Source organism: Cryocola sp. 340MFSha3.1 (assembly GCF_000383315.1).
In the GTDB taxonomy this organism is placed as follows: domain Bacteria; phylum Actinomycetota; class Actinomycetes; order Actinomycetales; family Microbacteriaceae; genus Leifsonia.
In genome coordinates this window covers 1187357-1302699 of sequence record NZ_KB911088.1, presented here as the reverse complement: position 1 = coordinate 1302699, position 115343 = coordinate 1187357, and the positions used below count along the sequence as shown (strand labels likewise).

Sequence of the window (115343 nt, the reverse complement as noted above, 5' to 3'; positions counted from 1 at the left end):
GACGCGGTCGGCACCCGGCAGCTCAACGGGCTGATGGACCGCCTGAGGCTGCTGCAGATCGACTCGGTCAACGTCTTCGAGCGCAGCCATTACCTCCCGGCGTTCGCACGCCTGGGCGCCTACGACCGCGGCCTCCTCGACCGGCTCACCTTCGACGCCCGCGGCCCGTACACCGAGTACTGGCCGCACGAGGCCGCCTTCATGCGCACGGAGGACTGGCCGCTGTTCGCCTGGCGGATGCGCGACTACCGCGCCCGGTACGGCGGTCCGGGGAGCTGGTTCGAGGTCAACGAGAGCACGGTGGAGTGGCTGCGCGGCGAGCTCGCCGCCAACGGCCCGCTGGTCGCGGGTGAGATCGAGCACGACGCGAACCACCGCACCGGCCCGTGGTGGGGCTGGTCGGAGGTGAAGCGCGCGCTCGAGCGGATGTTCCTGTTCGGCGAGGTGGCCATCGCCGGGCGCACCCGGTTCCAGCGCCGCTACGGGCTGGCGGCCGACGTGCTGCCGGCGAGCGTGCTGGAGCAGACCGTGAGCGATGAGGATGCGGTCCGCGAGCTCCTGCGCCGAGCCGCAGTCGCGCACGGCATCGGCACGGCGCGCGACTTCGCCGACTACTACCGCATCAAGGGCCCGCGCGTCTCCGTCGCCCTGCAGGAGCTGGAGGATGCGGGCGAGCTCGTCCCCGTCGAGGTGCCCGGCTGGGAGAGCGCCGGCCGGCCGCTGCGCGCGTGGATGCACCGCGACGCCCGCAAGCCGAGGCAGATCGAAGCGGCGGCGCTGCTGTCGCCGTTCGACCCGGTGGTCTGGTACCGCGACCGGGCGCTGCGGATGTTCGGCTTCCACTACCGCATCGAGATCTACACGCCGGCGCCGAAGCGCGTGTACGGGTACTACTCGCTGCCGATCCTGCTCGACGACGCCCTGGTCGGGCGCATCGACCTGAAGAGCGACCGGCAGGCGGGCGTCCTGCGCGTGCAGTCGGCATGGACGGAGCCGGGCGCTCCCCCGGCGACGATCGACCGGCTCCTCCCGCTGCTGGATTCGACGGCCGCGTGGCAGGGACTTGAGCGCGTCGAGGTGACAGAGGGTGCGCGCGGCGACCTCGCGCCGCTCCTCGCGGGCGCGCTGCGCGCGGGGGTAGGGTTCGGGGCATGACGACGTCACCACTGGACTATCTGGATCAGGACGGGGCCGACGAGGCCGACTACGAGACGCCGATGCGCGAGCTGTACGCCTACCACGACGGCGACACCTGGCTCGACGGGATCGTCACCGGGGTCAGGCCGCACGCAGCCGCAGACGGCGGCACGCTGGTGCAGTTCGACGAGCGGCTGTGGGTGCCCGCGCGCGAGGTGCGGCAGTCGGACCACTACATCGCGGTGCTGCTCAACCCCGACTCCGAGGTCTATGCCGAGGTCATCCAGTCGTTCGTCGACGGGCAGCCGAAGGACGTCATCCGCGACGTCTCGATCGTGGGCGACGACAACGTGGGCACCGAGTGGCGTCCGATCGACGAGCCGCGCACCGGCTCGCGCGTGCGCTACCGCTACACGGGCACGGCCGAGCTGCCGGTGTCCGACGAGGAGGCGAGCGCGTAGGTGCCGCGGCGCCGCGAGCCGCGCAGTCAGGCGGTGCGCCGCTGCAGGGTCAGCGCCCCGAAGACGACCGCGGCGACCGCGAACGCTCCGATGATGAGGAGCTGACCGCCGACGTAGGCGGCGTCGTGCGAGTTCGTCGCGACGGCGTTCAGCGCATCGACCGCGTGCGACAGCGGCAGCCAGTCGCTGATCTCCTTGAGGCCGGCCGGGAGCTGGTCGCGCGGCAGGAAGATCCCACCGAGCAGGATCTGCGGGAACACCAACAGGGGCATGAACTGGACGACCTGGAACTCGGTGCGCGCGAACGCGCTCGCGAACAGTCCGAGGGTGCTGCCGAGCACGGCATCCGTCACCGCGACGGCGACCAGCAGCCACGGGTCGCCCTTCACGTCGAGCCCGCACACCCACAACGCGTACGCCGACGCGATGAGCGCCTGCACCACCGCGAGCAGCCCGAACGCGAGCGTGTAGCCGAGGATGAAGTCGCTGCGGCCGAGAGGCATCGACAGCAGACGCTCCAGGGTGCCGGTCCTCCGCTCCCGCAGCGTGGTGATGGAGGTCACCAGGAACATCACGATGAACGGGAACAGGGCGAGGATGGCCGGGCCGATGGTCTGGAACACCGGGGTGTCGGTGAAGATCCAGGCGACGAGGCCGACGAGGAGCGCGGGCACCACCAGCAGGAGCACCACGGTGCGCGGGTCATGACGGATCTGGGTGAGCACTCGGCCGGTGGTCGCGAGCGTGCGCGTGGGGTTCATGGCGTTTCCACCTCCGTTCCGCTCTCCGACTCGGCATCCGGCTCCGCGTCCGGCAGGGCATGCCGGGCGTGGTGGCGACGCAGCAGCGCGAGGAAGGCGCCCTCGGCGTCGGCGGCTCCCGTCTCGGCGAGCAGCTCCGCCGGGGTCGCATCGGCGAGCACGGCCCCCTCGCGCATCAGGATGAGGCGGTCGCAGCGGCTGGCCTCATCCATCACATGGCTCGACACCAGGAGGCTGGTGCCGGCCTCGGCGAGGCGGTGGAACAGCGCCCACAGCTCGACGCGGAGCAGCGGGTCGAGCCCGACCGTCGGCTCGTCGAGCACGAGGAGGTCGGGCGAGCCGAGCAGGGCCGCGGCGAGGGAGACCCGGCTGCGCTGACCTCCCGACAGGGTCGAGACCAGGCGACCGGAGTGCTCGTCGAGGTCGGTCGCCGTGATCGCGCGGTCGACGTCGGCGCGGCCGGCGCCCAGCACCCGGCGGAAGTACTCGAGGTTCTGCCGGATGGTGAGGTCGTCGTAGACGCTGGCCGCCTGGGTCACATACCCGACGCGGTGGCGGAGCGCCGCGGTGCCGGCGGGCTGGCCGAGAACCGTCACGGTGCCCGACTTCACCTTCTGCACGCCGATGACCGCGCGCATCAGCGTCGTCTTGCCGCAGCCGCTCGGCCCCAGCAGGCCGACGACCTGGCCGCGCGGGATGCGGAGGTCGAGCCCGTGCAGGACGTCGGTGCGGCCGCGCCGCACCCGGAGCCCCTCGATGGCGATCGCATCGGCGAGGGCGTCGTCGCCCGCTTCCGCGGACGTTCTCCGCGAATTCATCATGTGATGAATTATTCGCCTGTGGGAGGCTCCGCGTCAAGAGGCGCGCCCGGCGCTCCGAACAGGTGCCACTGCACGACGGCGCCGACGCGACGCGCGAGCTCCTCCCGGGGCGTCCCGGCGATGGGCTCGACCCGGAGGGCGTACCGCGTCATGATCAGACCGACCAGCTGGCTGGCGGCGAGCTCGGCGCGCAGCTCAGCATCCTCTCCCCCGACCAGCCCCGCGAGTTTGGACAGGACCTCGCGCAGCAGGAACTCGCGCACCATGCGCGTGCCCGGGCCCGAGCTGAGGGCGGTGCGCAGGATGACGACCATGCGGCGGCCCGACTTCTCGTCGTCCAGACGCTCCAACAGGTAGGCGACCAGCCGCTCGCCGATGTCGTGCTGCGTGCCGGCGAGGATCAGATCCACCGCGCGGTCCGGCCGGAGCGGCGCCTCGAGCGTCGCGGTGAACAGGTCGGCCTTGTCGTCGAAGTAATGGTGGACGAGCGCCGGGTCGACGCCCGCACGCCGGGCGACCGCCCGCAGCGACGCCCCCTCGTACCCGCGCTCGGCGAACTCCTCCGCCGCCGCACGCATGATCGACGCCCGCGCGGACCCGGCCCCGCGTTCCTTCCGCGGCCGTCCGGGACGTCGCCGCGTACCTGCTTCGCTCACGGCCCCATTCTGCACGCCGAGGCGCCGACCGAGGGTGCTGTCCACAGCCGATGCGCTTGCTTCGAGTGTGATGAGAACGCGGTGAGAGCGCGCTTCGCCGAAGCTAGGATGAGGTCTGCGCATCTGCTCGACCCGGCGCCTGGCACACAAGGAGTTCTGCGAACATGGAATGGCTCATTCCGGTCATCATCGTCGTCGTGATCGTCGCGATCATCGGGATCTACCTGTGGGCCACCTACAACTCGCTGGTCACCCTGAAGGTCCGGGTGGACGAGGCGTGGAGCGACATCACGGTCCAGCTGAAGCGCCGTGCCGACCTCATCCCGAACCTGATCGAAACGGTCAAGGGCTACGCCGCACACGAGCGAGGCGTCTTCGAGTCCGTGACGCAGGCGCGCGCCGAGACGCTCTCCGCGCAGACGCCGGGTGAGGCATCCGTCGCCGAGAACCACATGCAGACCGCGCTGAAGAGCATCTTCGCCGTGGCCGAGGCGTACCCGCAGCTGCAGGCGAGCCAGAACTTCCTGCGCCTGCAGGCCGACCTGGTCGACACCGAGGACAAGATCCAGGCCTCGCGCCGGTTCTACAACGGCGGGGTGCGCGAGTTCAACACCAAGATCAAGGTGTTCCCCAACAACCTGTTCGCCCGACGCCTGGGCTTCACCGAGCGCGAGTTCTTCGAGGTCGACAACCTCGCCGCGATCGCCGAGCCCCCGCGCGTCCAGTTCTAGGGCGTAGATGTACAGGGCGATCGCCAGGAACAAGCGCAACACCGTCTTCATCATCCTCCTGTTCCTGGTCCTCATCGGTGCGCTCGGATGGCTGGCGGCGTACATCTACCAGAGCTACACGATCCTCGTCGTGGTGCTCGTCGGAGCGGTGCTGTACGCGCTCTTCCAGTACTACCTGGCCAGCAGCCAGGCGCTGAGCATGTCGGGCGCGATCCCGATCCAGAAGGCGGACAACCCACGGCTCTGGAACGTCGTCGAGAACCTGTCCATCGCGACGGGGACGCCGATGCCGGCCGTCTACATCGTCAACGATCCGGCACCCAACGCGTTCGCGACCGGCCGCGACCCGGAGCACGCCTCCGTCGCCGCGACCACCGGACTGCTCGACATCATGACCGACGCCGAGCTCGAGGGCGTCATGGCGCATGAGCTCGGGCACGTCCGCAACTACGACATCCGGCTCGGGATGATCGTCTTCGGCCTGACCGTGGCGATCGGCTTCATCGCCGACATCTTCCTCCGCATGGCGTTCTTCGGCGGCAACCGCAACAACAACAACGGCGGCGGCAACCCGGTCGTGCTGGTGTTCGGGCTGATCGCCGCGATCGTCGCGCCCCTGGTGGCGACGCTCGTGCAGCTGGCCGTGTCGCGTCAGCGCGAGTACCTGGCCGACGCCACCGGTGCGATGACGACCCGGCATCCTGACGCCCTGGCCAGCGCGCTGCTGAAGCTGGAGGCGTACGGCCGTCCGATGCAGAAGCAGAACTCGTCCATGGCCCACCTGTGGATCAACGACCCGCTGAAGCCGGGCCTCATGGCGCGCCTGTTCTCCACTCACCCGCCGATCCCCCAGCGTGTAGAGCGCCTCGAGCAAATGGGCGGCAGCTTCTAGCTTCTAGCGCCGAAGTGCACCTTGTGGCTGCTATTCCGGCGATTAAGCGACCACGACGTGCACCTCGGCGATCAGGGGCCGAGGACGCGGCGCAGGTAGGCGTTCTCGAAGCGCCGCTCGGGGTCGAGGCGGTCCCGGACCGCGAGGAAGTCGTCGACGCGCGGGTACGTGGCGCGCAGCGCGTCCGCATCCCGGCTGTGCAGCTTGCCCCAGTGCGGGCGCCCGTCGTGGGCGACCATGATCTCCTCGACCGCGGCGAAGTACTCGCGCTGGTCTTCCCGGTAGTACCGGTGCACGGCGATGTAGCCCGTCTCGCGCCCGTACGCGGTCGACAGCCAGTTGTCGTCGGCCGCGGCGCTCCGCACCTCGATCGGGAACGAGATCCGCCATCCCTTCCGCTCGATGAGCGCCTTCACCTCGGCGAGCGCCTCGGGCACGGCCTCCTGCGGCAGCGCGTACTCCATCTCCCGGAATCGCACCGTGCGGTTGGTGACGTAGACCCGCGGCGCGTGGTCGGTGAAGTCGCGGTTGCCGGTGAGGCGCTGCGCGAGGCGGCTGAACGGCGGGATGACGGCGGGCGCGGCCGTGCCGAGCGCGCATACTCCCCGATAGAGGCCGTTTGCCAGCAGTTCGTCGTCCACCCACCGTCCGACCCGCGGGAGCGGCTTCCGTTCGGCCGTCAGGGGCAGGCGCGTGTTCGTCTTGGTAAGGGCGGTCTCGGTGTGCGGGAACCAGTAGAACTCGAAGTGGTCCTCCCCCGCCGAACGCTCCAGGTACGACTCCATGGTCGCCTGCAGCGGTTCGGGCCGCTCGACGGCCTGCAGCAGGTAGGCGGGCACGCACTGCAGGGTGATGTCGACGATGACGCCGAGCGCGCCGAGCCCCAGGCGCGCAGCAGGGAGCAGCTCGGCGTTCTCCGTCTCGTCGATGTGCAGGAGCTCCCCCGTGCCGGTGACCAGGGTGAGCCCGACGATCTGCGTCGCCAGGCCGCCGAACGATCCGCCCGTGCCGTGTGTGCCGGTGGAGGTCGCCCCGGCGATCGTCTGCCGGTCGATGTCCCCCATGTTCTCGAGCCCCAGGCCGTGCGGCCGCAGCAGCCGCGGCAGCTGGTGGAGGTGCGTGCCGGCCGCGAGCGTCACACGCCCGCGTTCGAGGTCGACATCGCGGATGCCGTTGAGGTCTTCGAGGTCGAGCTGCACACCCGGTGCCACGGCGATGCCCGTGAAGCTGTGCCCTGCGCCGACCGCTTTGACGCGCATCCCGGTCCGGTTCGCCGCCTGCACTGCGCGCTGCACGGCCTCCGCCGTCGCCGGGCGCTCCACGCGCTGCGGGCGCACCGCCTCCGTCCGACCCCAGTTGCGCCAGAGACCGCCGACCGCCGTCACAGGAAGACCTTCCCGTCGCCGCGGTACGTGGATGCCTCGCCGACGACGCGCGCCCGCCCGTCCACGGTGTCCACCAGCTGGAAGGCGTCGACGTGCTCGCTGAGCTCGCCGGACTTGGTGTGCCGCAGCCAGACGCGGTCGCCGATGCGCAGCACGCCGGCCGCGGCGCCGGTGAGCGGAGTCTGCACCTCGCCGGCCATCTCGCGCGCGACCATGCTCAGCCCGGTCGGCCACTCGACCTTCGGCATCCGGTCGGGCCCGGGAGGGCCGGAGGCGATCCAACCCCCGCCGAGCAGGGTCGCGGTCTCAGGATTCGGCCGGCGCACCACCGAGAGGGCGAAGGATGCGGCCGGTGCCGGATGGAAGGCCCGGTAGGTGTCGAACAGGTGGCCGCCGAACAGTCCGCTGCCCGCGGCGATCTCGGTGACCGACTCGTCGGAGGCGGTGAACTCGATGGAGCCCGTCCCACCGCCGTTCACGAACTCCAGGTCGGCGATCTGCCGTACCGCGGCGACGGCCTCACCCCGGCGGCCGAGGAGCTCGTCGCGGGAGTTCTTCTGCATCCACCGCAGCGTCGCACCCCAGGCCGACTTGCCGGGCGGGTTGTCGCCCTGGCCGGCGATCTGCGCTTCGTACCCCATCATCCCGACGAGCGCGAAGCCCGGGCGGCGCACGATCTCCTCGGCGACCGTGCGCACCGACGCCGCCGAGTGCAGCGGCGACCGGAACACGCCGACGTGACCGAGCACCGGCGCGAACCAGGAGGAGTCGAGCTCGAGGCACAGCCGGATGGTCTCCCGCTGCGCCGGCGGAACCACCGCGTCGATGAAGTCCAGGTGGGCGATCGAGTCGACCATGAGCGTGACGCGCGCGGCGAGCTCGGGTGACGCGGCGAGCCGGGCGATCGCAGCACGGTCAGCGGTCGGGTAGCCGACGACGACATCCTCGATCGGCGGGTGCTCCGCGTCGCCCTCCGCGAGCCACAACGCCTCCGGAAGCGTGTACGCGAGCACGCCGGCGTACCCGGGAAGGGCGAGCACCGCATCCATCACCGAGCGCACCCGCACCGACTTGGAGGCGACCCGGATGGCCTTCGCCGGCCGCTCGGACGGCCCGGCCGCGCGGCGCAGCAGGTCGTGGGCATTGTGCCGCAGGGCGGGCAGGTGGAGCACCGCGAGCGGAGGGTCGAGCCGCGCGGTCGCCGCGGAGAGCGACGGCCAGAAGACGTCGGGCGTCGTCCACGTCCGCTCGGACGGAGCCGGCGGAGTGGACAGGTCGAGGTCGCTCATCAGCGCACCGCTTTCACTCGGGCGACCGCGAGCGCTCCCGCGAACGCGAACACGGCCGACAGGACGAACAGGCCGGCGAAGCCGCCCAACGCCGCCACGATCATCGCGCCGAACAGGGGCGCAACAGCCTGCGGAACGGCCAGGGCGATGTTCATGATGCCGAGGTCCTTCCCGCGGCTCTCCGGGTCGGGCAGGACCTGGGTGGCGAGCGCTTGATCCACCGACAGGAAGCAGCCGTAGCCGATGCCGAGGAGCGCGGCGGCGACGATGGCGACCGACAGCTGCGGGACGAACGCGAGCAGCAGCGCTGCGACGCCCTGCACAGCGGACGACGCGAATACGAACGCCTTGCGGCGGCCGAGACGGTCGGACAGCCGGCCGAGCACGAGCGACGCCACGATCACGAACACCATGTAGACGAGGATGAGGATCAGCAGATCGTCATCGGCGTTGGGGTCGCGCAGGCCGAACTCGAGGAAGTAGAGCAGCAGCGACGTGCCGAACGCGTTGCCGAAGTTGACCAGCACGCGGCTGAGCAGCGTCCAGCCGAAGTCGGGATGCTCACGCGGGCTGATCCACAGACCCTCGATCACGCCGCGGAACGACATCCGCTCGCGCAGCTCCACCGGCAGCACCGCGTCCGGCAGGAATAGGAACGGCAGCACGAGCACCACCAGCAGCACCGCCATCGCGGTGTAGCCGACGAACGCGCCGACGAAGACGTAGGTGACCAGGGCGACGCCGAGGATGATGCCGATCGCCTGGGGCGCACTGATCCAGCCGCTGACGTAGCCGCGCTGGTCAACAGGCACCTGGTCGCTGATCGTGGCCGTCAGCGCGGCAGTGAGGATGCAGAAGCCGGTCAGCGCGAGCGACCAGAATACGCCCATCCCGACCATGGTGGTCTGCAGCCCGAGCAGCACCAGCGAGACGGCGAAGACCACGGCTCCGGCGGCGATCCACGGACGGCGGCGGCCGAAGCGGCTGGTCGTGCGGTCGGAGAGAGCCCCGGTCAGCGGGTAGGCGACGATGGCGCACACCCCGGAAATGCCCGAGATGACCCCGAAGGCGATCACGTTGTCCACCCACCAGTCGGAGTGCAACTGCGCCTGCACCTGGTCGGGCAGGAGCTTCTGGATGGGCGCGAGCTGCGCCATCCACACGCCCAGCCAGGCGACGGCGAAGGCGGCGATCCACCGTCCGGGGACCTTGCGCACCGGCTCGGCGAAGACCGCCGGCGTCGTCGTGTTCGTCATCGTGCACCTGCGTTCGTCGAGGGGGCGGGGGTGTGGTGCGTGGTGCGGTGGTGCGGTTCGGAGGCCGGGACGGCGAGGGCGGCCAGCGCGTCGGCCGCCACATCCATCACGGCGGCTGCCGCCGCGTCGTCGCGGGTGACCAGCCAGCCGACGGTGAGTCCGTCGGTGAAGGAGACCAGGATGCGGGCGATCTCGTCGAGGGGACGCGTCCACTCGTGACCCGTCAGACGCGCGGTCTCGGCGGCGGCCTGCGCCGCGACCTCGTGGTAGCGCGCGTACTGCCGGCGCGCGAGCGGCTCGAAACCCGGCTCGCGGAGCGCCCATTGGGTCAGCTCGAACATGGCCTTCTCGCGGCCGGGATCGGCGCGGACGCCGTCGAAGTAGTGCTGAAGGCCCGCGCGGACGGCGTCGCGCATCCCTCCCCCGCCTGCGTCGGCGGTGAGCGCGGGCGCGAGGTCGGTCTGCTCGCTGCCGACGGCCGCCTCGATCAGCTCGGCCATCAGCTCATCGCGCGAGGCGAAGACGTAGTGGAAGCTGGCGAGCGGCATGCGGGCCTCTGCGACGATCCGGCGGGTCGTCGCGGCGGCGACACCGTCACGGGCGATCACGCGCAGGGCGGCCTGGACCAGGGCGGTGCGACGGTCTGCGACCGGGATGCGCGTCATCCGGACTCCTCGGGCTCCACCCGCGCTCCGTCGCACGGGAAGAAAAGTGGGACAGTTGACCCAGATCACAGTATGCCGCAAATCCGGGCGATTCGTTTGACACCGGCCACCCGTACCCCCTGGAATGGGGTGGAATGCGGGGATTTACGAGCGACGTGTCACCACCAGTCCGGCCACGGGGGTCGAGCCGACTGGTGTCGGTCGCTGCCGTCGCAGCCCTCGCCGTCCTCCTGCTCAGCGCGGCCGGCCTGATCGGCGCCGCTCCCCCCGCGACCGCGTCGCCGCCCCCACCCGGCGCATCGACGTCCGCATTCACAGCATCCGGTTCCACCGCAGCATCCGGCTCCACCGCAGTCCACTCCTCCGCAGCCTCGTCCGCTGCAGCCTCCTTCTCTTCCGGCTCCGGCTCATCGCCGGCGTCCGCTGCTGCGCGCCCGGCGGCCGTTCCGACGCCGTCGGCCGTCTCGCCGACGGACACCTCGTCACCGTCCGACACCCCGACCCCGACGCCGACGCCGAGCCCGGTGAGCATCGACCGCCTCCCCGATCTGGTTCGCAGCTTCCCGCTGGCCGTCTCGGGCACCGCGACGCCGACCGACACGATCTCCGTCTCGGCCGGCTCCTCCCCCGGAAGCGCGCAGAGCTGCACCGCCACGGTGGATGACGACGGCGACTGGCGCTGCACCCTCGCCTCGCTGCCCGATGGTCCCGGCGTCTCCGTCCGCGCCGAGTCCACCCTCAGCGGGTCCGACAGCGCCCGGGTGGATGTGCTGCACCCGCCCGTGATCGCCGGAACAGGCGTCGTCTCGACCGGCGGCAGTGTGCGCGGGACGGCCTACCCCGGCGCGAGCGTCACGGTCACCGCCGACACCGGCGCGAGCTGCACCTTCCCCGTCGACGCGAACGGCGGCTGGGCGTGCGTGCTCAGCGGTTCGCTGCCCGACGGACGCCACACCGTGACGGCGACGCAGACGGCTCCGTTCTCGTCGCAGTCGTCGGCGGCCAGCGGGCGGGTCACGATCGATGTGGACCGCACGGCTCCCGCCGCCCCGGGCATCACCTCCCCACCCAGCGGCACCTCTGTGCTCGCCGGCACAGCAGTCGCATTCGGCGGCACGGGCGAGACCGGCGCGCACGTGACCCTCTATGCGACCACCGCCCAGGGCACGACCGTGGTCTGCACCGCGGACGTCGCCGCCGGCGCATGGTCGTGCCAGGGCGCCCTCCCCGCGGGCGCGTACACGCTCTCCGCCCTGCAGCGGGATGCCGCGGGGAACGTGAGCGCTGGGAGCAACGCCGTCACCCTCGGCGTCACGGCGGCCACCACGCCGTCCACACCGTCGCCGACGCGTACGCCGACCCCGACGCCGACCCCCGCGGTGCCGGTGCCGCCCGCGGCCGGTGGTGGGACGGGTGCCGGACCACTCCATCCCGACACCCGCGGGTGGATCGCGACGCCTTTCTCCAACGCCTCCGCACCGGTCGTGACGGCGGCGTCCCTGCCCGGGTGGATGCGCTCGGTCGGTCTCGCCATCGCCGCACTTCTCCTGCTGGTCCTGCCGGCGCGGCTGCTGACCGCCGCGCTCGCCCGCGGGCGCGCCGCCCGGGCGGATCGGGAGCGCCGCCGCGTGTCCGTGTTCGGGCGCAACCGGCCGCGTTCCGACGTCGCGGAGGCCTCGGCGCTGTTCGGGGCGGCGGCGCGATCGGAACGCGCTCGGACGGGTCACAACGGGGACGCCGTGCCCTCGTCGCCGTCCGTGCGGGCTCAGCCGCGCTGGCTCGTGCCCGTGGTGGGGATCGCCGCGGCGGTGCTGGTGACCCTCTCGACTCCGCTCTCCGACCCGGGAGCGTATCTGCGGGTGCTGCTCGCGATCGGGATCGCCGTCGCCGCCGTCAACGCGGTCTGGGTGCTCGCCGGTCGCGCCCTGGCGCCGCATTTCGGCCTCCCCGTGCCGCGGATCACTGTGCGGCCGGAACTGCTCGTCGTGGTCGCGGTCGCGGCGTTCGGCTCCCGCCTGCTCGGACTCTCGCCCGCTCTGCTGTTCGCCCTCGTGCTCGGGCTCTCGATGGCCCCGCACGCCGGCCGCGCGCGCCGCGGCCGGATCGCGGCCGTGCAGATCTCGGCCGTCGCAGCACTGGGCGTGCTCGCCTGGCTCGCGGTGGGGCTGCTCCCCACGCCCACCGGGGCGTTCACCGCGTTCCTGGTCGAACTCGTCAACGCGCTCGCCCTGATCGGCATCGGCTCGGCTTCCGTCATGCTGCTCCCCCTCGGCGGGCTCGCGGGCCGTGCCGTCGCCCAGTGGTCGCGCTGGCTCTGGGGCGGGCTGAGCCTCGTCGTGTACACCGTGCTGTTCGCGCTGCTCCTGCCGGTGGCCTCCCTCGTCGAACGGGGTGTCGGCGTGATCGTCATCGTCGGTGTCGCGGCCGGCTTCGCGGCGGCCAGCGTCGCTGTGTGGCTGTGGGAGCGCTACGTCGCGCCGGCCCTCGACCGCACGGTCCCGTAGCCGGCGTCAGGATGCGCTGAGCGCATCCACGTAGAACCAGTCGCGCCCCTCGCGCGCGAACCGCGAGACCTCGTGCAGGCTCCCCCGCTCGCTGCCCTTGTAGTACGCGACGAACTCGACCACGCCGTCCCGGTCGAACGGACCTCCGCGCTCGGTGCGCTCGATGTCGAGGCGGTACCAGCGGAGCCCGGGGTCGAGCTCAAACTCGTCGGGTCGCGTGGACGGGTGCCAGCTCCGGAGCAGATACGCGGCGTCGCCGAGGGCGAAGGCGCTGAATCGGGACCGCATCAGCCGCTCCGCGGTCGGGGCCGGCTCGCCGCGGTGCAGCGGACCGCAGCAGGCGTCGTACGTCTCGCCGCTCAGGCAGGGGCACCGGGTGGTCACGCATCGAGCCTAACCGGCCGCGCCGAGCGGGGTGGAGGTCCGGCCGGAGCCCGCGTCGGGGGATCCCGGGCACCGGCCGGACCGAGGACACCTCACCAGAAAGGGTGTCTGCGACGAGTGTGCCGCAGAACCTTGGAGAAGGACTCCGGAACGGCTGAAGGACTTCGCAGACGCGGCGTGAGGCGGCGACGGTGTAGCGTTGATCGCATGGAAGGTCTGCTCATCGGATTCATCTGGCTCGTCGTGATCGTCGGCGGCGGGATCGCCGCAGCCGCGATCGTCCAGATGGTCAAGTCGCCCTACCGCGACCGCTAGACCGCGACCGGCGGCCGTCCGCGCCGCCCGTCGGCCCGCTGCACCACCGGCCCCCATAGCCCAATCGGTAGAGGCAGGCGACTTAAACTCGCCCGAGTGTGGGTTCGAGTCCCACTGGGGGTACCGTCCGATTCGACCCGTTTCGCCTTGAAAACACTGGGATCTACGACATCGACCAGGGCGGCCCGTGGGCCGTTTGCCCACATTTTGCCCACAATCGAAGAGCGTTCGACGTCATCAGAACGCCTGCCGAACGAACCAATCGCGTAGAAGCGGCATCAGATTGCCCACCGGTCTGCCGCTGAGGAGATCCCCGTAGGCGACCTCAGCAGGGCCGCCGGGGTGACGCCGGTCAGGCCACTCGCGCACGAGTTCGGAGAGCGGTCTCCACGTATCAGGCGGGATCACCAGCGGCAGCGCGAAGGGCACCGTGAAGCCCGCCGGCCGGGCCATGACGATGCTTCCGTGGGCCAGGGCGTTGCGTGCGAACCGAAGAGGCAGCAGCAAGCGGCCCGCGGGGTCGATGTCGCGGGGAGTGCTGTAGGCGTCACCGTTCACCTTGGCCAGCCGCTCATCGAGTGCGACGGCCCAGAACGCGAAGGTACCGAGGCGCACATCCAGCGTGTCGGAGTCGCCCTCGATGGCCTGCGCCATTGCTGAGAGCGAGAGGTGAAAGGCGGCGGGGAGGATCACGTCGCCACTCGAGCCGCCGCAGCGCGCACCGCGTGATCGAGCGCGGCCGACACGGCATCGAGGTCGTCGTCGAATAGGTGACCGTACACGTCGAGCGTCATGGCCGCTGAGGCGTGGCCGAGCATCCGTTGGACTGCCTTCACGTTGGCCCCCGCGGCGATCGCGAGCGACGCAGCGGTGTGCCGCAGGTCGTGGATGGTGAGTTCGGCGGGGACGCCCGATCGCGCCTTGGCGTAGACGAACCAGCCGTCCGCCCACGACGGCGTGATGATGTGGTTGTGACCGTCGCCGAATACGAGCTGCTCGCGCGTCTTGCCCTCGCATTGGCGGGCGAGGTCCGTGGCGAGGAACTGCGGGAACGGCACCGAGCGGACGCGGTGCGACTTCGGTGTGCCGACGATGACCTCAGAGCCGACCTTCACGGCGTTCTCGTCGACCTGTAGGCGGCGACGCAGCAGGTCCAGGTGCTTCACCCTCAGACCGGAGGCCTCGCCCCAGCGAATGCCCGTGTACGCGAGCACGCGCACGAGAGTCGCGTACTGGCCAGCCTCGCTCGCCAGCGCCCCGACCTGCTCGTGCGTGAGGTAGACGTGCGCTTTCTTGGTCTTCCTCGGCAGGACGACCCCGCGGGCAACGTTCCGCGGGATGCGGCGATCCTTCATGGCCACGTCGAGGACGCCCGCGAGGATTCCGTACGCGCGCAGCACCACGCTCGCGCTGCGCTCCTGGGAGAGCTCCGCGACCCACTGCTGCACGTCCGAATGCGAGATGTCAGCGAGGCGCACGGCCTCCCACCTTGGAGCGACGTGCAGCCGCCAGGTGATCTCCAACGGCCGGTACGCGCTGGGCTTCAATGCCGTCTCGCGTCCTCGGAGCCACGCCGGCGCGCGTTCGCCGACCGTCACCCTGGCTGCTGCCGCCTCGATGAACTCACCGGTCGCCTTGCTGACCTCGACGGACGCCAGGAACAGCTCCGCCTCGCGTTTGCTCGTGAAGCCGCGCTTGTCGGTCTGCCGATGGTCGGGCGTGCGATAGCGGACCCGGTAGCGGCGGCCGGCGGCCGTGTCGTAGGCGGTGACGCTACCCATTAGATGGCGTCGCATCCCGTGGTCGCTCGATGAACCCCTGCTCCTTGGCCGCTGCGATCCATCGTGTCGCAGTGCGCTGAGGCAACGACAGAACGTCCACCACCGCCTTGTTGGGGGATGCGCCCATCGCCCTGGTATACGAGTACACGAGCCCCACCCAGAGCAGCGCCTGCTCGGTTGGACCATTCGCCCTCAAGGCCGCAACGTCGGTGCGGGGCATATTTGCGAATACGTCGGTAGCAAGGGCCAGCTTTTGTTCACCAGACGGCTCGCCGACAACCATTGAGACCGATTGCGCGGTGATCAGCAACAAGAGCTGTGACGGCGAGACCAAGCGAAGATCACCAGCCCCAACTCCGGACTGCGCGGTGAAGGTCACCGAGGTCAGCTTGTACTTGAGCTGGCGATCATCCCACTCAGCGTCTCCGAGCACCCTCAAGCCCGACCCCTTCCCCACATCTACCTCCGCGCTTGCTCGTCTGGCCACCGCCAACCCTGGCGAAATCAAGTCGTATTTCTTGCGGTCGAATCGTTCGCCGCCGAATTCAAAGTACATGAAAGCAAGTGTATGCGGCCACACCTTGCGGATCGTGGCCATCGGCGCCTAGGATCATGCTGGCCATGCTGCGCAAATCATGGCCACATCCTGAAAGGACGCACGATGACTGAACAGACCCAAACCGCCGGAAAGCGAGAGGTCTACCTCTCGCCGGAGCAGGTGTGCGAGTTGATTCCGGGCATGACGCGCGCACTGCTCGCGCAGATGCGATTCCGTGGCGACGGCCCTCCATTCATCAAGGTCACACCGAAGAAGGTCGTATACCGCGAGTCCGCGATCGACAGCTTCCTCGACTCCCGCGAGCGGACCAGCACGGCCGCAGCGTCGTGACCGAGTTCCGCGGGAAGGTGCGCGACCGCGACCCGGAGCCGTCGTGGGATGCGGCTGAGTTGCAGACCGAGGATCGGGTCGCGCGGGTGCAGGCGGGCATCCTCGCTGTGCTAATGAATCACCCGACCGGGCTGAGTGATGAGCAGATCGTGGACCACTACGAGGCGCAACGGTTCCTGCATCCGTCGTTGCCGAACGTGACCGCGCAGTCGCTCCGCACGCGGCGGAAGGCGCTGCAGGTCGAGGGCAGGGTCCGGGCGACCGGGCGACGCGTCCCGACCCGGCACGGGGCGACCGCGGCCGTCTGGGTCGCATGCTCCCCCGAACAGAAAGATGCCCCGGCGGCCAGGCCGGGGCAATGACCGAAAACCTACGAAGGAAAACGATCGTGAGCAATCATACGCTGACCACCGAAACCCCCGTCGCCGCGCTGCGCGCGCCGTCCTGGGCGGCCACGCACGAGCGCGAGGACGCCCGCATCACCTTCCACGGCCCGCAGGTGGAGATCCCATGCGGCCAAGAGCTGCCCGCGGTGCTGTACGCCCTGATGGACGTGCACGTCGATCTAGGACGCGTCGTTCGCGAGGCGCCCACCATCTACCTGGGCCTGTACGACGACGGAGTGTTCTTCAGCGTGGAGCAGGCCGAGGAGCTCGGGGCGGCGTTGGTCGCGCTCACTGGGGAGGTCCGCCGGGATGCGTCGGAGACCGCGGCCGCGTTGAGCGCCGAGCCGGCGGAGGTGCGATCGTGACGAAGCCGTGGAGCGCGCTGGACACGCTGAAGCACACCGTGCTCGTGGTCGATGACACGATCGAGTACGCCGTCGACCTGCTCGCCGGCGGCGATCCCGGGCTGGACGACGACGACCGGGTGTTCCACCTGATGGCGAACGCCCGCGAGCAGCTGACGGCGGCGCTGACCGAGCAGATCGACGGCATCCAGTGGAACGGTGGCGTGCGGACGATCACCTCCGCCGCTGCGGAGTCTCTCTACCGGTACGACGACGGGACACCGGTCGTCGTAGACCTGACCGACGCGCGAGCGCCGTGGCGCCACTGGAGCATCTTCCCCCGGGTCCGACCGGGCTTGATGGACGAGCACTCCCGCGTTGCCAGAAGGCAGCCCGACTTCGCACGGGTCGTTGCCGACGACGAGGAGGGCCGCTGAGCGTGGGATTCCAGCTGGCCGAACTCGCCATGCGGGTGACCGCCGTGCGCGGGCCACAGAAGGCCGTCCTGCTCGTCGTCGCAATGCGCGCCGACGACGGCACGGGCGAGCTGTTCCCCAGCCAGCAGACTCTCGCGGACCATGCCGGCGTGTCGGTCGCGACGGTCGGCCGCACTCTCGCGACGTTCGAGGCGGACGGGCTGATCAGCCGGTCCCGGCGGACGCCGAAGCACGGCTATCGCACGACCGATCTGATCGTCATCGACGCGCGCAAACTGGAGGGCTACACGTCACACAGCAACGTAGCTGGGAGCAACGTAGCTCCCAGCTACGTTGCTGACAGTACGGAGCTACACGTCACACAGTACGGAGCTACACGTCTGGGGGACGCCTACACTAAGGAAGAACATTCAGAAGAATATTCAGAAGAATATTCAGATACGCGATCGACCAATTCGACCGCCGATGATGTCACCCAGACGGACACCATCGCCCGCACCGGCCCGGAGACGGACGACGGCGACACAACCGCCGAGGAGCGCACCACAGCGGCGCGCCGTTCGGTCGAGGACGAGTACGCCGAGTTCTACAAGGCATTTCCCCGGAAGCAGGGCCGCGCGCCCGGCCTCACGGCGTACCGGGTCGCGCGGAAGACGACCGACGCCGCCACGTTGATCGACGGCGCACGCCGATACGCCCGCCGGAACCGCGGCACCGATCCCCGGTTCTTGAAGTTCCCGGCCGGGTGGCTCAAGGACGAGCGCTGGACGGACGCCGAGGAACTGCCCGCGCCGGACAGCCCCGCAGCTGGCGACCAGGGCGACGGGGGGCCCTCGGCGGACTGGCGGGACCGGTTCAACAACCAGGGCGCGGAGTGCCTTCGCCATGCCGGGCATCCCCGCGTCGGCTGCGGCCGTTGTGCGACCGAGGAAGCTGAAGTGGCCCGCGCCGGACCGAGGGCGGGAATCGATCCCGCCGACCCCCAGACCACTGACGAAAGCAGCACATCATGACCAGACCATCCAGCGACCCGGACACCACGCCGCCCGGCCCCGACGCCTCGGCGGCCGCGGAGGACACCATCGCACCGCCCGACGACGCCCACGACGCCCACGACGACCCCGCCGACCCCGCCGACGGCGACGACACGACCGCCGACGAGACCGCCGACGACGGGAGCGCGGACGACGCCGCAGACCGGACCCCGAGCAGCGAAGCGGCCCGCCGCCGGCGCGAGCTGCGCGAGACGCAGGCCGAACTGGAGTCGGCCCGCGCGACGGTCGCGAGACTACAGGCGCAAGCGCTCAACACCGCAGCGACGCCGCCGGTCGAGGTAGGCGGGAACCTGTGGCGACTCGCGGTGCCGGAAGACCTGTTCGACATCGCCGGCCATCGCATCGAGGACTTCACCACGGACGAGGGCACCATCGACACGACGAAGGTCCAGACAGCACTCCAGGAGCTCCACGCCGCCCGCCCGCGCCTGTTCGACCAGGTGCCCCGTCCCGCGCCGCACGACCCCGTCAAGGAGGCACTGGACCGGATGAGCACGCCGACTCGGTCGAGCCGGGGGTCGTCGTGGTCGTCGCTGATTCGGGACGGCGGGAACCGGTGAACACGACCGCCCGCGACCGCTGCCGCCCTGGTAGACTGGCAACGCCTCCAGATTGTCGCGCCGGGTGCGGACGCTGGAGAGCACGGAGCCCCCGCGGGGCACCGCTCACGGACAGGTGCCGGAGCGTCATCGAACACCAATTCGACACGCCTCGGAGGCACCATGCCTAACTCGCCCACCCTGTCCATCTTCAACACCCACGAGGCCGGCCCGCTCATCATCGAGCCACTGCAGGCCGCGTCCCTCGCTATCCAGCTCACCACAAACGTTGAGACGGAAGGCAACGACTACCGAATCCCGGTCATCACCGACGACCCGTCGGCTGCGTGGCTGAACGAGAACGAGGAGATCCCGCTCTCGGAGCAGGCCGCGGACCAGGAGATCGTCACACCGGCCAAGGTCGCCGGCCTGTCGGTCATCTCCAACGAACTCGCGAACGACACCCACCCCGAAGCACATGCCCTGATCGGCGAAGGCCTCGCCCGCGATATCGGCCGGAAGGTCGACGCCGCGTTCTTTGGTCCCGTGCCCAGCGCTGGATCACCCCAGCCGCGCGGACTCACGGCGGTACAGGGCGTCCAGGTCATCACCGCCGACCCCGCGGCCGGCACTGACGCCTTCGTCGACGCGCTGGCAGCCGCGGAGTCGGCCGGCTCGACCGTCGACGCATGGGTCACCGACCCGGCCACAGCGAAGGCACTGGCGAAGCTGAAGCAGGGCCAGGGCTCGAACCTGCCCCTGTTCGGCACCGGCGCCGCCAACGGCATCCAGCGCGACGTGCTCGGCGTACCGCTGCACGTGTGCCAGTACATGACCCCTGGCACCGCATGGGGCATCCCGAAGGCTCGGACCTTCACCGTGCTCCGCCAAGACGTCACGATCGACGTCGACCGTTCCCGCTACTTCGAGTTCGACCAGACTGCGATCCGCGCCGTCCTCCGCATCGGATACGGCTTCCCCCACGCCGAAGCCCTCGTCAAGATCCAGGCCACCACCAAGTAGCCGCGCCACCACGGCGCACACCACAGACCGGGGAGCGACCTCAGATCCCGCTCCCCACCCGGTGACCCGCCCAGGGATCGTCCACCACAGGGCGGGTCACCACCCACCACCACCAGGCAGGGAGGCCTCCACCCTCCCCCCACCCCAGACCTCCTAGACCGCTTCGCGTTCTGCTGCTCGCGGTGTGTACGGGTCTGGGGAAAGTGGACGCCACCGCACGATCGCACCGGTCAGGAGGCCGACGATGACCCAACGCCTGTTCGCTGGCGGCCCGCTCGCGGACCTGCTCGAGCGTCTCCGCGCCGAGGCGCTCGTCCGGATCGCGGAGCTGCCGACCCAGAACGCGCTCGAGGCGACCGCGGAGCAGATCACCGGCAGCTTCCCGGACACCACCGCCGCGGTCGCCTGGGACGCCGTGACGGTCGCCGTCGACGAGCAGCGCGGGACCGTCGTCGCGCGCATCCGCGTGCCGTTCACCGGCGACTCGACGCTGTTGCAGTACCGACCGAACCGGGTCTACCTCGGCGGGTTCAAGCCCGCCGCGACGATCGCAGGCGATCACATCGAGTCGGTCGTCCCCCGGCCGCCGACCGAGGACGGCATCCGCTCCCACCTGGCGGCCCTGCACACGGCCACGGAGCACTACCTCGCGGGTCAGCAACGCGTGATCGACCGGTGGCGGCCCGAGGCCGTGGCGGCGGTCTCTGCGGCGCTCACAGCCCGGCAGGACGCCGTGTCCGCCGCCGACGACCTCCGAGATAGGTTCCGCACCACGCCCAGCGCCGGAACGGCCGCCGGCGGCACCGGGTACGGCACCTGGACCCGCGACCAGCTCGCCGCCGAACTCCGAGACCGTGAGCTCCCCCGTACCGGCACGGTCGATGACATGGTCGCCCGCCTCACCGCCGACGACCACCCCAACGACGAGGCCGCCACCCACTGACGGCCGACCGACGGCGCCCGACGCGAGCGGGCGGTACGGACCCGTCGCGTGTTCCCGTCGGGATCATTTTCGCGGCGCCGCGAAGATGCTCGTTCTCCCCGGCTGCAGCTACGTCGATCCCTGCCCACATTTTGCCCACAATCGCCCACGAATCGGCTAATCGAACCGCATCCACCGTGCATAAAAAACCGCGAGAATTCGCGGATTTGGGCCGCAAGCCGCCTGCGCGCCGCGTCCGAAATTGGGTTCGAGTCCCACTGGGGGTACTCGGTCGGCGCGGATGCATCGCGATGGCGGGCCGGTCGCCGAGGTCAGCTCGCGCTCCTCCGGCGACGGCCGGACACGATCGCCCAAGGGATCAACGCCAGCGCCACGATGACCGCCGCGGCCCCGAACGCCGCGAGCACCCGCGGCCGCAGCAGCCACGGTGTCGCCGGCACGATGCGGAGGTCGCTCGCATAGCTGTCGGCGATGGTGGTGCCCGATCCCGTCGCCGCGTTGACCGCATCCAGGAACAGCTCGGCCGACAGCTGCGGCCCCGGCGCCGAGGTGGGAACGCCGGGGGCGAGCTGCACACGGAACAACACCTGATCGGTGCTGTGCGGGGCGATCGACAGACCGCCATCCGGCTCGACGTAACCGCGGATCACGTCGTCCTCCGCCGTGGAGCCGGTCAACTCGACGGGATGGAACGGGCCGGCCTCTCCCGAGAGCGAGTAGTCGACGTGCAGCTGGGACGCATCCACTGGCGTACGGCTGCCCTCCGCCGGGAAGACGTCGAGCTCGACGCGTGCCCCGTCGATCCGGTCGGACGCGGGGTTGGTGAAGGTGGCGGTGACGTAGCGGGCATCGCCGCCGGCCTCCAGGGCCGCCGGGAAGTCGGTGTCGGCGTTCGGCGCGGTCGCTGCGGTGGATCCCTGGTAGACCCGGCTGATCGCCGAATACCCGCCCTTCGCCTCCAACGCCACGAGCGCGCACACGACCGGATCGCCCGAGCCCGTGTAGGTGGCGGTGGCGCGACCGTTGCCGTCGGTGGTCGCCGTCGTCGCGGCGAAGGTCCCGCAGGTGCCGTCGCCGCGGACCACGTAGGTGCTCAGCGTGATCCGGTCTCCGACGACCGGCTCGCCTGCCCGGTCGACGATGCTCAGTTCGAGAGTCGCAGCGTCCGTGTCGTCCAGGCTGTTCGGTGTGACGTCAGTGAAGATCTCGGCGACATCGTCCGGAGCCTCGGACGGATCCGTCGTGGCCTGCGTCAGGCTCTGCGCGCAGCCGAAACCGGCGCCGTACGCATCGAAGGAGCCGTTGCTGAACTCTGTCTGGGTGTAATACGGGTGGCCGTTGATCAGCTGGTTGTAGAGGGTGCCATACGGATCGGACGGGTCGGTCGACCCGAGCGCCGTCCCGAAGTCCTCGGCGCACAGGTCGCCGATCTCGTGTCCGGTATCGTCCAGCCACGCCGGATTCTCCGTGTCGGGATCCGTCATGGCCTCCGCCAGTTCGTGGCTGAGGGTGCTGATCGAACCGTCGAGAGCGAGACTGCCGTTCGGGGCCTGGCCTGCGTCGCAGTTGACCGCCTCGAAGGGTTCGTTGCTGTACACCACAGCCCGCTCGCCCTCCCCGAACATGCGGTGGTAGCCGCAGAACGTCGATGCGGAGGTTGTCCCGTCGCGATCCTGCGCCTCCACACCTGGCGGGAGGAAGACCGGCGTGAAGCGGTCCATACCGGTCGCCACCTGCCCGGTGGCGACCAGCCGAGCGAGCTCGGTGCGTAGCTCATCGTCGGTCAGACAGACGCTGCTGATGTCGTCGTCGGGCGTGCATCCCGCCCCCGGGAAGGCGGTCGGGTCGTAGACAGGCGCTGCGTCGGTAAGCCGATAGTCGAGCGGAGCCGTCTCGCCATCCGCGTCGCCCGGGTACTCGGTCGCCAGGGAATAGACGTTGGCGTCGCCGCCGCTGTCCACGGCGACGTCGTGCAGGTAGAGCAGGATGCCGTCCACATAGCCCGGAGGGAACGCAAAGCCATCGGGCGCCCAGAACACCGGCGTGATCACGATGCCCGTGTCACCGGAGGTGTCCATGACCGGGCCGCCGACGTAGTCCATCGGCGGGGCGCATCCATCGCAGTAGTGGCCGTCGCGGTTGCCTCCGTCCGCGAGCTCGCCCTCGGCAGTGACCGAGGCGACGGTCGGGCTGGCGGTCGCGGCTGCGAGCACGAGGGTGAGGACGGCGACGGCGGCCGCCGAAGCCACAGCGGCCGGCCACCGGCGACCCGCCTCCCGGTCTCCACGTCGGATCCGTCCTGTCATCACGCCACCGCCTCGCTCGCCCCGTGACCGCGCGATGCGGCACTGCAAGCACAACCGTGACATCCGCCGCCTCGACCCGAAATACAGCTCCTGCGCGGCGACGCCGGACTCCTCGACCAAACGCCGAAGGCCCGGTCCCTGAGGGGACCGGGCCTTCGTGCGGCGTTCGCTCCGCGAACTACTTCGCGGTGACCTCCGCCGGCTGCTTCTCGGCAGCGGGCTTCTTGCGGGCCGGAGCCTTCTTCGCCGGCTCCTCCGGAGCGGCCTCGACGGCCGGCTTCGGGCGGGCGGCGAACTCCTCGAAACCGGCGCGCGGGTGCTGCACGGCCTCGAGGGAGACGATGTCGCGTCCGAGCCAGAAGTTGTTCCACCAGCCCCAGATGACGCGCCACTTGCGCTCCCACGACGGCATGGCCAGGCCGTGGTAGCCGCGGTGCGCGAGCCAGCCGATGACGCCCTTCATGGCGATCTTGCCGGACTGGAGCACGCCGACGCCGACGCCGAGACCCGCGACCGCGCCGAGGCTCTTGTGGTAGTACTGGCGCGGCAGCTCGCCGCGCAGCGACGCCACGATGTTCTTCGCGAGCAGCTTGCCCTGGCGCACCGCGTGCTGGGCGTTCGGCACGCAGTAGCCGCCGACGCCCGCACCGGTCAGGTCGGGGACGGCCGAGACATCGCCGGCGCCCCAGGCGTCCTCGACGATCTCCTCGTCGGTGCCGACGCGGAGGTCGGCACGGACGCGGAGGCGGCCGCGCTCCTCGATCGGGAGGTCGGTGTGACGCACGATCGTCGGGTTCGCCATGACACCGGCGGTCCAGACGATGAGGTCGGTCTCGAAGCTCTCGCCGGTCGACAGCTGGATGACGCCGTCCACCGCGCTGGTGAGCTGCGTCTCCAGGTGGATCTGCGCCCCGCGCTCCGCCAGGTTCTTGATCACCCAGTGGCTGGTCTTGAGCGACACCTCCGGCATGATCCGGCCCATGGCCTCGATCAGGTGGAAGTGCGTGTCCTCGAACGACAGCTCCGGGTAGCGCTTCAGCAGCGTGCTGGCGAAGGAGCGCAGCTCGGCGAAGATCTCGATGCCGGCGAAGCCACCGCCGACGACCACGACGGTGAGGAGGCGGTCGCGCTCCGGGCCGGCCGGCATCCCGGCGGCCTTGTCGAAGTTGGTGAGGAGCTGGTCGCGGATGTACACGGCCTCCTCGATGTTCTTGAGGCCGACCGCCTGGTCCGCGACACCCGGGATCGGGAACGTGCGCGAGACGGCACCCGCCGTGACCACGACGATGTCGTACTCGAACTCGTACGCCTCGCCGACGGGCGGCTGGATGGTCGCCACCTTGCGTGCGTGGTCGACGTACGTGACCTTCGCCGTGATGATGTTCGTGGTCTTGAGGTGGCGGCGGTGCGCGACGACCGCGTGACGCGGCTCGATCGAACCCGCGGCGACCTCCGGGAGGAACGGCTGGTACGTCATGTACGGCAGCGGGTCGACCATGGTGACCTCGGCCTCGCCCGGGCGGAGCTGTTTCTCGAGCTTCCACGCGGTGTAGAAGCCGGCGTATCCGCCGCCGACGATCAGGATTTTGGGCACAGTGAAGCGTCTCCTCTAACCGATAAGTTTGGGCCTTACATTACTCCTTGCTGCGCATCCGCCTGAAATGCGACCAGACGCCGACGCCGCCGAGGGCGACGAGAGCGAGAAAGCCGGCAATCAGACCGAACGGCAGCCAGAATGCGGTGAGGACGCTCCATTGCGGCCAGAAGAACCGATTCCATGGTAGCGCGCGCTCGGGGGTCAGTTTGGCCGGGACGGGCGCGGCCTGCGGATCGCCGCCCGGAGCGGGGGTCGACGGCGCAGGCGTCGAGGGCGATTCCGCCCGTCGGTGGATGCGGATCCAGTCGCCCAGATCGCCCATCGGGTTCGCGGTGACATGCGGGACGGAGGCCGTGACCGCGGCCGCCGCATCCAGCAGTCCGTAGCCGTAGATCGGGCTCGGCACGGTGCCGCCCGCGGGTTTCGCTGTGCGAATGATCCGCTCGATCACATCCGGGGCCTTCAGCTCGGGATGCGCGGCGCGCACGAGCGCGACGGCCCCCGACACGAGCGGCGCGGCGCCGCTGGTGCCCGCCCACTGCACGTATCCTCCTCCCGGGTTCGCGCCGACGAGCTGCTCGCTCGGCGCCGAGACGCCGATCGTGATGCCCTGGGCGGACGCGTCGAAGCTGGCCTTGCCCGCCCGGTCGACCCCGGCGACGGTGAGTACGCCCGGGATGGTCGCCGGCGCCCCGACCTCGCTGGTGCCGCTCCCCCGGTTGCCCGCGGCGGCCACGATGACCACGTCGTGCGAGAAGGCGTACTGGAACGCCTCATCCCAGCTGGTCGGCCAGTCGAGCGTGTTGCGGGTCAGCGACATGTTGATCACCGACGCGCCGTTGTCCACCGCCCAGCGGACGGCCTCGGCGATCTGCTCGTCGCTGCCGACCGGTCCCATCGCCTTGCCCAAAGCGACGGACGCACTGAGGATGGTGGCGTCCGGCGCCGCGCCCAGCACGCCGCTGTCCGGCCCGGTCCCCCGGCCGGCCAGCAGGGAGGCGACCCAGGTGCCGTGGTTGGCGCTCTCCGCGTCGCCGAGCGGCTTCTGGCCGGAGGCGGCGCCGACCCCGGAGACATCCGTACCGCCGACGACCGCGCCGGCGAGGTCGGGAACGGAGCCGTCGACGCCGGTGTCGATGACGGCGACCTTCACTCCAGCGCCACGTGTCGTGTTCCAGGCCTGGGCGAAGCCGTAGTCGTTCAGCCAGTACTCCAGGTCGCGCACCTGGTCGGCGCGGGCGGCCGTGGCGGGGACGAGGGTGGATGCGATGGCGATCGCGGCCGCGGCGGCGACGGAGGCGAGGCGGCGGGCCGGGTGTGTGCGGGCCGGCCGGGCGCGAGCGCCGCGCGGGCGGACCGAGGCCGCCGGGCCGCCTGCGGCGACTCGGGGCTGACGTGCGGCCGACCGCCGCATCCGGTCGCCCACCAGGCGTCCTAGCCGGCGACGTCGATGCGGCACTCGCATACCGCGGGCGACCAGTCGCCGCGGGCGAGCGCCAGGTCGCCGATCGGGTTGACTCCCGGGCCGGCGGCGAGGGCGTGTGCGGCGAGGGCGTGCAGGCACTTCACGCGGGAGGGCATGCCGCCCGCCGAGATGCCGGCGATCTCCTCCACCACGGCGATGGACTCGCGGTCGGCCAGGTACTGCTCGTGCGCCGCGCGGTAGGCGGTCGCGACGTCGTCGTCCTCCGCGAGGAGGTCGTTGTACTCGGCCATGACCTGGGTCGCCTCGAGCGCCGACATGGCCGCGGTCGCGGCGGGATGCGTCAGATAGTAGAACGTCGGGAACGGTGTCCCGTCGTCCAGGCGGGGCGCTGTGGAGACCACCGTCGGGCGGCCGCACACGCAGCGCGCGGCGATGCCGACGACATTGCGGGCGGGACGGCCCAGCTGCTCGGAGACGACGGCGATGTCCTCGTCGGTCACGGGGTCGAACGGGGGTCTGGTCATGGCGTTACTTCTTCGGGGTGGGCGACCCGGTGGCGGGGGCCGTCGGGTCGGGGGCCGGGGTTCCGCTCAGCTGCTGCGGGGTCGCCTGCGTCAGTCCGGCGCCCATGAAGGAGCCGAACAGCGAGCCGACCCAGTCGGTCTGCGTCTTCACCAGCTTGGAGCTGACGGGGGTCGTATCCTGCTTCGCCGCCGGCGGACGGTCGTCGATGACGAGGTAGCTGACCTCGCCGGGCATGACGTAGTACAGCCGGTCGCGGGCCTGGGCGCGCAGGTAGCTGGGGTCGTTCCAGCGCGCGCGCTGGTCCTTGAGGGTGTCGACCTGAGCGGCGAGCTGGTCGACCGCGTGCTGCTGGTCGGCGATCTGCTGCCGCTGCGACAGGAACGCCTGGACGGTCGGCGCCAGGATGAGCACCGCGAGCACGAGGACGCCCATCATCACGAGCGAGAACGCCGAGAAGTGCAGCTGGCGCAGCCAGCGGCCGGTGCCGGTCGGGCGCGACATGCGCACCGGGACGCGTTGCGTGCGCGGCTTCGGCATGGGCCCTCCGGTACGGGATGCTGGTGGCGGATCGGGACCGGGCGGCCCCCTCCCATCGTAGGCGATGACGTCCCTTCGACCCGTGGCGGCACGGGGTGTCGGGATGCGCTCAGCCGGCGGCCAGGATGCCCACGAGACGCACGGCGCCGAGCGCGACCAGCGCCCCGCCGCCGACGAGGAAGACCAGGCCGAGCGCCCGCGCGTCGCGTGCGCGGAAGCGGCGGTGCGCATCCTCGTCGGCGAAGAACTCGGCGCTCCGGTCGGGACGCAGCAGGAGGAATAGCCCGAGGAGGGCGAACAGCGCCGCGAGCGCGAGGAAAAGGACGAGCGGGACGACCTCCGACTCCGTGGTCATGCGGCGCTCCGGCCGAGGCGGTACGCGAAGCCGGCCGCCAGAGCGAGACCCGCGCCGGCGACGAGCACGGGTACGAACAGGAGCGGCGACCCGAGAGCTTGCGCGAGCGGCCTGGCGACCGTGAGCACGACCGCGAACACCCCGAACCAGACGGCGCCGCGGCGCCATGGAGGGTGCGACGCGCGCACAGCGATCCGGGCGACCCACGGAAGGTCAGGCGCGGCCGCGCGGTATCCGACGACAGCCCAGAGGAAGATCGGGAACGGGCCGAGGAGCACGAGGAACGCCAAGGCCGCCAACGCGGCCTCGGCAGCCACCCGGTACCTGCGGACCCACAGGGGCTCTAGCGTCGCGTAGGCGCACCACGCGCAGATCCCCAGGCTGACGGCAGCGGCGAGGGCGACGACGGACGCGACGAGGAGGTACACCGCGTATCCGAGCGTCTCGCGCGGCGCTACGATGAGCACCGCCGCGACAGCGCCCAGCGCCAAGAGCGCGGCGGGGAGGACGGCCTCGTACCAGCGGAGGGGCGCCCCGATGGGCGCCTCGACCTCCCCCGCGTCCCCGTCCTCGTCGATCCGCACCCCAGCACCCTACCGTCGGGCGCCCTCCCGCGGCCTCGAGGTGCACGTAGTTGCGCGCGACACGCCGTGCGGAGGCGCAACTACGTGCACCTCACGCAGCCGAAGACGCGGACGGCCCCCGGGGGAACCCCGGGGGCCGTCCGCGCGGGTGCGGTTACGCGGTGAAGCGCGGGAAGGCGCTGCGGCCGGCGTAGACGGCGGCGTCGCCCAGCTCCTCCTCGATGCGGAGCAGCTGGTTGTACTTCGCGACGCGCTCGGAGCGGGCCGGGGCGCCGGTCTTGATCTGGCCGGCGTTGGTGGCGACGGCGAGGTCGGCGATCGTGGTGTCCTCGGTCTCGCCGGAGCGGTGCGAGAGCACCGCGGTCATGCCGCTGCGCTGCGCGAGCGACACGGCGTCGAGCGTCTCGGTCAGGGTGCCGATCTGGTTGACCTTGACGAGGATGCTGTTGGCCGCGTGCTTGGTGATGCCCTCGGCGAGGCGCTTCGGGTTGGTGACGAACAGGTCGTCGCCGACGAGCTGCAGCTTGGTGCCGAGCTCGGCGGTGAGGTGCGCCCAGCCCTCCCAGTCGTCCTCCGCCAGCGGGTCCTCGATGGAGACGAGCGGGTAGTTCGCCGCTAGCTCCTGGTAGTAGGCGCTCATCTCGGCGGCGGTGCGCTCCTGGCCCTCGAAGCGGTACACGCCGTTCTCGAAGAACTCGGTGGAGGCGACGTCGAGGCCGAGGGCGATGTCGCGGCCGACGGTGAAGCCGGCCTTCTCGATGGCCTCGGAGATCAGGTCGAGCGCCGCGCGGTTGTGCTCGAGCTCCGGGGCGAAGCCGCCCTCGTCGCCGAGACCGGTGTTGAGGCCCTTCGACTTCAGCAGCGCCTTGAGCGAGTGGTAGGTCTCGACGCCCCAGCGGAGGCCCTCGGAGTAGGTCTCCGCGCCGAGCGGGAGGACCATGAACTCCTGGATGTCGACGCCGGTGTCCGCGTGTGCGCCGCCGTTGATGATGTTCATCATCGGGACGGGCAGGACGTGGGCGTTCGGTCCGCCGACGTAGCGGAACAGCGGCAGGTCGGCCGAGTCGGCCGCGGCCTTGGCGACGGCGAGGCTGACGCCGAGGATGGCGTTGGCGCCGACGCGCTTCTTGTTGTCGGTGCCGTCGAGGTCGATGAGGGCCTCGTCGACCAGGCGCTGCTCGGAGGCCTCGAAGCCCTCGATCGCAGGTCCGAGCTCGTCGAGCACCGCATCCACGGCCTTGAGCACGCCCTTGCCCTGGTAGCGCTCCTTGTCGCCGTCTCGCAGCTCGTAGGCCTCGAACGCCCCGGTGGACGCGCCGGACGGGACCGCGGCACGGCTGACCGTGCCGTCCTCGAGGAGCACCTCGACCTCGACGGTCGGGTTGCCGCGCGAGTCCAAGATCTCGCGAGCGCCTACAGCTTCGATTGCAGCCACAACTGTCTCCTTGCGTGGTTTTTCGTGGGTTTTACGACGTCAGTCTAGTGATGCGAGGTGAGCCGCTCAGTTCAGCGGTTTGACCTCGAGGGCGGCCGCATCCGCCGTGTCCGCGTTGACGAACGCGAACGAGCGGAAGCCGGCGGCGGCCGCGCGGTCGAGCACGGCCTTGAGGTTCTTCGCCCGCCGGTCGAGGCGGACACGCTGCCCGCGCGCGATCAGCTCCGATTTGATCGCGACGAGGCGGTCGAGCGGCACGGCGGGATCGTAGACGAGCACGACGGACTCCGCGGAGGCGTCCTCGGGCAGCTCGATGAGGTCGACGACCCGCTCGAAGCCGATGGAGAAGCCCGCGGCGGGCACGTCGGTGCCGAGGAAACGGCCGATCATCCCGTCGTAGCGCCCGCCGCCGCCGACCGAGCTGCCGGAGCCGGGGTGCGCGATCTCGAAGATGGTGCCGGTGTAGTAGCCCATACCGCGCACGAGCGTCGGATCGAACCGCAGGGCGACGCCGGGCGGAAGCGTGTCGAGCGCGTGCGCGAGCGCCTCCAGGTCGGCGACGGCGTCGGTGTCCATCCCCTCGGGGAGGATGCCGGTGATCGCCTCGACGGTGAGTGCGACGCCGCCGTCGGCGAGGTGCGGCTCCAGGTCGGCGAGGATGCCGCCGAGCACGGCCGCGGAGTCCGCCCCGCCCTCGGCGAGCTCGGCGACCACGCCCTCCGCGCCGATCTTGTCCAGCTTGTCGATGGAGATGAGCACCTGCGGCCACCGCGTCTCGTCGAAGCCGCAGTACTCGAGCAGGCCGTTCAGGATGCGCCGGTCGTTGATGCGGATCGTGCAGTCGCTGAGGCCCAGCGCTTCGAGCGCCGCAGCGGTCGCGGTGATCAGCTCCACCTCGGCCAGCTGAGTCGCTTCGCCGATGATGTCGATGTCGCACTGCACGAACTGGCGGTAGCGGCCCTTCTGCGGACGCTCGGCCCGCCACACCGGCGCGATCTGGATGCTGCGGAACACCGGAGGGAGCTCGGCCCGGTGGGTGGCGTAGAAGCGGGCGAGCGGAACCGTCAGATCGAACCGGAGCCCGAGGTCGGCGAGGCTCAGCAGGTCGCCCGAATCGATGGCGGCGGTGAGGTCGTCGCCGTCGAGCCCGCGTTTCAGGATGCTGAACGACAGCTTCTCGTTGTCACCGCCGAGTCCCGAGTGCAGGCGCTCGATGTCTTCGACGACCGGGGTCTCGATCTCGTCGAACCCGTGCGCGGCGAAGCTGCGGCGGATCACCCCGAGCGCATGCTCGCGGCGGGCCTTCTCAGCGGGGAGGAAGTCGCGCATGCCGCGGGGCGGGGTGATCGGTGAGGCCATGCGTCGATTCTTCCATGAAGGCGGCCCGCGGCCGGTGCCGGAGGGTATGGTGCGCATCCACCCGCGGGCGTAAAATCCAGGCGTTGCCACCCTGAGGCTCCGCCATTGTGCGAGGCTCGGTGGCGTCCTCAATACAGGACCTGGCATGAGTCGCATCCGTCCGACCACGGCGCTTGCTCGCTGCCAGACACGGGCCGACAACGCGTCCGCCGAGACCAGGAGTGCGCCGCCGCGAGGCGCCGCCTCACCCGAATGGCGACCTGAACGGGCGGATGCGCTGCCGGCCATCTCTGCGCTCCGCCGGTCACGTGCGCTCCCCGGTCGACCGCGCGAGTCGACGGACGGGCCTTGGTCGCCCGCGATCTCTTAGGTTAGGCTTGCCTTACATCGCGCCGACCATGTCGTCGGCTGCCGCCCATCCCCATCCCTCCCGAGGAGAACCATGCTGCCTGTCCCCCGCGCCGCCCGTCGCCGATCGCGTCTCGCTGTGATCGCCACCGCGATCGTGGCCTCCGCCGCCCTCGCGCTCACCGGCTGCAGCGCTGGCGGATCCGCCGCGCAGAGCAGCTCGGACAGCGGTACCGGCGCCTTCCCCGTCACGGTGAAGAGCGCCCTCGGCGAGGCGAAGATCGACGAGAAGCCGAAGCGCATCGCGACCTGGGGATGGGGTGCGCAGGACATCGTGCTGGCCCTCGGCATCGTCCCGGTCGCCATGCCGGCGTTCGCCTACGGCGGCACCGCGGACGGCATCCTGCCGTGGGACGCCGACCGGATCAAGGAGCTCGGCGGGAAGACGCCGAAGATCATCCCCGCCGACACCGGAGAGGTGCCGTTCGAGGACTTCGTGACGGCCAAGCCGGACGTCATCCTCGCCCCGTACTCCGGGCTGACGCAGGCGGAGTACGACACGCTCAGCAAGATCGCCCCGGTCGTCGCCTACCCGGAGAAGCCGTGGTCCACCAGCTGGCGCGACCAGACCGAGATCGTCGGCAAGGCGCTCGGCATGACGAAGGAGACGGACGCCCTCGTCACGAAGACCGAGGACTCGGTGACCGCGCTCGCCGGGAAGTACCCGGTGCTCAAGGACAAGACCTTCTTCTACGCCGCCGCCAACGAGCCGGGCAAGCTCAACGTCTACCGCGCCGACGACCCGCGCGTGCAGCTGCTCAACGACCTCGGGCTCAAGAACTCCCCGAGCATCGCCTCCCTCGACTCCTCGAAGGGCGACGGCAGCTTCTTCTACCAGCTCAGCTACGAGAACCTGTCGAAGATCGACACGGACCTGCTGGTGATGTACTTCGAAGACCAGGCCGCGGTGGATGCGTTCACCTCCGACCCGCTCGTCGCCGCGATGCCGACGATCAAGGAGGGCCGTTTCGCCCCCATCATCGGACGGTCGTTCGTCGCCGCGACCAGCGCGCCCAGCGTGCTCAGCATCCCGTGGATGCTCGACCGCTACGTGCCGCAGCTGGCCAAGGCCGCCGACAAGGTCAAGTAGCGCGGATGTCCGCGAGCGTCGACGCGCCCGCCGCCGCCGGCGGGGCGGGTACCGGTCGCGCGGGGTCGTCCCCGCGCGCCCGGCGCCGCCGCCTGCTCGCGGGCTTCGCCGTCGCGGCCGTCCTGCTCGTGGTCGTCTCGGTGCTGAGCCTCATGGTCGGCGCGCGCACGATCGCCCCGGCCGACGTCGTGCACGCCCTGCTGCACTACTCGCGCTCCGACCCGGACTCCCTCGTGGTCGTGGACAGCCGCCTCCCCCGCACTCTGCTGGGACTGGTCACCGGGCTCGCCCTGGGGCTCGCCGGCACGGTCATGCAGGGGCTGTCGCGCAACCCGCTGGCCGACCCCGGCATCCTCGGCGTCAACTTCGGCGCGTCGCTCGCCGTGGTCGTCGCCATCGCGTTCCTGGGCATCACCGCGCCGACGGGGTACCTGTGGTTCGCGTTCGCCGGCGCGGCGCTCGCCTCCGTGCTCGTCTACGCCGTCTCCTCGCTCGGGCGCGAAGGGGCGACGCCGGTCAAGCTGGCGCTCGCGGGAGCGGCCGTCTCGGCCGCCCTGGGTTCGCTGATCACCGCGGTGGAGCTGACCAGCCGCGCCTCGCTCGACGCCATGCGCTTCTGGCAGGTGGGATCGCTCGCCGGCCGCGGGTTCGGGGTGCTGTGGCAGATCCTCCCGACGCTCACCGTCGGCGCGATCCTGGCGCTCGGGCTCGGGAGGCTGCTGAACGGCCTCGCGCTCGGCGACGACGTCGCCCGCGGTCTCGGACAGCGCGTGGGTGTGACGCGGGTGCTCTGCGGGGTGGCGATCGTCCTGCTCTGCGGCTCGGCGACCGCGGCGGTCGGGCCCATCGCGTTCCTCGGCCTGATCATCCCGCACATCGCCCGGCGCGTGGTCGGGGCGGACTACCGCTGGATCCTGGCGTACTCGGCGGTCGCCGCACCGACGCTGCTGCTCGCGTGCGACATCCTCGGCCGCGTCGTCGCCCCTCCCGGTGAGCTGCAGGTGGGCGTCGTGCTGGCGTTCGTGGGCGCGCCAGTGTTCATCGCGCTGGTGCGGCGCCGACGGCTGGTCAGCCTGTGAGCGCCGCACCGGTGTCCCCGCCGTCACGGGCCGGGGGCACGTCGGCCGCCGGCACAGTGGATGCGGTGCGCGCCGACCGGCGCCACGGCCGTTCGCGCGCGCTCCGGGTGTCGATCGTGCTCGCCGTGCTCGTCCTCCTCGTCGCGGCCGTCTCCCTGACGCTCGGCGCTGTGGCGGTCTCGCCCGCGGACGTGCTGGCCGCACTGGTCGGCCGCGCCGACCGGCTGACGTCGTTCGTCATCCTCGAGCTGCGGCTGCCGCGGCTGGTCGCGGGCGCCCTGGTCGGCGCGTGCCTCGGGCTCTCCGGTGCGCTCATCCAGTCGGTCGCCCGCAACCCGCTCGCGAGCCCCGACATCATCGGCATCACCGCGGCGGCGAGCGCGACCGGCTCCGTCGCCCTGATCTGGTTCGGGCTCACGGGTCTCGCGCTCTCCGGCATCGTGCTCGCTGGGACGCTCGTCGCCGCCGCGGCCATCTACCTGCTGGCCTGGCGCCGCGGTGTCAGCGGCTACCGCTTCGTGCTGGTCGGGATCGGGATCGCGGCCTTCTGCGCGGGCATCGTCTCGTACGTGCTCACCCGCGCCGACCTCTCCGACGTGCAGCAGGCGCTGGTGTGGATCACCGGGAGCCTCAACTCCGTCGACCCCACCTCGCTGCTGGTGCTCGGCATCGGGACGGTGCTGCTGGTGCCCTGCGCACTGCTGATCGGCCGTCCGCTCGGAGCCCTGTCCCTCGGCGACGACCTCGCCGCCGGGCTCGGTGTGCGGCCGGAGCGCACACGCCTCCTGGTGGTCGCGGTGGCCGTCGCGCTCGCGGCGCTCGCCGTCGCCGTCGCCGGTCCGGTCTCCTTCGTCGCGTTCCTCGCCGCGCCGATCGCCCGGCGGCTGCTGGGCCGCGGGTCGCTCGCGCTCGTCCCGTCGGCGCTGCTCGGCGCGCTCATCCTCGTCGTCTCGGACATCGTCGCCCAGTTCGCGCTCCCCGGCGTCGTGCTGCCGGTCGGCGTGGTCACCGGGATCGTCGGCGCCCCCTACCTGCTCTGGCTGCTCGCCAGGACCAACCGCATCGGCCGTGGAGGCTGACATGACATACGAGACCCCTTCCGCCGTGCCGGAGCTGGCCGCCCGCGATCTGTCGCTCGCCTACGAGGGACGGGTGGTGGTCGACGGACTCGACCTCGACATCCCGGCCGGCCGCGTGACCGCCATCGTCGGGCCGAACGCCTGCGGCAAGTCGACCCTGCTGCGCGGGCTGTCGCGGCTGCTCCCGCCGGCCGCCGGCAGCGTCCTGCTCGACGGCTCCGACATCCACTCGCTGCCGACCAAACAGGTGGCGCAGCGCCTCGGACTGCTGCCCCAGACGCCGACCGCGCCCGACGGCATCACCGTCGCGGACCTGGTCTCGCGCGGCCGGTACCCGCACCAGGGCTGGTTCCGGCGCTGGACGGCCGAGGACGACGAAGCGGTGGCCGAGGCCATGACGGCGACCGGGATCACGGACCTCGCCGACCGTCCGGTGGACGAGCTCTCCGGCGGTCAGCGGCAGCGCGTGTGGATCGCGATGGCGCTCGCCCAGCGCACCGACATCCTGCTGCTGGACGAGCCGACAACCTTCCTCGACCTCAGCCACCAGCTGGATGTGCTCGACCTCCTGCTCGACCTCAACGCCGCCCGTGGCACGACGGTCGTCATGGTGCTGCACGACCTCAACCTGGCCGCGCGGTACGCCGGACACCTCATCGCCATGCGCTCGGGGTCGGTCGTGGCGGCGGGAGACCCGGCCGCAGTGGTCACGGCGGAGCTCGTGCGCGACGTGTTCGGCGTCGAGTCGGTCATCGCCGACGACCCGGTGACCGGGACGCCGCTCGTCGTACCGCTCGGACGGCACCACACGGCGTAGGCCCACTCGGCTAGTGTCGGCGTGACGCGCCGTGCGGCGGCCCCGAGCGAAGGACCACGATGACCGACCTCTCGATCCCGTTTCTCGAGCAGCAGGAGCGGGAGCTCGTCCTGCCGTCGTTCGACCTCGCCGCAGCGTGGCGCCTGGGGAGCCTCATCATCGAGCGCGCGCTCGCGGCCGACGCCGGTGTGGCCGTCGACATCCGGCGCGGAGATCACATCCTGTTCCGCGCCATGCTGCCCGGAACGACGGTCGATCAGCAGGATTGGATCCGCAAGAAGGCGGCCGTCGTGCACCGGTTCGAGGCGAGCAGCGCCCTGGTGGCTCTCCGCCTGGCCGACGTGGATGTGGAGGGTCTCGGCTGGCTCGATGCGCGCGACTACGCGCTCACCGGTGGCTCGTTCCCGATCCGGGTCGCCGGCACCGGCGTCGTCGGAGCGGTCACCGCGTCCGGCCTCACCTCGGAAGAGGACCATCTGCTGGTGACCGACGGTATCCGCGACTACCTGGCTTCGCTCAGCGAGTGAGATAGCGACGGGGTTTAGACGGCCTCCTGCTCGCGGATCTCGTCCTGCAGGTCGCGCAGAGTCGAGCGCAGCGCGCGCTCCGCATCCAGCCCCTGCGCCTTGGCCGACGCGACGATCGCGAGCAGCAGCGGCCCGAGCTCGTCCTCGCTGGCCACCTGCACGCCGCCCGACTCCTGCAGGTCGAGCAGACCGACCTTCTGCGCGCGGCCGAGCAGCTTGTCGGCCAGCGCGAGCGAGGGCATGCCCTGGGGGATGCCGTCGAGCACGCTCGTGCGGCCCGGCTTCTCCTGCTTCTTCAGCTCGTCCCAGAACCCGACCACGTCGTCCGCGGTCTCGGCCCGTCGGGCGTCGGCGGCGGTCCGGTCGCCGAAGACGTGCGGGTGGCGACCGACCATCTTCGCGGTCATGTGAGCGGCGACATCCTGGATGTCGAAGTCCTCCCCCGGCGTGTGCGCCGCGATGTCGGCGTGGAAGAGCACCTGGTACAGCACGTCGCCCAACTCCTCGAGCAGCTCGTCGCGGTCACCGGTCTCGATGGCGTCGATGAGCTCGTAGGTCTCCTCGATCAGGTACTGCACCAGCGACTCGTGGGTCTGGTCGGCGTCCCACGGGCAGCCGCCCGGAGCGCGCAGGCGGGCCATCACGGCGACCAGCTCGTCGAGCTTCGTCGCGGCCTCCGGTACGACCACCGGACCCGCATCCTGACCCACTGCCTCGCCCATGCCGACCTCCTCGCTCTACGATTCATCCATCCTGCCACCGGGTAGAGTCATGAGCGGTGTGCCGGGAAGTCTGGTCGGCGTCGTTTCCGTGACCCCGCATGATTGGTGACCGCATGAGCATCATCCGATCCGAGCGCACCGCCGCCGGACTCCTCCTCGGAGCGGCCGCGCTCGGCCTCCTCCTCGCCAACACGGCCGTCGGCCCCGCGCTGCTCGACGTGCAGCACGCCCACCTCGGCGCCGGTCCGCTCGATCTGAGCGTCGGCCATTGGATCAGCGACGGCCTGCTCGCGATCTTCTTCTTCATCGTCGCGGTCGAGCTCAAGCACGAGCTCGTCGTCGGCGAGCTCAATAGTGTGCAGAAGGCCATCCATCCGGCGATCGCGGCGGTCGCCGGCGTGATCGTGCCTGCGGGGATCTACCTGGCGCTGACCGCGGGCACCGGCGTGTCACAGGGGTGGCCCATCCCGACCGCGACCGACATCGCCTTCGCGCTCGGCGTGCTCGCCGTCTTCGGCCGCGGGCTGCCGAACCGGCTGCGCGTCTTCCTGCTGGCCCTCGCGGTGCTCGACGACCTCATCGCGATCGTCATCATCGCCGTGTTCTTCACCACCGACCCGAACCTGCTGGAGCTGGCGCTCGCCGCCGTCACCGTCGCGGTGTTCGGCGTGCTGAGCCGGATGCTGCGCGGGCGGATGCGCTGGCCGCTCGGTGTCCTCATGGTGCTGCTCGCGCTGCTCACCTGGTGGCTGGTCTACGACTCCGGCGTGCACGCGACCATCGCGGGCGTCGCCCTCGGACTCGTCATGGCGCGCCGGCCCGCCGGGAAGGTCACCCACGCCCTCGAACCGTGGTCGAACGGGCTCATCCTGCCGCTGTTCGCGTTCTCGGCGGCTCTGGTGCCCATCCCCGCCGTGTCGCCGTCGCAGCTGTCGCCGGCGTTCTGGGGCATCCTGGTCGCCCTGCCGGTCGGCAAGCTGATCGGCATCACCCTCGGTGGATGGCTCGGCTCGTTCACGAAGCGCGGCGCCGAACGCGGGCGCATCTCGCTCTTCGGGCTCGTCACCGTCGCCGCGCTCGGCGGGATCGGCTTCACCGTCTCCCTGCTGATGAACGAGCTGGCGTTCGCCGGGTCGGAGGACGTCCGGGCGGAGGGCACGCTGGCCGTGCTGCTCGGGTCGGCGGTCGCGATCGTGGTCTCCGGGTTCCTCGTCAGCGCGCTGGCCCGGCGCAACCGGCGGGAGCACCCGCACCCGGATCCGCGGAAGCGGGCGGAGCCGGAATCACAGGCGGAGCCGTCTGCCTGACCCCGCCGCATCCGTGGGGCGCAACGCGCCGTTATCGCCGCCGCATAGCGGCGTGTTGCGACCCACGGAGGAGCGGGACGGGTCGCGTCAGCTGGCGCGCTCGGCGGCGGCCTGCTCCTTCTCCGGGAACAGCGCCCCCAGCAGGTCGGCCACCCACGTGATCAGGGACGCGTCGTCGAGCGCCTCGCCGTTCACGCGCGGCAGCGGCACGGTCGCGACCTTCGGAGCCGCGTGGTACTTCGACCCCGGGTACATGCGCTGCAGGCGCACCTGCAGCGAGTCAGGCAGCACGGCCGGCGCCAGGCGCAGGTTGGAACCCATCGCCACGACCTCGCCGAGCCCGGCCTTCTGCGCCGCGCGACGCAGCCGCGACACGGCGACGAGGTTGGTGACGGCCTCCGGCGGGGTGCCGTAGCGGTCGGTCAGCTCCTCCAGCACGAGGTCGATCTGGCCGTCCTTCGCCGCGGGCGAGCTCGCGGTCGACAGCTTCTGGTACGCCTCCAGCCGCAGACGCTCGCTGTCGACGTACTCCTCCGGGATGTGCGCATCGACCGGCAGCTCCAGCCGCAGCTCCGTCTGGCCCTCCGCGACCTCGCCGCGGAACGTGGAGACGGCCTCGCCGATCATCCGGAGGTAGAGGTCGAAGCCCACGCCCGCGATGTGACCCGACTGCTCGCCGCCGAGCAGGTTGCCCGCTCCACGGATCTCGAGGTCTTTCAGCGCGACCTGCATGCCGCTGCCGAGGTCGTTGTTCGCTGCGATGGTCGAGAGCCGGTCGTGAGCGGTCTCGCTCAGCGGCTTGTTCTCATCCCACAGGAAGTACGCGTAGGCGCGCTCGCGCCCGCGTCCGACACGACCGCGCAGCTGGTGCAGCTGGCTGAGGCCGTACTTGTCGGCGCGGTCGATGATGATCGTGTTCGCGTTGGCGATGTCGAGGCCGGTCTCGATGATCGTCGTAGAGACCAGCACGTCGAAGCGCCGCTCCCAGAAGTCGACGACGACCTGCTCCAGCGCGTGCTCGTTCATCTTGCCGTGGGCGACGCCGATGCGCGCCTCGGGAACCAGCTCGGCCAGCTTCGCGGCCATGCTCGTGATCGAGCCGACGCGGTTGTGCACGAAGAACACCTGGCCTTCGCGCAGCAGCTCGCGACGGATCGCCGCCGCCACCTGCTTGTCCGAGTACGGGCCGACGAACGTGAGGATGGGGTGCCGGTCCTCCGGCGGCGTCGCGAGCGTCGACATCTCGCGGATGCCGGTGACCGCCATCTCCAGCGTGCGCGGGATGGGCGTCGCGCTCATCGCCAGGATGTCGACGTTGGTCTTCAGCTTCTTCAGCGCGTCCTTGTGCTCGACGCCGAAGCGCTGCTCCTCGTCGATGATGACGAGCCCGAGGTCTTTGAAGCTCACACCGTCGGCCAGGATGCGGTGGGTGCCGATCACCACATCCACCGTGCCGTCGGCCATGCCGCGCAGCGTCTCGCGCGCCTCCTTGTCGGTCTGGAAGCGGCTCAGCTGACGCAGGTGGATGGGGAAGCCCGCGAAGCGCTCCTGGAACGTCTCGGCGTGCTGTTTCACCAGGAGGGTGGTCGGCACGAGCATGGCGACCTGCTTGCCGTCCTGCACCGCCTTGAACGCGGCGCGCACGGCGATCTCGGTCTTGCCGAAGCCGACGTCGCCCGAGATCAGGCGGTCCATCGGGATGGGCCGCTCCATGTCGGCCTTCACCTCGTCGATGGTCTGCAACTGGTCGAGCGTCTCCGCGAACGGGAAGGCCTCCTCCAGCTCGCGCTGCCAGGGGGTGTCCGGAGCGAAGGCGTGGCCCTTGCTCGCTATACGGGCCGAGTACAGCTTGACCAGCTCCACGGCGATGTCGCGCACCGCCCGGCGCGCGCGGCCCTTTGCCGCCGCCCAGTCGCTGCCGCCCATCTTGGACAGCTGCGGCGCCTCGCCGCCGACATAGCGGGTGAGGAGGTCGAGCTGGTCGGTCGGCACGTAGAGCTTGTCGCCCGGGTACCCGCGCTTCGAGGGCGCGTACTCGAGCACGAGGTACTCGCGCTTCGACTTGACCGCATTGCGGCCGCCGCTGGAGACCTCGCGCTGGGTCAGCTCCACGAACTTGCCGATGCCGTGCGTCTCATGCACGACGTAGTCGCCGGGCTTCAGCTGCAGCGGGTCGACGACGTTCTTGCGCCGGGCCGCCAGCTTCTTCACCTGGCGCGAGTCGTACCCGACGGCGCGGCCGTAGAACTCGGCCTCGCTGATCAGGGCGAGCTTGGTCCCCGGTACCTCGAAGCCGTGCTCGGCGGTCGCCTTGACGAGGTAGGCGATGCCGGGCTCCGGGTCGGCCGGGAACTCGTCGACCGGCCGCGCGGGGAGCTCCGACTCGGCCAAGACATCGGCGGCTCGCTCGACCAGCCCGTTGCCGGCCGCGACGATCGCGACGCTCCAGCCGTCGCGCAGGCGCGTGGCGACGTGCTCGACGGCACCGGAGACGTTGCCCTGGAAGCTGGGGACGGCTTCCGCGTCGATGCGCACCTGCAGGTGCTCCTCCAGCTCGCGCTCCTCCGGAAGGACGTCGTTCGCCTGGAAGCCACTCATCGTCCACCACGGGTGGTCGGGGCTCGGGGAGCCCGGGCGGCTGAACTTCACCGAGTCCTTCAGCTGCTGCAGGGTCAGGAAGTCGCCCGCCGCGAGGTCGATCGGAGCGGCCGCGCCGACGGTGGCCGCGCTCCAAGCGGCGGACAGGAACTCGCGGTTCGTCTCCGCCAGGCTCACCGCGCGCGAGGCGACGCGCTCGGGCGACAGCACGGCGACCGCCGCGCCGTCGGGCAGGTAGTGGGTGAGCGGCACCAGACGGTCGACGAGCGCGGGAGCCAGCGACTCCATCCCCTCGACCGGGATGCCCTCGCCGATCTTGGCGAGCATGGCCGACAGGCTCGGGAACTCGTGCTCCATCTCCCGTGCGCGCTGACGCACCGAGTCGCTGAGCAGCAGCTCGCGGCTCGGCGGCAGGCTCACCTCGGCGATCGGCTCGGGCATCGACCGCTGGTCGGCCACCGAGAAGGCGCGGATCGCATCCACCTCGTCGCCGAAGAAGTCGATGCGGTAGGGGTGGTCGGCCGTCGGCGGGAAGACGTCGAGGATGCCGCCGCGGACCGCGAACTCGCCGCGCCGGGTGACCATGTCGACGCGCCCGTAGGCCAGGTCGACCAGCTGCGTCGACAGGCCGCCGAGGTCGAAACCGCGCGCTCCCGCCTGCAGGGCGACGGTGGCGTAGTCGGTGAGGTTGTCGGCGAGCGGCTGCAGCGCGGCACGCACCGACGCGACCAGGATGAACGGGGTGGTGCGGTCGCCCTCGGACCAGTCGGCCAGACGCCGGAGCGCGCTCAGGCGCTTGCCGACGATCTCGGGGCTCGGGCTCAGCCGCTCGTGCGGCAGCGTCTCCCACGCGGGGAACTCGACGATCTCCGCTTCGGGCAGGATGCACGGCAGCGCACCGCGGATCGACTCGGACTCGCGACCGGTGGCCGTGATGAGGAGGATCGCCTGGGACGCGCCCTGCTCGGCCCGGCGACGCAGCAGTCCGGCGAGGAGCGGAGCCCGCAGGCCGTCCGTCAGCGAGAAGTCGGCGTCGCGCGCCGCATAGCCGAGCGCATCGTTGAACGAGGACTCGCGTGAGAGCGCGGCGACCAGACCCTGGAGTATCACTCGGTCAATTCTACGTGGGCCCACCGACAGGTCGAGGGGTGCGGAATGAACGAGCGGTCAGATCCATCCCTCGAGGGCCCGCATGAAGCCGTCGTGGTCGTCGCGGTTGATGACATGGCCGGAACCGGGGACGACGCGCACCTCGTACCCTTCGGAGCGCAGCCGCTCGGCGAGCTCCGGCTTCACGAGCTGCGAGTTGTCGGCCAGCATGACCATCGAGGGCACGCTCATGACCTCGGGAGCGCGCATCGCCGACGGAGTGACCACCACCGGGAGGACGGCCCGGTCGAACGCCTTGAACGTCTCGACCTCGATGGCGACGTCGGCCGGATCCCAGCGCGGGTTGCGCTTCGCGATGCGCGCCGCCGACTGCCGGGCGAGCGTGCGCAGGAAGGCGGGCGCGAGCATCTGCTGGAACCGGTTGGCGGCCGGGCACGAGAACGCGGGGTCGACGTAGATCACGCGCTGCGGGTCGAGCCGCTCGATCGCGAGGCTGACGGTCAGACCGCCGAGCGAGTGGCCCATGACCAGCTCAGGATGCGCCGGCACCGTGTCGACGATGTCCTGCGCCATCAGCTCGGCCGAGTACTCCTCTGCGCGGGGGCTGTGCCCGTGACCGCGGAGGTCGACGGCGATGACGTGGTACCCGCGCTCGGCGAGAACCGGCCCGACCCTGCGCCAGTTGCGCGAGTCCGACATGACCCCGTGGACCAGGATCGCGAGGCGGTCTCCGGTGCCCCACTCGCGCGTGTACAACTCCATGCCGGTCACGGTACGCGTCGCGCCTGGTCCGGGGCAGAGTGTCCGCTACGCTCTGGCTGAGCATCCGCCGTGAGGCGGCCCGAACCCGAGGGGGGAACCGTGACCGACCCGAACCAGCCCGCGTACTACAACTCGTACCCGCCGCCGCCGTCGCCGTACGCGCCGGCCGGGTGGGATGCGCCGCCCGCTCCCCCGCGCTCGCGCGCGCTCGGGATCACGGCGATGTCCATCGCGATCCCGGTCTTCATCCTCTCGGTGATCGCGTCGGTGGTCGTGGGCATGGCCGCGGGTCCGCTCGCGTCGCGCACGTCGTCCAGCTTCTCGTTCAATACGAGCGATCTCACGGCGGATCAGGCGGCGGCGTTCGCCCCCGTCGGCCTCCTCATGGGCGTCCAGATCCTGCTCGGGACGGTGCTGGGCATCCTTGCACTGGTGCTCGGCATCGTGGCGGTCGCGACGAAGCGCGGACGGCCGTTCGGCGTCGTGGCCATCATCGTGGCCGCGGCAGCGCCGATCGTGTCGTTCGCGGTGTACGCGGCAGCGCTGGGGGCGACGCTCCCCACCGCGTGACGGCCGCCGGAAACGGAGGAGGTTCCGGCACGGCACGCCGGTGGGCGCGCGAAAGGGAGGCGTTCGGGCCGGTTGAGCCCGGGATGTCCTCCGTTCGCGGCGGACGGGTCAGCGCGCGTGGAAGCGGTTCTGCGCAGTGGTGAGGCCGTCGGCGGCGATCTGCTCGACCGCATCCGCGGCATCCGCGACGAGGATCGGGAGGTTCTTGCGTTCGGTCGCCGAGAATCCCTTGAGGACGTGGTCGGCTGCAGCCGATGAACCGGGTGGCCGGCCGACGCCGACGCGCACGCGCGTGAAGTCGCCCGTGCCGATCGCGGCGATCACGTCGCGGACGCCGTTGTGGCCGCCGTGCCCGCCGCCGTGCTTGAGCCGGATGGTGTCGAACGGGATGTCGAGCTCGTCGTGCACCACGATCAGGTGCGACGGGTCGAGCGAGTAGAAGCGCAGCAGCTGCGACACCGGCCCGCCGGACACGTTCATGTACGTGTTCGGCTTGGCCAGGACGAAACGCGGGCCGCCGGGGGTCAGCCGACCCTCGGCGACCGTCGCGTTCGTCTTGTGGGTCTTGAAGGTGAGACGGCCGCGCGAGGCGAGCTCGTCGAGCACCATCTGACCCACGTTGTGGCGTGTGGCGGCGTAGCCGGGCCCGGGGTTGCCGAGCCCGACCACGAGCCACGGCCCGTCGGACGGTCCCGTGGACGACGCCTGACGGGTGGATTCCATGGGAGGTGCTTACTCGGCGCTTCCGGCGGCCTCGGCGTCGGCGGCGGCCTCGGCCGCTGCGGTCTCCTCGTCCTCGGCGCGGGCGGAAGCCGGAACCGCGATGTTGACGATGAGGAGGTCCTCGTCCTCGGCCAGGGTCGAGCCCTGCGGGAGGTCGAAGTCCTTCGCGAGGTACTGGGTGCCCTCCGCCGCGTCGGTGACGTCGATGACGATGCGCTCCGGGATGTGGGTCGCCTCGGTCTCGAGGCGGATGGTGCTGACCTCGAGCATGGCGATCGTGCCGGAGTAGGGCTCGCCCTCGATGTGGACGGGGACCTCGACGGTGACCTTCTCGCCGCGGCGGATCAGGATGAGGTCGAGGTGCTCGATGATCTGCGACACCGGGTCCTTCTGCACGTCCTTGACGAGCGCGAGCTCGGCCTTGCCGGCGATGTCGAGGTCGAGGACCGCGTTCGCCTTGCGGAGCAGCAGGCCGACCTGGTGCGCCGGGAGCGTGATGTGGACGGGGTCGGTGCCGTGACCGTAGATGACGGCCGGGATCTTGCCGGCGGCACGGATCTTGCGCGCCGCACCCTTGCCGAAGCTCTCGCGCAGCTCTGCTGCGACCTTGTTGGACTCGTCTGCCATGGTGTCTCCTCGCCGGACGGGGTCCGGCAGTCGGGCGAGCCGCGAGGCCCGCAGTGTGGTTGTTGTTCGACTCGAACGCATCGAAGTGCGCGAGGAAAGACTGCGTAGCCTGCTCCACCGCGTCGATCACGGATGCTGGGGGCAGCATCCCTCGCCGAAGTTCAGTTGCCGAGTCTACCCGATGGGGATAAGCTAAGCGCGCTTATTAGTTTATCGATCGGAGACCACCATGTGGACCACTCAGTACGGCGACGTGACGACGGCCCCCGCCTCCGCGGTCTGGTCGGCGCTGCGCGACCTGCACAGCGGAACGCCGCTGGGGCCGGAGAGCGACCGCTTCGAGCTGCACGGCCCCTTCGCGGTCGGGACGGCCATCACCGTCACCCCGCAAGGGCAGGACGCCATGACCTCCGAGATCGTGGAGCTCGTGCCCGAGCGCGTCTACGCGGACCGCACCGCGTTCGGCGGCCTGACCCTCACCTTCCGGCACACGATCGCGCCCCAGGCGGACGGCCGGACGGCGGTGACGCACACCCTGGAGATCGACGGCGATGGCGCCGACGCGGTCGGCCCGGAGCTCGGCCCGCGGATCGCCGGCGACTTCCCCGTGGCGATGGCCGAGCTGCTCCACGCGGCCGAGACCCGCACGGCGGCCCGTGCCTGACGGCGGCCTCGGCAGCCGGTTCCCTGTCGCCGCGCAGAGCCCCGGCCTCCTGCTCTGGCGGGTCACCAACCGCTGGCAGGCGGCGATGCGCGCAGCCCTCGCCCCGCACGAGCTGACGCACGTGCAGTACGTGCTGCTCGCCTCCCTCACCTGGCTGAGCGATCGGGAGCCGGAGCGACTGGTGACGCAGGCCGACCTGGCCGGCTTCGCCGCGACGGATCCGATGATGACCTCGCAGGTCGTCCGCACGCTCGAACGCGCGGGGCTGGTCGAGCGGCTGCCGCATCCCACCGACGGGCGTGCGCGCGTGCTCCGCCCGACGGCGGAGGGTGTCGCGGCGGCACGCGGAGCGACGGCGGACGTCGAGGCCGCCGACGCGGCGTTCTTCGCCCCGGTCGATGCGGCCGCGTTCGCGAGCCGGCTGGCCGTCCTCGCGACGCCGCCGGAGCCGGACTGACCGCCGCACGCATCCGTGGGTCGCAACACGCCGTTATGGCCCGGCCATAACGGCGTGTTGCGACCCACAGAGGTAGGGAATCAGGCGCGGGCGGGCAGCTCTCGCGCGATGGTGTCCGCCAGCTCGCTCGGCGGGGTGGCGACGTCGAGGCGCATCCCCGTCTCGTCGTCCTGCAGCGGCTGGAGGGTCGCGAGCTGCGAGTCGAGCAGCGACACGGGCATGAAGTGGCCGGGCCGGGCGGCCATCCGCGATGCGAGCAGCTCGCGGGAGCCGTCGAGCTCCGCGAACACCGCACCGGGCGCCTCCGATCGGATCAGGTCGCGGTACGCCCGCTTGAGCGCCGAGCACGCGACGACCACGCCCTCCGGCGCCGTCGTCTCGAGCACACGGCCGACCTCGCGCAGCCACGGGATGCGGTCGTCGTCGGTCAGCGGCACGCCCGAGGCCATCTTGGCGACGTTCGCGGGCGGGTGCAGCGCGTCGCCGTCGACGAAGGGCACCCCGAGGCGCGCCGCGAGCAGCTCCCCCACAGTGCTCTTGCCCGAACCGGACACGCCCATCACCACCACCTGCACACGCTCCACGTGCGCTCCTTCCGTGCGTCGCCGGTCACCAGTCGTGCATCGAGCCGTCGAGCAGACGGTTCACCGGCAAGTATGCCGCCTGGTACGGGAAGGATTCCGCGAGCACCTCGTCGTAGTCGACGCCGAGCCCCGGCTCCTCGCCCGGCACGAGCAGGCCGTCCTCGAACCGGTAGCCGGGCCGGAACAGCTCGTCCGTCTCCGGACTGTGCTTCATGTACTCCTGGATGCCGAAGTTCGGGATGGCGACGCCGAGGTGGATGGCCGCGGCCAGCCCCACGGGCGAGACGTCGGTCGGTCCGTGCACGCCCGACTTGATCTGGTACACCGCCGCGTAGTCGAAGATGCGGCGGAGGCCGGTGATGCCTCCCGCGTGCGTGACGGGGCTCCGGACGTAGTCGATCAGCTGCTCCTCGAACAGTTCCCGGTAGTCCCAGATCGTGTTGAAGACCTCGCCGATCGCGAGCGGCGTCGTGGTGTGCTCGCGCACGCGCCGCAGCACGGCCTGGTTCTCGGCGGGGGTCACATCCTCGAGCCAGAACAGGTCGTACGGCTCCAGCGACTTGCCGAGCTTCGCGGCCTGGATGGGCGTGAGCCGGTGGTGCGCGTCGTGCAGCAGCGGCAGCTCGGGTCCGAACTCGTTCCGCACCGACTCGAAGACGCCCGGGATGTGGCGCAGATACGCGCGCGTGTCCCACTGCTCCTCGACGGGGACGGCGCTGCGGCGGGCCGGCTCGTGGTCGTACCGCGCGGTGCTGCCGCCCGCGTGGGGGTCCGCTCCGGCGATCGCGTTCGGCGAGGACGCGACGCCGTAGACGGAGCCGAGGCCGGGCACCCCGGTCTGGATGCGGATGGCGCGGTAACCCTGCTCCAGGTGGGCGCGCACCGAGTCGAACAGCTCCGGCAGCTCCGCGCCGGAGGCGTGACCGTAGGTGAGGCATCCCGTCCGGCTGCGGCCGCCGAGCAGCTGGTAGAGCGGCAGCCCGGCGACTTTGGCCTTGATGTCCCACAGCGCGGTGTCGACCGCGGCGATCGACGCCATCGTCACCGGGCCGCGCCGCCAGTACGCGCCGCGGTACAGGTACTGCCAGGTGTCCTCGATCTGGTGCGCGTCACGTCCGATCAGCAGCGGGACGACGTGCTCACTCAGGTAGGCGGCGACGGCGAGCTCGCGGCCGTTGAGGGTGGCGTCGCCGAGCCCGACCACGCCGTCGTCGGTCGTGATGCGGAGCGTGACGAAGTTGCGGCCGGGGCTGGCGACGAGGACGTCGGCGGAGGTGATTCTCATGCGGGGGCTCCTTGCAGGGATGCGATGCGGTCGGCGATGAGGCCGACCAGGTCGGTGCGTTCGGTGAGGTCGGGGGCGAGGGCGTCGAGGACGAGGACGGCACGGTCGGCGTCGGTCCGTGCTGCGCGGAGTCGCGGGGCCAGGTCGGCGGCTCCCGCGTCGCGCAGGTCGCCGGCCTCCTGGACGAGGTGCAGGGCCCACGCCGCAAGCACGCCCGCCTGCGCGGTGCCCGGCGGGCGTCCGGCCGTGAGCCGGGCGCGCAGCGGATCGAGGATGCGGGGCCCGAGCTTCTGCGAACCGTCCGCCCCGATCTGGGCGAGCCGGTGCTCGATGCGCCCGTTGGCGAACCTGTCACGCAGGGCGGCGAGCGCCTCGTCCACCACGGCATCGTCGAACGGGAGCTCGGTGCGCTGCTCGGACCAGAGCAGCTCCAGCTCGTCGCGGAGCGCGGGGTCGCCGACGGCCTCTGCGACGGTCGCGCGACCGCGCAGCAGCCCCTGGTACGCCAGCAGGGAGTGCCCGGCGTTGAGCAGCCACAGCTTGCGGCGCTCGAACGGCTCGATATCGGCGACGAAGCGGGCTCCCCCGGCCTCCCAGTCCGGCCGTCCGGCGGGGAAGGCGCCGGCGAGCACCCACTCCGTGAACGGCTCGGTGACGACGGGCGCCGCGTCGTCCCAGCCGGTGAGCCGACGCACCTCCGCCCGGTCGGCATCGGTGGTGGCCGGGGTGATCCGGTCCACCATGGTCGAGACGAAGGACACCTCGGCGCGGATCCAGTCCGAGAGCTCCGCATCGGGCGCGGCGAGCGCGAGCACGGCATCCCGGAGCACCTCGCCGTTGCGCGCGAGGTTGTCGCAGCTGACGACCGCGATGCCGCCTGCGCCGGCCGCCGAGCGCGCGGCGAGGCCGTCGAGCACCCGGGCCGGGGCGCCGGAGCCCGGCCGGTACCCCGCTTCGGTGACGGTCAGCGTCAGCACCGCGACGTCGGGGTCGGCGATCGTCGCCCGCCACGCGTCGCGATCCGCGCCGTCGTGGACGCGGCTGAGCGCATCCACCGCCCGGGCCGCGTCGCCGTCCGCCCCGCGTTCGACGAGTGTGTAGACCGCGTCCTGGGCGGCCAGCACGCGGGCCGCCTCGGGGCTGCGCCCGGTGAAGGCCGCGATGCCCCAGGAGCCGCCCGCGTCGTCGGCGGCCTGCGTGTACCAGGCCTGGTGGGCACGGTGGAAGGCGCCCAGGCCGAGGTGGGCGACCCGGACGGGGTGGCGCGCGGACCGCGGCGGCGGCGTCACGCGGCCGCCGTCGGCCGGGTCCGCGCGTCGACGGCCCGCAGGTAGGCGAGGTCGTCGCGGGTCCGCTCCGCGAGCGGAACCGCGGTCGAGAAGTCCTCGCACGTGACCCAGCCGTCGTACCCGAAGGCGTGCAGCGCCCGGAAGTACGCATCCATGTCGCCGGTGCCGGTGCGGAGCGGCGCCCACGCGTGGTGCCAGTGGACGGTGCCGTCGGTCTCCGGCTCCCCCGGCACCCACGCGGCGTTCTTCACGTGCACGTGCGCCAGGTACGGGCCGAGCAGCTGGAGCGACGCCAGCGTCTCCTCGCGCCCCTCGATGACGAGGTTGCCGAGGTCGTGGATGACGCCGACGTGTTCCGGGTCGAGCCCGTCGAGCAGACGGAACGCTGCGGAGGCGGACGGCGTGATCGTCTCATGGTGGAGTTCGACCAGCGCCTTCACGCCGTGGTGCGCGGCGCGCTCGGCGGCCCACTCGATGTCGCGGCGGGCGGCGGCGAACAGGGCGCGGTAGTCTCCGGAATCGGTCCGCGGCATGGTGATGCGCACCTGGCGGGCGCCGAGCCGCGCGGTCGCCGCGAGCATCCGCTCGACGTCGTCGTGCTGGTCGCAGCGGGCGTAGCCGCCGATGCCCGAGAATTCGAGACCCGACTCGCGCGTGATCCGGGCGATGTCGTCCAGCCGGTCCTCGAGCCCGGTCAGCGGCCAGGTCGCGCGGTTGCCGGACCAGAATCCCGGCTCGTCGGCCTCCTGCTGGTCGGTGATCCGCCACTCGATGCCGTCCCAGCCCTGCTCGGCGAGGTACTGCGCGGCCTGCTCGGGCGTCCACTCCGGGGTGGATGCGGTGAAGACGGAGAACCTCATGCCGGCACCCCCGTCGTGACCACGACATCGTCGAGCTCGCCCGCGAGCACCTCGTCGAACCGGATCGGCCGGCCCAGGGTAGCGGACAGGTAGACGGCGCGGACGACGCAGAGCGACTCGAACGCGTCCTCGACCCGGACGCCCGGCGCACGCCGGCCGTCGATGGCGTCGACGATGTCGTCGTACTGCCGCAGGTGCCCGATGACGAAGGCGTCCGGCCCGCGGTCGCCGCCGCGCAACTCGGCCGCGGGAACCACGTCGGCGGCCCGCTCGGCGGTGTCGCCGTCGGCGAAGAACGTCTCCAGCTGGTCGTCGTGCACGATCGCCGAGCCGCGGTCGCCATGCACCTGGATGCGCACGGCGAGCCCGGGGAACGCCGCGGTGGTCGCATGCAGCACGGCGAGCGCGCCGGACTCGAAGCGGATGGTCGCGACGGCGATGTCCTCCACCTCGACCCGCTCGTGGGCGAGCAGGGCGGTGTGCGCCGTGATCTCGACCGGGCGGCCGAGGAACCAGACCAGCAGATCGACGGTGTGGACGCCCTGGTTCATGAGCGCGCCTCCGCCGTCGAGCTCCCAGGTGCCGCGCCACTGCCCGGAGTCGTAGTACTCCTGGCTGCGCCACCAGGCCACCGACGCGACGCCGCTCGTGACCCGGCCGAACCGGCCTGTATGCGCGGCCTCCGCGACGGCCCGGGAGGCCGGGTCGAAGCGGTGCTGGCTGATCACGGAGACGACGAGACCGTCGCGCTCGGCGGCGCGGGAGAGCTCGAGGATCTCGCGGGCCCGCCCCATCTCGGTGTCGAGGGGCTTCTCGATGACGACATGCGTGCCGGCGGCGATCGCCTCGCGCGCCACCGCGACATGCAGCCCGCTCGGCGTGCAGATCACGACCACGTCGATCGGGGCGGCGGCGAGCGCCGCAGTCAGCGTCGAGAACTCGGCCGGGCGGTCGGCACCGGACTCGGCGACGATCGTATCGGCGAGCGTGTGCGCGGCCGCGGGCACCGCATCCACCAGGGCGGTGATCGCGAGGCGCGGATGCCGCAGGATCGCGCGGGCGTGGTTGAGGCCGATGATGCCGCAGCCGACGATGGCGACGCGCAACGGCGACGCGGGTGCGGTGGTGGCGGGGTCTGTCATACGAGGGTCACTCCGATCCGGTCGGTGAGGAGGCGGAACGCGCGTCCGGCCCGCCCGAAGGCCGCCGGCCCGGAGAAGCCGCCGAGCGCGTTCACGTCGGTGAGGTGGGGTTCGAGGGAGGCGAAGCCGGCGTAGCCGTCGTCACGCAGGGCGGTCAGGGTCTCGAGCACTTGGCCGTCGCCCTCCCCGGCCGGGGTGACCTCGCCGGTGGCGGACAGCGCGTCCTTCACTTGCAGGTACTCCAGGTGCGGGCGCAGCAGCGCGTACCCGTCGTCGAAGGGATGCGCGACACCGACCTGCACGAAGTTCGCGCTGTCCCAGGCAAGACGGAGGGACGGGGAGCCGACGGTCTCGACGATGTCGAGGCAGCGCTCCGGGGTGTCGCCGTAGATGTCCTTCTCGTTCTCGTGCAGCAGGATCACGCCGGCCGCCTCGGCGAGGTCGGCGAGCGCGCGCATCCGCACCATCACGTCGTCTCGGATGCTCTCCACCGGGACGCCCTCCTCGCGGAAGAAGGAGAACAGCCGGATGTGACGCGCGCCCAGCCGTTCGGCCGCGGCGATCGCGCGGCCGAGTCGCTCCACTTCGTGCTCCACCGGCAGCGCCACATCCACTTTGCCGACGGGCGAGGCGATGGCCGAGACGCCCATCCCGCGCTCCTTGAACACGCCGGCGAGCCGGTCGAGCTGCCCTGCGTCGAGGTCGACGATGTTGACGCCCCACGCACTCCGCACCTCGATGAAGCTGGCGCCGAGCGCTTGCAGCACAGCCGTCTGCACCACGGGGTCCGCGTCGATCTCGTCGCCGAACCCCGAGAGGGTCCAGCTCACGGGTGTTGCCATTCCTCCACCGTTCACGTCACTCACTGGTCACTTCACTCCTCCGGATGTCAATCCGCCCACCAGGTACCGCTGGAAGACGAGGTACAGCACCACCACCGGCAGTGCGCAGATCAGGGATGCGGCCATCATCTGGCCGTACAGCGGCACGGCGCCGCCCTCCTGCGTCGCGCCGAACACCTGCAGGGCCACCGCTGCCGTGCGCGTCTCGGGATTCGTCAGCACCGAGGCGAACAGCACGTCGTTCCAGCCGAGCAGGAAGGCGAAGATGCCCGAGACGACGATGCCCGGCCAGCTGAGCGGGACGACGATGCCCGTGAGGATGCGCCACGACGACGCGCCGTCGATCCTGGCCGCCTCCTCCAGCGCCTTCGGCAGGCCGCGCAGGTAGGTCACCATCACCCAGGTCGAGAACGGCAGGGCGAACGTGAGATAGGTGATGAACACCGCCCAGCGCGTCCCGATGATCTGCACGCCGAGCAGCGACGCGGTGGACGAGAACAGCACGAAAACGGGCAGCAGCATCAGCGTGCCCGGGATGGACTGCAGCCCGAGCAGCGCCCGCAGGAACGACAGCCGTCCGCGGAATTCGTACCGCACGAGCACGTACGCCGTCGCCACCGCGAGGAACGCGCACACGATCGCCACCGCGCCGCAGATGAGCACGCTGTTGGCGAGCCCGGTGCCGAGGTCGACGGTCGTCCACACCTTCAGGTAGTTGTCGAGGTGCAGCTCGGTCGGGAGGAACGCGCCCGACGCGACGGACACATCCGAATTGACGGACGCGAACAGCATGTACAGCACAGGGCCGAGCACGATCACGAGCAGCACGGTGATGATCGTGACGATGAGCCACCGCGGGAGCAGGCGGTGGACGTCGGCGCTGGAGGTGACGGCCGTCATCGCTGCGCCTCCTCTCCGGAGTCGAGCCGCACGGCCCGCAGGTAGACGAACAGCGGGATGGCGATCAGCACGAGCGAGCAGATCGCCATTGCCGCGCTCAACCCGAACCGGAAGCTCTGGAAACTGGTCGTGTAGGTGAGCACCGGCAGCACGTCGACGTCCTGCGGCGCCGGAATCCCGAACAGCACGAACGGCAGCGTGAAGGCGTTGATGTTGTGCAGGAACGCGATGATCAGGGCCAGCAGGATGGATCCCCGCAGGTAGGGCAGGATCACGTAGCGGAGCTTGATCCACCAGGTCGCGCCGTCGATCGCCGCGGCCTCGTGCACCTCCGGGTCGACGCTCTGGAGGCCCGCGACGACCAGCAGGTAGAAGAAGGGCCACGACGTCCACAGCTGCACGATGATCAGCGACCAGTAGCTCAACGGGCCGTTCAGCCAGAGCCCGGGATGCGCGCCGACCGCGCCGAGCATGCTGTCCACCACGCCGCCCGGCTGCAGCATCGTCCGCCACAGCGTGCCGACGACGAATGCGGGGAGCACATACGGGATGAGGAACAGCGAGCGCACCAGCGCGCGGCCGCGGAAGCGGTTCTGCGTGGCGAGCGCCGCCGAGAGCCCGATCGGGAGCGTGACGACCGCGGCGATGACCGCGAACGAGACGCTGATCCCGATCGAGCGGAGCAACGGCGACGCGGTGACGGCCTCGACGTAGTTGCCGAACCCGAGGAACGGCGCCTGCAGCCAGCTCTGCAGCGTGTACTGGTCCAGGTCGAGCGTCGACATGACGACGGCCACGATCAGCGGGACGACGATGATGACGAGCATGAGGATGCCGCCGGGGAGCAGCATCCAGAGCGGTCGGTTGCGTCGTTCGAGACCGCGGCGGCGCGGGGCCCGGGGCGTGCGGTCGCCCGCGCCGCCGTTCCGGCTCGACCGGCCGGAGCGGCCGCCCGCGGGAGCGCGTCCCGCGGGCGAGCCGTCGGCCGGCGCCGGGCCCTGCGGCGCGGCGATGGTGGGATTCGACATCGGTCCGGCTACTTCGCCTTGCTCAGCGCGGCCTGCGCGGTCGCCTGCGCGGCCTTCAGCCGGGCCTGCAGGTCGGACGACGAGACGCCTCCGGACGACAGGGCCGGGATGGACTGCACCACCACGTTCACGAGCGCCAGCTGGGTGTCGCCCCAGGCGCCGGAGAACGGCGTGCCATAGGCCTTCGTCCCGGCGTCGAGGATCGGGCCGAGGAGCTCGTTGCCGTCCTCGATCTTCTTGGCCGCGGCGGCGTTCGTCGGCAGGTCGCCGAACGTCTTCGTGTACGCCACCTGGTTCTCCTCGCTGGTCAGCATCTTGATCAGCGCGAACGCGAGGTCCTGGTTCTTCGAGTACTTGGCGACGACCATGTTGTCGCCCGAGATGATCGTGGCGGCGGCCTTGCCGTCACCGGGCAGCTTCGAGGCGCCCGGCGGGACGGTCGGCATGACGGCGTAGGCGTACTTGCCGGCCACGCCCGACTTGTCGAGCGACACCTGCGACGACGAGGAGACCATCGGCAGGAACGCGGCTTTGCCCGAGGCGAAGGCGGCGACGGCCTGCGCGTTCTTCCATCCGATCGCGGCCGGGTCGACCACCTTGTCCTCGGTCAGCCAGCCGAAGTACGTCTGGTACGCCTTCTTCACGGCGGCGTCGTCGATGGTCGCCTTCTTCGTCTTCAGGTCGAGGATGGTGTTGCCCTGCTGCATCGACATCGCCCAGACGAACTTCCACGGGTCGAAGCTGTCCGCGTAGGCGACGGCCATGCCGTGCACGTCGCCGCTGGTCAGCTTCTTCGCCTGCTCGGCCAGACCGTCCCAGGTGTCCGCCGGCTTGTCGATGCCCGCGGCCTTCAGCAGATCCTTGTTGTACGCCATCACGAACGGGCGGCTGAGGAAGGGGATGCCGACCTCGTCGGACTCGCTCGGGCCGGAGATGCCGAGAGTCGCCGGCACGAAGCGGTCGCGGCCTCCGATCTTCTCCCAGTCATCCTTCGTGAGCTTCACGAACGCGCCGGTCGAGTAGGCGGTCGGGGTGAACGTGGTGCCGAGGTCGTAGATGTCCGGGCCCTGACCGCTCAGCACCGAGGTCTGGATCTTGGTGAGCTCGTCGTTCGCCGACGCGAACGTCTCGAACTTCACGGTCGCCCCCGTCTCCTTCTGGAACTGGGCGGAGACGTCGGAGAACCATTTCTGCTGCTCCGTCGGATACAGCGTGTTGGCGGCGATCATGACGTCCAGGGTCTTCCCCGTCCCGTCGATCTTCCCGCCCGCGGAGGACGAGGACGTGGAGCCGGAGCCGGAGCATCCGGTGAGGGCGAGCGTTGCGGCCGCGAGGGCCGCCACCGCGCCGAGCGCAAGACGTGATCTCATTCGTGACTCTCCTTTGAGCAGGGATCGTGTGACCTCGACCCGGTGGGCCGGGGAGGATGGCTGCGACTCTAGAAGCGCGGCAAATCGGACTGCAAGCGATTGCCACAATTTGCCATCGTGTGCTCTGATATCCGCATGAGCCCTCTCACCGGTGCGGGGAACGACCGCCCCGCGACCCTGGCGGACGTGGCCGCGCTCAGCGGGGTCGCCACCTCCACGGTCTCGCGCGCGCTCTCCAACCCGGGCCGCGTGAACGCCCTCACCCGGGAGCGGATCGAGCGCGCCGCCCGGGAGCTCAACTACGTGCCGAACTCGCAGGCGCGGGCTCTGACGAGCGGACGGACCCGCGCCATCGCCGTGCTCGTCTCGGACGTGACGAACCCGTTCTACTTCGGCATCATCCGGGGCACCCAGCACCAGCTGAAGGCCGCCGGCTACACGCAGCTCCTGGTCGACACCGAGGAGTCGGACGAGCTGGAGGACGGCACACTGCACAAGCTCCGCCGCTCGTTCGACGGCGCCATCCTCGCCGCCTCCCGTCTCACCGACCGGCGGCTCACGGCCCTCGCCAAGGAGATCCCGCTCGTCGCCGTGAACCGGCAGACGCGCGGCGTGCCGAGCGTCTTCATCGACACGCCCAGCGCGATCGAGCAGGCCGTCGGTCACCTCGTCTCCCTCGGCCATCGCCGGATCGCGTACGCCGCCGGCCCGGCGACATCCTGGCCGAACGAGGGCCGCTGGCGGGCGCTCGTCCGTGCCGCCGAGCACTACGGGGTCGAGGCGGTCCGCGTCGGCCCGTTCGCGCCGCGGCAGTACGCCGGAGCCGCCGCGGCCGACGCCGTCCTCCACGCGGGCGTCACCGCCTGCATCGCCTTCAACGACCTGCTGGCGATCGGGATGCTTCCGCGCTTCCGCGAGCGCGGCGTCCGCATCCCCGAAGACCTCAGCATCGTCGGCTGCGACGACATCTTCGGCGCGGACTTCTGCAACCCGCCGCTGACGACCCTCACCGCGCCGATCGAGCAGGCGGGGCGCACGGCTGTCGCCATGCTGCTGTCCCGGCTCGACGGCGGCCCTTCTCCCGTCACGCGGCAGGCCGTCACCCTCCCGACGCACCTGACCGTCCGCGACTCCACCGGACCGGCACCCCGGAACGCACCGACCACGAACGGAGCATCGACCGCATGACCACCCTCGCGCCCCATCCCGACCGCCTGTTCCCCGCCGACCCCGGTGTGCGCGACCTCGCCCGGCGTCTGCACGCGGAGGTGGCCACGGCGCCGATCCTCTCGCCGCACGGACACGTGGATGCGCGCATGCTGGCCGACGACGAGCCCTTTCCCGACCCGGCGGCCCTCCTCATCACGCCGGACCACTACGTGACGCGGATGCTGCATGCGCTCGGCGTGCCGCTCGACGATCTGGGGCTCGCGCGCGACGGCCGTCCGTCGACGGCCGATGGACGCTCGATCTGGCGGCGGCTCTGCGAGCACTGGGACGCCTTCCTCGGCACGCCCGTGCGGCTCTGGTTCGAGACGGAGTTCAGCGAGGTCTTCGGCCTCACCGAGCAGCCGTCCGCCGCGACCGCCGACGCGCTGTACGACCAGCTGAGCGCGACGCTCGCCGACCCCGCGTTCCGGCCCAGGGCGCTGTTCGAGCGCTTCAACATCGAGGTCCTCGCGACCACCGACGACCCCGCCGACGACCTGGCCGCGCACGCCAGGCTCGCCGCCGACCCGACGTTCGGCGGCCGCGTGATCCCCACGTTCCGCGCGGACCGCTACATGCACCCCGACGAAGCAGGATGGGCCGGTCGGCTGGAGCGCCTGGGCGCCGTCGCCGACGTCGACACCACCACGTACGCCGGACTGCTGGAGGCGCTGCGGCGCCGCCGTCGGGCGTTCATCGAGGCGGGCGGGACGGCGACCGACACCGGCGTGATCGACGCGAGGAGCGATCCCCTCGACGAGGCCGAGGCGTCGCGCATCCACCGGGCCGCCCTCGACGGCACGCTCACCGCGGGGGAAGCCGTCGCCTACCGTCGCAACCTGCTCTACCGGCTCGCGGAGCTCTCCGCCGAGGACGGGCTGGTGATGCAGCTGCACCCGGGCGTCCACCGCAACCATCACCGGCCCACGTTCGACGCCTACGGCCCGGACACCGGTCACGACCTGCCCGCCGTCGGGTCGTTCACGCAGCCGCTCACGCCCATCCTGCGCGACTTCGGGACGCATCCCGTCTTCCGGCTCGTGCTGTTCACGGTCGACGAGACGACCTTCTCGCGCGAGATCGGGCCGCTGGCGGGGTTCTACCCGTCCGTGTACGCGGGCGCTCCGTGGTGGTTCATCGACACCCCGGACGCCATCCTCCGCTACCGCCGGGCGGTCACCGACAGCGCCGGGTTCACCAAGACCAGCGGGTTCATCGACGACACGCGTGCCTTCTGCTCCATCCCGGCACGGCACGACATGTCGCGTCGAGTGGATGCGTCCTACCTCGCCGGCCTCGTCGCGGAGCACCGGCTCGGCGAGGAGGATGCGTTCGTCCTCGCCCGGCGGCTCGTCGACGACATCCCGCGCACCACGTTCCGACTCGGCTGACCGGGCGTCGCGCTACGCTGGTGGGAGTGCTCGAATCTTGCCACCAGCGGGAGAGCTGACCCCCGACTACATCCCCGTCGTGGCGGACGGCCTCCGTCCGTCGCGGCTACACGAAGGAGCAATACGTGTCACAGGAAGCAACCGCGAACATCGGCGTCGTCGGCTTGGCGGTGATGGGGTCGAACCTGGCCCGCAACCTCGCCTCGCGCGAGGGCAACACCGTCGCCGTCTACAACCGCACCTACACGCGGACGGAAGACCTGATGAACGCGCACCCCGAGGCCGGCTTCGTCGGCTCGGAGGAGATCGACGACTTCGTCGCGTCGTTGTCGAAGCCGCGCACCGCGATCATCATGGTGCAGGCCGGTAAGGGCACCGACGCCGTGATCGACCAGCTGGTGGAGCGGTTCGAGCCGGGCGACATCATCGTCGACGGCGGCAACGCCAACTTCCACGACACCATCGAGCGCGAGAAGCGCATCGCGCCGACGGGCATCCACTTCGTCGGCGCCGGAATCTCCGGCGGCGAGGAGGGCGCGCTGAACGGCCCGTCGATCATGCCGGGCGGTTCGGTGGAGTCGTACGAGACGCTGGGTCCCATCCTGGAGTCGATCGCCGCGGTCGCCGAGGGCGAGCCGTGCGTGACGCACGTCGGCACCGACGGCGCCGGCCACTTCGTGAAGATGATCCACAACGGCATCGAGTACGCCGACATGCAGCTGATCGCGGAGGCATACGACCTGCTGCGCACGATCGGCGGACTGTCGCCTGCGGAGATCGCGGACGTGTTCGCCGAGTGGAACAACGGCTACCTCGAGTCGTACCTGATCGAGATCACGGCCGAGGTGCTGCGCCAGGTGGATGCGGAGACCGGCAAGCCGTTCATCGACATCGTGCTCGACCAGGCCGGCTCCAAGGGCACCGGGGTCTGGACCGTGCAGAACGCACTCGACCTGGGCGTCCCGGTCGGCGGCATCGCGGAGGCCGTGTTCGCCCGCGCCGTGTCGTCGAAGCCGGCGCAGCGTGCGGCCGTGCAGGCGACCATCCAGTCCCGGCCGGACGTGCAGAAGGCGTCCGACGTGGCCGCGTTCGCCGACGACGTGTCCAAGGCGCTCTACGCGTCGAAGGTCGTCGCCTACGCGCAGGGCTTCGACGCGATCATCGCCGGCGCCGAGAAGTACGGGTGGGACATCCACAAGGACAAGATCGCCAAGATCTGGCGCGGCGGCTGCATCATCCGCGCCCAGTTCCTCAACCGCATCGCGGACGCCTACGACGAGAACCCGAACATCGCGACGCTGCTCGAGGCGCCGTACTTCGCCGACGCCGTCCGCGAGGGCGAGGCCGCCTGGCGTCGCATCGTCGCCACCGCCGCGCTCTCGGGCGTCCCGGTCCCCGGTTTCGGCTCGGCGCTGTCGTACTACGACTCGCTCGCCTCGAAGCGCCTCCCCGCCGCGCTCGTGCAGGGCCAGCGCGACTTCTTCGGCGCGCACACCTACAAGCGCGTCGACAAGGACGGCGTCTTCCACACCCTCTGGTCCGGCGACCGCACCGAAATCGAGACGGAGCCCTCCACCCACTGACCGTCTCGGGCCTCCGCCCCCCGTCGAGTCCGCAAAAATTGCACGCTGATCGCGCGATCGGCGTGCAATTTTTGTGTACTCGACGGCGGTGGCGAGGGAGGATGGGAGGGTGACGTACGACGACCATCCGGAGCTCGCGGAGTACGAGCCGCTCGGGGAGCGACCGCTCCGCGGGCGGACGATGACGGTCGCCAGCCGGGTCTTCGTCGTCGTCGCGCTGAGCGCGCTGCTGCTGCCCGGCATCCTGCTGACGATCAGCATCCAGACGCAGACCGCCGACTACACCTGCTCCGTGTACGCGCAGCACTACCAGCCCGAGGCGCAGGGCTCGTCCGCACGCTTCGAACTCGCCGGGCCGGTCGGGCCGGGATGGCAGTGCTACGCGCTCAACACCGAGGGCGACGCGACGTGGGTCGCGCCGCTGGGCCTCATCCCGTCGACGCCGCACCGGCTTCCGTGATCAGCGTGCGCACCGTCGCGAGCACCCACGCCGCATAGCGCTCGAAGCTCCATCCGCTTTCGCCGACGAGCTGCTGGTGGCCTTCGGGCGACATGACGAACGAGAGCGCGTCGGCGAGCTCACGGCGCCCGGCCGGCGGGAGGGCCGCGATGGAGGCGATCCCGCGCTCTCCCAGGAGACCCACCATCGCCAGGTAGTCGGCATGGCGGCGCCCGAGCAGTTCCGTGTACGCGGCGCGAACCGCCTCATCGTCACGCGACGCGGCGGTGAACGTCGCCCAGAGGCCCGCCGTCCGCGCGTTGGCGGCGGCGATGAAGGGAACGAGCCGGTCGAGCATCTCCTGCGGATCGTCGAGGGCGGCGATCGCCGCGATCTCGGGCCGCTCGGTGAGCGACGACTCCCCCGCCTCCCCGCCGAAGCTCAGCTCGAAAGCGGCGAGCAGCAGCGCCCGCTTCGGCCCGTGCACCTTGACGCTCTCGACCGAGACGCCGGCCGCCGTCGCGATGTCCGCGAGCGAGGCGCTCGCATAGCCGCGTGCGGAGAACACCTCGGCGGCGGCCTCCAGGATGCGGCGCCGCGTCTGCTGCGCATGCTCCTGCCGGAGGGTCGAACGGTACGGGCGCGTGCCGGCCACTATTGACTACCTTTCAGGTGTAGTGAATACTGTTGACGTTTATTCGACTCTACCCGAAACGAGGACCCGGACCATGAACGCCCGCCCGCTCGACATCCTTCTCTGCAGCACGCCCGTGCACGGACACGTCACGCCCCTTCTCGCCGTCAGCCGCGCCCTGGTCGACCGCGGCCACCGCGTCCACTTCCTCACCGGCGAGCGGTATCTCGAGCGCGCGGCCGTGACCGACGCGTCGGTGCTCCGGCTCCCGGCCGAGGCCGACTACGACGACACCGACATCGACGCCGCCTTCCCCGGCCGCGTCGGGCTCACCGGCCCGGCCGGGATCCGGTGGGACATGACCGAGATCTTCCTGCGCCCGGCGCGGACGCAATTGGCGGCGATGGATGCGGTCATCCGCGAGCTGGACATCGACGTCGTGCTCGCCGAGAGCCTCTTCCTCGGAGCCGCCCTCCTCGCAGCCCGCCCGCCCGCGGACCGCCCGGCACTGCTCAACCTCGGCATCGTCCCGCTCGGGGTCAAGAGCCGCGACACCGCGCCGTTCGGGCTCGGTGTGCCGCCGCGACCCGGAGCCCTCGGCCGTGTCCGCAACGCCGCACTGACGGCGATCGCCGAGAAGATCGTGTTCGCTCCCGTCCAGCGGGCCGCGCAGCGCATCGGGCAGGAGGCGGGGACCGGCCTGAACGGCTTCGTGCTCGACTGGCCGTCGCACGCGGACGGCGTCGTGCAGTTCACCGTCCCCGAGTTCGAGTACCCGCGCGCAGACGTGCGCGTGCCCATCCACTTCGTCGGGCCCGTCTCCCGCACGCAACCCTCCGACACCCCGCTGCCGGCATGGTGGGGCGATCTGGACGACGGCCGCCCGGTCGTCCACGTCACCCAGGGGACGGTGGCCAACCGCGACCTGAACGACCTCATCCTGCCCACCATCCACGCGCTCGCGGACCAGGACGTGTGGGTGGTGGCGAGCACAGGAGGACGCCCCGTGGCCGAGCTGGGCGACCTGCCGCGCAACGCCCGCGTCGCGTCCTACCTGCCCTACGACCGGCTGCTCCCGCGGACGGCGGTGTACGTCACGAACGGTGGATACGGCGGCATCCACTACGCCATGGAGAACGGTGTCCCTGTGGTCGTCGCGGGCACCACGGAGGACAAGACCGAGGTCTCCGCGCGGGTGGCCTGGTCGGGTGTCGGGGTGAAGCTGCCGACCAATCGGCCAGAACCCGCGGCGATCGCACGGGCTGTGCGGACCGTGCTCGACGACCCCGGCTACGCGGAGCGCAGCGCGGCGATCGGCCGGGCCATCCGCGCATCCTCGGGACTGGACGGCCTGGAGCGAGCGGTGGTCGACACCGTCCGCGAAGCGGCTGCTACGCGGCCCCGTCGAACATCGACGTCACCGAACCGTCGGTGAAGACCTCGCGGATCGCGTTGGCCAGCAGCGGCGCGATCGGCAGGACCGTGAGGCCCTCCCAGCGCTTGTGCTCCGGCAAGGGGAGGGTGTCGGTCACGACGACCGAGTCGATCGCGTCGCTCTGCAGCAGCTCCACGGCCGGGTCGCTGAAGACGGCGTGCGTCGCGGCGACCACGACGCCGGTCGCGCCGGCCTCCTTGAGGGCCTCGGCGGCCTTCACGATGGTGCGGCCGGTGTCGATCAGGTCGTCGACGAGCAGGCAGACGCGGCCGTTGACGTCGCCGACGATCTCGTGCACCGAGACCTGGTTCGGGACCAGCGGGTCGCGCCGCTTGTGGATGATCGCGAGCGGTGCGCCGAGCTTGTCGCTCCAGATGTCGGCGACACGGACGCGGCCCATGTCGGGCGACACGACGGTCAGCGTCGAGGGGTCGAGCTCGCGGCGCATGTGCTCGAGCAGCACCGGCATGGCGAAGAGGTGGTCGACCGGGCCGTCGAAGAAGCCCTGGATCTGCGCGGCGTGCAGGTCGACGGACATGATGCGGTCAGCACCGGCAGCCTTGAACAGGTCGGCGACCAGTCGGGCGGAGATCGGCTCGCGACCGCGGCCCTTCTTGTCCTGACGGGCGTACGGGTAGAACGGGGCGACGACGGTGATGCGCTTCGCCGAGGCGCGCTTCAGCGCATCCACCATGATGAGCTGCTCCATGAGCCACTCGTTGATCGGCGAGGTGTGCGACTGGATGACGAACGCATCCGAGCCGCGGACGCTCTCGTCGAAGCGCGCGTAGATCTCGCCGTTGGCGAAGGTGCGCGCGTCGGTCGGGATGAGCTCGCTTCCGAGGCATTCGGCGATCTCCTGGGCGAGCTGAGGATGCGCGCGACCGGAGATGAGGACGAGTCTTTTCTGGCCGGTCGCGGTGATCCCTGACACTTACGCTCCGCTCTCTTCCGACGCGTCGCTTTCGCGAGCCGCTCTGTCGGCGTCCGTGCCCGGCCGCTTCTCGGCGACCCAGCCTTCGATATTGCGTTGAGGAGCGACGGTGATGGCGAGGGCTCCGGCGGGGACGTCCTTGCGGACGACCGTGCCCGCCCCCGTGTACGCTCCGTCACCCATCCTAACCGGCGCGACGAGCACGGTGTTCGTGCTGATCCGGACATGGGAGCCGATGACGGTGCGGTGCTTGTTCACACCGTCGTAGTTCGCGGTGATGACGCCGGCGCCGAGGTTGCCCTTCTCCCCCACCTCGGCGTCGCCGACGTAGTTGAAGTGCGCGAGCTTGGTGCCCTCGCCGATGACCGCGTTCTTGGTCTCGGTGAAGGTGCCGATCTTGCCGCGGGCGCCGAGCACGGTGCCCGGCCGGAGGTACGCGAACGGGCCGACCGTCGCGCCCGCGCCGATCACGGCGAGCGTCGCGTCCGTGCGGGTGACGGTCGCGCCTTCGCCGACCTCGGTGTCGGTCAGCGTCGTGTCCGGTCCGACGGTCGCACCGGTCTCGATGACGGTGGCGCCACGGAGCTGCGTGCCGGGGAGGACGGTGACGTCGGGGGCGAGCTTCGCCTTGACGTCGATCCACGTCGTCGCGGGGTCCTGCACGGTCACACCGGCGAGCTGCCAGGTGCGGACGATCAGCGCGTTCAGCTTCGCCGCCGCGTCGCTCAGCTGGGCGCGGTCGTTGATGCCCTCGACCAGCCACGACTCGGCGACAGGGAGCGCATCCACGTCGAAGCCGGCCTCGCGGAGCAGCCCGATCACGTCGGTCAGGTACTTCTCGCCCTGGGCGTTGTCGGTGGAGACCAACGCCAGCTTGTCGCGAAGGGCGGCGAGCCCGAACAGGTAGATGCCGGCGTTGATCTCGCCGATCGCCCGCTCCTGCTCGCTCGCGTCCTTGTGCTCGACGATGCGGTCGAGGTGGCCCTGGGGGGTGCGCACGATGCGGCCGTAGCCGGTCGCGTCGGCCGGGAACGACGAGAGGATGGTCGCGGCCGCCTCACCCGCACGGTGCCGCTCGATGAGCTCGCGGAGGGTGCCCGCGTCGAGCAGCGGGACGTCGCCGTTCACGACCAGCACATCCCCGGAGAAGTCGGCCGGGAGGGCCTCGACGGCGAGCTCGACCGCGCGGCCGGTGCCCGGCACCTCGTCCTGGTCGACGATGACGGCTTCGGGAAGGTCGGCCTCGATCACCTCGGCGAGACGGTCGCGCTCGTGACGCACGACGGCGACGACGTGCGCGGCGTCGAGCTCGCGCGCGGTGGCCAGCACGTGGGACACGATCGGGATGCCGCCCAGCGGGTGCAGCAGCTTCGGGGTGGCGGACTTCATCCGCGTGCCCTGCCCCGCCGCGAGAACGACGATGGCGAGATTCTGGTCGGTCAATGTCCCTCCAGGGGGTCGGGCTGTCGGTCGCTCCGCCTCCAGGACTCGAACCTGGACCTCACAGCTCCAAAGGCTGTCGTGCTGCCATTACACCAAGGCGGAACGCGCGTTTCGCGCAGATGACAGTCTGCCAGACGTGTCCCGACCGAACCCCCAATAGCATGGGGGGATGGCCGACGCACGAGACGAGGTGGACCGCATCGTGGACGCCTGGCTACGCGAGCGTCCGGACCTCGACTTCGCCCCGCTCCAGGTGCTCTCGCGGGTCGACCGGCTCTCCCGCCACCTCGACCGCGCGCGCCGCGGGGCGTTCGAGCGCTCCGACCTCGACTCGTGGGAGTTCGACGTGCTGGCGGCCCTCCGCCGCGCGGGAGCGCCGTACCAGCTGAGCCCCAAGTCGCTGCTGCAGCAGACGCTCGTCTCGTCCGGCACCATGACGAACCGCATCGACCGCCTGGTCGCGCGCGGGCTCGTCGAGCGCCGCACCGACCCGAACGACGGCCGCGGCATCCTCGTCCAGATGACCGCGCAGGGTCTCACCCGGGTGGATGCGGCCATCACCCGCCTGGTGGATGCCGAAGCCGAGCTGCTCGACGGCCTCTCGCCCGCCGACGCCGAGCGGCTCGCCGGGCTCCTGCGCAAGCTGAGCCTCGGGTTCGACACCGAAGGGTGACGCGGCTCGGGAGCGCGACGCTCACGGCCGCCGCATGATCCGCTCCCAGGATGCTGTTATCCCGCTCTCATAAACTCGGGCGCGATGAGACTCTCCCGACTGAAGCGACTCCCCTCTCGGGTCAAGCGCGCCGCGCGCTATGAGATCCACGCGCACTGGCGCCGCCAGCCGATCGTGCAGGGTTCCGTCTTCTACGAGTCGTTCTCGGGCAACGGGATGCTCGACAACCCCGAGGCGATCTTCCGCGAGCTGCTCGCGAGCCCCGACCTCGGCCACCTGACCCACATCTGGGCTCTGTCGGATCTGACGCAGTACCGCGCCGCGGTCGAGGAGTTCGCCGGCGACGACCGCGTCAGCTTCGTCCGCTACGGCTCCGCCGCCTACTACCGCGCGCTCGCCACCAGCCAGTACCTCGTCAACAACGCGACCTTCCCGCCGGACTTCTCGAAGCGTCCCGGCCAGGTCTACCTCAACACCTGGCACGGCACGCCTTTGAAGCGGATGGGCTACGACATCGAGGACGGCGCCCTCGCCACCGCGAACATCATCCGCAACTTCGTGCAGGCCGACTACCTGCTCTCGGCGAACCCGTTCATGTCGGAGCAGATGTACGAGACCGGCTACAAGCTGACCGGGATCTACAGCGGCACCCTCGTCGAGGAGGGGTACCCGCGCATCGACCGGCAGTTCCTCGACGGCGCTGGGCGCGAGACGGTGCGACAGCGGCTCATCGCCGCCGGGATCCCGCTCGGCGACCGGAAGATCGTGCTCTACGCACCGACCTGGAAAGGGCAGACGTTCGGCCGTCCGGAGGACGACCTGGACGCCCTGCTCGCGCACATCGCGCAGATCGAGGAGCGCATCGACACCAGCCGGTACGCGGTGCTGCTGAAGACGCACCAGACCGTGCACTCCCTGGCCGCGCACCGGCCGGAGCTGAAGCGGATGCTCGTCCCCAACGAGATCCCGACCAACCTGGTGCTGGGCGCCACGGACATCCTCATCTCCGACTACTCCAGCATCTTCTTCGACTTCCTGCAGACGGGCCGGCCGATCGTGTTCTTCACGCCCGACCTCGCCGACTACGCGGGCACCCGCGGGCTCTACTTCGAGCCCGAGGAGTGGCCGGGCCCTGTGCTGCTGTCGGCCCGGCGCCTCGGCGACGAGCTGCACGCCATCGCCGAGGCGGGCGACACCGTTCCGGTCGAGTCGCAGGAGCGATACCTGGACATGCAGCGGCGGTTCACCCCCTATGAGGACGGGGAGGCGTCGCGCCGGGTCGTCGACATCGTGTTCCGTGGTGTGCGCGACGGGTACCGCCTGCGCACCGACCTCGCGGACGACGGGCGGCAGAAGATCCTGCTGTACCTCGGTGGGATGCGGCCGAACGGCATCACGACGTCTGCGCTGAACCTGCTCAACAACCTCGACCATGACCGCTACGACGTCTCCGCGTTCTTCGCCCAGAGCCGATCGCAGGTGGTCATCGGGAAGCAGCGGCAGATCCATCCATCGGTCCGGCAGTTCCCGCGCGTCGGCGGGATGAACGGCACCAAGCTGCTGCATGTCGCCCGGCACCTCGACTTCCGGCGCGGGCGCATCGCCCAGCACGCCGACATCCCGGCCCAGAACCGGCTGTGGGACGACGAGTGGTACCGCTGCTTCGGCGAGAGCCGGTTCGACTACGTCGTCGACTTCTCCGGGTACGGGCCGTTCTGGGCGACGCTCCTGCTGCACTCCCCCGACGCCCAGCGCGCGATCTGGCTGCACAACGACCTGGCGTCGGACGCGCACCGCGAGGTCAACGGCGAGAAGCGGATGCTGCACAGCCTCACGCAGATCTTCACCCTGTACGGCCAGTACGACCACCTCGTCTCCGTCTCGCCCACGTTGTCCGAGATCAACCGCACGTCGCTCGCCGAGTACGCGGCGCCCGAGAAGTTCGTCTCGGCGCTGAACACGGTCGACGCCGAGCACATCCTCGAGGACGCCGGCGCCGACCTGCACGAGCTGACCTTCGACGAGGAGACCGGGAGCATCCCGGACTGGGCCGAGCTGCTGCTCGCCGACGACGACGTCACCACGTTCGTCAACGTCGGCCGCCTGTCGCCCGAGAAGAACCAGGCGCGACTGATCCGCGCGTTCTCCGCGGTGCATGCGGACAACCCACGGACACGTCTCGTGATCGTCGGGTCCGGGCCGCTGGCAGGCGAGCTGGAGGGTCTGGTCGCCGAGCTGGGTCTCGAGGGTTCGGTGTTCCTGACCGGGATGCAGCGCAACCCGCACGCGATCATGGCGAAGGCCGACTGCTTCGTGCTCTCCAGCGACTACGAGGGGCAGCCGATGGTGCTGCTGGAGGCGCTGGTGCTGCAGCTGCCGATCGTGACGGTCGAGTTCGCCTCGGCGAAGAACGCCCTCCCCGCGGGAAGCGGCATGATCGTGCCGCAGACGGTGGACGGCGTGGCGGACGGGATGCGCGCCTTCCTCCTTGGAGACGTGCCGGACAGCCACTTCGACTACCACGCGTACAACCGCAAGGCGGTCGGCGAGTTCTACCGGGCGATCGGCGCGCCGGGCGCCTGAGCGCCCGGCGGCGGTTCAGTAGTACGCCGAGATGGGCGTGTACCAGCCGTAGCCGTCCGTTCCGCGGGCGAACAGCTGCGCGGTGTAGCCGTACGCGACCAGGGCGGGCGAGTCGGTGAACGTCCCTCCGGTCGGACCGGGGATGGCCTTCCACCCGGACCAGTCGGCGTTCCACCTGTTGAGGTACGCCTTCCCGTCCGCGCCCTTCACGGCGACCAGGTAGACGTTCGCCACCGGGTCGTACGCGGCCGCCGGACTGCCGGTCAGCCCTCCCGCGAGGGCGACGCCCTCGACCACCGTCCACTGCGAGCCGTTGGTGCGACTGTAGGTCTGGTAGAGCTTGTCGTCGGCGCCGCGGGCGAACACATCCACCGACGAGCCGAACACCGTGATCGCCGGCTCTCCGACCAGGGGCACGCCGAACAGGATCTTCTGCGACCCCACCCACTGGCTGGCGAGGGTGCGCACGGAGTGCCAGGTGGTTCCGTCGGTGCTGCGGACGACGACGTGGGAGTCGCCCCACACGGCGTCGAAGGCGACAGCGGGCGGTTCGAGGGCGGTCGGCAGTCCGGGGTCGGTCCAGGGGCCCCAGGTCTTCCCACTGTCCGTGCTGGTGATCGAGTACACACGCGTGTTGCTGGTCAGCGCCCACAACTCGATCCGGCCGCGCGATGCGGTCAGCGCCGGTCGTCCGACGATGGTCGTCCCGGCCGGCGGCGAGATGGTGTTCCAGCCGGTCCAGGTCGTCGCCCGGACCTTCCAGGCGATCGCTCCGCTCGTCGTACGCGCGGCCGCCACGTAGCGGCTCTGCCCGGGATCGAAGCTGACGGCGGGAGCGCTCGCGATCGTTCCGCCGAGGCCCGGGTTCCAGGCGATCTCGGGGAGGTGGTGGTTGCCGCTCAGGTCGAACTTCTCCCACGGGCCGATCGCCGCCCGGTTCGCGAGGAGCACACCGTCGCCCCCGGACTCGGCGACGACATACTTGCCCGTCGCCTTCGAGAGCAGCGCAACCCATCCCTCCGTCGACTCGGTGAGCGTGAACTTCTCACGATCGCCGATGGATCCGGCACTCGCTCGCAGTTCCGTCGAGGTCGCGTCGACCGTCACGAAGCGGCCGGCGCTCCGCGAGCGGAAGGACACCGACCCGAGGTCGTCGTTGTTGAAGACGAGGTCGAACAGCTCGTCGGTACCGACCGTGGTCGCCTTCGGCCACAGCACGTTCGACTCGTAGCTGACCACCGTGACCTGCCGGGAGTTCGCGCGTGCCGACAGCGACACCTCCGCGGTCGGCGCGGGGACGGTGGGCACGGCTGCCGGCGGGTTCTCGGGCAGGATGCGCCACTGCTGATTGGTGCGGTCGCCCGACGTCTTGCACGCCCAGCTGACGATGGCGGTCCCCTCGTCGGTCTTCCCCTCCGCCACGTCGAGGCACTGGCCGCTCCAGCGGACGTTGGTGAACGTCGTCGATCCGTTGGTGTTGGTGGACGGCTTCCACCGCTGCGCCAGGTCGTCCTTGCTGCAGGTGCGCACGAGGGTGGGCGCCGACTCGGCGGATGCGGTCAGGCACTGCAGCTCCTCCGTCCCGGACGTCGAGCGCCAGGAGGTCAGCATCCCGGAGGCCGGATCCGTCGGGGAGGTCGCCCACGCCCAGTTCTGGTTCTCGCCGTTGACGTCGTTGCCGATCACGCCGTTGCCCGCAGTCGCCGTCAGCACCTTGCCGGTGCCGAGCAGTGTGCGCACGCTGACCCGCGGCTCGCGGCCCAGCGCCCCGACGTCGTTGAAGACCTCGTTCTCGGCGGTCGTGCAGGACCAGAGGATCAAGCGGCTTCCGTTTCCGGTGGCGCCGCCGGCCACGTTGATGCACTTGTTCGAGACCGGGTTGTAGATCGTCCCGTCGCCCCGGTGATGCCAGACCTGGAGAGCATCGCCCTGGCGGCAGCGTGCCGTAACGATCGTGCTGTTGTCGGCGACGCCGGAGGCTGCCACGCAGAGCGTCAGGTCCGGGCCGTCCACGTCGCCAGGACCCGTGAGGTCGAACACCGTCATCGATCGGCCCTCGTCGTGGAACCGCACCTTCTGGTTGCTTCCGTTGTTGCAGTCCCAGATCCCCAGCTGCCGGCCGGGCTTCGTGTCGCTGTCGGGCACGTCGATGCAGCGACCGGACTGCTGCCCCACCAGTGGGTATGCCTGCGACCCGGGAACCGCCGGCGACGCGGCCGTCTCGGGATGGGAGATGATCATCCGGGCGTTCTGCGAATCGCAGCCGCCCAGGACCGCGTGGATGCCGAGCACACCGAGGCGCGCGAGCAGGCACTGCCCGTCCTTGTGGTTGCGGAGCGTCGTCGTCCCGTCCGCCTGCTGCTGCACCGACCAGAACAGTCCGGCGCGGTCGCTCCTCTCGTAGCACTGCTGCTCCGTCGCGACCTCATGGCCGTTGTCGGTCGACCATGACGCGAGGCACAGGGCGGACAGCGTGTTCACGATCACGCCCGCCCGTTCGCCGGCCGGCCCGACACCGGCTCGCTCCTGCGGGACGAACGTCCAGCGTGCCGACGTGTCGGTCGCCCGTCGGTTCATGAACAGCGCGCCGCCGGGTTCGCCCCCGCCGTGCAGGGCGAGGCCGGCGTCGATGACGATCGGGGCGTCCGCGGGGAAACCGGGCGTGGCGTTCGGCGCGAGGGAGGCGAGGACGCCGGCGATGTCGTCCGGGTACGGTCCGATGTCCTGGCCTGGGCAGCCGATGTGGCTCATCACCGACCGGCAGCGGTCGTTCACGACCGGGTGGTTGAGGCTCAGCAGGTGCCCGAACTCGTGGATCATCACCGCCGCCTTCTCGAGCTGGGTGAGTCCGTCCATCTGTGCCCGGTACGCGTCGATCCGCCCGGTGTCGTAGGTGCCGGTCCCGGCGGTGCCGCACGCCGAAGCCCCGGCGGACGCGTACGCGTCGCGGCGGCCGGTCGCCGGGTAGACCGTGACGTACGACGTGTTGGCGTGGAAGGTCGCCGGCGGCTCGGCCGACACCTCGAGGGTGATGAGCCCCGGGAGCGCGTCCTCCCAGGCGGCGGCCGCCGCGCGGACGGCCGTCCGGTAGTTCGCGGGAAGTTCCGGGTCGTACGTCACGTGCATCGCCGGGCGCACCGGCTGGGTCGGCGAGCAGCGGGAGTTGCTCACCGCATCCACCCACGCGAGGGCGGGGCGATCGATGGCCAACACACCGGACGTGACGAGCAGGACGACGGCGACGGCCGCAGCGGCCCAGCGCCCGAAGGAATAACGCAACACACCCTTTACGACGCGCCGCTCACCTCGCCCATGACGCCCTCGCGCATCTATACCTCTCCCGCGCCCCTCCCCCGCCGTCGAGTACACGATTTCTGCACGCCGCGGCGGCGTGTCGCGGTAAGGAATCGTGTACTCGACGGTGGGGGCGGGGGTGGGGTTCAGGCGCGGGCGGTGAGGGCGGCGAGGTCGAGGCCGGAGGGGAGCTCGCCGTAGAGGGCGCCGCGCTCGGGGCCGAGCCGGGCGGCGACGAAGGCGTCCGCGACGGCGGCGGGTGCCGTGCGGATGAGCAGGGAGGCCTGCAACGCGACGGCCAGTGCCGCGACGAGCGGGCGCACCGCCGCCTCGGCCGCGGCGGGGTCGTCGGATGCGGACGCCGCTGCCGTCGCCAGGCGCGCCCGCAGGCGGTCGTGGTGTCCGTCGAAGGTGCGGTACACGCCGCGCGCGGCGGCGAGTTCGGCGTCGAACGCCTCCGCCGCTGCGGGCTCCCGACGCAGTGCGCGCAGCACATCTAGGGCGATCACGTTGCCCGAGCCCTCCCAGATCGCCATCACCGGCTGCTCCCGATACCGCCGGGCCAGCGGGAACGCCTCCGTGTACCCGTTGCCGCCCAGGCACTCCAGCGCCTAGTACGCGTGCCCCGGACCGCGCTTGCACACCCAGTATTTGGTGACGGCGGTCGCGAGCCGGCGGAGCGCCACATCCCCCTCCGGCGCATCCGCATCGTGAGCGCGCGCCAGCCGGAGGGACACGGCGGTCGCCGCCTCCGACTCCAGCGCGAGATCGGCGAGCACCGCCGTCATCGCCGGCTGGTCGATCAACCGCCGCCCGAACGCCGCGCGGTGCCGCACGTGCCAGGCCGCCTCGGCGACCGCCTGCCGCATCCCCGCCGCGCTGCCGTAGACGCAGTCGAGACGCGTGCGATTCACCATCTCGAGGATGGTGCGCACGCCCCGGCCCTCCTCCCCCAGCAGGTACCCGACCGTCTCGTCGAACTCGACCTCGGACGACGCGTTCGAACTGTTGCCGAGCTTGTCCTTCAGCCGTTGGATGAGGAACACGTTGCGCGCGCCGTCGTCCAGGACGCGCGGCACGAGGAAGCAGGAGAGCCCGTTCGCGGTCTGCGCGAGCACCAGGAACGCGTCCGACATGGGTGCGGAACAGAACCACTTGTGGCCGGTGAGCAGCCAGCGCCCGTCGCCGTCCGCGAGTGCGCGGGTCGTGTTGGCCCGCACATCCGATCCGCCCTGCTTCTCGGTCATGGCCATCCCGAACAGCGCGGAGGTCTTGCCCGCGAGCAGCCGGCCGTCGTAGTCGCGGCTGAGCAGTCGCGGCATCCACTCGGCGGAGAGGCTCTCGGAGGCGGCGAGCGCGGGGACGGCGGCGTGCGTCATCGAGACCGGGCAGGCGTGGCCCGGCTCGACCTGCGCGAACTGCAGGAAAGCCGCGGCGCGGGCCACGTTCGCCCCCGGACGCGGGTCCGCCCACGCGGAGGTGTGGGCGCCGGCCGCGACCGCAGCGGCGATGACCCGGTGGTAGCCGTCGTCGTACTCGACCTCGTCGATCCGGTTCCCCCAGCGGTCGAAGGCGTGCAGCTCGGGCTCGTGACGGTTGGCGAGCTCAGCATCCCGCTGGAACGCCTCCGAGCCGACCAGGCGGCCGATGTCGCCGAGCGAGGGGATGGCCCAGGCGGCGTCGTAGCGCTCCACGCCTTCCCGGAGCGGCAGGTTCGCCGCGAACTCGTCCACGTCGACGCGCGGCGGCGCCTGGTTCACGACGGTGTGGGTGACCATGGCGGGAGTCTAGCTCCGGTGCCCGCGTGAAGAAGGTCTCAGCGGGGGGCCGGCTGCAGTATCCCGGCGCGGAACTCGGCGTCTTCGTCGAGAAGCGCAGACACCCGCTCCGACCAATCCGGCAGCCGGTTCATGCCCTTGAGGAAACGCTTCGCGACGACGATGCCGCTGTAGACGCTCGACGGTTCGTGGCGAGGTTCTCGCTTCTTCTCTTTCGGAAGCGTCGCGAACATGACGTCGAAGGAGCGATGCCACAACTGCCCATGATGTGCACACACGTTCCGCAGGACAGCAAAGCTGTGGATGCTGGACCCGAACCCTGTGCGCTGCAGACCAGCGGCATCTGCTGTGCGCTGCGCGGCGAGCGGTGGATCCAGATACCACACCATCTTGGCGAGCGCGCCGAAAGTGACCACCTCGATAGCGACCCAGATGGGAACCCGCGAAAGGTCATCCCCCGAGCGGTAACGTGCGACGGTGCGGAGTTGAGGCCGAAGCAGTTCTCGTCTGATCTTTGCGATGTGGCTTCCCAGGTCTCGAGTGCTGTCCAGATAGGCGGCCGACTCGAGATAGAACGCGTGCGAACCGTGCACGCGTCCCGCCTCGTGCGCGAAGCGGGAACGGACTCCGATTTCGATTTCTATCAGCGCTTCCGTCAGCAAGAGCCGGAGGCGGGCATCGCGGTCCATCAGTCCAAGAACGCGCTCCAGCGACGCTCCGGCGTCGTAGTCGTCGTCTCCCCGCGAGGGCGCGACCTGGAACTCTCGCCCATATCCGCTCACGCGGTAGTAATTGAGGCGATGAAGCGCGTGTGCGGCTTGCTGAGCGTCACCCACATCCAGTCCACGCTGATCGAGGAGCTCAACCTGCTCATGGAGGGAGAGGAACGGCTTGTGCACACAATCGATGTTATGAGAATACCGTCGCAAACAGCATCTGGCATAAAAAAGACCCCCCGCATTTGAGGAAGCCGAATGGCTCGAGCCTTGGGGGGGCGCTGATACTGAAACTGTAACAGGTGCCACCGACGGGGCGGGAGTCTAGCTCCGCCCGCCGGGTAGGCTGGAGACCCTCATGGCTCACCTTCTCGGCGCGGAATCCCTTCACCTGGAGTACCCGACGCGCACCGTCTTCGACTCGGTCACGCTGGGGCTCTCCGAGGGCGACCGCGTCGGCGTCGTCGGCCGCAACGGCGACGGCAAGTCCACGCTGCTGCAGCTGCTCGCCGGGCGCATCGAGCCGGACTCGGGCCGGGTGACCCGCCGCCGCGGGGTGACGGTCGGGATGCTCGACCAGCGCGACGAGCTGCCGTCGCAGCTGACGGTCGGGCACGCCATCGTCGGCGACCGGGAGGAGCACCTCTGGGCGGGCGATCCGCGCGTCCGCGACGTGCTGGCCGGGCTCGTCTCCGACATCCGCTGGGAGGCGACGATCGGGGAGCTCTCCGGCGGCCAGCGTCGTCGCGTCGCCCTGGCCGCGCTGCTGGTGCACGACCACGACATCCTCTTCCTCGACGAGCCGACGAACCATCTCGACCTGGAGGGCGTCGCCTGGCTCGCCCAGCACCTGAAGGGTCGCTGGTCGGCGGCGTCCGGCGCGCTCGTCGTCGTGACGCACGACCGGTGGTTCCTCGACGAGGTGTCCACGACGACGTGGGAGGTGCACGACGGCATCGTCGAGCCCTTCGAGGGCGGGTACGCCGCCTACGTCCTGCAGCGCGTCGAGCGCGACCGGATGTCCGCGGTCGCGGAGACGAAGCGGCAGAACCTCATGCGCAAGGAGCTGGCGTGGCTGCGTCGCGGCGCTCCGGCGCGCACCTCGAAGCCGAAGTTCCGGATGGATGCGGCCGCCACGCTGATCGCCGACGAGCCGCCGCCCCGCGACACCGTCGAGCTGACGACGCTGGCCACCTCCCGCCTGGGCAAGGACGTGGTCGACCTGATCGACGTCTCGGTCTCGTACCCGCCGAAGACGGTGCTGCGCGACGTCGAGTGGCGCATCGCCCCCGGCGAGCGCACGGGCATCCTCGGCGTCAACGGAGCGGGCAAGTCGACACTGCTCGGGCTTGTCGCAGGAACCGTGAAGCCGGACTCCGGAACCGTGAAGCGCGGCAAGACGGTGCGCATCGCCACCCTCACCCAGCAGCTCGCCGAGCTCGACGACGTGCAGGACGAGCGGGTCTCGGCGGTCGTCGCGGGCAAGCGGACCACCTACCTCGCCGGCGGCAAGGAGGTCACCCCGGGCCAGCTGCTGGAGCGTCTCGGCTTCTCGAACGCCCAGCTCTCCACCCCGGTGAAGGATCTGTCAGGCGGCCAGAAGCGCCGGTTGCAGCTGCTCCTCATCCTCCTCGACGAGCCGAACGTGCTCATCCTCGACGAGCCGACCAACGACCTCGACACGGACATGCTGGCCGCGATGGAGGACCTCCTCGACTCGTGGCCGGGGACGCTGCTGGTCGTCTCCCACGACCGGTACCTGCTCGAGCGCGTCACCGACCAGCAGTACGCCGTACTCGACGGCCGCCTGCGGCACCTTCCCGGCGGCGTGGACGAGTACCTGCGTCTGCGCCGCGCACAGGGCGCGGTCGGGGCCGCGGATTCCGATGCCGGCCCGGGCACGGCATCCACACCGACGACGCCCGTCACCCCCGCGCTCTCCGGCGCCGCACTCCGCGCCGCCGAGAAGGAGCTGTCGGCGCTCGACCGCCGCCTCGCCAAGGTGGGCGACCAGGTCGCCGCCAAGCATGAGGAGCTGGCGCGGCACGACCAGAGCGACTATCAGGGCCTCGGCCGGCTCACCGACGAGCTCCGGACGCTGGAGGGCGAGATCGCCGACCTGGAGACCCGCTGGCTGGAACTCTCGGAACAGCTGGAGGGCTGACCACGCACGCGCGGCATCCCGCGTCCACTCCCCCGGACTGGGGAACGAACTCGGCCTCTCGCTGTGCGATGATCCTGAGGATCGGTCGCGAAACCCGACCCGACGCGGCCGACGGGGACGGGAGCGCCACGTGACTGACCAGGAACGGGCCGACGAGCGGCCCCTGTTCGGACGGGACCGTGCCCGCGAGACGATGCTCCTGGTCGCGCACCGCGCCAAGGAGCGCGGCGGGGCGGTGCTCGTCACCGGCGAGGCCGGCATGGGCAAGACAGCGCTGCTCGCCGACGTGGCCCAGCGGCTCGACGGCTGGACGGTGCTGCGGGTGCACGCCGACTCGTTCGAGTCCGACCTCGCCTACGCGACCGTGGAGACCCTCGTCCGCGGCCTCAACGCCCAGCGGACCGGCACCAAGCGGGGAACGGATGCCCCCATCCGCCCGCCGTCGCCCGGCGACGACCCGCTGACGGTCGGCCGGCTGCTGCTCGACGCCATCGACGCGATCGACGGGCCGGTGTGCCTCATCGTCGACGACGCGCAGTGGGTGGACGAGCCGTCCGCACGGGCTCTCCGCTTCCTGGTGCGACGGCTCGCGGAGCAGTCGTTCCTGTTCACGGCGGCCGCGCGGCCGCAGCCGAACAGCGTCAGCGGCCTGTTCGACGACCTGGCCTCCACCACCACGAACCACGCCCGCGTCGAGCTCACACCGCTGACCGTCGGCGACACGCAGGAGCTCGCCCGCCACATCCTCGGGCACCCCGTCTCACGCCGCACCGCGACGCGCCTGACCGAGGCGACGCAGGGGTCGCCGCTGCTGCTCAGCGTGCTCCTCGGCCAGCTGCGCGACACCTTCGCCCAGGCGCTGCACCCGGCCGGATGGGACCTCCCGGCCACCGCGATCACGCCGCTCGCCACCGCGATCGCCGCCTCCCTGGAGGGCGCCGAGCCGTCCGTGCGCGCGGCGGCGGAGCTCATCGCGGTGCTCCGCGACCCCCTTCCGCTGCCGGTCGTCGGCACCATCGCGCAGCGCCTCGGAATCGACGTGGATGTGCCCGGTGCGGTCGCCCGCGGGCTCGTCCTCGCCGAGACGCGCGACGGTGTCGTCCGCGTCGAGCCGGCGCACGCCATCCTCGCCGACGCCCTCGCGGGCGAGTTGTCCCTGGAGAGGCGCGTCGCCATCCACCGCGTCGCCTCCGAGGTGCTCTCCGGTCACCGGGCGCTGCGGCACCGGGTGGAGGCCGCCGACCGCGCCGACCCGACCCTGGTCGCCGAGCTGCTCTCCGCCGCGCTGACGGTGTCCGACCTCGGACAGGCGGAGCAGGCCCTCAGCTACGCCCGGTCGGCCGTCGACCTCGCGGACGGCAGCGACGCGGAGCGCGCGCTGCTCGAACTCGGGCTCATCGCCATGCGGTTCCGGATGCACGAGCGCATCCTGGACCTCCGGCCCGCCTTCGAGGCGACGCCGGCGTCGCCCACGCGGGACGCCGTCCTGCTGGAACTGCGGACCCTCTCGCGTGACCTCCCGGGCGCCCTCGCGTTGGCGCTCGAGTTCGAGCAGCGGCCCGCTCTCACCCCGGACGAGCGGGCCCTCCGCTCCCATGTGGCCGAGGCGCTCCCGAAGGTGCTCATGGCGATGGGCGACTTCGCCGGCGTGATCGACCACCTCGACGCCGCACGGGAGCACATCGCCGCCTCCCCCGCTCCGAACGAGGTCGCCGATCCGGCCCTCCGCTGGCTGGCCGCGCCGCAGGACGACCTGACGCGTCTGCTCGGCTGGGCGATCAACTCGGCCGCGCACTCCCGCCGCCCCGACCTGTTCGGTCCGCTGACGGTCGAACTCGACGAGCTGCTCGTCGGGCACGAGTCGCCCGCAGCGGTGGATGCGCTGGTCAGCCGCTCACGCGTGTTCATCCTGAGCGGCGACATCGGCCGCGCACGTGCCGACCTGGCGCGCGCGGCGGACCTGGTGCGGCGCTTCCCCTCCAGCTGGACGGCCGGATTCGCACGCACGATGTACGCGCACATCCTCTTCCTCACCGGGGAATGGGAGGACTCCGTCACCCTCGCGGACACGGCCGTCGCGCTCGCGCTCGACGAGACCGACCTGTCCTGCTGGCCGATCGCCCTGTGGACCTCCGCGCTGGTGCGCGCCGGCCGCGGCGAGGCGGAGGCGGTCGAGGAGCGGCTCCGCGCTGCCGCGCAGGCCGACCCGCGCATCACCGGATCGTACGACGGCGACCTGCCGCATCTCGCGCGTGCGGAGCTCGGGCGCGCCCTGGGCCGGCCCGAGGAGCAACTGGCGGCCGCCGAGCAGGCGGAGGCTGCCGCATCCCGCGGCTCCACGCTCGGCTGGCTGACGTACCGGATCGACGCCCTCGCGGCCCTGGGGCGGCCGGCGGAGGCGCGCGAGGCGTACGAGCGGGCGGCGTCGTCGCCGATGTGGCGGCCGTACTACGGCTCTCTGCGCTGGCTCGAGGGCCGGGTGCTCGAAGCCGAGGGGCGCACCGCCGAGGCGCTCGACGCCTACGAAGACGCGGTCGCCGAGCCCGGCGCGGAGCGCTTCCCCTTCCCCCGCGCGGTGGCTGCCCTGGACGCCGGACGGCTCGCCGCTGCGCAGCCGGGCGCCACGGCCGACGGCAGAGAGCGGGCGCGGGCCCAGCTGGATGCGGCGGCCGAGACGTTCCGCCGCCTCGGTGCAGCGGGATACCTCGCCCGCTGCGTACGTCTGCTCGATGAGACGGCGGTCGCGACCTCGGCCGTCGACCCGCTCGCAACGCTCACGACGCGGGAGCGGCAGGTGGCGCACGCGCTCGCCGCGGGGATGACGAACAAGGAGATCGCGGAGCGCCTCTACGTGTCCGTGACGACCGTCAACTTCCACGTCCGCAACATCCTCTCGAAGCTCGGACTGCGCTCGCGCCGGGACCTCCGCACGCTGTCGCGGAGGAGACCCGTCAAGTCTTGACGGTTTCGCGCTCTGGGCACCGTTCGCGGGCCGAGCGCTGGTTAGGGTGAGAACACCTGGGATGCCCGGCCCGGGACGTGGATACGCTTCAGATTCCGACGAATCGTCTCAACCCGACGCGTGTCGTGGCCGGGCATCCTCGGGCATCGACATCCTCGGGCATCGACACCCTCGGGCATCGACATCCTCGGGCATCCGCCGTCAGTCGCCGAGGATGCGTGCCCCATGCACCGGCCCGGTGGCGCGGACCGCCCTCACCCGGGAAGCGCTGAGCGCGATCTGCAGGTCGATGGCCGAATCGAGATCGGCCGCCAGGAAGGCGACGGTCGGGCCGGATCCGGACACGATTCCGGCCAAAGCCCCGTTCATCTCGCCCAGCTCGATCACGTCGGCGATCTCGGGCACCAGGTGGATGGCCGGAGCCTGCAGGTCGTTCGTCAGAGCCTCCGCGAGCATGGCCGGCTCACCGGCGCGGAGGGCCTGCAGCACGGCGGAGTCGACGGTCGGCGACACCTGGGCCGGGGCGATGTCGGCCGCGTGGCGCTCGCGGTGCCGGTCGAGCTCGCTGTAGACGCGCGGTGTGCTCAGCTCGCCGTCCGGGAGCGCCAGCACCCAGTGGAACTGGCCCGTCGCCAGGGCGGGGCTCAACCGGTCGCCGCGACCGGTGCCGATGGCAGTGCCCCCGACCAGGGCGAAGGGCACGTCAGCGCCCAGCGTCGAGGCGAGCGTCAGGAGCTCTTCCCGCCCGAGCTCCGTGCCCCAGAGCGTGTCGCAGGCGACCAGCGTGGCGGCGGCGTCCGCCGAGCCTCCGCCCATCCCGCCGGCGATGGGAACGTGCTTGTCGATCTCCAGCCGGACGCCGCTGGAGTAACCGGTCCTCTTGGCCAGCAGGCGCGCGGCCTTGATCGCCAGATTGGATTCGTCCCGCGGCAGACCGCTCGTGTCGACGCTGCCGCCGAAGCTCACCGAGAAGTCATCAGCGTGGTACGCGCGGACGTCCTCGTAGAGGGAGACGGCCTGATAGGCGGTCGCGACGTCGTGGTAGCCGTCCTCCATGACGGCGCCGACACGCATGAACACGTTGATCTTGCCCGGGGCGCGAACATGCACGCCGTCGACGTCCCACGCGTCCACCATGTCTCCAACCTACACACACCGGAACGCCCATGCTGGGCACGGCCTGAGCGCCTGTTCGCGCCGCCGCTACTCCGCGCCCGCGGCCGCCAGGCGTGCGAAGTCGGCCAGGGCGAGCTGCTCGCCGCGGAGGGACGGAGAGATGCCCGCCGCCAGCAGAGCCGCCTCCGCCGACGCGGGGTCACCGTAGACCGGGGCGAGGGCCTGGCGGAGCGTCTTGCGGCGCTGCTGGAAGGCGGCATCGACGAGGGCGAAGGTGCGGAGACGGAGCCGCTCGTCGCCCGGCGGGTCGTCACGCCGCTCGAAGGCGACGAGGACCGAGTCGACGTTCGGCACCGGCCAGAAGATCTGGCGGCTGACGGAACCGGCGGTGCGCCAGGTGCCGTACCAGGCGGCCTTGACGCTCGGGGCGCCGTAGACCTTGGATCCGGGCTGCGCGGCGATCCGGTGCCCGACCTCGGCCTGAACCATCACGACGCCGGAGCGGAGACTCGGGAAGTGCTCCAGGAAGTGCAGGAGTACCGGGACCGAGACGTTGTAGGGAAGGTTCGCGACGAGGCGCACAGGATCGACCGGGAGCTCGGTGATGGCGAGGGCATCCCGATGCACCACGGTCAGGTGCGGAGCGGCGTCCGGCGCCAGCTGGGCCACCGTCGTGGGCAGCTGCGCGGCGAGCCGACCGTCGATCTCGACGGCCACCACGTCCGCTCCGGCCTCGAGCAGCCCGAGGGTGAGGGATCCGAGCCCGGGGCCGATCTCCACGACGCTGTCGCCCGCCTGGACCTCGGCGACGCGGACGATCCGGCGGACGGTGTTGGCGTCGATCACGAAGTTCTGGCCGAGCTTCTTCGTCGGGGTGACGTCGAGCAGCTCAGCGAGGTCGCGGATCTCCGCCGGGCCGAGCAGCCGGAGCTCGGTCACGCGATGATCCCGATGGGAGTGGTCGGCGGCGGTCCGACGGGCTCGCTGTCCCACCGGCCGTACACGAGCTCCGTGTTGGAGTTGATCTGCGCGGCGAGGGTCGAGGCGTCCGTTCCCATCACCTCGGCCATCGCCCGGAGGGTGTGCGGGATGAGGTACGGCGCATTCGGGCGGCCGCGGAACGGCATCGGCGTGAGGAAGGGGGCGTCCGTCTCCACCATCACCAGGTGGCGCGGGGCCGCCTCGAGGGCGGCACGGAGGTTGGGCGCGTTCTTGAAGGTGACGTTGCCCGCGAACGACATGTACCAGCCGTTGTCGGCGCAGATGCGGGCCAGCTCGACATCGCCCGAGAAGCAGTGGAACACGGTCCGCTCGGGGGCTCCGACCCGCTTCAGCGTGGCGACGACGGCCGCGTGCGCGTCCCGGTCGTGGATCTGCAGCGCGATGTCGTTCTGCTTCGCGATCTCGATGTGGGCCTCGAATGACCGGAACTGCGCGTCACGCCGGGGCCCCTCCTCCGTGCGGAAGAAGTCGAGTCCGGTCTCGCCGACGGCGCGGACCCGGGGTCGGCCCGCGAGCTCGGCGATCACGGCGAGGGCGTCATCCAGCTCTCCGCGTTCGTCGTAGTCCGGCGCGTCGTTCGGGTGCAGCGCGACGGCGGCCAGCATCCGCGGCTCGACGGCGGCCGTCTCGGCCGACCACCGGGACGTCTCGACGTCGTTGCCCACCTGGACGACCCCGCGCACGCCGACGCTGGACGCGCGGTCCAGCTGCTCGCGGTAGTCGAGCGGCTGCTCGCCGTCGGCGATCTCGAGGTGCGTGTGGTTGTCGTAGACGGGAACGGTCAGCGCCTCGGGCAGCGGAGGGTAGCTGAGGTCGCGGCCGTCGGTGACGTGCCGCTGCCGGACGAACGACGGGTCCGTCATACCGCGGCGACCGCCTCCGCGTCGATCCGCGGGAACAGCGCCTCGAGACCGTTGACCTCCGTGCCTGCCGGCAGCTGACCCCAGTCGCCCGCCGTCCGGAGCGGCTGTGCGTCGAGCGCGCCCAGCTCGCCGGAGACGCCGAGCGACTCCCACAGCTTGCCGGTCGCGACCGGGATCACCGGCGACAGCAGCACGGCGAGGGACCGCAGCCCCTCGGCCGCCGTGTAGAGCACGGTGCCGAGACGCTCGCGCTTGGCCTCATCCTTCGCCAGGGTCCACGGCTCCTGCTCGGTGATGTAGCCGTTGAGCTCGTCGACGATCCGCCAGATCGCCGTCAGGGCGTCGTGGATCGCCAGCCGCGAGATCGCCGCATCGGCGTCGGCCGCCGCGGTGCGGACGACCTCCTGCACGTGCAGGTCGACCTCCTGGTACTCGCCCGCCGGCGGCACGATGCCCTCGAAGTACCGCGTCACCATCGCGATCACGCGCGACGCCAGGTTGCCGAAGCCGTTGGCGAGCTCGGCCTGATACCTGGCCGCCAGATCCTCCCAGCTGAACGAGCCGTCCTGCCCGAAGTTGATGGCGCGCATGAAGTAGTAGCGGAAGGCGTCGGAGCCGAACGTGTCGGTGATCTGCGTCGGCGCGATGCCCGTCAGCTTGGACTTGGACATCTTCTCGCCGCCCACGAGCAGCCAGCCGTGACCGAACACGCGCTTCGGCACCTCGAGGCCGGCTGCCATCAGCATGGCGGGCCAGATGACCGCGTGGAACCGCAGGATGTCTTTGCCGACCAGATGATTGGCGGGCCAGCGACGGGCGAACTCCTCGTCGTCCTGCCCGTAGCCGACGGCGGTGATGTAGTTGAGCAGCGCGTCGAACCACACGTAGACGACGTGGGACTCGTCCCACGGCACCTTGATGCCCCAGTCGAAGCTCGAGCGCGAGATGGACAGGTCGCTCAGCCCCTGACGCACGAAGCTGACCACCTCGTTGCGGGCCGACTCGGGCTGCACGAAGTCCGGGCGCTCCTCGTAGAGCGACAGCAGACGGTCGGCGAACTGGCTCATCCGGAAGAAGTAGTTCTTCTCCTGCAGCAGTTCCAGTGGCTTCGAGTGGATGGCGCAGACCTTCTGGCCCTCGTACTCCCCCGTGCCGTCGACGATCTCGCTCTGCGGCTTGAACTCCTCGCAGCCCACGCAGTACAGCGCCTCGTACTCGCCGGCGTAGATGTAACCGTCGTCGTAGAGCTTCTGCAGGAACTTCTGGACGTTGACCTCGTGCCGCTCGTCGGTGGTGCGGATGAAGTCGTCGTTGGCGATGTCGACGGTGTCGAGCAGCGGCAGCCACTCCTCGGTGACCAGCTTGTCGGCCCACTGCTTCGGCGTGGTGCCGTTGGCGGTCGCCGTGCGCAGGATCTTCTGCCCGTGCTCGTCGGTGCCGGTGAGCAGCCAGGTGTCGTCGCCGGCCTGGCGGTGCCAGCGGGCGAGGACGTCGGCCGCGACCTCCGTGTAGGCATGCCCGATGTGCGGGACATCATTCACGTAGAAGATCGGCGTGGTGATGTAGAAGGAAGAGCCGTCGGACATGGTGACTATCCTACGGGCGCTGGAGCACGCGATCCGGTGTGTTACTCCGCCTGTGGAGAACGGGATGTGCTGTGGACGGACTCGTCAGCCGCGCCGTTCGAGGGCGGCCTGGTAGAGGTCGCGCTTCCCGAGGCCCGTCGCCTCGGCGACCTCGGCCGCCGCATCCTTCAGCCGCGTGCCCGAGGCGACCAGCGCGAGCACCTGCTGCACCGCCGCTTCGGGGTCGGCCGCCCGCGCCGGAGCGCCGGCGACCACCACGACGATCTCCCCGCGCACGCCCTCGGCCGCCCAGGCGGCCAGTTCCGCCGCGGTGCCTCGACGCACCTCTTCGTAGAGCTTCGTCAGCTCGCGGCAGACGACGACGCGGCGGTCGGCGCCGAGCGCCGTCGCGATGTCGCCGAGGGAGGCGGCGAGCCGGTTCGGCGACTCGAAGAACACCATGGTCCGCTGCTCGGCGGCGACAGCCCGCAGGGTGGACAGCCGCTCGCCCTGCTTGCGCGGGAGGAAGCCCTCGAAGGTGAAGCGGTCGGTCGGGAGGCCGGAGACGGCGAGCGCGGTCAGCACGGCCGACGGCCCGGGCAGCGCCGTCACGCCCACCCCCGCCGCCGCGGCCGCCTCGACCAGGTGGAATCCGGGGTCGGACACCGTGGGCATCCCGGCGTCGGAGAGCAGCACCACATCCTGATCGCGCGCCAGCTCCACGAGCTCGGCCGCCCGATCCCGCTCGTTGTGGTCGTGCAGGGCGATCAGCCGGGGGCGGTTCTCGACGCCGAGGCCGGCCAGCAGCCGCTGGGCGACCCGGGTGTCCTCCGCCGCGACCACCGTCGCGGCGGACAGCACCTCCACCAGCCGCCGCGACGCGTCGCCGAGATTGCCGATCGGAGTCGCGGCGAGGATGATCATGACTTCTAGTGTGGCAGTCGAAAGTTGTCTGTCCGTCGAAAGGCGACACCGAGCCTCCGCCCCTAGCATGGCTGGGTGACCTCTGCTCCTCCGACCGACCTCCCGGCCGCGCACGTCGCCGCGGTCCCCGTCGGCACGCGCCTCGACGACTGGTGGGCGCGCGTCCTCGGAACGCCGGGCCGCCTGCGGCTGTGGATGTGGGGCGCGCCCGTCGCGGTGACCCTGCTCGCCGCCGTGCTGCGGCTGTGGAACCTGGGCCAGCCGCACGCGCTCGTCTTCGACGAGACCTTCTACGTGAAGGACTCCTGGAGCATATGGAACCTCGGCTACGAGGGCAGCTGGCCCGACAAGGCCGACGCGCGATTCGCCGCGGGCCAGACGCAGATCTTCGACGCGGATCCGTCGTTCGTCGCGCATCCACCCCTCGGCAAGTGGCTGATCGGGCTCGGGATGGCGGCCACCGGCCCCGCGAACTCGTTCGGCTGGCGGGTGTCCACCGCGATCGCCGGGACGATCGCCGTGCTGCTCGTCTTCCTCATCGCGCGCACCCTGTTCCGCTCGACGATGCTCGCCACGATCGCCGGCTTCCTCTTCGCGATCGACGGTCACGCCATCGTGATGAGCCGCGTCGCGCTCCTCGACAACTTCGTGATGTTCTTCGCGCTGCTGGCGTTCTGCTGCATCCTGCTCGACCGGCGCTGGGCGGCCGATCGGCTGGCTGCCAAGGTCGCGGCCGCCCGGTCGGCGGGTCGCGATCCGGCGTGGGGGCCCGTGCTGTGGTGGCGTCCCTGGCTGATCGCTGCGGGCATCCTCTGCGGGCTGTGCGCCGGGGTCAAGTGGACCGGTTTCTACTTCCTCGCCTTCTTCGCCGTGTACACGGTCGTGGTGGATGCGGTGGCACGCCGCCGAGAGAGGCTGCCGTTCTACGCGAGCGGCGCCCTGCTCAAGCAGGCGCCGGCGACCTTCGTACTGATGGTCCCGCTCGCGTTCGTCGCCTACGTCGCGACGTGGACCGGCTGGATCCTGTCGAGCAACGGCTACTACCGCCACTGGGCGGAGGCCGCGCACGCGCAGTGGACGGGCGCCTTCAGCTGGGTGCCGCTCTGGGTGCAGAACCTCTGGTACTACCAGACGCAGATGTACAACTACAGCATCAACCTGCACACCCCGCACCCCTACCAGTCGAACCCGCTGACGTGGACGCTGATGCTGCGGCCGACGAGCATGTACTACGTCGGCACGACGAAGGGGCAGGACGGCTGCCAGTGGGACTCCTGCTCTGCGGCGATCACCTCGCTCGGTAACCCGCTCATCTGGTGGGCGGGAACGGCCGCCATCCTCTTCCTGGTCTACTGGTTGATCCGCTACCGCGACTGGAGGATCGGCCTCATCCTCACCGGGCTGGCGGCGGGCTACCTGCCGTGGTGGCTCTACATGGGCCGGACGATCTTCACCTTCTACTCGATCGCCTTCGAGCCGTACCTCATCCTCGCCCTTGCGGCGGCCATCGCGATCGTGCTCGGGAAACGCACCGATCCGGAGCCGCGACGGCGCCGCGGCATCCTCTGGACCGGCGTCTTCCTGGCCGCCTGCACCCTGGTGAGCGCGTTCTTCTGGCCGATCTGGACGGGCCAGCAGGTGCCGTTCTGGTTCTGGCAGATCCACATGTGGCTGCCCAGCTGGGTGTAGCGCATGGGTCGGCTGGACGCTCCATCCGGTGCCCTATCCGGTGTCGGAGGCCGGTGGTAGACCGAGTGGTATGACCGATGCGGAACAGCCCCTCGACCTCGTCCCCCTTCCCGGAAGCGAACGGCCGGAACGTCCCGGCTTCCGCGCGCACGGCGGCCTCGCGCCCGACTCCCGGGTGGATGCGACGCTCGTCCTGCGCCGCCGCGCCGAACTCCCGCAGAGCGCCTTCGCCGAGCCGCTGAGCCGCGACGAGCTCGCGGAACGCTACGGCGCGTCCCCGGAAGACGTCGAGTTGGTCCGCAGCACGCTCGAAGGGCTCGGGCTGACCGTCGACGAAGTAGATGCGGGCGCGCGTCGTGTCCGCGTCTCCGGCCCCGTGCAGACCGTCGCCCGGGTGTTCGGCACCGACCTGGCCGAGTCGAGCGCCGACGACGCGGGCGAGGGTGCGACCGTCTACCGGCAGCGGACAGGCGGGCTCAGCATCCCGGCCGCGCTCGCCGGCGTGGTGACCGCCGTCCTCGGTCTCGACGACCGGCCCCAGGCACGGGCCCAGTACCGCTACGTCCCCGCGGCCGCGGTCAACACGAGCTACACACCGCCGCAGCTCGGCACGGTCTACGCGTTCCCCGACGGCACCGACGGGAGCGGGCAGACCATCGCGATCATCGAACTCGGCGGCGGCTACGTGCAGGAGGACCTCGACACCTACTTCGCCGGCCTCGGCATCCCGACGCCCAGCGTGCGCGCGGTCGGCGTCGACGGCGGCTCGAACGCACCGGACGGCAACCCGAATGGCGCCGACGGCGAGGTCATGCTCGACATCGAGGTGGCCGGCGCGCTGGCCCCGAAGGCCGAGATCGTCGTCTACTTCGCGCCCAACACCGACGCCGGCTTCCTGGATGCCGTGACCACCGCCGCGCACGCCGACCCGACCCCCGCGGCGATCAGCATCAGCTGGGGTCAGTCGGAGGACGGTTGGACGGCGCAGGCGCGCACCGCGTTCGATGAGGCGCTGCAGGACGCCGCCGCCCTCGGTGTGACGACCACCGCTGCCGCGGGCGACGACGGGAGCAGCGACCGGGTCGGCGACGGCCGTCCGCACGTCGACTTCCCCGCCTCCTCGCCGCACGCGCTCGCCTGCGGAGGCACGCGGCTCGAGGCGGACACCTCGACCGGCACGGTGCGCTCGGAGATCGTCTGGAACAACGGCACGGGCGGCGGTGCGACCGGCGGCGGCGTCAGCGCCGTGTTCCCGCTGCCGTCGTGGCAGGCGGGAGTCGGGGTGCCGTCGGGTGCAGACGGGACCGACGCGGGAGGCTCGGCCAACGGCCCGGGCGGGCGCGGGGTGCCCGACGTCTCGGCGGTCGCGGACCCGCAGACCGGATACCGCATCCGCGTCGACGGTCAGGACACCGTGATCGGCGGCACCAGCGCAGTCGCCCCGCTGTGGGCGGCGCTCGTGGCGCGGCTGGCGCAGTCCACGGGCAAGCCCCTCGGGCTCCTCCAGCCTCGGCTGTACGACTCGGTTCCCGCCGGGGAGGTGGCGGACGGGTTCCGCGACATCACGACCGGCGACAACGGCGCTTATCGGGCGACGCCCGGGTGGGACGCGTGCACGGGTCTGGGCGTGCCGGACGGGACGCGACTGCTGTCGTCGCTCTGACCGGCACGGACGCGCGGCCGATGGGTCGCAACACGCCGTTATGCGGCGCGCATAACGGCGTGTTGCGACCCACGCTGCGGACGCGCGCGACGTGTGCGCGGCACGGACGGGCGAGCCGGGCCGACAGAATGGATCGGTGAGCACTCCGTTGGTGACCGCCCGTCCGCTGCCCTGGCTTCCGGGCCTCGTGGTGTGCGCCGTGGCGGCGGCCGTCGCGTGGGGAATCCACTGGCTGGCGCCCGCCGTGCCGCTGCTGACCGCGGCCGTCGTGCTCGGGATCGTGGTGGGCCAGCTCCCCGTCGCCCGGCCGGCCGTGACCGGACGACTCGCACCGGGACTGTCCGTCAGCGCCAAACGCCTGATGCGCATCGGCGTCGTGCTGCTCGGCCTGAAACTCAGCCTCGGCGACATCGCCGGCCTCGGCTGGGTGGCCATCCTGACCACCGTCGGCGTCGTGCTGCTCAGCTTCGCGGGCACCTTCTGGATCGGTCGGCTGATGCGCCTCCCCGGCCATCAGCCGCTCCTGATCGCTACCGGCTTCTCGATCTGCGGCGCATCCGCGATCGGTGCGATGAGCGGTGTCGTGAAACCGAAAGACGAGGAGGCCGCGACTCCGGTCGCCTTGGTGACGCTGTGCGGCACGCTCGCGATCTTCGTCCTGCCGCTGTTCTGGCATCCCCTGGGATTGGATGCGCAGCAGTTCGGCCACTGGGTCGGCGCCGGCGTCCACGACGTCGGGCAGGTCGTCGCGACCGCGCAGCTCGCGGGCGCCGCCGCTCTCGCCGTCGCGGTCGTCGTCAAGCTCACCCGCGTGCTGATGCTCGCCCCGATCGTGGCGGTCGCCGCGGTCGTGGAGCGTCGCCGCCACGTCGCCGGCGACCCGGGCGTGAAGCGCCCGCCCATCGTCCCGCTCTTCGTCGCCGGGTTCCTGCTGGCCGTCCTGGTGCGGACGTTCGTGCCGCTCCCGTCCGCCGTGACGGACGGCGCCGACACCCTGCAGACCGTGCTGCTCGCCATGGCGCTGTTCGGCCTCGGCACCGCCGTCCGCCTCCGCACCCTGGTCGGCACCGGCTGGCGCGCCCTCGTCACCGGGCTCGTCTCGTGGCTGCTGATCGCCGTGCTCGCGCTGGCCGCCGTCTGGGTGTCGACGGCCGCCTGAGCCGCGCTCAGTCGACCAGTTTCAGTCCGATGACACAGCCCACCAGGCCGACGATCAGCAGCGCCTTGACGAGGGAGAACCCGTCACCGCCGAACGTCATCGCGTAGAGCACGGTCAGCGCCGCGCCGATGCCGACCCAGACCGCATAGGCGGTCCCGGTGGGGATCTCCCGCATCGCGAAGGCCAGTCCGGCCATGGATGCGAGAAGCGCTCCGACGAAGACCACGGACGGCCACAGCCGCGAGAGCCCCTCCGAGCGGCCGAGCGCGGTCGCCCAGACGGCTTCGAGCACGCCGGAGAGAATGAGAACGATCCAGGACACGATCCGACTCCTTGGCCAGTCTTGTCGCTCACCGGGTACTGAACCGTCGTCCGGGGCCCTCCGCGGGCCTCGCACCAGGGTAGCAAACCGGGTTGCGGCGTGTTACGACGCCCGCCGGAGAGCGTCGGCGGCGTCGGGTAGCGTGAGGCCATGGCAGATCGCGAATACGGTTTCCGCACGCGGGCGATCCACGCGGGCAACATCCCCGACCCGGTGACGGGAGCGCGCGCGCTGCCGATCTACCAGACCAGCGCGTTCGTGTTCGACGACACGGCGGATGCCGCGGCGCGCTTCGCCCTGCAGAAGTACGGCAACATATACTCGCGTCTCGCCAACCCGACCGTGGCCTCGTTCGAAGAGCGGGTCGCCAGCCTCGAAGGCGGCCTGGGCGCCGTGGCGACGGCCTCCGGCCTCAGCGCGCAGTACATCACCTTCGCGTCGCTGGTCGGTGCGGGCGACCACATCGTCGCGTCCGCGAACCTCTACGGCGGATCGATCACCCAGCTGGATGTGACCCTCCGGCGCTTCGGCGTCGAGACCACCTTCGTGCAGAGCGCCGATCCCGCGGACTACGCCGCCGCGATCACGGACCGCACCAAGCTCGTCTTCGCTGAGACCATCGCCAACCCCTCCGGCGAGATCGCCGACATCGAAGGGCTGGCGGAGGTCGCCCACGCGGCCGGCATCCCGCTCGCCATCGACTCCACGATCGCGACCCCGTACCTCAACCGGCCGTTCGAGTGGGGAGCCGACATCGTCATCCACTCGGCCACCAAGTTCCTCGGCGGCCACGGCACGACCCTCGGCGGCGTGGTGGTCGAGAGCGGACGCTTCGACTGGCACTCCTCGAAGTTCCCCCTGTTCGGCGAGCCGGTGCCCTCGTACGGCGGGCTGCAGTGGTCGGGTAACTTCGGCGAGTACGCGTTCCTCACGCGGCTGCGCGCGGAGCAGTTGCGCGACATCGGCCCGGTGCTCGCACCGCACTCGGCCTTCCTGCTGGCGCAGGGCGTCGAGACGCTGCCGTACCGCATCCAGGCGCACGTCGACAACGCTCGCGCAGTGGCCGAATGGCTGGACGCCGACCCGCGCATCGAGAAGGTGTTCTGGGCCGGACTGCCCGAGCACCCGCACCACGAACGCGCGCTCAAGTACCTGCCGAAGGGGCCGGGCAGCGTGTTCAGCTTCGTCGTGAAGGGCGGTCGGGAGGTCGGCCAGAAGTTCATCGAGTCGGTGAACCTCGCCAGCCACCTCGCCAACATCGGCGACGCGAAGACGCTGGTGATCCATCCCGCGTCGACCACCCACGCGCAGCTGACCGAGCAGCAGCTGCTCGACGCGGGTGTGCTGCCGGGCGTCGTGCGCATCAGCGTCGGGATCGAAGACGTCGACGACATCATCTACGATCTCGATCAGGCGCTCACGATCGCCGTCGAGGAGGCGAACGCAGCATGACGACTGCCACCGAACCCACCACCGAGTCCACCGCGGAGTCCACGACCGAGGTCCAGCTCGCGAACGGGCTGAGCTGCGCGCTGCCGTCCGACTCCCCGCTCGCCAAGCTGCTCAAGTCGCAGCGCACCTGGGTGGGGCCGGACGCGAAGGAGCGCCTGAAGATCCTGCGTGGCGCGAAGTCCGTCGCGATCGTCGGCGCGTCGCCCAACCCGGCCCGCTCCTCCTACTTCGTCGGCACGTACCTGCAGCAGTCGAGCGACTACCGGCTGTACTTCGTCAACCCGAACGCCGACACCATCCTGGGCCAGAAGGCCTACCCCGACCTCGCGTCGCTGCCCGAAGTGCCGGACATCGTGGATGTGTTCCGCAAGCCCGCCGACATCCCCGCGGTCATCGATGAGGCGCTCGCGATCGGCGCTCCGACCGTGTGGGTGCAGCTGGGGATCTGGAACCAGGAGGCCGCCGAGTACGGCGAGTCGAAGGGGCTGACGGTCGTCATGGACCGCTGCATGAAGATCGAGCACGCCCGCTTCCACGGCGGACTGCACCTGCTCGGCTTCGACACCGGCCAGATCACCGCGCGTAAGACGCTCCGCTAGACCCGTCCCCTCACTAACAGCTCCTGAGTTTTTCGCACGAATGGATGGTCAGAGCGCGAAAAACTCAGGAGCCGTGAGCTGAGGGGCGCGACATCTCAGGCGCGCGCCACGATGTGGAAGACGTGCCAGTGCTTCGGGCCCTCGAAGGACATGCCACGGCGGTCGTCCTCCACCAGCTGCACCACGTCCATCCCGGCGAGCATCCCCTCCACCTGGGATCGATCGTGGAAGCTCATCCCTGACCGGCCGGCCCACTCGTCGTGCGGGCCGAACAGCTCCCCCGCGAACACCCCGCCGGGCCGCAGGGCCTCGCGGATGTCGGCCCACAGGTACGGGAAGTGCGACTCGTCGCAGAACGGCAGCGCGAAGCCCGCATAGACGAGGTCCGCGGGCGGCAGCTCCCCCAGCGTCTCGAACGACGCGCGCCGCACCTCCACCCCCTCGGATGCCTCCCCTGACAGTCCCGAGCGCACGCGCTCCTCGACGCCCGGGTCCGCATCCACCGCCAGCACGCGCCACCCGTGCTCGGCCAGATGACGCGTCTCGACGCCGTCGCCGCAGCCGAGATCGACCGCGTCGCCCGGCTCTCCGTCCCACGCGACGAGGGCGCTCTGGAAGGTCGGCCGCACGCCGCGTCCGCCCTGCTTCTCGTAGAACTGCGACCAGTCGAACGCCATGTCGCCGAGCCTACGCGGAGCGCGGCACGGCCGGGCCAGCCACACGCAGCTGTCTTTCGAGTCACCGGGCGCCGCCCTAGCTTGTCAGGCAGGCGGCCACCGGCGCTCTCTCGCAGCTTCGGTCGGGGGCGGAGCGCCGGAAGGAAGTTCACATGCGTCAGCGGAAACCGAGCGTCCGACGAGCGATCGTGGCCACCGTCGCCATCCTGGGCCTGACGGTGACCGGCATCAGCGTCGGCATCCCGGCGCCTCGCGCCGCAGCGACGACCGCGGGCACTCCGGGCACTCCGCAACCGCCGACCGCCCTGTTCACCGAAGACTTCTCCGGCCAGAACGCCGCATCCACCGCGATCAAGATCACGTCGTACCAGGGCACTCCCGGCAGCACATACGTCCCCGGCGTCTCGGGCGCGAACTCCGAGACGTACTACGCCGACCCGCGCTGGGCGGACGGCCTGTACTGCAACGGCTACATCGTGAACGGCTCGACGACCCCGGCGCCGCCCGGCTGGAACTCGGGATGCCCGATCTCGGGCGTGCAGATCCTCGCCAACGCGATGGGCCAGTACCAGGGCTACTCGACGGCGGCGGCGGCCCAGAACCAGGCGGTCACGGCGTACACCGCGAGCGGCACCGTCCCGGGCATCCAACTGAGGACGAACACGGCCATCCCCGCGGTTCCCGGCCACTTCTACCAGGTGACGTCGATCGTCGCCGCGACCAACTGCGTCGCGAACAGCTCCGGGAACCCGGCCGAGACGCTGTCGCTGTTCATCAACGGGGTCAAGAACGTGCTGGCGTCGCAGCTCGATCCCTGCAACTACCCCGGCGCCGTCCAGTACGGCTCGGGACCCTTCGGACCCACCATGGTCGCCGGCCTCACCTCGGCGGCGATCAAGGTGCCGAGCACGGGGACGCCGACCGTCGGCATGCAGCTCGAGAACCAGAGCGCGGTGGTCGCCGGCAACGACGGCGCGTTCGATCTCCCGCAGATCCTGGATGTGACCCCGCAGCTGGACAAGGCGTTCAGCCCGGCGACCATCGCCTCCGGCCAGACCTCGACGCTGAGCTTCACGATCACCAACACCTCCGAGCTCGCGGCGAAGAACGGCTGGTCGTTCCACGACGACCTCCCCGCCGGGGTGACGGCCACCGGGGTGAACGCGACGACCTGCTCCAACGGAACCGTCACCGCCGCGGCCGGATCGACTTCGGTCGTCGTCGCGAACGGCACCCTCACCCAGGGCCAGAACGCCTGCACCGTGACCGTGCAGGTGACCGCGACGGTGCCGGGCACCTACACGAACGGTCCGGGCAACTTCCCCGAGGGGACGGCCGGACTCGACGGGCTGAACCCGCCGGCCGACACCCCGCTGACGGTGACACCGCCCGCCTCGCTGCTCGTCACCAAGGCGTCGTCCACGACCGCGATCACGCGGGTCGGGCAGGTGGTGACGTACAAGTTCGTGGTCACGAACCGGTCGCAGGTGACCCTGCACGGCATCTCGGTGGTGGATGCGCAGACCCCGCCCGCCTCGCAAGCGAACCTCTCCGCGATCCTCTGCGAGACGCAGACTCTGGCGCCGCAGGCATCCACCACCTGCACCGCGCGCTACACCGTGACGCAGGCGGACCTCGACAACGGCTCCGTGCACGACACCGCGACCGCGAGCGGTCTCGACCCGGGCGGGGCGACCGTCACCGCGCCGCCGGCCACTCTCACCATCACGAGCGCCCGCCCGGCGATCTCGGTGGTCAAGTCGACGACGACCACGCTGGCGAGCTCGGTCGGCCAGCAGATCCCCTACCGATTCCTCGTGACGAACACCGGAAACGTGACCTTGTTCGGCGTCGTGGTCACCGACACCCCGACCGCTCCGGCGTCGTCCGCGAACCTGTCGGCGATCACCTGTCCGAACCCGGCTCTCGCGCCGGGCGAGTCGCAGTCGTGCACCGGCACGTACACCGCGACCCTCGCGGACCTGCAGAACGGCACGCTCGCGGACTCCGCGACGGCATCCGGCACCCCGGAGGGTGGGACCGCGGTGACCTCCGCGCCGTCCGACCTGTCCATCCCGACCCAGCTCCCCGGTTCGCTGACCATCCGGAAGGCGACGACGACGGCCGCGGTGACGGCGATCGGCCAGGTCATCCCCTACACCTTCCTGGTGACCAACAACTCCACCGTCGTCGTCAACAACGTGGTCGTCACCGACACCGTCGAGGCGCCATCGCTGCCGGCCAATCTGACCACCCCGAGCTGCCCGCAGACGACGCTGGCGCCGGGCGCGTCGACCACGTGCACGGCGTCATACCGCGTCACGTCCGCCGATGTGAACGCCGGGGTCGTCGCCGACCACGCCCGCGCGTCCGGGACCGATCCCGGCGGCAACCCGGTGCTCTCCTCGCCGTCGCGCGTCGAGCTGTTCTCCCCCGTCTCCGCACTGACGATCGTGAAATCCACCACCGCGACCTCGGTGTCGGCCGTGGGTCAGCTGGTCCCGTACGCGTTCCTCGTCACGAACACCGGAAACCAGGTGCTCACCAACGTGGCCGTCACCGACACCCAGGTGCCTCCCGCCTCGCAGGCGAACCTGTCGGCGGTCTCGTGCCCGCAGACCACCCTCAACCCCGGCGCGTCGATGTCGTGCACAGGGACGTACCAGGTGACGGCGGCCGACCTCGGCAACGGGTCGGTGAACGATTTCGCGACCGCATCCGGCCGTAATCCGGCGGGGGCCACCGTCACCTCCCCTCAGTCGGCCGCATCGGTCAACGCGACGCCCGCGGCCCTGACCATGGTCAAGGCCTCGTCGACCAACTCCTTCAACGCCGTCGGTCAACCGGTGCGATACACGTTCACCGTCACCAACAACTCGTCGACCACATACCGGAACATCACCATCCAGGACACCCAGGTCGCGCCGGCCACGCAGAGCCGGCTGTCGCTCATCACCTGCGACCGCACCACCCTCGCGCCCAGCCAGGTGGCGGTCTGCTCGGCCACCTACTCGGTGACCGCGGCCGACATCACGAACGGATGGCTCAGCGACTTCGCGACAGCGACCGGAGTGGATGTGGCCAGCAACACCTACACGACCGCGCGGTCGAGCACGATCATCCCGGCCTTCCAATCGCCCGCCATCACCGTGACCAAGACGTCGACCGTGACCCGGATCACGGCGCTCGGCCAGGAGGTGCCGTACGTCTTCACCGTCCGCAACACCGGAAACGTGGACGTGACCGACGTCACCGTCACCGACACCCAGACGCCGCCGGCCACCCCGGCGAACATGAGCGCCGTGACGTGTCCGCCGGGTGCGCTCGCGCCGGGCGACACCGTCGACTGCACCGGCACGTACACGGTCACGCAGGCGGACCTCGACCACGGCCTCGTCACCGACACCGCGACAGCGCGCGCGACCGACCCGACCGGGAACCGGGTGGATGCGCCCGAGACCCGGCTCCGCATCACCGCCAACCCGGCGCTCACCATCGAGAAGTCGTCGACCACCACGCTCATCACCGCCATCGGCCAGCAGGTGCCGTACGAGTTCCTGGTGACGAACATCCGGACGACACCGGTCTCGAACGTGCGGGTGGACGACACGCAGATCTTCCCGTCGAGCCAGGCGGGGATGTCCGCGATCGTCTGCGACGACGTCACGCTCGCGCCCGGCGCTTCCACGCTCTGCCACGGCACCTACACCGCGACCGCCGCCGACATCGCCAACGGCGCGGTCGACGACTCGGCCGTGGCGGAGGGCACCGACTCGAACGGCCTGCCGCTGCCGCCGTCCGAGCCGTCCGAGCTCGCCATCCCCGCGCAGCAGTCCCCCGAGCTGACGGTCGCGAAGTCGTCCAGCACCTCGGTGATCACCGCGGTCGGCCAGACCCTCACGTACCGCTTCCTCATCACGAACACCGGAAATGTCCGCATCGACGGCGTCGACGTGGAAGATGTGCAGCTGCCGCCCGCGCAGCAGGGCGACCTCTCGCCGATCGCCTGCCCGTACCCGTCGCTCGAACCCGGCCAGTCGCAGACCTGTACCGCCACCTACACCGTGAGCCAGGCCGACGTCGCCAACGGCTCGGTCGCCGACTTCGCGGTCGCCACCGGAACGACGCCGGGCGGCGTCGCCGTGCGGTCGACGCCCGACGCCCTCAGCATCCCGGCGCCCTCCACACCGCCGGCGATCTCCATCGTGAAGTCCTCGTCGTCGCAGGGCGTGAGCACCCTGAACGAACAGATCCCGTACAGCTTCGAGGTGACCAACAACTCCGCGGTCACCCTCACCGAGGTACGGGTGACCGACACGCAGGCGCCGCCGGCGTCGCAGTCGAACCTGTCGTCCGTCACCTGTCCGTCCACGACTCTCGCGGCCGGTGCGTCGATGACGTGCACGGCCACCTATACGACCACCCAGCCCGATTTCGACCACGGACGGATCGACGACTCGGCCGTGGCGACCGGACGCGACCCGGGTGGCACGGTCGTGCAGTCGTCGCCCTCGACGTTCGTGGTGCTGGTCGACCCGGTCGACAACAGCCTGACGATCGACAAGCGCTCCACCACCACCACGATCACGCAGGTCGGCCAGCAGGTTCCGTACCAGTTCGTCGTCACCAACACCGGCACCCAGACCATCACCGCGCTGTCGGTGACTGATGTGGTCGCCTCGCCGTCGGCGCAGTCCAACCTCAGCGCGGTGACCTGCCCGACCGCTCCGTTGGCACCCAACGCCACGGCGACCTGTACGGCCACGTACACGACCACCGAGGCGGACCTCAACAACGGGTCGGTGAACGACTCCGCGACCGCGCACGGGACGACACCGGCCGGGCTGCCCATCCACTCGGGCGAGGATGCGCTGAGCATCCCCACGGTCGCCGCGCCGGCCATCACCCTGGTGAAGTCGTCGACGACGACCGCCGTGGTGCGTGCCGGACAGCAGATCCCGTACCGGTTCCTGGTCAACAACACGGGCAACGTGACTCTCGCGAACGTGGCCGTGACCGACACGGTCGCGCCGCCCTCCCTCCCCGGCGGCCTGACCGCCGTGACCTGCCCGACGACGACGGTTCCGCCCGCCGGGACGGTGACCTGCACCGCGACGTACACGGTCACCCAGGCGGACATCGACCACGGCACGGTGAACGACACCGCCACCGCGAGCGGCACCCGGCCGGCCACCCCGGGAAACCCGAACCCGGCACCCACGACCTCCGGCCCCTCGACCGTCTCCCTCCCGGTGGACTACCAGGCCGAGCTGACCATCCTGAAGTCCTCGGCCGCACCCGGCGTGACGCGTGCCGGTGAGACCATCCCGTACACGTTCCTGGTCACCAACACCGGCAACCTGTCGATCTCCGACATCCAGGTCACCGACACGGTCACCGCACCGTCGGACCCCGCGAACCTGACCCCGGTGGTCTGTCCCGTCACGGTGCTGGCGCCGGGAGCCTCCACGACGTGCACGGCGAGCTACACCACCACCCAAGCGGATGTGGACAGCGGCCAGGTGCACGACACCGCCATCGCATCGGGACGGCCCGCCCCGAGCCCCGGCGACCCGACCCCCGGGCCGGTCGTCTCGACCGGATCGCAGGTGACCCTGCTCGTCGCCTCCGACCCGGCGCTGACCGTGGTGAAGTCCTCCCCGCAGACGGCGAACCCGCCGACGGCGGCGGGCCAGCAGATCCAGTACGAGTTCCTGGTCGAGAACACCGGAAACGAGACCCTGGCGGACGTGACGGTCGAGGATGTGCAGGTGGCGCCGGCGACCCAGGCCAACCTCTCGCCGGTGACCTGCCCGACGGGTCCGATCGCGCCGGGCGCCCGGATCACCTGCACCGCGACGTACACCGTCACCCAGGCGGACGTCGACAACGGCGCCATCACCGACCAGGCGACCGCCTCCGGTCAGCCGCCGACGACGCCGCAGAACCCGAACCCTCCCCGGATCACCTCGCCGCAGGCGACGCTCACCGTCTCCGCCGCTCCCGCACCCGCGATCACCGTGACCAAGTCCTCTCCGACGGCGACGGTCACGCGGCCCGGCCAGGTGGTGCCGTACGCGTTCCTGGTGACGAACAGCGGAAACGTCACCCTCTCGGGGATCGCCATCGACGACCAGGTCGCCGCCCCATCCTCTCCGGCTAACCTCTCCGCGATCAGCTGCCCGCAGACCACACTCGCACCGCAGGCCACGACGATCTGCACGGCGACCTACACGGTGACGCAGGCGGACGTGGACAACGGATCCGTCGTCGACAGCGCCACCGCGTCCGGTCTGCCGCCCGCGACCCCCGGCGACCCGAACCCGCCCGCCGTCGTCTCGCCCGTCTCCACCGTCACCATCGACGCGGACCGGGTCACCGGGATCACCGTCGTGAAGAGCTCCACGACCACCGCGGTCGCGCAGGCCGGGCAGCAGGTGCCGTATGAGTTCCTCGTCACGAACACCGGAACAGTCACCCTGTCGGGGATCGTCGTGAACGACCAGGTCGCCACGCCCTCCGATCCCGCCAACCTGTCGGCGGTCACCTGCCCGCAGACGGCGCTGGCGCCGGCCGCGACGATGACCTGCACCGCCACCTACACCGTGACCCAGGCGGATGTGGACAGCGGCTCGGTCAGCGACAGCGCGACCGCCTCTGGAACGCCGCCGGCCACACCGACCGACCCCACGCCTCCCCCGGTCGGCTCGCCCATCTCCACGGTGACCCTCGCTGTGGCCGACCAGCCCGCGCTCACCGTGGCCAAATCGTCCACCACGCCGGCGATCACGCAGGTCGGGCAGGTCGTGCCGTTCGCCTTCCTCGTGACCAACACCGGAAACGTCACCCTCACCGGCATCACCGTCGACGACCAGGTCGCGGCGCCCTCCGACCCGGCGAACCTTTCCGCTGTCTCATGTCCGGTGACCACGCTCGCGCCGACCACGACGACCACGTGTACGGCGACGTACACGGTGACCCAAGCGGATGTCGACAGCGGTGCGGTCGCGGACAGCGCGACGGCCTCCGGCACACCTCCCGCGACTCCGTCCGATCCGAACCCGCCGACGGTCGGCTCGCCCAACGACACGCTCACGATCGCGGTCACGCAGGCTCCGGCGCTGACAGTGGCGAAGTCGTCCACCACGACCGCGGTGACGCAGGTGGGCCAGGTCGTGCCCTACGAGTTCCTGATCACCAACACCGGCAACGTCACGCTGAGTGGCATCACCGTCGACGACCAGGTCGCCGCCCCGTCCGACCCCGCGAACCTGTCCGCGATCGACTGCCCGGTCACCACGCTGGCGCCGACCGCGACGACCACCTGCACCGGGACGTACACCGTCACCCAGGCGGATGTCGACAACGGAGCCGTCACCGACAACGCCGCCACCTCCGGCACTCCGCCCTCCACGCCGACCGACCCAACGCCTCCCCCGGTCGACTCACCCGTCGACACGCTCACGATCGCCGTGACACCGGCGCCGGCGCTTACGGTCGCCAAGTCGTCCACGACGGCGACCGTCAGTCAAGTCGGCCAGGTCGTGCCCTACGAGTTCCTCGTCACGAACACCGGAAACGTGACGCTGAGCGGCATCACGGTCGACGACCAGGTCGCTGCCCCGTCCGACCCGGCGAACCTGTCCGCGATCGACTGCCCGGTGACCACGCTGGCGCCGGCCGCCACCACCACGTGTACGGCGACGTACACCGTGACCCAAGCGGATGTGGACAACGGCTCGGTCGCGGACAGCGCGACAGCCTCCGGCACCCCGCCTGCGACTCCGGCCGACCCGAACCCGCCGACGGTCGGCTCGCCCGTCGACACGCTCACGATCGCCGTGACCCAGTCGACGGGAGTCACCATCGTCAAGAGCTCCACGACCACCGCGATCACGCAGGTCGGACAGGTCGTGCCGTACGAGTTCCTGATCACCAACACCGGCAACGTCACCCTCACCGGCATCACCGTCGACGACCAGGTCGCCGCCCCTTCCGACCCGGCGAACCTGTCGGCAATCGACTGCCCTGCCACAACGCTCGCGCCGACCGCGACGACCACGTGTACGGCGACGTACACCGTAACCCAAGCGGATGTGGACAACGGCTCGGTCGCGGACAGCGCGACAGCCTCCGGCACACCGCCCGCGACTCCGGCCGACCCCACGCCTCCGCCGGTCGACTCGCCCGTCTCCACCGTGACCATCAGCGTCACCGGCCAGCCCGCGCTCACCGTCACCAAGTCGTCCCCGCAGTCGGCGACCCCGCCGACCGCCGCGGGAGCCGTGATCACGTACGACTTCCTGGTGCGCAACACCGGAAACGTGACGCTCACCGACATCCAGGTGGACGACATCCAAGACGCCCCCGCCAGCCAGAGCAGCCTCTCGCCTGTGACGTGCCTGCCCGGCGCGCTTGCGCCCGGCGCCCAGGTCACCTGCACCGCGACGTACACCGTCACCCAGGCGGACGTCGACCACGGCAGCATCACCGACCGCGCCACCGCGTCCGGCCGGCCGCCCGCCACCCCCGCCGACCCGACGCCGCCGCGCGTTGCGTCGCCCGCGAGCACCCTCAGCATCCCGTCGCCGGCGACACCGTCGCTGACCGTGACGAAGTCGTCCACCACCACCGCCGTCACGCAGGTCGGGCAGCGGGTGCCATACGACTTCCTGGTCACGAACAGCGGCACCAGCACGCTGACCGCCGTGACAGTCGTCGATCAGGTCTCGGCGCCCTCCGATCCGGCCAACCTTACGGCCGTCGAGTGCCCGCAGGACACGCTCGTCCCCGCCCAGACCATGACGTGCACCGCCACCTACACCGTCACCCAGGCGGATGTGGACAACGGCTCGGTCGCTGACACGGCCACGGCGAGCGGAACGCCGCCTGCCACACCGGGCGACCCCAACCCGCCCGCCGTGTCGTCGCCGGACTCGACGGTGACGATCGCGGTCGACCAGACGCCCGGCCTCAGCGTGCAGAAGTCCACGACCGCGACCGCTGTCACGCGGGCCGGCCAACAGGTCGCGTACACATTCCTCGTCACGAACACCGGAAACGTCGCCCTGACCGGCGTGACAGTAGCCGACCAGGTCGCAGCTCCCTCCGATCCCGCGAACCTGTCGGCCGTCGATTGCCCACAGAGCACGCTCGCGCCCGCCCAGACGATGACGTGCACCGCCACCTACACGGTCACGCAGGCGGACGTGGACAACGGCTCGGTCACCGACACCGCGACCGCGACCGGCACCCCTCCGGCCACGCCGACCGACCCCACGCCGCCGCCCATCGCGTCGCCGCCGTCCACGGTCACCCTGGCCGCGACCCCCGCACCCGGTCTGACCGTCGATAAGACCACCGAGACCGGAGCCGTGACCATGGCCGGGCAGCAGGTCGTCTTCCAGTTCGCCGTTCAGAACACCGGAAACGTCACCCTCGACGGGATCGTCGTCACCGACACCGTCGCCGCCCCCTCCGACCAGGCGAACCTCTCGCCCGTCTCCTGTCCGGCCGCCGTCCTCGCACCGGGAGAGCGGATGACGTGCACCGCCACCTACACCGTCACCGCCGCGGACATGATGCTCGCGACGTCGATCAGCGACACCGCGGTCGCGACCGGAATCGGGCCGGACGGCGCCCGTGTCGGCTCGCCGGAGTCCACCCTGGCCCTGCCCGTGCGCGCGATCGCACACCTCCCCATCGTGACCGGCTGAGCGCATCCCACCGAGCGTCGTCCGCACTGGCTAAGATCGGCGGGTGCAGTCCGCGCCCCCGCCCCCTCGCGTCGCCGTGCTCGGCCCGGTGCTGGTGGAGGACCGCGCCGGCGCGCTGGCGGAGCCCGCCGGTGTGCTCGGCAAGAGCCTGATCGTGGCTCTGGTGCTCGCACGCGGCGTCGCGACGGTCCCGTCCCTCGTCGAGGATCTCTGGGATGACGCCCCGCCCCGGCAGGAGCGCGCGGCGTTGCAGACCCTCGTCTCGCGCGTGCGGACGACCAGCGCCGACGGTCTGCTGGAGTCCACGCCGAGCGGCTACACGCTCGCGGTCGCGCCCGAGCAGACCGACCTCGGGCTCGCCCGTCACTGCCTCGACCGCGCCACCGCCGCCCTGCGCTCGGGCGACACCGCCTCCGCGATCGCCGAGACGACGCGCGCGCTCCGGCTGTGGCGCGGCGAACCCGGCGCCGAGCTGGGCAGCTCGCCGCTCGCCGACGAACTGCAGCGCACCGCCGCCTCCCTCCGCGACGAGCTGCTGCTCCTGCGCGCCCGCGCCCGGCGTGCGGCCGGCGATCCGACCTCCGCCCTCGACGACCTCCGACCGCTCCTCGAGAGCCGCCCGCTCGACGAAACCCTGCGGCTGGAGCAGCTGCGGGCCCTCGCCGACGCAGGCCGGCGCAGCGAGGCGCTGCTGGCGTTCGCCGAGCTGAAGGAGGCGCTCCTCGACCGGCTCGGCACCCGCCCCGGCCCCGAACTCGTCGCCCTCAACGCCGAGCTGCTCGCCGCCGACGAGGACGAGCGACCCAGCACTCCGCGCCGCGTCCGGATCGGGCTCCGCACCGCGCCGAACGCGCTGGTCGGCCGCGAGTACGACCTTCAAGCCCTCGAAGACCTCATCGCCACCTCCCGGCTGACGACCATCCTCGGCGCCGGCGGCCTCGGAAAGACCCGTCTGGCGCAGGAGGTGGGCAATCGCGCCGTGCACACCCCCGCCGTCATCGTGGTCGAGCTGGCGAGCGTCCGGTCGGGCGAGGATGTGGAGCTCGCGTTCGCGTCGACCCTCGGCATCCGTGAGGCCCGGGCGACGCGGGCAGCCGACCCCGGCTCGCAGCTCGACCTGCGGTCGCGCATCCTCGGCCTGCTCTCCGAACGCGAGACCCTGCTCATCGTCGACAACTGCGAGCACATCGTGGATGCGGCGGCAGCGTACGTGCAGGACATCCTCGACTCCACCACCAACGTCCGCGTGCTGGCCACCAGCCGCGCTCCGCTCGCGATCGGCGCCGAGCGCGTGTACCCGCTCGACTCGCTCAAGAGCACCGACCGGGACGCGGCGCACACGTCGGGTGCCCGGGCCGCATCCAGCTCGTCCGCCGCCGACGCCTACGGCCCGGCCGTCGCCCTGTTCGTCGAGCGCGCCCGCGCCGCACGACCCGGAGCCGTGCTGCCCCTCGACGTCGTGGCCCGGCTCTGCGACCGGCTGGACGGCCTCCCGCTCGCCATCGAGCTCGCCGCCGCACGCACCCGATCCCTGTCGGTGGATGAGATCGAGCGCCGTCTCGGCAATCGCTTCGCCCTGCTCACCGGCGGCGAGCGCACCGCCCCGGAGCGGCACCGCACCCTCTTCGCCGTCATCGAATGGAGCTGGAACCTGCTCAGCACGTCGGAGCAGGCGCTGCTGCGGCGGCTGTCGCGCTTCCCCGACGGCTTCAGCGCCGAGGCCGCGGAGGCCGTCGCCGGCTCCGGCGCCGTGACCGTGCTGGACGATCTGGACGCCCTCGTCGCGCAGTCGCTGGTGACCGTGACCGAGGACCGCAGCACCGGACTCCTCCGCTACCGGATGCTGGAGACCGTCCGCGAGTTCGGCGACCACGAGCTGGTCGGCGCCCGCGAGGAGGACGCCGTGCTCGTCGGGATGGACGCGTGGGCCGTGGCGTTCTGCCGCGAGACGCTGTCGCGGATGCACGGCCCGCAGCAGGTGCCGACCTTCCAGCGCGTGACCGCCGAGCAGGACAACCTCGTCACCGTGCTGCGCTCGGCGATCGACGGCGGACGGCGCGACACCGCCGCGGTGGTCTTCGCCACGCTCGCCTACTACTGGTCGCTCCGTAGTGCGCACTCTGAGGTGCTCGGCTTCGGCTCGGCGATCATGGACCTGCTGCACGGGTGGGAGCCGGAGGGCGAGCTCCGCGAGGCGGTCGCCGCGACCTACACCATCGTGGGCGGCACCTTCCTGTTCGTCGACCTGCGCACCTCCGCCCGGGCGATCTCTCGGCTGCGCAGGCTCCGTCGCCGCCGGCCGTTCGCCGACTCCCGGCTGGATGCGATGGCCGCACTCGTTCTGCACGCCGGCCGGGCCGACACCGGCCTGGATCTGCTGCGCACCTACTCCGACTCGGACGATCCCGAGCGCGCGGCCATCGGCAACCTGCTGCTCGCGCAGCTGCACGAGAACTCCGGCGAGCTGGATCAGGCGCTCGAGCGCGCAACGCGCGGGTGGGAGGCTGCCCAGGCCGCCGGGGACGCCTGGTCGCTGGCGTCCGCCGCCCAGGCCATTGCGCAGTGCCACAGCCAGCTCGCGCATCCCGCCGAGGCCCTGGAGTGGGCACAGCGCGCCCACGACCAGATGTCGCAGCTGCAGGCCGACGGCGACCTCCGCCAGCTCGACTGGCTGATCGCGATGAACGCCATTGCGAACGGCGAGACCGACCGCGGGCGCACCCTGCTGGAGCGGTACCTCGCCGTCGAGATCGACCGCACCGGCTTCGACTACGCCGACTACTACGCGATCGGCTACGCCGGGATGGCGGAGATCGCGGTGGCGGAGGGCGACCTGCCCGAGGCGTTGCGGCTCTACGACGAGGCGCTCGCGGCGTTCGGCGGCGCGCCCACCACCGGCGAGCGCATCCTCAACCCGTGGACGATCGTGCTGGGGGCGGCGGCGCTGGTCGTGCGGCTGCGCGTGCTCGCCGCGGACCCGACCGTCGTCGACGCCGCGGAGACGGACGCGGCCGCCGCGGCACTGCGCACGCGCATCCTGGTCACCTCCCGCCTCAACCCGCCGTCGCTCGACCGGCCGGTTACCGGGTCCGGTCTGTCCGGATTCGCCGTGTGGATGCTCGACCCGCGGACGGCCGAGCGGCATCCCGACGGCTGGGTGGATGCGGGGCTGACGCTGTTCGCACTCTCCGGGCGCGCGAACGCCCGGCAGGACGTGGCGAGCCTGCACCAGGACGCGCTTGCGGACCGGATCGCGGAGACGTGGGGGCGCGAGCGCCTACAGGCTGCGGCCGCGTCCGTGGCGGCCGTCCCGCCCGCCGAGGCCGTCGTGCGCGGCCTGGCGCTGCTCTCCGACGTGCGCCCCTGACCCGGCCCCGCGTCCTTCCCTCCCGTCCCGTCCGCCCCCTCCCATGCCTCCGTGGGTCGCAACACGCCGTTATACGCGCGCCATAACGGCGTGTTGCGACCCATCCCGTCGTAGATGAGCAACTTTGGTTGACAAAGTCGAATAAGCAACTATAGTTGCTTCCATGACTCCGAAAGCACCGTTCCCCGACCCGGTCGGAGGCGTCGCCGACGGCCTCGCCGCGGTGGTCGCCCTCCGTGAGCTCGCCGACCGCCTCGAAGACGCCGAGGTCGAGCGCGCGCTCCGCGAAGGCTGGAGCTGGACCCAGATCGCCGACGCTCTCGGCATCACGCGGCAGGCGGTCCACAAGAAGCACCTGCGCCGGGTCGCCGCGGCCGGCGTCGAATTGAGGAGACGCAATGTCTGAGATCGCTCCCGGCTCCACCCAGAACGTGCCCGGCCAGCCGCTGTCGCGCGCGCTGCGTCCGGTGATCATCCGCTCGGTCGCCGAGGCGCAGCAGCGCAGCTCGTCCACCGTCGAAGCCGAGCACCTGCTGCTCGCGCTGTCCCGCGAGGGAAGCGAGCCGGTGCGCACCGTCCTCGCCGCCGCCGGCCTCGACCCGAAGGGCCTCGACGCAGCGCTGGCCGACGAGCGGGCCGCCAGCCTGCGCGTCGCCGGTGTCACCCCGCCGCCCGCCGAACGCCTGTCGGCGTCGCCGCGCGTCGTCCGCCCCCGCTGGGGCGCCTCCGCCCGAGAGGCACTCGTCCGCGCCCACCGGGTCGCCGCCGCCAACCGGCGGCAGCGGTCGGGCGAGCTCGACCTCCTCGCCGCCCTCCTCAGCCTCGAGCTCGGCACCGTGCCACGCGCCCTCGCACTCGCCGACATCGACCGGCAGGGACTCCTCGCGTCGGCACGCCGCGCGGCCTGACCTCAGCGCCGCGCGCACCGCATCCTGACACGCGCTCACGCGCTCTTACATCCCCTCAGCCGCGCTGTAAGCGGCACGTGAGGGCGATGTAAGCGCGCCCGCGCACTATCGGAGCATCACCATTCCAACCAGGAAAGGAACACCATGACTCGAAGCTCCGAGTGGGCCGTCGAAGCCCACGGGCTCGTCAAGGTCTTCGGCGACAACCGCGCGGTCGACGGCGTCGACCTCACCGTTCGCGCCGGCGCCGTCTACGGCGTCCTCGGCCCGAACGGGGCCGGCAAGACCACCACCATCTCCATGCTCGCCACCCTGCTGAAGCCCGATGCGGGCGAGGCCTTCATCTTCGGCCACGACATCCGCAAGGAGCAGCAGGTCGTCCGCCAGCTGATCGGCGTCACCGCGCAGTTCGCCTCGGTGGACGAGACCCTGTCCGCCAACGAGAACCTCATCATCTTCTCGCGCCTGCTCGGCCTGAGCGGGCGGGAGGCCAAGCAGAAGACGGCCGAGCTGCTCGAGGAGTTCGGGCTGACGGAGGCGGCGAAGCGCCCGCTGAAGAAGTTCTCCGGCGGCATGCGCCGGCGCCTCGACCTCGCGGCCAGCCTCATCGCGCAGCCGCCGCTCATCTTCCTCGACGAGCCGACCACCGGCCTCGACCCGCGCACCCGCGCCCAGATGTGGGACACCATCCGCCGCCTGGTCGCCACCGGATCCACCGTGCTGCTCACCACGCAGTACCTGGACGAGGCCGACCAGCTGGCCGACCGCATCGCGGTCATCGACCGCGGACGCGTCGTCGCCGAAGGTACGGCCGACGAGCTCAAGGCCTCGGTCGGAGAGTCGTCGCTGCAGCTGCGCATCAGCGACCCGGCCGACATCGAGGACGCCCGCCGTGCCATCCAGACGGTGCTCGGGGTGGATGCGGTGGTGTCGCCCGAAGGCTCCCGCATCACCGCCCCCATGCGCAACGCGGACGCGGTCACCGACCTGTTCATCACGTTCCGCGAGGCGGGCATCCACCTGTCGGAGATGTCCGTGCAGAAGCCGACGCTCGACGAGGTGTTCCTCACCCTCACCGGCCACGGCGTCGAAGACGAGAAGGCGGACGAGGCGTCCGCCGAAGAAGGAGAGAAGGTCTCCGCATGACCGCCCTGACCACCATCACCCCGCCGTCCGAGCGGCGGCTGAAGAACCACGTGAGCCTGAGCCAGACGCTCGCCAACACCGTCACCATGGCGCACCGCGGACTGCTCAAGATCAAGCGGACGCCGGAGCAGCTGATGGATGTGACGCTCCAGCCGGTGATCTTCACCGTCATGTTCGCGTTCCTGTTCGGCGGCGCCCTCGCGGGCAGCGTCCAGGCGTACCTGCCGCAGCTGATCCCGGGCATCCTCGTCCAGACGGTGATCACGGCCTCCGTCGTCACCGGCGTCCAGCTCCGCGAGGACATGGACAAGGGCGTGTTCGACCGCTTCAAGTCGCTCCCGATCGCGCGCATCGCCCCACTCTCGGGCGCCCTGCTCGCGGACACCCTGCGGTACACGATCGCCACGGCGGTCACGTTCATCGTCGGGTTCGCGATGGGCTACAAGCCCGGAGCCGGGGTCGGCTATGCGGCGCTCGGCGGCCTGCTCGTCATCGCCTGCGCGTGGGCGATCAGCTGGATCTTCGCCTTCTTCGGGGTGATCGCCCGGACCGCCGGCTCCGTGCAGGGCATCTCGTTCCTCGTGCTGTTCCCGCTGACGTTCTTCTCGAACGCCTTCGTGTCGCCCAGCACACTCCCGAGCTGGCTGGAGTGGTTCGTGAACATCAACCCGGTGTCGCACCTGGTCACCGCGGTGCGCGACCTCGCCAACAGCGGCACCTTCGGTGCCGACGGCTGGATCGCCCTCGCGGGCGCCGCCGCGATCGTGGCGGTGTTCGCCCCGCTGACGGTCCGCGCCTACATGCGGAAGGCCTGACGCCGACAACCGGTCCCGTGAACGGCGGCCGTCGCATCCTGCGGAGGGATGCGGCGGCCGCTTCCCCGTCCCCGCCGCTCTGACCGCCCGAAAACCGCGATTTGCGCCAAATCTCGGTTAACGCCGCCCGAAAACCGCGATTTGGCGCAAATCGTGAGGCGGGAGCGTACGCACGATACGTGCGCGGATGCGCGCGGGAACGCGGGAAAGCCGCGCGGACGGCGACATACACTGGAGAAGTGACAGCGTACGTCTCGGCCTTCGACCTGTTCTCGATCGGCATCGGCCCGTCGAGTTCGCACACCGTCGGACCCCTCCGAGCGGCCGCCGCGTTCGCCTCGCGGCTCGACGACGCAAGGATGCTCGACCGCGTCGACCAGGTCACCTGCGCTCTCTACGGCTCGCTCGGCTCCACCGGCATCGGCCACGGGACACCGGACGCCGTCATCGCCGGACTCCGCGGGCTGCAGCCCGAGACCTGTCGCCCGGAAGACGTCCGCGGCGCCTGGGCGGATCTCACGCCCGGCGCGACGCTCCAGCTCGCCGGCCGCCGCAGCATCCCGCTGTCGAAGGACGACATCGCCTTCGAACCGCGCACGCGCCTTCCCGGCCACCCCAACGCTCTGACCCTGCGAGCCTGGGGCCGCGACGAGAACGGAGGGCGGTCACCGCTCCCCCTGCTCGAAGAGACCTACTACTCGATCGGCGGCGGATTCATCCGCCGCGACGGCGAGGAGGCCGACCTCGCGGCACGCAAGGCGCATCCGCTCCCCTACGACACCGCCGAGGAGCTGATCGCGATCTGCGATCGGGAGTCGATCCCGATCTGCGAGGTCGCCCGCCGCAACGAGGTCGCACTGCACGGGGAGGACGCGACGCGCGAACGCCTCGACCTCATCTGGGAGGCCATGGCCGAGTGCGTCGCCCGCGGGCTCTCCGGCGACGGGACGCTGCCCGGCGGCCTCGGCGTCTGGCGCCGCGCCGCGAAGATGCGACAGCACCTGGAGTCCGTCCAGGACGACCCGGGCCGCGCCACCGCTCTCGAGTGGCTTCATGCGTTCGCGCTCGCGGTCAACGAGGAGAACGCGTCCGGCGGCCGGGTGGTCACCGCGCCGACGAACGGCGCGGCCGGCATCGTCCCGGCCGTCGCCCACTACTACCTGCGGTTCGTGCCCGGCGCCTCCGCCGAGGGCATCCGGCAGTACCTGCTCACCGCGACGGCGATCGGCTCGCTGTTCAAGGCCAACGCCTCCATCTCCGGAGCCGAGGGAGGCTGCCAGGCGGAAGTCGGATCGGCGTGCGCCATGGCGGCCGGCGCTCTGTGCGCGGTGCTCGGCGGAACCCCGCGCCAGGTGGAGAACGCGGCCGAGATCGCGATGGAGCACCACCTCGGCCTCACGTGCGACCCGGTCGGCGGTCTGGTCCAGATCCCGTGCATCGAGCGCAACGCGATCGCTTCCTCGACGGCCGTGTCGGCCGCCCGCCTCGCCCTGCACGGCGACGGCTCGCACCTCGTGTCGCTCGACACCGTCATCGAGACAATGCGGCAGACCGGTCTCGACATGTCGACGAAGTACAAGGAGACCAGCGAGGGCGGCCTGGCGGTCAACGTCATCGAGTGCTGAGAATGCGATGGCGCCGGATGCGGCGCGCCGTGCCGCAGACTCGGAGCAGGTTCGAAGGCACGGGCCATACGCTGCGATCATGACCGTGATGGACATCCCCTTCCACACCATCGACGGCGAGCAGACCTCCCTCGCGGCATTCGCCGGGAAAGTCGTCCTCGTCGTCAACGTCGCCTCTCGCTGCGGGCTCGCTCCGCAGTACGAGAAGCTCGAGAAGCTGCAGGAGACCTACGGCGACCGCGGGTTCACCGTCGTCGGGTTCCCGAGCAACCAGTTCCTCCAGGAGCTGAGCTCCACCGACGCCATCAAGGAGTACTGCTCCACCACCTGGGGCGTCACGTTCCCGATGATGGAGAAGGTGCGGCTGAACGGGCGCAACGCCCACCCGCTGTACCAGGAGCTCACCAAGTCGCCCGATGCGGAGGGCAAGGCCGGGCGGGTGAAGTGGAACTTCGAGAAGTTCGTGATCACGCCCGACGGCGCCGTGCACCGCTTCCGCCCGCAGACCGAGCCGGACGACCCCGCCATCCTCGGGCTGATCGAGGAGTCACTGCCGGCCGCAGCCTGACCGGCGCACCGGCGGTCAGGCTCAGGCCCGACGGAACCAGCGGCCTCCGACGCGTTCGGTGAGCCGCCACGGACCGGTCTCCGCGACCGAGCGGAGGCCGGCGACGGTGTGCTCGGCGACCCGGAGGGCGGACTGCGCGGAGTCCTCGGCGAACCGGACGGTGATGCGCGCTTCGCCGGCCACGACATCCACGCTCGACGCCTCGACGACGGCGAGCTCGCGGGCGGCGTCTGCGGCGGCCGGTTCCACGGAGCGCGGGTCCACTCCCGGGCGAAGACGGCCGACGGCGACGATCACGCGGAAGGAGGGCACCCGCTGAGCCTACGCGCGTCGCGGAGGCGGAATCGATCGAGCAGGCGTACCCTGACTCGGTCAGAAGCACGATCGGGGGATCGGAAGGGGTGCGCTGGTGCAGGATGCGCAGATGGATGAGCGGGCACGGGCCGACGAGCCGGCGACCGCAGAATTGCGGCTGGTGTCGGACGAGGACGTCCTCACCGCCGAGGAGCGGAACGAGCTGGGCGCACTGCTGCGCGAGCGACGGCGCGGCGACCTCGCCGAGTCGCAGCGCATGGCGGAGTCGCTGGGTGTGCTGCTCGCGTCGCGGTCGGAGTCGACCGCCGACGACGAGCACGACCCGGAGGGCCCGACGCTGTCGTCGGAGTGGAGCCGGTTGCAGGCGTTGCGGTCGGATGCCGCACACGACATCGTCGCGGTGGATGCGGCGCTCGAGCGGCTGCGGATGGGCACCTACGGCGTGTGCGCACGCTGCGGGCAGCCGATCGGCGTGGACCGCCTGCGGGCGCGGCCGACCGCCGAGCTGTGCATCCGGTGCGCGGTCGCCGTCGAGAGCTGATCGGTCGGCGGCACCCGCCTAGGGCACCGGCCTCAGGCAACTGCGCAGGACAACGGCTCAGGGCAACGGCTCAGGGCAACGGCTCAGGGCAACGGCCTCGAGGCCAGATAGACAGCCTCCGTGCGGCTGGATGCTCCGGTCTTTCGCAGGATGCTCGACACGTGCACGCTCGCGGTCTTGGCGCTGATGTAGAGGCGTTCGCCGATCTGCTTGTTGCTGAGGCCCTGCTCGATGAGGGCGAGTACCTGTTCCTCGCGCTCGGTCAGCGGCTGGCCGTGCGCGGTCGCGACGGCAGCGGGGCGACCGACGGGGTGCTCGGCGAGAGCGTCGGCGACGTGGACGAGCAGTGGGATGCCGTGACCGGCTGCCGCCTGACGACCCTCGGCGACGAGCGCGTCGGCCCGCGAACGCTCCCCGGCGGCAAGGGCGACACGTGCGCCGCGCAGCAGAGCGTACGGCCGAAGGTGAGCGGGCGCCACCGCGTCTTCCGCGGCGACGATCGCGCGTTCCCAGGCGGCGAGGGCGTCGGCGTACCGCCCGGCGCGGTCCGCGGTGTCCGAGACCGCGGCGCGCGCGGTCGCGAGTTCGGCCTCGACCAGCGGTGCCCACGCCGTCGCCGTCGGCCAGGAACGCAGGCGGTCGAGGGTGGCCTCCAGGCGCGCGGCCTCTGCCAGGACATCCAGCGCACCGTCGTCGTCGCCGGCCGCACCGGCAGTCGAGCCAGGGATGCCGTCGCCCCGGACCGCGAGCTCGGCGAGCGCCCGCGACGCGGACGCCAGCACCGGCAGGTCGTACCCGGGGAGCGAGCGGAACGGCAGCGACCCGATCCCCCGCGTCTCGGCCCACGCGCGGTCGTAGTCGCCGAGCGCGATCGCCACCTCGGCGGACACGCGCGCCAGCGACAGCCGGGTCTGCTGCTCCAGCTCGGCGAGTGCGCGGAGGGGCGTCCGCAACCGCCGGAGCAGCGCCTCCGCCCGCTGCGGCTCGCCGTGCCACACCCAGAGACGCGCTCGCTGCAGCTGGGCCGTCACACCCGTGCGGTCGTCGAACCCGAGGGCGATGCGCAGCATCTCCTCCGCCCGCTCGTACTGTCCGAGCGCGATCAGCGGCTCGGCCGTGTTGGCCGCGAGCCAGACTCCGGAGGTGCGCTCGACTCCGCGCTCGCGCGCCTGCGCGACCCCGGACTCCGCCAACCGGACCGCCTCGGCGTACTGGCCGACCGAGTTCAGGGCGTCCGACGCGTTGACGGCATAGCGCAACGTGGCCCCCGCGTCACCGACCGCGAGGCGTCCGGCGATCTCGAACTCGGCGAACCCCTCCTCGATGCGGCCGCACTCGACGAGCGACGCCGCGAGGATGTTGTGGGCGACGGAACGCATCGAGGGCGCGGCCGCCTCGGCCTCCGCGATCGCGGCACGTGCCGTCTCGATCGCGATGTCGAAGAGCCCGGCGAGCATCCGCTGCGCCGCGAGCTCCGTCAGCAGATGCGGGCGCAGGGGGTCGCCCGGCGACACCGCCTCCGGCGGCACGAGGGCGAGCGCCTCCTCCAGGAGCTCAGCGCTGCCCGGGCGGTTGAGGTTCGCAAGGTACTGGCCCTTGTCGCGCAGCAGCCGTGCCCGGCGGGACGGCGCCAGGTCGTCGGCTTCGGCCAACGCGGACTCCACCAGCGCCAGCGCCCGCTCATTGTTGCCGGCGTTGCGGAGGGCGGATGCCGTGCGGGCGATCACCGACGCGCGGTCGCGCCCGCTCAGGGTCTCGGCGTCCGGGATACGATCCCAGAGCTCGAGCACACGGTCGCCCATGGCCGCGGTGGTGGCGTACGCGTAGGAGCGCTTGGCCTCCTCCATCGCCTCCAGCGAGGCGAGGAAGGCGCGCCGCACATCGTGCGCCGCGAGCCAGTGCGACGAGAGCTGCACCGCGGACCGCTGCGGGCTCTGCTCGAGCGCCTCGGCGTACCGGGCGTGGAAGCGCGTGCGCTCCCCCGGCAGGAGGTCGGCGTGGATGGCCTCGCGGACCAGCGCGTGACGGAACGCGTACTCGGTGGAGTCGGCGGAGAGCAGGTTGGCGACGACGGCCTCGCGGGCTCCCGCATCCAGCTCGTCGGGTGTGCCCTCGAAGACGGCCGCGAGCAGTTCGTGCGTGACGCAGACACCGCCCGCCGCCAGCACGCGCAGCAGGCGCTGCGCCGGATCGCTCAGCCTCTCGAACCGGGCGAGCACCAGCTCGCGGAGGGTCTCGGGGAGGTCGTCGCCGGACTGCAGGCCGTCGATGCACACCAGCTCCTCGACGAAGAACGGCACGCCCTCGCTCAGCTCGGTGACCCGGGCGAGGGACGGATCGTCGGGCACGCGCCCGAGGAGCTCCGCCACCAGCTCGGCGACCTGCTCCGGGCCCAGGCGGGAGAGCTCCCAGCGCGTCACGCGCCGGGTGCGCTCCAGTTCCGGCAGCCATGACCGCAGCACGTGGCCGCGCGGCACCTCGTCGCTGCGGTAGGTGAGGACGACCAGGAGGCGCCCGCCCTCGGCCATCCGCACGATGAACCGGAGCAGCTCGAGCGTCGAGCGGTCGGCCCACTGCACGTCTTCGATTGCGAGAATGACGGGCCGGTCGCCGGAGATCTTCTCCAGCAGCACCGTCACAAGCTCGTAGAGCCGCTCGGCGCCGGTGCGCGGAGGCACCGCCGACTCGTCGGCAAGTTCGGGCAGCAGAGCCGACAGCACCCCGGCCCCTGAGCCCGTCGCGTCGAGCACACGCTCCAGCCCGACCGTCTGGATGAGGCGACGGAGCACCGCGGCAAACGGCGCGTAAGGAGCGGCGTCGTCGCCCAGATCGACACAACGGCCGAGCAGCACGGTGGCCGTCGACTCCTGGGCTGACAGGAACTCCTCCAGCAGCCGGGTCTTGCCGATGCCCGCCTCGCCGCCGATCACGACGGCCTGCGGCTCCCCCTCCTGAGCATCGCGGAGCGCGTCGCGCAGCGCCACCAGATCGGACTCCCGTCCGATCAATGTGGGGCTCGACGCCGGCGCTCGCATGACATCATCGTGCCACCGACCACCGACATCCGTGGCCACCGCGAAGGTGGGTCTGCGGACGGCAGACAGCCGCCCGGCGCCGCCCTCAGCGGGCGACGTCGGCCAGCTCCCTGCGCTCCTCAGTCAGGACCTCCGCGGCGGGTGCCGGCACCGGCACGACCGCAGCCGCGCCGACGGCCGCCGACCGCGCACTCGTGCGCCCCCGGCGCTCCGACCGCAGCCGCCGGCCCCGCTCGTCGGCGCGGCGCGCCTGCTCACGCTGCCGCTCCTCGCGCGCCGTCTCGCCGGCCCGTACCCGGAAGTCCACGAACTCCTCGATCATCATGATCCGATCCCCTCTTCTTCGTGAGTCTCAGACTTCTCGCTAAGGCCCCCCGCAGACATCGGGAAGATGCCCTATTCCTCACCCCGGCGACGCCAGACCGACGCATAAGACGCCAGACCGACGCATAAGGGGGCTTCACTCCGCCGACCGCGGGGAGCAGCATGGCGGACATGGCGACGATCAACGAACTCCAACCTCCGTACAAAGTCGGTTACTTCGTGGGCAGCCTGTCCACGAGCTCCGTCAACCGCACGCTCTCCCGCGCCCTGCTCCGGCTGGCTCCGTCCGACCTCGTGTTCACCGAGATCCCCATCGGCGAGCTGCCCCTCTACAACCGCGACTTCGACGGCGACTTCCCGCCGGTCGCCCGCGAGTTCAAGGCGCTCATCGCCGAGCAGGATGCGCTCCTCTTCATCACGCCGGAGTACAACCGGTCCATCCCGGGCGCGCTGAAGAACGCGATCGACTGGGCCAGCCGCCCCTACGGCGAGAACGTCATCGCGCGCAAGGCGACCGCCGTCATCGGGGCGTCGCCCGGGCAGATCGGGACGGCCGTCGCACAGCAGCAGCTGCGCAGCGTCCTCAGCTTCCTCCAGGCGCCGCAGATGAACGCACCGGAGGCCTACATCTGGATGCGCCCCGGCCTCATCGAGGAGGACGGCACCGTCACCGATCCGGGGACGGAGGAGTTCCTCCGCGGCTTCATGAACGCGTTCTTCGAGTACATCGAGCGCGTGCTGACGGTGGTGCCGAGCGCATCGTGAGACTGCAGGACGAGGGCGGCGACCGCAGCGTCGAGCTGCGGCCGGCCGCCTACGACTCGGCGAGCGACCGCGTGGTCGTCGACGCGGTCGTGGAGGACGGCGCCCGGCGCTGGACGCTGAGCGACGCCTGCCTGACCGACGACGAGGCGCGGGACTTGGCGGCATGGCTCGCCGGCATCGCCGACGACACCACGGCCGCCGCAGACGAGTGGACGTCGCTCTCGTTCGCCTCCACCGTGATCTCGCTCAGCGGCCACCGCATCCCGGGCGGGACGGTCGAACTGCGGATGGCGGTGCTGCGCATGGCGGCGGCCGGCGGCGGCACCGCCGATGTCGTGGTCGGTCTGCGCGCGCCGCAGGCGGCGGTCAGCGCCGCCGCCCGCGACCTCCTCCTGGAGCTCGACGGCCTCCGCCGCTAGGGCCGGCGGGACCCCCGGTCCGGGTCAGCGGCCGCCCTCGCGCTTCCGGTGACGCTGCTGGATCGCCTGCTCGCCGTACGGGTAGATGTCGGTGCGCGGCGTGCTCGCCTCGTCGAGGCGTGCCCGCTGCTCGTCGGTCAGCTCCAGGTCGGCCGCGCCGAGGTTGTCCTCCAGCTGCTCGACCGTCCGGGCGCCGAGGATGACGGATGTGACCGCCGGGCGATCGCTCAGCCAGGCCAGCGACACCTGCGAGGCGGATGCTCCGGTTTCGCTCGCGACCGCATCCACCGCGTCGATGATCTCCCACGTCCGCGGGTCGGCGTTGCGGGCCTCCCACGCCTCCATGCCGCGGGTCGGGTTCTCGCCGAGCCGCGTCGCGCCCGTCGGCGGCTCGTCACGACGGTACTTGCCGCTCAGCCAGCCGCCCGCGAGCGGCGACCACGGCAGGAGGCCGATGTTCGCATCCAGAGCCGCCGGCACCACCTCGTGCTCGATGCCCCGCACGATCAGGCTGTACTGCGGCTGCAGGGTCACCGGCGCGGCCCACCCGTTCGCGCGGGCGACCTGCACCGCCTTCGTCAGCTGCCAGCCCAGGTAGTTCGAGAAGCCGTAGTACGAGATCTTGCCCGAGGTGACGGCGTCGTCGAGGAACCGCAGGGTCTCCTCGATCGGCGTGAGGGCATCCCACGCGTGCATCTGGTACAGGTCGATGTGGTCGACGCCGAGCCGCCGCAGGGAGGCGTCGAGCGCGGTGCGAAGGTGGGTGCGCGAGAGGCCGAGGTCGTTGGGGCCGCCGCCCATCGGGAACCGGCCCTTCGTCGCGATCACCACCCCGTCGCGGCGACCCGGGTTACGGGCCAGCCACCGGCCGATGATCGACTCCGAGGCACCTGTCGTGTACACGTCCGCTGT

Annotated in this window: 97 protein-coding genes, 2 tRNA genes, 2 pseudogenes and 1 riboswitch (2 of these 102 running past the window's edge); of the genes and pseudogenes, 49 read left to right on the top strand and 52 right to left on the bottom strand. The window is 71.0% G+C overall.

What is annotated here, in order from left to right; all coding sequences use genetic code 11:
- Both H284_RS0117325 and H284_RS0117320 read left to right on the top strand, forming a co-directional pair.
- Positions 1-1155 carry the 3' portion of a winged helix-turn-helix domain-containing protein gene (locus H284_RS0117325; RefSeq protein ID WP_020077221.1) on the top strand. It extends 75 nt beyond the left edge of the window, so 1155 of the gene's 1230 nt are visible here — the last part of the coding sequence; its start codon lies off the left edge, out of view; its stop codon occupies positions 1153-1155.
- On the top strand, positions 1152-1598 hold the full coding sequence (locus H284_RS0117320) for a hypothetical protein (RefSeq protein WP_018191571.1): 447 nt from the start codon (positions 1152-1154) through the stop codon (positions 1596-1598). Before H284_RS0117325 ends, H284_RS0117320 begins: the two co-directional genes overlap by 4 nt.
- Before the next feature lie 26 nt (positions 1599-1624).
- On the opposite strand, the gene H284_RS0117315 is transcribed toward H284_RS0117320, so the two are convergent.
- The 3 genes from H284_RS0117315 to H284_RS0117305 are packed head-to-tail and all read right to left on the bottom strand — an operon-like array spanning position 1625 to position 3836.
- Positions 1625-2359, bottom strand: coding sequence for an ABC transporter permease (locus H284_RS0117315; protein ID WP_018191572.1), 735 nt, complete (start codon positions 2357-2359; stop codon positions 1625-1627).
- Positions 2356-3177, bottom strand: a complete 822-nt coding sequence (locus tag H284_RS0117310; RefSeq protein WP_502685493.1) for an ABC transporter ATP-binding protein — start codon at positions 3175-3177, stop codon at positions 2356-2358. Before H284_RS0117310 ends, H284_RS0117315 begins: the two co-directional genes overlap by 4 nt.
- Before the next feature lie 11 nt (positions 3178-3188).
- On the bottom strand, positions 3189-3836 hold the full coding sequence (locus tag H284_RS0117305) for a TetR/AcrR family transcriptional regulator (RefSeq protein WP_231371267.1): 648 nt from the start codon (positions 3834-3836) through the stop codon (positions 3189-3191).
- A 164-nt stretch (positions 3837-4000) separates the two neighbouring features.
- Between H284_RS0117305 and H284_RS0117300 the strand changes: the two genes are divergently transcribed.
- Both H284_RS0117300 and H284_RS0117295 read left to right on the top strand, forming a co-directional pair.
- Complete coding sequence (locus tag H284_RS0117300; protein WP_018191575.1) at positions 4001-4567, top strand: LemA family protein; 567 nt, start codon at positions 4001-4003, stop codon at positions 4565-4567.
- Between the two features lie 7 nt (positions 4568-4574).
- Positions 4575-5459, top strand: a complete 885-nt coding sequence (locus tag H284_RS0117295) for a M48 family metalloprotease (RefSeq protein WP_020077218.1) — start codon at positions 4575-4577, stop codon at positions 5457-5459.
- Positions 5460-5530: 71 nt separating this feature from the next.
- Here H284_RS0117295 and H284_RS0117290 read toward each other — a convergent pair whose 3' ends face one another.
- From H284_RS0117290 to H284_RS0117275, 4 genes are read right to left on the bottom strand one after another with little or no spacing between them, the layout of a single operon-like run.
- Positions 5531-6844: a D-arabinono-1,4-lactone oxidase gene (locus tag H284_RS0117290; protein WP_020077217.1), complete on the bottom strand. Its 1314-nt coding sequence runs from the start codon at positions 6842-6844 to the stop codon at positions 5531-5533.
- On the bottom strand, positions 6841-8133 hold the full coding sequence (locus H284_RS0117285) for an amino acid deaminase/aldolase (RefSeq protein ID WP_020077216.1): 1293 nt from the start codon (positions 8131-8133) through the stop codon (positions 6841-6843). Before H284_RS0117285 ends, H284_RS0117290 begins: the two co-directional genes overlap by 4 nt.
- Complete coding sequence (locus H284_RS0117280) at positions 8133-9389, bottom strand: MFS transporter (RefSeq protein WP_020077215.1); 1257 nt, start codon at positions 9387-9389, stop codon at positions 8133-8135. Before H284_RS0117280 ends, H284_RS0117285 begins: the two co-directional genes overlap by 1 nt.
- Entirely contained in the window at positions 9386-10054 is a 669-nt protein-coding gene (locus tag H284_RS0117275; protein WP_018191580.1) for a TetR/AcrR family transcriptional regulator, read from the bottom strand. The genes H284_RS0117280 and H284_RS0117275 overlap by 4 nt, the downstream gene beginning before the upstream one ends.
- A gap of 194 nt (positions 10055-10248) precedes the next feature.
- Here H284_RS0117275 and H284_RS0117270 point away from each other — a divergent pair, with 194 nt between their 5' ends.
- Positions 10249-12558 carry an Ig-like domain-containing protein gene (locus tag H284_RS0117270; protein ID WP_020665336.1) on the top strand — a complete coding sequence of 770 codons (2310 nt, stop codon included), beginning with the start codon at positions 10249-10251 and terminating at the stop codon, positions 12556-12558.
- 6 nt (positions 12559-12564) lie between these two features.
- Here H284_RS0117270 and H284_RS0117265 read toward each other — a convergent pair whose 3' ends face one another.
- Positions 12565-12942 (bottom strand): YchJ family protein, encoded by a 378-nt coding sequence (locus H284_RS0117265; protein ID WP_020077213.1) that lies wholly within the window; start codon positions 12940-12942, stop codon positions 12565-12567.
- Between the two features lie 364 nt (positions 12943-13306).
- Between H284_RS0117265 and H284_RS0117255 the strand changes: the two genes are divergently transcribed.
- A tRNA-Leu gene (locus tag H284_RS0117255) sits at positions 13307-13380 on the top strand.
- A gap of 114 nt (positions 13381-13494) precedes the next feature.
- On the opposite strand, the gene H284_RS0117250 is transcribed toward H284_RS0117255, so the two are convergent.
- From H284_RS0117250 to H284_RS0117240, 3 genes are read right to left on the bottom strand one after another with little or no spacing between them, the layout of a single operon-like run.
- Positions 13495-13950: a hypothetical protein gene (locus tag H284_RS0117250; RefSeq protein ID WP_039731420.1), complete on the bottom strand. Its 456-nt coding sequence runs from the start codon at positions 13948-13950 to the stop codon at positions 13495-13497.
- Entirely contained in the window at positions 13947-15038 is a 1092-nt protein-coding gene (locus H284_RS0117245; RefSeq protein ID WP_020077211.1) for a site-specific integrase, read from the bottom strand. Before H284_RS0117245 ends, H284_RS0117250 begins: the two co-directional genes overlap by 4 nt.
- Complete coding sequence (locus tag H284_RS0117240; protein WP_029042992.1) at positions 15031-15636, bottom strand: hypothetical protein; 606 nt, start codon at positions 15634-15636, stop codon at positions 15031-15033. The genes H284_RS0117245 and H284_RS0117240 overlap by 8 nt, the downstream gene beginning before the upstream one ends.
- A 63-nt stretch (positions 15637-15699) precedes the next feature.
- Between H284_RS0117240 and H284_RS20385 the strand changes: the two genes are divergently transcribed.
- The 8 genes from H284_RS20385 (at position 15700) to H284_RS0117200 (ending at position 20654) form a co-directional block, all read left to right on the top strand.
- Complete coding sequence (locus H284_RS20385; protein ID WP_020077209.1) at positions 15700-15927, top strand: helix-turn-helix transcriptional regulator; 228 nt, start codon at positions 15700-15702, stop codon at positions 15925-15927.
- Positions 15924-16289 carry a hypothetical protein gene (locus H284_RS0117230; protein WP_020077208.1) on the top strand — a complete coding sequence of 122 codons (366 nt, stop codon included), beginning with the start codon at positions 15924-15926 and terminating at the stop codon, positions 16287-16289. The genes H284_RS20385 and H284_RS0117230 overlap by 4 nt, the downstream gene beginning before the upstream one ends.
- A 26-nt stretch (positions 16290-16315) precedes the next feature.
- Entirely contained in the window at positions 16316-16678 is a 363-nt protein-coding gene (locus H284_RS0117225; protein ID WP_020077207.1) for a hypothetical protein, read from the top strand.
- Positions 16675-17094, top strand: coding sequence for a hypothetical protein (locus tag H284_RS0117220; protein WP_020077206.1), 420 nt, complete (start codon positions 16675-16677; stop codon positions 17092-17094). Before H284_RS0117225 ends, H284_RS0117220 begins: the two co-directional genes overlap by 4 nt.
- 2 nt (positions 17095-17096) lie before the next feature.
- Positions 17097-18107 (top strand): helix-turn-helix domain-containing protein, encoded by a 1011-nt coding sequence (locus tag H284_RS0117215; protein ID WP_020077205.1) that lies wholly within the window; start codon positions 17097-17099, stop codon positions 18105-18107.
- Entirely contained in the window at positions 18104-18709 is a 606-nt protein-coding gene (locus H284_RS0117210; protein WP_020077204.1) for a hypothetical protein, read from the top strand. Before H284_RS0117215 ends, H284_RS0117210 begins: the two co-directional genes overlap by 4 nt.
- Before the next feature lie 162 nt (positions 18710-18871).
- Entirely contained in the window at positions 18872-19711 is an 840-nt protein-coding gene (locus H284_RS0117205) for a phage major capsid protein (protein WP_020077203.1), read from the top strand.
- 244 nt (positions 19712-19955) lie between these two features.
- Positions 19956-20654, top strand: coding sequence for a hypothetical protein (locus tag H284_RS0117200; protein ID WP_020077202.1), 699 nt, complete (start codon positions 19956-19958; stop codon positions 20652-20654).
- 311 nt (positions 20655-20965) lie between these two features.
- Here H284_RS0117200 and H284_RS0117195 read toward each other — a convergent pair whose 3' ends face one another.
- The 9 genes from H284_RS0117195 to hisS all read right to left on the bottom strand — a co-directional run bounded on the left by H284_RS0117195 (position 20966) and on the right by hisS (position 30778).
- Entirely contained in the window at positions 20966-22903 is a 1938-nt protein-coding gene (locus H284_RS0117195; RefSeq protein ID WP_020077201.1) for a hypothetical protein, read from the bottom strand.
- Positions 22904-23138: 235 nt separating this feature from the next.
- Positions 23139-24554: an NAD(P)/FAD-dependent oxidoreductase gene (locus H284_RS0117190; protein WP_018191586.1), complete on the bottom strand. Its 1416-nt coding sequence runs from the start codon at positions 24552-24554 to the stop codon at positions 23139-23141.
- A 40-nt stretch (positions 24555-24594) separates the two neighbouring features.
- Positions 24595-25983, bottom strand: a complete 1389-nt coding sequence (locus H284_RS0117185; RefSeq protein ID WP_020077200.1) for a S8 family serine peptidase — start codon at positions 25981-25983, stop codon at positions 24595-24597.
- A gap of 8 nt (positions 25984-25991) precedes the next feature.
- Complete coding sequence (locus H284_RS0117180; protein ID WP_020077199.1) at positions 25992-26507, bottom strand: DUF501 domain-containing protein; 516 nt, start codon at positions 26505-26507, stop codon at positions 25992-25994.
- A gap of 4 nt (positions 26508-26511) precedes the next feature.
- Positions 26512-27045: an FtsB family cell division protein gene (locus tag H284_RS0117175; protein ID WP_018191589.1), complete on the bottom strand. Its 534-nt coding sequence runs from the start codon at positions 27043-27045 to the stop codon at positions 26512-26514.
- A gap of 109 nt (positions 27046-27154) precedes the next feature.
- Positions 27155-27400 (bottom strand): hypothetical protein, encoded by a 246-nt coding sequence (locus H284_RS0117170; protein WP_020077198.1) that lies wholly within the window; start codon positions 27398-27400, stop codon positions 27155-27157.
- Entirely contained in the window at positions 27397-27984 is a 588-nt protein-coding gene (locus tag H284_RS0117165) for a hypothetical protein (RefSeq protein ID WP_020077197.1), read from the bottom strand. Before H284_RS0117165 ends, H284_RS0117170 begins: the two co-directional genes overlap by 4 nt.
- Before the next feature lie 154 nt (positions 27985-28138).
- A complete protein-coding gene (gene eno / locus H284_RS0117160; protein ID WP_026307240.1) occupies positions 28139-29419 on the bottom strand; it encodes a phosphopyruvate hydratase in 1281 nt (426 codons plus the stop codon).
- A 66-nt stretch (positions 29420-29485) separates the two neighbouring features.
- Positions 29486-30778 (bottom strand): histidine--tRNA ligase, encoded by a 1293-nt coding sequence (gene hisS, locus H284_RS0117155; protein ID WP_020077196.1) that lies wholly within the window; start codon positions 30776-30778, stop codon positions 29486-29488.
- Positions 30779-31220: 442 nt separating this feature from the next.
- On the opposite strand from hisS, the gene H284_RS0117150 reads away from it, so the two are divergent.
- From H284_RS0117150 to H284_RS0117130, 5 genes are all read left to right on the top strand, one after another.
- The gene (locus tag H284_RS0117150) at positions 31221-32276 is read left to right on the top strand and encodes an iron-siderophore ABC transporter substrate-binding protein (protein ID WP_020077195.1); all 1056 of its coding nucleotides are present in this window, start codon (positions 31221-31223) and stop codon (positions 32274-32276) included.
- A 5-nt stretch (positions 32277-32281) separates the two neighbouring features.
- Positions 32282-33355 (top strand): FecCD family ABC transporter permease, encoded by a 1074-nt coding sequence (locus H284_RS0117145; RefSeq protein WP_018191595.1) that lies wholly within the window; start codon positions 32282-32284, stop codon positions 33353-33355.
- Positions 33356-33420: 65 nt separating this feature from the next.
- On the top strand, positions 33421-34434 hold the full coding sequence (locus H284_RS0117140) for an iron chelate uptake ABC transporter family permease subunit (RefSeq protein ID WP_020077194.1): 1014 nt from the start codon (positions 33421-33423) through the stop codon (positions 34432-34434).
- 1 nt (position 34435) lies between these two features.
- Positions 34436-35251, top strand: a complete 816-nt coding sequence (locus H284_RS0117135) for an ABC transporter ATP-binding protein (protein WP_020077193.1) — start codon at positions 34436-34438, stop codon at positions 35249-35251.
- 59 nt (positions 35252-35310) lie between these two features.
- Positions 35311-35778 (top strand): heme-degrading domain-containing protein, encoded by a 468-nt coding sequence (locus H284_RS0117130; RefSeq protein ID WP_020077192.1) that lies wholly within the window; start codon positions 35311-35313, stop codon positions 35776-35778.
- 14 nt (positions 35779-35792) lie between these two features.
- On the opposite strand, the gene H284_RS0117125 is transcribed toward H284_RS0117130, so the two are convergent.
- Positions 35793-36500, bottom strand: a complete 708-nt coding sequence (locus H284_RS0117125; protein WP_018191599.1) for a nucleoside triphosphate pyrophosphohydrolase — start codon at positions 36498-36500, stop codon at positions 35793-35795.
- 113 nt (positions 36501-36613) lie between these two features.
- On the opposite strand from H284_RS0117125, the gene nhaA reads away from it, so the two are divergent.
- On the top strand, positions 36614-37807 hold the full coding sequence (nhaA, locus tag H284_RS0117120) for a Na+/H+ antiporter NhaA (protein WP_020077191.1): 1194 nt from the start codon (positions 36614-36616) through the stop codon (positions 37805-37807).
- Between the two features lie 87 nt (positions 37808-37894).
- On the opposite strand, the gene mfd is transcribed toward nhaA, so the two are convergent.
- Together mfd and H284_RS0117110 are read right to left on the bottom strand one after the other, a co-directional pair.
- Positions 37895-41515, bottom strand: coding sequence for a transcription-repair coupling factor (mfd, locus tag H284_RS0117115; protein ID WP_020077190.1), 3621 nt, complete (start codon positions 41513-41515; stop codon positions 37895-37897).
- Positions 41516-41572: 57 nt separating this feature from the next.
- Entirely contained in the window at positions 41573-42277 is a 705-nt protein-coding gene (locus H284_RS0117110; protein WP_020077189.1) for an alpha/beta fold hydrolase, read from the bottom strand.
- Between the two features lie 99 nt (positions 42278-42376).
- On the opposite strand from H284_RS0117110, the gene H284_RS0117105 reads away from it, so the two are divergent.
- On the top strand, positions 42377-42847 hold the full coding sequence (locus H284_RS0117105) for a hypothetical protein (protein WP_020077188.1): 471 nt from the start codon (positions 42377-42379) through the stop codon (positions 42845-42847).
- A 108-nt stretch (positions 42848-42955) separates the two neighbouring features.
- On the opposite strand, the gene pth is transcribed toward H284_RS0117105, so the two are convergent.
- On the bottom strand, positions 42956-43570 hold the full coding sequence (pth, locus tag H284_RS0117100) for an aminoacyl-tRNA hydrolase (RefSeq protein ID WP_020077187.1): 615 nt from the start codon (positions 43568-43570) through the stop codon (positions 42956-42958).
- Between the two features lie 9 nt (positions 43571-43579).
- Positions 43580-44197 carry a 50S ribosomal protein L25/general stress protein Ctc gene (locus H284_RS0117095; protein ID WP_018191605.1) on the bottom strand — a complete coding sequence of 206 codons (618 nt, stop codon included), beginning with the start codon at positions 44195-44197 and terminating at the stop codon, positions 43580-43582.
- A gap of 229 nt (positions 44198-44426) precedes the next feature.
- Here H284_RS0117095 and H284_RS0117090 point away from each other — a divergent pair, with 229 nt between their 5' ends.
- Both H284_RS0117090 and H284_RS0117085 read left to right on the top strand, forming a co-directional pair.
- On the top strand, positions 44427-44861 hold the full coding sequence (locus H284_RS0117090) for an SRPBCC family protein (protein WP_020077186.1): 435 nt from the start codon (positions 44427-44429) through the stop codon (positions 44859-44861).
- The gene (locus H284_RS0117085) at positions 44854-45318 is read left to right on the top strand and encodes a MarR family winged helix-turn-helix transcriptional regulator (protein WP_020077185.1); all 465 of its coding nucleotides are present in this window, start codon (positions 44854-44856) and stop codon (positions 45316-45318) included. Before H284_RS0117090 ends, H284_RS0117085 begins: the two co-directional genes overlap by 8 nt.
- A gap of 80 nt (positions 45319-45398) precedes the next feature.
- Here H284_RS0117085 and H284_RS0117080 read toward each other — a convergent pair whose 3' ends face one another.
- The 9 genes from H284_RS0117080 to H284_RS0117040 are packed head-to-tail and all read right to left on the bottom strand — an operon-like array spanning position 45399 to position 54618.
- Positions 45399-45902, bottom strand: a complete 504-nt coding sequence (locus H284_RS0117080) for a gluconokinase (protein ID WP_020077184.1) — start codon at positions 45900-45902, stop codon at positions 45399-45401.
- A gap of 25 nt (positions 45903-45927) precedes the next feature.
- The gene (manD, locus tag H284_RS0117075) at positions 45928-47187 is read right to left on the bottom strand and encodes a D-mannonate dehydratase ManD (protein ID WP_020077183.1); all 1260 of its coding nucleotides are present in this window, start codon (positions 47185-47187) and stop codon (positions 45928-45930) included.
- Entirely contained in the window at positions 47184-48476 is a 1293-nt protein-coding gene (locus H284_RS0117070) for a mannitol dehydrogenase family protein (RefSeq protein ID WP_020077182.1), read from the bottom strand. Before H284_RS0117070 ends, manD begins: the two co-directional genes overlap by 4 nt.
- Positions 48473-49336, bottom strand: a complete 864-nt coding sequence (locus H284_RS0117065; protein WP_020077181.1) for a sugar phosphate isomerase/epimerase family protein — start codon at positions 49334-49336, stop codon at positions 48473-48475. The genes H284_RS0117070 and H284_RS0117065 overlap by 4 nt, the downstream gene beginning before the upstream one ends.
- The gene (locus H284_RS0117060; protein WP_020077180.1) at positions 49333-50478 is read right to left on the bottom strand and encodes a Gfo/Idh/MocA family protein; all 1146 of its coding nucleotides are present in this window, start codon (positions 50476-50478) and stop codon (positions 49333-49335) included. The genes H284_RS0117065 and H284_RS0117060 overlap by 4 nt, the downstream gene beginning before the upstream one ends.
- The gene (locus H284_RS0117055; RefSeq protein ID WP_029042989.1) at positions 50475-51320 is read right to left on the bottom strand and encodes a sugar phosphate isomerase/epimerase family protein; all 846 of its coding nucleotides are present in this window, start codon (positions 51318-51320) and stop codon (positions 50475-50477) included. Before H284_RS0117055 ends, H284_RS0117060 begins: the two co-directional genes overlap by 4 nt.
- 27 nt (positions 51321-51347) lie before the next feature.
- Positions 51348-52220 (bottom strand): carbohydrate ABC transporter permease, encoded by an 873-nt coding sequence (locus H284_RS0117050; protein WP_018191614.1) that lies wholly within the window; start codon positions 52218-52220, stop codon positions 51348-51350.
- Positions 52217-53248 (bottom strand): carbohydrate ABC transporter permease, encoded by a 1032-nt coding sequence (locus tag H284_RS0117045; protein ID WP_020077178.1) that lies wholly within the window; start codon positions 53246-53248, stop codon positions 52217-52219. Before H284_RS0117045 ends, H284_RS0117050 begins: the two co-directional genes overlap by 4 nt.
- An 8-nt stretch (positions 53249-53256) precedes the next feature.
- A complete protein-coding gene (locus H284_RS0117040; protein ID WP_029042988.1) occupies positions 53257-54618 on the bottom strand; it encodes an ABC transporter substrate-binding protein in 1362 nt (453 codons plus the stop codon).
- Between the two features lie 135 nt (positions 54619-54753).
- Here H284_RS0117040 and H284_RS0117035 point away from each other — a divergent pair, with 135 nt between their 5' ends.
- The 4 genes from H284_RS0117035 (at position 54754) to H284_RS0117020 (ending at position 59261) form a co-directional block, all read left to right on the top strand.
- Positions 54754-55806: a LacI family DNA-binding transcriptional regulator gene (locus H284_RS0117035; protein WP_018191617.1), complete on the top strand. Its 1053-nt coding sequence runs from the start codon at positions 54754-54756 to the stop codon at positions 55804-55806.
- On the top strand, positions 55803-57218 hold the full coding sequence (gene uxaC / locus H284_RS0117030; RefSeq protein WP_020077176.1) for a glucuronate isomerase: 1416 nt from the start codon (positions 55803-55805) through the stop codon (positions 57216-57218). The genes H284_RS0117035 and uxaC overlap by 4 nt, the downstream gene beginning before the upstream one ends.
- A gap of 125 nt (positions 57219-57343) precedes the next feature.
- Positions 57344-58801, top strand: coding sequence for an NADP-dependent phosphogluconate dehydrogenase (gene gnd, locus H284_RS0117025; RefSeq protein WP_020077175.1), 1458 nt, complete (start codon positions 57344-57346; stop codon positions 58799-58801).
- A 109-nt stretch (positions 58802-58910) separates the two neighbouring features.
- Positions 58911-59261 carry a hypothetical protein gene (locus H284_RS0117020; protein WP_018191620.1) on the top strand — a complete coding sequence of 117 codons (351 nt, stop codon included), beginning with the start codon at positions 58911-58913 and terminating at the stop codon, positions 59259-59261.
- On the opposite strand, the gene H284_RS0117015 is transcribed toward H284_RS0117020, so the two are convergent.
- On the bottom strand, positions 59230-59895 hold the full coding sequence (locus H284_RS0117015) for a TetR/AcrR family transcriptional regulator (RefSeq protein WP_020077174.1): 666 nt from the start codon (positions 59893-59895) through the stop codon (positions 59230-59232). The two genes, H284_RS0117020 and H284_RS0117015, sit on opposite strands and share 32 nt — an antisense overlap.
- Before the next feature lie 73 nt (positions 59896-59968).
- Between H284_RS0117015 and H284_RS0117010 the strand changes: the two genes are divergently transcribed.
- A complete protein-coding gene (locus tag H284_RS0117010) occupies positions 59969-61309 on the top strand; it encodes a nucleotide disphospho-sugar-binding domain-containing protein (RefSeq protein WP_020077173.1) in 1341 nt (446 codons plus the stop codon).
- Here the strand turns inward: H284_RS0117010 and H284_RS0117005 are convergent.
- From H284_RS0117005 to H284_RS0116995, 3 genes are all read right to left on the bottom strand, one after another.
- Positions 61266-62243 carry a ribose-phosphate diphosphokinase gene (locus tag H284_RS0117005; protein WP_018191623.1) on the bottom strand — a complete coding sequence of 326 codons (978 nt, stop codon included), beginning with the start codon at positions 62241-62243 and terminating at the stop codon, positions 61266-61268. The two genes, H284_RS0117010 and H284_RS0117005, sit on opposite strands and share 44 nt — an antisense overlap.
- Positions 62244-63686 (bottom strand): bifunctional UDP-N-acetylglucosamine diphosphorylase/glucosamine-1-phosphate N-acetyltransferase GlmU, encoded by a 1443-nt coding sequence (glmU, locus tag H284_RS0117000; protein ID WP_018191624.1) that lies wholly within the window; start codon positions 63684-63686, stop codon positions 62244-62246. It lies immediately after the preceding gene.
- A 30-nt stretch (positions 63687-63716) separates the two neighbouring features.
- Positions 63717-63788, bottom strand: a tRNA-Gln gene (locus H284_RS0116995).
- A gap of 67 nt (positions 63789-63855) precedes the next feature.
- On the opposite strand from H284_RS0116995, the gene H284_RS20380 reads away from it, so the two are divergent.
- On the top strand, positions 63856-64359 hold the full coding sequence (locus tag H284_RS20380; RefSeq protein WP_018191625.1) for a MarR family winged helix-turn-helix transcriptional regulator: 504 nt from the start codon (positions 63856-63858) through the stop codon (positions 64357-64359).
- An 84-nt stretch (positions 64360-64443) separates the two neighbouring features.
- Positions 64444-66942 (top strand): glycosyltransferase, encoded by a 2499-nt coding sequence (locus tag H284_RS0116985; protein WP_020077172.1) that lies wholly within the window; start codon positions 64444-64446, stop codon positions 66940-66942.
- 15 nt (positions 66943-66957) lie between these two features.
- On the opposite strand, the gene H284_RS0116980 is transcribed toward H284_RS0116985, so the two are convergent.
- From H284_RS0116980 to H284_RS0116970, 3 genes and pseudogenes are all read right to left on the bottom strand, one after another.
- A complete protein-coding gene (locus H284_RS0116980; protein WP_020077171.1) occupies positions 66958-70224 on the bottom strand; it encodes a ricin-type beta-trefoil lectin domain protein in 3267 nt (1088 codons plus the stop codon).
- Positions 70225-70382: 158 nt separating this feature from the next.
- Positions 70383-72014, bottom strand: a pseudogene (locus tag H284_RS20375) (acyl-CoA dehydrogenase family protein).
- Between the two features lie 38 nt (positions 72015-72052).
- Entirely contained in the window at positions 72053-72913 is an 861-nt protein-coding gene (locus H284_RS0116970; RefSeq protein ID WP_020077168.1) for an Abi family protein, read from the bottom strand.
- A 175-nt stretch (positions 72914-73088) separates the two neighbouring features.
- Between H284_RS0116970 and H284_RS21325 the strand changes: the two are divergent.
- The 3 genes and pseudogenes from H284_RS21325 to H284_RS0116960 form a co-directional block, all read left to right on the top strand.
- Positions 73089-73557 (top strand): annotated as a pseudogene (locus H284_RS21325) (ATP-binding cassette domain-containing protein); the annotation flags it as partial.
- 191 nt (positions 73558-73748) lie between these two features.
- Positions 73749-74894 (top strand): ABC-F family ATP-binding cassette domain-containing protein, encoded by a 1146-nt coding sequence (locus H284_RS21320; protein WP_502685492.1) that lies wholly within the window; start codon positions 73749-73751, stop codon positions 74892-74894.
- A 130-nt stretch (positions 74895-75024) separates the two neighbouring features.
- The gene (locus tag H284_RS0116960; protein WP_020077166.1) at positions 75025-77856 is read left to right on the top strand and encodes a helix-turn-helix transcriptional regulator; all 2832 of its coding nucleotides are present in this window, start codon (positions 75025-75027) and stop codon (positions 77854-77856) included.
- Between the two features lie 201 nt (positions 77857-78057).
- Here the strand turns inward: H284_RS0116960 and H284_RS0116955 are convergent, their stop codons facing one another.
- From H284_RS0116955 to rsmI, 5 genes are all read right to left on the bottom strand, one after another.
- Positions 78058-78993 (bottom strand): 4-(cytidine 5'-diphospho)-2-C-methyl-D-erythritol kinase, encoded by a 936-nt coding sequence (locus tag H284_RS0116955; protein ID WP_018191631.1) that lies wholly within the window; start codon positions 78991-78993, stop codon positions 78058-78060.
- 66 nt (positions 78994-79059) lie between these two features.
- A complete protein-coding gene (rsmA, locus tag H284_RS0116950; protein WP_020077165.1) occupies positions 79060-79911 on the bottom strand; it encodes a 16S rRNA (adenine(1518)-N(6)/adenine(1519)-N(6))-dimethyltransferase RsmA in 852 nt (283 codons plus the stop codon).
- Complete coding sequence (locus tag H284_RS0116945; RefSeq protein ID WP_018191633.1) at positions 79908-80837, bottom strand: TatD family hydrolase; 930 nt, start codon at positions 80835-80837, stop codon at positions 79908-79910. The genes rsmA and H284_RS0116945 overlap by 4 nt, the downstream gene beginning before the upstream one ends.
- A complete protein-coding gene (gene metG, locus H284_RS0116940) occupies positions 80834-82423 on the bottom strand; it encodes a methionine--tRNA ligase (protein ID WP_020077164.1) in 1590 nt (529 codons plus the stop codon). Before metG ends, H284_RS0116945 begins: the two co-directional genes overlap by 4 nt.
- Before the next feature lie 84 nt (positions 82424-82507).
- Complete coding sequence (gene rsmI, locus H284_RS0116935) at positions 82508-83326, bottom strand: 16S rRNA (cytidine(1402)-2'-O)-methyltransferase (protein WP_020077163.1); 819 nt, start codon at positions 83324-83326, stop codon at positions 82508-82510.
- A 75-nt stretch (positions 83327-83401) separates the two neighbouring features.
- Here rsmI and H284_RS0116930 point away from each other — a divergent pair, with 75 nt between their 5' ends.
- The 3 genes from H284_RS0116930 to H284_RS0116920 all read left to right on the top strand — a co-directional run bounded on the left by H284_RS0116930 (position 83402) and on the right by H284_RS0116920 (position 87837).
- Entirely contained in the window at positions 83402-85015 is a 1614-nt protein-coding gene (locus tag H284_RS0116930) for a dolichyl-phosphate-mannose--protein mannosyltransferase (protein WP_020077162.1), read from the top strand.
- A gap of 70 nt (positions 85016-85085) precedes the next feature.
- Entirely contained in the window at positions 85086-86678 is a 1593-nt protein-coding gene (locus tag H284_RS0116925) for a S53 family peptidase (protein ID WP_020077161.1), read from the top strand.
- A 136-nt stretch (positions 86679-86814) separates the two neighbouring features.
- Positions 86815-87837 (top strand): YeiH family protein, encoded by a 1023-nt coding sequence (locus tag H284_RS0116920; protein WP_155885512.1) that lies wholly within the window; start codon positions 86815-86817, stop codon positions 87835-87837.
- Positions 87838-87844: 7 nt separating this feature from the next.
- On the opposite strand, the gene H284_RS0116915 is transcribed toward H284_RS0116920, so the two are convergent.
- Entirely contained in the window at positions 87845-88159 is a 315-nt protein-coding gene (locus H284_RS0116915) for a DMT family transporter (RefSeq protein ID WP_020077159.1), read from the bottom strand.
- A gap of 10 nt (positions 88160-88169) precedes the next feature.
- A riboswitch (guanidine-III (ykkC-III) riboswitch) is annotated at positions 88170-88233 on the bottom strand.
- 76 nt (positions 88234-88309) lie between these two features.
- On the opposite strand from H284_RS0116915, the gene H284_RS0116910 reads away from it, so the two are divergent.
- Both H284_RS0116910 and H284_RS0116905 read left to right on the top strand, forming a co-directional pair.
- Positions 88310-89611, top strand: coding sequence for an O-acetylhomoserine aminocarboxypropyltransferase/cysteine synthase family protein (locus H284_RS0116910; RefSeq protein ID WP_018191640.1), 1302 nt, complete (start codon positions 88310-88312; stop codon positions 89609-89611).
- The gene (locus tag H284_RS0116905) at positions 89608-90210 is read left to right on the top strand and encodes a CoA-binding protein (protein ID WP_018191641.1); all 603 of its coding nucleotides are present in this window, start codon (positions 89608-89610) and stop codon (positions 90208-90210) included. Before H284_RS0116910 ends, H284_RS0116905 begins: the two co-directional genes overlap by 4 nt.
- A 95-nt stretch (positions 90211-90305) precedes the next feature.
- Here H284_RS0116905 and H284_RS0116900 read toward each other — a convergent pair whose 3' ends face one another.
- The gene (locus H284_RS0116900; protein WP_020077158.1) at positions 90306-90887 is read right to left on the bottom strand and encodes a class I SAM-dependent methyltransferase; all 582 of its coding nucleotides are present in this window, start codon (positions 90885-90887) and stop codon (positions 90306-90308) included.
- A gap of 152 nt (positions 90888-91039) precedes the next feature.
- Between H284_RS0116900 and H284_RS0116895 the strand changes: the two genes are divergently transcribed.
- The 8 genes from H284_RS0116895 (at position 91040) to H284_RS0116860 (ending at position 109032) form a co-directional block, all read left to right on the top strand.
- Positions 91040-100603 (top strand): CLIPPER-2 domain-containing protein, encoded by a 9564-nt coding sequence (locus H284_RS0116895; protein WP_020077157.1) that lies wholly within the window; start codon positions 91040-91042, stop codon positions 100601-100603.
- Between the two features lie 43 nt (positions 100604-100646).
- A complete protein-coding gene (locus tag H284_RS0116890; RefSeq protein WP_020077156.1) occupies positions 100647-103970 on the top strand; it encodes an ATP-binding protein in 3324 nt (1107 codons plus the stop codon).
- Positions 103971-104133: 163 nt separating this feature from the next.
- The gene (locus H284_RS0116885) at positions 104134-104376 is read left to right on the top strand and encodes a helix-turn-helix domain-containing protein (protein WP_018191645.1); all 243 of its coding nucleotides are present in this window, start codon (positions 104134-104136) and stop codon (positions 104374-104376) included.
- Entirely contained in the window at positions 104369-104878 is a 510-nt protein-coding gene (locus tag H284_RS0116880; protein ID WP_018191646.1) for a Clp protease N-terminal domain-containing protein, read from the top strand. The genes H284_RS0116885 and H284_RS0116880 overlap by 8 nt, the downstream gene beginning before the upstream one ends.
- Positions 104879-105022: 144 nt before the next feature.
- Entirely contained in the window at positions 105023-106024 is a 1002-nt protein-coding gene (locus tag H284_RS0116875) for a daunorubicin resistance protein DrrA family ABC transporter ATP-binding protein (protein ID WP_018191647.1), read from the top strand.
- Complete coding sequence (locus H284_RS0116870) at positions 106021-106839, top strand: ABC transporter permease (protein ID WP_020077155.1); 819 nt, start codon at positions 106021-106023, stop codon at positions 106837-106839. Before H284_RS0116875 ends, H284_RS0116870 begins: the two co-directional genes overlap by 4 nt.
- 239 nt (positions 106840-107078) lie before the next feature.
- Positions 107079-108464, top strand: coding sequence for an L-serine ammonia-lyase (locus H284_RS0116865; RefSeq protein ID WP_020077154.1), 1386 nt, complete (start codon positions 107079-107081; stop codon positions 108462-108464).
- Positions 108465-108543: 79 nt separating this feature from the next.
- On the top strand, positions 108544-109032 hold the full coding sequence (locus tag H284_RS0116860) for a glutathione peroxidase (protein ID WP_020077153.1): 489 nt from the start codon (positions 108544-108546) through the stop codon (positions 109030-109032).
- Positions 109033-109053: 21 nt separating this feature from the next.
- Here the strand turns inward: H284_RS0116860 and H284_RS0116855 are convergent, their stop codons facing one another.
- Positions 109054-109344 carry a hypothetical protein gene (locus H284_RS0116855; RefSeq protein ID WP_020077152.1) on the bottom strand — a complete coding sequence of 97 codons (291 nt, stop codon included), beginning with the start codon at positions 109342-109344 and terminating at the stop codon, positions 109054-109056.
- A gap of 112 nt (positions 109345-109456) precedes the next feature.
- Between H284_RS0116855 and H284_RS0116850 the strand changes: the two genes are divergently transcribed.
- Positions 109457-109888, top strand: coding sequence for a TraR/DksA family transcriptional regulator (locus H284_RS0116850; RefSeq protein ID WP_020077151.1), 432 nt, complete (start codon positions 109457-109459; stop codon positions 109886-109888).
- A gap of 83 nt (positions 109889-109971) precedes the next feature.
- Here the strand turns inward: H284_RS0116850 and H284_RS0116845 are convergent, their stop codons facing one another.
- Both H284_RS0116845 and H284_RS0116840 read right to left on the bottom strand, forming a co-directional pair.
- Positions 109972-112923: a helix-turn-helix transcriptional regulator gene (locus H284_RS0116845; RefSeq protein WP_020077150.1), complete on the bottom strand. Its 2952-nt coding sequence runs from the start codon at positions 112921-112923 to the stop codon at positions 109972-109974.
- Positions 112924-113008: 85 nt separating this feature from the next.
- Positions 113009-113248: a hypothetical protein gene (locus tag H284_RS0116840; RefSeq protein WP_020077149.1), complete on the bottom strand. Its 240-nt coding sequence runs from the start codon at positions 113246-113248 to the stop codon at positions 113009-113011.
- 161 nt (positions 113249-113409) lie between these two features.
- Here H284_RS0116840 and H284_RS0116835 point away from each other — a divergent pair, with 161 nt between their 5' ends.
- Positions 113410-114012 (top strand): NADPH-dependent FMN reductase, encoded by a 603-nt coding sequence (locus H284_RS0116835; RefSeq protein ID WP_018191655.1) that lies wholly within the window; start codon positions 113410-113412, stop codon positions 114010-114012.
- Positions 114009-114431 (top strand): WapI family immunity protein, encoded by a 423-nt coding sequence (locus tag H284_RS0116830; protein WP_020077148.1) that lies wholly within the window; start codon positions 114009-114011, stop codon positions 114429-114431. Before H284_RS0116835 ends, H284_RS0116830 begins: the two co-directional genes overlap by 4 nt.
- 24 nt (positions 114432-114455) lie before the next feature.
- On the opposite strand, the gene H284_RS0116825 is transcribed toward H284_RS0116830, so the two are convergent.
- Positions 114456-115343: the 3' portion of an aldo/keto reductase gene (locus H284_RS0116825; RefSeq protein ID WP_020077147.1), read on the bottom strand. It continues 144 nt past the right edge of the window; the window shows 888 of its 1032 coding nt (coding positions 145-1032); its start codon lies beyond the right edge, outside the window — the gene reads right to left on this strand; the stop codon is at positions 114456-114458.

What these genes read in the sequence shown, in the direction of transcription:
- H284_RS0117320 (WP_018191571.1), top strand. Translation starts at nt 1,152, where the DNA reads ATGACGACGTCACCACTGGACTATCTGGATCAGGACGGGGCCGACGAG.
- H284_RS0117315 (WP_018191572.1), bottom strand. Translation starts at nt 2,359, where the DNA reads ATGAACCCCACGCGCACGCTCGCGACCACCGGCCGAGTGCTCACCCAG.
- H284_RS0117310 (WP_502685493.1), bottom strand. Translation starts at nt 3,177, where the DNA reads ATGAATTCGCGGAGAACGTCCGCGGAAGCGGGCGACGACGCCCTCGCC.
- H284_RS0117300 (WP_018191575.1), top strand. Translation starts at nt 4,001, where the DNA reads ATGGAATGGCTCATTCCGGTCATCATCGTCGTCGTGATCGTCGCGATC.
- H284_RS0117295 (WP_020077218.1), top strand. Translation starts at nt 4,575, where the DNA reads ATGTACAGGGCGATCGCCAGGAACAAGCGCAACACCGTCTTCATCATC.
- H284_RS0117285 (WP_020077216.1), bottom strand. Translation starts at nt 8,133, where the DNA reads ATGAGCGACCTCGACCTGTCCACTCCGCCGGCTCCGTCCGAGCGGACG.
- H284_RS0117280 (WP_020077215.1), bottom strand. Translation starts at nt 9,389, where the DNA reads ATGACGAACACGACGACGCCGGCGGTCTTCGCCGAGCCGGTGCGCAAG.
- H284_RS0117275 (WP_018191580.1), bottom strand. Translation starts at nt 10,054, where the DNA reads ATGACGCGCATCCCGGTCGCAGACCGTCGCACCGCCCTGGTCCAGGCC.
- H284_RS0117245 (WP_020077211.1), bottom strand. Translation starts at nt 15,038, where the DNA reads ATGGGTAGCGTCACCGCCTACGACACGGCCGCCGGCCGCCGCTACCGG.
- H284_RS0117240 (WP_029042992.1), bottom strand. Translation starts at nt 15,636, where the DNA reads ATGGCCACGATCCGCAAGGTGTGGCCGCATACACTTGCTTTCATGTAC.
- H284_RS20385 (WP_020077209.1), top strand. Translation starts at nt 15,700, where the DNA reads ATGACTGAACAGACCCAAACCGCCGGAAAGCGAGAGGTCTACCTCTCG.
- H284_RS0117210 (WP_020077204.1), top strand. Translation starts at nt 18,104, where the DNA reads ATGACCAGACCATCCAGCGACCCGGACACCACGCCGCCCGGCCCCGAC.
- H284_RS0117205 (WP_020077203.1), top strand. Translation starts at nt 18,872, where the DNA reads ATGCCTAACTCGCCCACCCTGTCCATCTTCAACACCCACGAGGCCGGC.
- H284_RS0117200 (WP_020077202.1), top strand. Translation starts at nt 19,956, where the DNA reads ATGACCCAACGCCTGTTCGCTGGCGGCCCGCTCGCGGACCTGCTCGAG.
- H284_RS0117180 (WP_020077199.1), bottom strand. Translation starts at nt 26,507, where the DNA reads ATGACCAGACCCCCGTTCGACCCCGTGACCGACGAGGACATCGCCGTC.
- H284_RS0117175 (WP_018191589.1), bottom strand. Translation starts at nt 27,045, where the DNA reads ATGCCGAAGCCGCGCACGCAACGCGTCCCGGTGCGCATGTCGCGCCCG.
- H284_RS0117170 (WP_020077198.1), bottom strand. Translation starts at nt 27,400, where the DNA reads ATGACCACGGAGTCGGAGGTCGTCCCGCTCGTCCTTTTCCTCGCGCTC.
- hisS (WP_020077196.1), bottom strand. Translation starts at nt 30,778, where the DNA reads ATGGCCTCACCGATCACCCCGCCCCGCGGCATGCGCGACTTCCTCCCC.
- H284_RS0117150 (WP_020077195.1), top strand. Translation starts at nt 31,221, where the DNA reads ATGCTGCCTGTCCCCCGCGCCGCCCGTCGCCGATCGCGTCTCGCTGTG.
- H284_RS0117145 (WP_018191595.1), top strand. Translation starts at nt 32,282, where the DNA reads ATGTCCGCGAGCGTCGACGCGCCCGCCGCCGCCGGCGGGGCGGGTACC.
- H284_RS0117135 (WP_020077193.1), top strand. Translation starts at nt 34,436, where the DNA reads ATGACATACGAGACCCCTTCCGCCGTGCCGGAGCTGGCCGCCCGCGAT.
- H284_RS0117130 (WP_020077192.1), top strand. Translation starts at nt 35,311, where the DNA reads ATGACCGACCTCTCGATCCCGTTTCTCGAGCAGCAGGAGCGGGAGCTC.
- H284_RS0117125 (WP_018191599.1), bottom strand. Translation starts at nt 36,500, where the DNA reads ATGGGCGAGGCAGTGGGTCAGGATGCGGGTCCGGTGGTCGTACCGGAG.
- nhaA (WP_020077191.1), top strand. Translation starts at nt 36,614, where the DNA reads ATGAGCATCATCCGATCCGAGCGCACCGCCGCCGGACTCCTCCTCGGA.
- H284_RS0117110 (WP_020077189.1), bottom strand. Translation starts at nt 42,277, where the DNA reads ATGGAGTTGTACACGCGCGAGTGGGGCACCGGAGACCGCCTCGCGATC.
- pth (WP_020077187.1), bottom strand. Translation starts at nt 43,570, where the DNA reads ATGGAATCCACCCGTCAGGCGTCGTCCACGGGACCGTCCGACGGGCCG.
- H284_RS0117095 (WP_018191605.1), bottom strand. Translation starts at nt 44,197, where the DNA reads ATGGCAGACGAGTCCAACAAGGTCGCAGCAGAGCTGCGCGAGAGCTTC.
- H284_RS0117090 (WP_020077186.1), top strand. Translation starts at nt 44,427, where the DNA reads ATGTGGACCACTCAGTACGGCGACGTGACGACGGCCCCCGCCTCCGCG.
- manD (WP_020077183.1), bottom strand. Translation starts at nt 47,187, where the DNA reads ATGAGAATCACCTCCGCCGACGTCCTCGTCGCCAGCCCCGGCCGCAAC.
- H284_RS0117065 (WP_020077181.1), bottom strand. Translation starts at nt 49,336, where the DNA reads ATGAGGTTCTCCGTCTTCACCGCATCCACCCCGGAGTGGACGCCCGAG.
- H284_RS0117060 (WP_020077180.1), bottom strand. Translation starts at nt 50,478, where the DNA reads ATGACAGACCCCGCCACCACCGCACCCGCGTCGCCGTTGCGCGTCGCC.
- H284_RS0117055 (WP_029042989.1), bottom strand. Translation starts at nt 51,320, where the DNA reads ATGGCAACACCCGTGAGCTGGACCCTCTCGGGGTTCGGCGACGAGATC.
- H284_RS0117050 (WP_018191614.1), bottom strand. Translation starts at nt 52,220, where the DNA reads ATGACGGCCGTCACCTCCAGCGCCGACGTCCACCGCCTGCTCCCGCGG.
- H284_RS0117045 (WP_020077178.1), bottom strand. Translation starts at nt 53,248, where the DNA reads ATGTCGAATCCCACCATCGCCGCGCCGCAGGGCCCGGCGCCGGCCGAC.
- H284_RS0117040 (WP_029042988.1), bottom strand. Translation starts at nt 54,618, where the DNA reads ATGAGATCACGTCTTGCGCTCGGCGCGGTGGCGGCCCTCGCGGCCGCA.
- H284_RS0117035 (WP_018191617.1), top strand. Translation starts at nt 54,754, where the DNA reads ATGAGCCCTCTCACCGGTGCGGGGAACGACCGCCCCGCGACCCTGGCG.
- uxaC (WP_020077176.1), top strand. Translation starts at nt 55,803, where the DNA reads ATGACCACCCTCGCGCCCCATCCCGACCGCCTGTTCCCCGCCGACCCC.
- H284_RS0117010 (WP_020077173.1), top strand. Translation starts at nt 59,969, where the DNA reads ATGAACGCCCGCCCGCTCGACATCCTTCTCTGCAGCACGCCCGTGCAC.
- H284_RS20380 (WP_018191625.1), top strand. Translation starts at nt 63,856, where the DNA reads ATGGCCGACGCACGAGACGAGGTGGACCGCATCGTGGACGCCTGGCTA.
- H284_RS0116985 (WP_020077172.1), top strand. Translation starts at nt 64,444, where the DNA reads ATGAGACTCTCCCGACTGAAGCGACTCCCCTCTCGGGTCAAGCGCGCC.
- H284_RS21320 (WP_502685492.1), top strand. Translation starts at nt 73,749, where the DNA reads ATGTCCGCGGTCGCGGAGACGAAGCGGCAGAACCTCATGCGCAAGGAG.
- H284_RS0116955 (WP_018191631.1), bottom strand. Translation starts at nt 78,993, where the DNA reads ATGGTGGACGCGTGGGACGTCGACGGCGTGCATGTTCGCGCCCCGGGC.
- H284_RS0116945 (WP_018191633.1), bottom strand. Translation starts at nt 80,837, where the DNA reads ATGACGGACCCGTCGTTCGTCCGGCAGCGGCACGTCACCGACGGCCGC.
- metG (WP_020077164.1), bottom strand. Translation starts at nt 82,423, where the DNA reads ATGTCCGACGGCTCTTCCTTCTACATCACCACGCCGATCTTCTACGTG.
- rsmI (WP_020077163.1), bottom strand. Translation starts at nt 83,326, where the DNA reads ATGATCATCCTCGCCGCGACTCCGATCGGCAATCTCGGCGACGCGTCG.
- H284_RS0116925 (WP_020077161.1), top strand. Translation starts at nt 85,086, where the DNA reads ATGACCGATGCGGAACAGCCCCTCGACCTCGTCCCCCTTCCCGGAAGC.
- H284_RS0116910 (WP_018191640.1), top strand. Translation starts at nt 88,310, where the DNA reads ATGGCAGATCGCGAATACGGTTTCCGCACGCGGGCGATCCACGCGGGC.
- H284_RS0116905 (WP_018191641.1), top strand. Translation starts at nt 89,608, where the DNA reads ATGACGACTGCCACCGAACCCACCACCGAGTCCACCGCGGAGTCCACG.
- H284_RS0116900 (WP_020077158.1), bottom strand. Translation starts at nt 90,887, where the DNA reads ATGGCGTTCGACTGGTCGCAGTTCTACGAGAAGCAGGGCGGACGCGGC.
- H284_RS0116895 (WP_020077157.1), top strand. Translation starts at nt 91,040, where the DNA reads ATGCGTCAGCGGAAACCGAGCGTCCGACGAGCGATCGTGGCCACCGTC.
- H284_RS0116885 (WP_018191645.1), top strand. Translation starts at nt 104,134, where the DNA reads ATGACTCCGAAAGCACCGTTCCCCGACCCGGTCGGAGGCGTCGCCGAC.
- H284_RS0116880 (WP_018191646.1), top strand. Translation starts at nt 104,369, where the DNA reads ATGTCTGAGATCGCTCCCGGCTCCACCCAGAACGTGCCCGGCCAGCCG.
- H284_RS0116875 (WP_018191647.1), top strand. Translation starts at nt 105,023, where the DNA reads ATGACTCGAAGCTCCGAGTGGGCCGTCGAAGCCCACGGGCTCGTCAAG.
- H284_RS0116870 (WP_020077155.1), top strand. Translation starts at nt 106,021, where the DNA reads ATGACCGCCCTGACCACCATCACCCCGCCGTCCGAGCGGCGGCTGAAG.
- H284_RS0116860 (WP_020077153.1), top strand. Translation starts at nt 108,544, where the DNA reads ATGACCGTGATGGACATCCCCTTCCACACCATCGACGGCGAGCAGACC.
- H284_RS0116850 (WP_020077151.1), top strand. Translation starts at nt 109,457, where the DNA reads ATGGATGAGCGGGCACGGGCCGACGAGCCGGCGACCGCAGAATTGCGG.
- H284_RS0116845 (WP_020077150.1), bottom strand. Translation starts at nt 112,923, where the DNA reads ATGCGAGCGCCGGCGTCGAGCCCCACATTGATCGGACGGGAGTCCGAT.
- H284_RS0116840 (WP_020077149.1), bottom strand. Translation starts at nt 113,248, where the DNA reads ATGATGATCGAGGAGTTCGTGGACTTCCGGGTACGGGCCGGCGAGACG.
- H284_RS0116835 (WP_018191655.1), top strand. Translation starts at nt 113,410, where the DNA reads ATGGCGGACATGGCGACGATCAACGAACTCCAACCTCCGTACAAAGTC.